The sequence below is a fragment of the Bacteroides sp. AF39-16AC genome, assembly GCF_003602735.1.
GTDB classification, from domain to species: Bacteria; Bacteroidota; Bacteroidia; order Bacteroidales; family Bacteroidaceae; genus Bacteroides; species Bacteroides uniformis.
Genome location: NZ_QTLN01000001.1, coordinates 121,143 through 236,485, shown reverse-complemented (window position 1 = coordinate 236,485; position 115,343 = coordinate 121,143). Strand labels below are relative to the sequence as shown.

Annotated in this window: 101 protein-coding genes, 1 other RNA gene and 3 pseudogenes (2 of these 105 cut by a window edge); 76 read left to right on the top strand and 29 right to left on the bottom strand. The window is 45.8% G+C overall.

Annotated elements, in window-relative coordinates; all coding sequences use genetic code 11:
• From DW039_RS01015 to DW039_RS00950, 14 genes are all read left to right on the top strand, one after another.
• Window positions 1–424, top strand: the 3' end of a protein-coding gene (locus DW039_RS01015; protein ID WP_044468996.1) for a membrane protein. 839 nt of this gene lie to the left of the window's left edge; the window shows 424 of its 1,263 coding nt (coding positions 840–1,263); its start codon lies beyond the left edge, outside the window; the stop codon is at window positions 422–424.
• A gap of 45 nt (window positions 425–469) precedes the next feature.
• The gene (locus DW039_RS01010; protein ID WP_005831953.1) at window positions 470–1,795 is read left to right on the top strand and encodes a M48 family metallopeptidase; all 1,326 of its coding nucleotides are present in this window, start codon (window positions 470–472) and stop codon (window positions 1,793–1,795) included.
• Window positions 1,796–1,799: 4 nt separating this feature from the next.
• The gene (gene lptC, locus DW039_RS01005) at window positions 1,800–2,426 is read left to right on the top strand and encodes an LPS export ABC transporter periplasmic protein LptC (RefSeq protein WP_005831952.1); all 627 of its coding nucleotides are present in this window, start codon (window positions 1,800–1,802) and stop codon (window positions 2,424–2,426) included.
• Window positions 2,427–2,430: 4 nt separating this feature from the next.
• Window positions 2,431–3,687, top strand: a complete 1,257-nt coding sequence (locus tag DW039_RS01000; protein ID WP_005831951.1) for a hemolysin family protein — start codon at window positions 2,431–2,433, stop codon at window positions 3,685–3,687.
• Between the two features lie 122 nt (window positions 3,688–3,809).
• Window positions 3,810–5,948: a SurA N-terminal domain-containing protein gene (locus DW039_RS00995; RefSeq protein WP_120381572.1), complete on the top strand. Its 2,139-nt coding sequence runs from the start codon at window positions 3,810–3,812 to the stop codon at window positions 5,946–5,948.
• Between the two features lie 153 nt (window positions 5,949–6,101).
• On the top strand, window positions 6,102–7,142 hold the full coding sequence (gene rlmN, locus DW039_RS00990) for a 23S rRNA (adenine(2503)-C(2))-methyltransferase RlmN (RefSeq protein WP_022401941.1): 1,041 nt from the start codon (window positions 6,102–6,104) through the stop codon (window positions 7,140–7,142).
• A gap of 70 nt (window positions 7,143–7,212) precedes the next feature.
• Window positions 7,213–8,268: a DUF4837 family protein gene (locus tag DW039_RS00985; protein ID WP_016272888.1), complete on the top strand. Its 1,056-nt coding sequence runs from the start codon at window positions 7,213–7,215 to the stop codon at window positions 8,266–8,268.
• Window positions 8,269–8,273: 5 nt separating this feature from the next.
• Window positions 8,274–9,371, top strand: coding sequence for a 4-hydroxythreonine-4-phosphate dehydrogenase PdxA (gene pdxA / locus DW039_RS00980; RefSeq protein ID WP_005831943.1), 1,098 nt, complete (start codon window positions 8,274–8,276; stop codon window positions 9,369–9,371).
• A 1-nt stretch (window position 9,372) separates the two neighbouring features.
• Window positions 9,373–10,623: a sigma-54-dependent Fis family transcriptional regulator gene (locus DW039_RS00975; RefSeq protein ID WP_005831941.1), complete on the top strand. Its 1,251-nt coding sequence runs from the start codon at window positions 9,373–9,375 to the stop codon at window positions 10,621–10,623.
• Window positions 10,610–11,134, top strand: coding sequence for an LptE family protein (locus DW039_RS00970; protein WP_005831940.1), 525 nt, complete (start codon window positions 10,610–10,612; stop codon window positions 11,132–11,134). Before DW039_RS00975 ends, DW039_RS00970 begins: the two co-directional genes overlap by 14 nt.
• A gap of 4 nt (window positions 11,135–11,138) precedes the next feature.
• Window positions 11,139–11,912 (top strand): hypothetical protein, encoded by a 774-nt coding sequence (locus tag DW039_RS00965; protein WP_005831938.1) that lies wholly within the window; start codon window positions 11,139–11,141, stop codon window positions 11,910–11,912.
• Between the two features lie 4 nt (window positions 11,913–11,916).
• Entirely contained in the window at window positions 11,917–12,306 is a 390-nt protein-coding gene (gene secG / locus DW039_RS00960) for a preprotein translocase subunit SecG (RefSeq protein WP_009038088.1), read from the top strand.
• A gap of 153 nt (window positions 12,307–12,459) precedes the next feature.
• Window positions 12,460–13,851, top strand: a complete 1,392-nt coding sequence (locus DW039_RS00955) for an MFS transporter (protein WP_005831932.1) — start codon at window positions 12,460–12,462, stop codon at window positions 13,849–13,851.
• 19 nt (window positions 13,852–13,870) lie between these two features.
• Window positions 13,871–14,224, top strand: a complete 354-nt coding sequence (locus tag DW039_RS00950) for a PqqD family protein (protein ID WP_057258649.1) — start codon at window positions 13,871–13,873, stop codon at window positions 14,222–14,224.
• Between the two features lie 7 nt (window positions 14,225–14,231).
• On the opposite strand, the gene DW039_RS00945 is transcribed toward DW039_RS00950, so the two are convergent.
• The 3 genes from DW039_RS00945 to DW039_RS00935 all read right to left on the bottom strand — a co-directional run bounded on the left by DW039_RS00945 (window position 14,232) and on the right by DW039_RS00935 (window position 19,409).
• Window positions 14,232–15,281 (bottom strand): DUF4831 family protein, encoded by a 1,050-nt coding sequence (locus DW039_RS00945; protein WP_057258670.1) that lies wholly within the window; start codon window positions 15,279–15,281, stop codon window positions 14,232–14,234.
• 70 nt (window positions 15,282–15,351) lie between these two features.
• The gene (locus DW039_RS00940) at window positions 15,352–16,479 is read right to left on the bottom strand and encodes a lactonase family protein (RefSeq protein ID WP_057258650.1); all 1,128 of its coding nucleotides are present in this window, start codon (window positions 16,477–16,479) and stop codon (window positions 15,352–15,354) included.
• A gap of 101 nt (window positions 16,480–16,580) precedes the next feature.
• On the bottom strand, window positions 16,581–19,409 hold the full coding sequence (locus DW039_RS00935; RefSeq protein ID WP_120172573.1) for a beta-glucosidase: 2,829 nt from the start codon (window positions 19,407–19,409) through the stop codon (window positions 16,581–16,583).
• Between the two features lie 820 nt (window positions 19,410–20,229).
• Between DW039_RS00935 and ssrA the strand changes: the two genes are divergently transcribed.
• Both ssrA and DW039_RS00925 read left to right on the top strand, forming a co-directional pair.
• Window positions 20,230–20,628, top strand: a transfer-messenger RNA (tmRNA) gene (gene ssrA / locus DW039_RS00930).
• A gap of 205 nt (window positions 20,629–20,833) precedes the next feature.
• Complete coding sequence (locus DW039_RS00925) at window positions 20,834–21,319, top strand: helix-turn-helix domain-containing protein (protein WP_016272883.1); 486 nt, start codon at window positions 20,834–20,836, stop codon at window positions 21,317–21,319.
• 199 nt (window positions 21,320–21,518) lie between these two features.
• Here the strand turns inward: DW039_RS00925 and DW039_RS00920 are convergent, their stop codons facing one another.
• From DW039_RS00920 to DW039_RS00900, 5 genes and pseudogenes are all read right to left on the bottom strand, one after another.
• Window positions 21,519–22,316: a bifunctional 2-polyprenyl-6-hydroxyphenol methylase/3-demethylubiquinol 3-O-methyltransferase UbiG gene (locus DW039_RS00920; RefSeq protein WP_022401948.1), complete on the bottom strand. Its 798-nt coding sequence runs from the start codon at window positions 22,314–22,316 to the stop codon at window positions 21,519–21,521.
• A gap of 81 nt (window positions 22,317–22,397) precedes the next feature.
• Window positions 22,398–24,038, bottom strand: a complete 1,641-nt coding sequence (locus DW039_RS00915) for a sigma-70 family RNA polymerase sigma factor (RefSeq protein ID WP_117704008.1) — start codon at window positions 24,036–24,038, stop codon at window positions 22,398–22,400.
• 71 nt (window positions 24,039–24,109) lie between these two features.
• Window positions 24,110–24,544, bottom strand: a complete 435-nt coding sequence (locus DW039_RS00910) for a Fur family transcriptional regulator (RefSeq protein ID WP_005831909.1) — start codon at window positions 24,542–24,544, stop codon at window positions 24,110–24,112.
• Between the two features lie 5 nt (window positions 24,545–24,549).
• A complete protein-coding gene (locus DW039_RS00905) occupies window positions 24,550–26,490 on the bottom strand; it encodes a heavy metal translocating P-type ATPase (RefSeq protein WP_120137974.1) in 1,941 nt (646 codons plus the stop codon).
• 97 nt (window positions 26,491–26,587) lie between these two features.
• Window positions 26,588–27,145, bottom strand: a pseudogene (locus DW039_RS00900) (hypothetical protein); the annotation flags it as partial.
• On the opposite strand from DW039_RS00900, the gene DW039_RS00895 reads away from it, so the two are divergent.
• From DW039_RS00895 to DW039_RS00840, 11 genes are all read left to right on the top strand, one after another.
• Complete coding sequence (locus DW039_RS00895; protein WP_081106195.1) at window positions 27,146–28,603, top strand: DUF5690 family protein; 1,458 nt, start codon at window positions 27,146–27,148, stop codon at window positions 28,601–28,603. It abuts the pseudogene before it with no gap.
• Window positions 28,604–28,614: 11 nt separating this feature from the next.
• Window positions 28,615–29,409 (top strand): phosphonoacetaldehyde hydrolase, encoded by a 795-nt coding sequence (gene phnX, locus DW039_RS00890; RefSeq protein ID WP_022401952.1) that lies wholly within the window; start codon window positions 28,615–28,617, stop codon window positions 29,407–29,409.
• A 36-nt stretch (window positions 29,410–29,445) separates the two neighbouring features.
• Window positions 29,446–30,534 (top strand): 2-aminoethylphosphonate--pyruvate transaminase, encoded by a 1,089-nt coding sequence (locus tag DW039_RS00885; protein ID WP_117713742.1) that lies wholly within the window; start codon window positions 29,446–29,448, stop codon window positions 30,532–30,534.
• A 223-nt stretch (window positions 30,535–30,757) separates the two neighbouring features.
• On the top strand, window positions 30,758–32,104 hold the full coding sequence (locus tag DW039_RS00875; protein ID WP_057097793.1) for an MATE family efflux transporter: 1,347 nt from the start codon (window positions 30,758–30,760) through the stop codon (window positions 32,102–32,104).
• Between the two features lie 31 nt (window positions 32,105–32,135).
• Window positions 32,136–33,242, top strand: coding sequence for a DNA polymerase IV (dinB, locus tag DW039_RS00870; RefSeq protein ID WP_057097794.1), 1,107 nt, complete (start codon window positions 32,136–32,138; stop codon window positions 33,240–33,242).
• A 37-nt stretch (window positions 33,243–33,279) separates the two neighbouring features.
• Window positions 33,280–33,654 (top strand): YccF domain-containing protein, encoded by a 375-nt coding sequence (locus DW039_RS00865; protein ID WP_005832831.1) that lies wholly within the window; start codon window positions 33,280–33,282, stop codon window positions 33,652–33,654.
• Window positions 33,655–33,895: 241 nt separating this feature from the next.
• A complete protein-coding gene (locus DW039_RS00860; protein ID WP_005832827.1) occupies window positions 33,896–34,579 on the top strand; it encodes a hypothetical protein in 684 nt (227 codons plus the stop codon).
• Between the two features lies 1 nt (window position 34,580).
• Window positions 34,581–37,319 carry a TonB-dependent receptor domain-containing protein gene (locus DW039_RS00855; protein WP_061412320.1) on the top strand — a complete coding sequence of 913 codons (2,739 nt, stop codon included), beginning with the start codon at window positions 34,581–34,583 and terminating at the stop codon, window positions 37,317–37,319.
• A 6-nt stretch (window positions 37,320–37,325) separates the two neighbouring features.
• Window positions 37,326–38,489, top strand: a complete 1,164-nt coding sequence (locus DW039_RS00850) for a DUF4249 domain-containing protein (protein ID WP_120381571.1) — start codon at window positions 37,326–37,328, stop codon at window positions 38,487–38,489.
• Window positions 38,490–38,501: 12 nt separating this feature from the next.
• Window positions 38,502–39,635 (top strand): DUF4249 domain-containing protein, encoded by a 1,134-nt coding sequence (locus DW039_RS00845; RefSeq protein WP_117680899.1) that lies wholly within the window; start codon window positions 38,502–38,504, stop codon window positions 39,633–39,635.
• 84 nt (window positions 39,636–39,719) lie between these two features.
• The gene (locus DW039_RS00840) at window positions 39,720–41,285 is read left to right on the top strand and encodes a hypothetical protein (RefSeq protein WP_243635004.1); all 1,566 of its coding nucleotides are present in this window, start codon (window positions 39,720–39,722) and stop codon (window positions 41,283–41,285) included.
• Between the two features lie 79 nt (window positions 41,286–41,364).
• Here the strand turns inward: DW039_RS00840 and DW039_RS20840 are convergent, their stop codons facing one another.
• Complete coding sequence (locus tag DW039_RS20840) at window positions 41,365–41,505, bottom strand: hypothetical protein (protein WP_016272872.1); 141 nt, start codon at window positions 41,503–41,505, stop codon at window positions 41,365–41,367.
• A 245-nt stretch (window positions 41,506–41,750) separates the two neighbouring features.
• Between DW039_RS20840 and DW039_RS00835 the strand changes: the two genes are divergently transcribed.
• The 8 genes from DW039_RS00835 to DW039_RS00800 all read left to right on the top strand — a co-directional run bounded on the left by DW039_RS00835 (window position 41,751) and on the right by DW039_RS00800 (window position 51,153).
• Complete coding sequence (locus tag DW039_RS00835; protein ID WP_016272871.1) at window positions 41,751–42,326, top strand: Crp/Fnr family transcriptional regulator; 576 nt, start codon at window positions 41,751–41,753, stop codon at window positions 42,324–42,326.
• Window positions 42,327–42,381: 55 nt separating this feature from the next.
• The gene (locus DW039_RS00830) at window positions 42,382–42,984 is read left to right on the top strand and encodes a sugar O-acetyltransferase (RefSeq protein ID WP_016272870.1); all 603 of its coding nucleotides are present in this window, start codon (window positions 42,382–42,384) and stop codon (window positions 42,982–42,984) included.
• Window positions 42,985–43,050: 66 nt separating this feature from the next.
• Complete coding sequence (locus DW039_RS00825; protein WP_005831863.1) at window positions 43,051–43,962, top strand: LytTR family DNA-binding domain-containing protein; 912 nt, start codon at window positions 43,051–43,053, stop codon at window positions 43,960–43,962.
• Between the two features lie 137 nt (window positions 43,963–44,099).
• Window positions 44,100–46,025, top strand: coding sequence for a TonB-dependent siderophore receptor (locus DW039_RS00820; RefSeq protein ID WP_120381569.1), 1,926 nt, complete (start codon window positions 44,100–44,102; stop codon window positions 46,023–46,025).
• A 27-nt stretch (window positions 46,026–46,052) separates the two neighbouring features.
• Complete coding sequence (locus tag DW039_RS00815; protein ID WP_005832808.1) at window positions 46,053–46,466, top strand: DUF2141 domain-containing protein; 414 nt, start codon at window positions 46,053–46,055, stop codon at window positions 46,464–46,466.
• Window positions 46,467–46,551: 85 nt separating this feature from the next.
• The gene (locus DW039_RS00810; protein ID WP_120381568.1) at window positions 46,552–49,239 is read left to right on the top strand and encodes a transglutaminase domain-containing protein; all 2,688 of its coding nucleotides are present in this window, start codon (window positions 46,552–46,554) and stop codon (window positions 49,237–49,239) included.
• Between the two features lie 51 nt (window positions 49,240–49,290).
• Window positions 49,291–50,088, top strand: a complete 798-nt coding sequence (locus DW039_RS00805) for an RNA methyltransferase (protein WP_008665308.1) — start codon at window positions 49,291–49,293, stop codon at window positions 50,086–50,088.
• Between the two features lie 27 nt (window positions 50,089–50,115).
• Window positions 50,116–51,153, top strand: a complete 1,038-nt coding sequence (locus tag DW039_RS00800; RefSeq protein WP_005832802.1) for an alcohol dehydrogenase — start codon at window positions 50,116–50,118, stop codon at window positions 51,151–51,153.
• Window positions 51,154–51,212: 59 nt separating this feature from the next.
• Here the strand turns inward: DW039_RS00800 and DW039_RS00795 are convergent.
• Window positions 51,213–51,386 (bottom strand): annotated as a pseudogene (locus DW039_RS00795) (GGGtGRT protein); the annotation flags it as partial.
• 138 nt (window positions 51,387–51,524) lie between these two features.
• On the opposite strand from DW039_RS00795, the gene DW039_RS00790 reads away from it, so the two are divergent.
• From DW039_RS00790 to DW039_RS00755, 9 genes are all read left to right on the top strand, one after another.
• Entirely contained in the window at window positions 51,525–52,739 is a 1,215-nt protein-coding gene (locus DW039_RS00790; protein ID WP_117601706.1) for a site-specific integrase, read from the top strand.
• Window positions 52,740–52,830: 91 nt separating this feature from the next.
• The gene (locus DW039_RS00785) at window positions 52,831–53,844 is read left to right on the top strand and encodes a hypothetical protein (protein ID WP_120381567.1); all 1,014 of its coding nucleotides are present in this window, start codon (window positions 52,831–52,833) and stop codon (window positions 53,842–53,844) included.
• 242 nt (window positions 53,845–54,086) lie between these two features.
• Window positions 54,087–55,085: a hypothetical protein gene (locus DW039_RS00780; protein WP_118696366.1), complete on the top strand. Its 999-nt coding sequence runs from the start codon at window positions 54,087–54,089 to the stop codon at window positions 55,083–55,085.
• Window positions 55,086–55,398: 313 nt separating this feature from the next.
• A complete protein-coding gene (locus tag DW039_RS00775; protein WP_120381566.1) occupies window positions 55,399–57,006 on the top strand; it encodes a hypothetical protein in 1,608 nt (535 codons plus the stop codon).
• A 562-nt stretch (window positions 57,007–57,568) separates the two neighbouring features.
• Window positions 57,569–58,585 carry a DUF3871 family protein gene (locus DW039_RS00770; RefSeq protein WP_120381565.1) on the top strand — a complete coding sequence of 339 codons (1,017 nt, stop codon included), beginning with the start codon at window positions 57,569–57,571 and terminating at the stop codon, window positions 58,583–58,585.
• Window positions 58,586–58,633: 48 nt separating this feature from the next.
• Complete coding sequence (locus DW039_RS21410) at window positions 58,634–58,756, top strand: hypothetical protein (protein WP_255501490.1); 123 nt, start codon at window positions 58,634–58,636, stop codon at window positions 58,754–58,756.
• Window positions 58,757–58,925: 169 nt separating this feature from the next.
• Window positions 58,926–59,513, top strand: coding sequence for a tyrosine-type recombinase/integrase (locus DW039_RS00765; RefSeq protein WP_117703250.1), 588 nt, complete (start codon window positions 58,926–58,928; stop codon window positions 59,511–59,513).
• Between the two features lie 688 nt (window positions 59,514–60,201).
• Window positions 60,202–61,014 carry a glycosyltransferase family 2 protein gene (locus DW039_RS00760; protein ID WP_120381564.1) on the top strand — a complete coding sequence of 271 codons (813 nt, stop codon included), beginning with the start codon at window positions 60,202–60,204 and terminating at the stop codon, window positions 61,012–61,014.
• Between the two features lie 31 nt (window positions 61,015–61,045).
• Complete coding sequence (locus DW039_RS00755; protein WP_120381563.1) at window positions 61,046–61,477, top strand: hypothetical protein; 432 nt, start codon at window positions 61,046–61,048, stop codon at window positions 61,475–61,477.
• A 712-nt stretch (window positions 61,478–62,189) separates the two neighbouring features.
• On the opposite strand, the gene DW039_RS00745 is transcribed toward DW039_RS00755, so the two are convergent.
• Both DW039_RS00745 and DW039_RS00740 read right to left on the bottom strand, forming a co-directional pair.
• On the bottom strand, window positions 62,190–63,200 hold the full coding sequence (locus DW039_RS00745) for a GGGtGRT protein (protein ID WP_005831851.1): 1,011 nt from the start codon (window positions 63,198–63,200) through the stop codon (window positions 62,190–62,192).
• An 18-nt stretch (window positions 63,201–63,218) separates the two neighbouring features.
• Window positions 63,219–63,920 carry an iron-sulfur cluster assembly scaffold protein gene (locus DW039_RS00740; protein ID WP_005831848.1) on the bottom strand — a complete coding sequence of 234 codons (702 nt, stop codon included), beginning with the start codon at window positions 63,918–63,920 and terminating at the stop codon, window positions 63,219–63,221.
• Window positions 63,921–64,363: 443 nt separating this feature from the next.
• Between DW039_RS00740 and DW039_RS00735 the strand changes: the two genes are divergently transcribed.
• The 8 genes from DW039_RS00735 (at window position 64,364) to metH (ending at window position 73,244) form a co-directional block, all read left to right on the top strand.
• Window positions 64,364–64,861 carry a DMP19 family protein gene (locus DW039_RS00735; protein ID WP_120381562.1) on the top strand — a complete coding sequence of 166 codons (498 nt, stop codon included), beginning with the start codon at window positions 64,364–64,366 and terminating at the stop codon, window positions 64,859–64,861.
• A 95-nt stretch (window positions 64,862–64,956) separates the two neighbouring features.
• Window positions 64,957–66,642 (top strand): lipopolysaccharide assembly protein LapB, encoded by a 1,686-nt coding sequence (locus DW039_RS00730; protein ID WP_232058982.1) that lies wholly within the window; start codon window positions 64,957–64,959, stop codon window positions 66,640–66,642.
• Between the two features lie 142 nt (window positions 66,643–66,784).
• Window positions 66,785–67,207 (top strand): DUF3244 domain-containing protein, encoded by a 423-nt coding sequence (locus tag DW039_RS00725; RefSeq protein ID WP_120381560.1) that lies wholly within the window; start codon window positions 66,785–66,787, stop codon window positions 67,205–67,207.
• 29 nt (window positions 67,208–67,236) lie between these two features.
• The gene (locus tag DW039_RS00720) at window positions 67,237–68,421 is read left to right on the top strand and encodes a hypothetical protein (RefSeq protein WP_243635003.1); all 1,185 of its coding nucleotides are present in this window, start codon (window positions 67,237–67,239) and stop codon (window positions 68,419–68,421) included.
• A gap of 92 nt (window positions 68,422–68,513) precedes the next feature.
• Entirely contained in the window at window positions 68,514–69,440 is a 927-nt protein-coding gene (locus DW039_RS00715) for a hypothetical protein (protein WP_120381622.1), read from the top strand.
• 3 nt (window positions 69,441–69,443) lie between these two features.
• The gene (locus DW039_RS00710) at window positions 69,444–70,016 is read left to right on the top strand and encodes a Yip1 family protein (RefSeq protein WP_120381558.1); all 573 of its coding nucleotides are present in this window, start codon (window positions 69,444–69,446) and stop codon (window positions 70,014–70,016) included.
• 8 nt (window positions 70,017–70,024) lie between these two features.
• Window positions 70,025–70,477, top strand: coding sequence for an SsrA-binding protein (gene smpB / locus DW039_RS00705; RefSeq protein ID WP_005831836.1), 453 nt, complete (start codon window positions 70,025–70,027; stop codon window positions 70,475–70,477).
• Window position 70,478: 1 nt separating this feature from the next.
• Window positions 70,479–73,244 (top strand): methionine synthase, encoded by a 2,766-nt coding sequence (metH, locus tag DW039_RS00700; protein WP_120175641.1) that lies wholly within the window; start codon window positions 70,479–70,481, stop codon window positions 73,242–73,244.
• A gap of 119 nt (window positions 73,245–73,363) precedes the next feature.
• On the opposite strand, the gene DW039_RS00695 is transcribed toward metH, so the two are convergent.
• Together DW039_RS00695 and udk are read right to left on the bottom strand one after the other, a co-directional pair.
• Window positions 73,364–74,785 carry a transglycosylase SLT domain-containing protein gene (locus DW039_RS00695; protein ID WP_207810761.1) on the bottom strand — a complete coding sequence of 474 codons (1,422 nt, stop codon included), beginning with the start codon at window positions 74,783–74,785 and terminating at the stop codon, window positions 73,364–73,366.
• Window positions 74,786–74,840: 55 nt separating this feature from the next.
• Complete coding sequence (udk, locus tag DW039_RS00690) at window positions 74,841–75,452, bottom strand: uridine kinase (RefSeq protein WP_005831829.1); 612 nt, start codon at window positions 75,450–75,452, stop codon at window positions 74,841–74,843.
• A 102-nt stretch (window positions 75,453–75,554) separates the two neighbouring features.
• On the opposite strand from udk, the gene DW039_RS00685 reads away from it, so the two are divergent.
• The 4 genes from DW039_RS00685 to DW039_RS00670 all read left to right on the top strand — a co-directional run bounded on the left by DW039_RS00685 (window position 75,555) and on the right by DW039_RS00670 (window position 79,523).
• Complete coding sequence (locus DW039_RS00685; RefSeq protein ID WP_005832765.1) at window positions 75,555–75,863, top strand: Dabb family protein; 309 nt, start codon at window positions 75,555–75,557, stop codon at window positions 75,861–75,863.
• Window positions 75,864–75,880: 17 nt separating this feature from the next.
• Window positions 75,881–77,914 (top strand): cytochrome c biogenesis protein CcdA, encoded by a 2,034-nt coding sequence (locus DW039_RS00680; RefSeq protein ID WP_120381557.1) that lies wholly within the window; start codon window positions 75,881–75,883, stop codon window positions 77,912–77,914.
• Window positions 77,915–77,976: 62 nt separating this feature from the next.
• Window positions 77,977–78,636 (top strand): CatA-like O-acetyltransferase, encoded by a 660-nt coding sequence (locus tag DW039_RS00675; protein WP_044467315.1) that lies wholly within the window; start codon window positions 77,977–77,979, stop codon window positions 78,634–78,636.
• Window positions 78,637–78,860: 224 nt separating this feature from the next.
• A complete protein-coding gene (locus DW039_RS00670) occupies window positions 78,861–79,523 on the top strand; it encodes a DUF2490 domain-containing protein (protein WP_016272850.1) in 663 nt (220 codons plus the stop codon).
• A gap of 27 nt (window positions 79,524–79,550) precedes the next feature.
• On the opposite strand, the gene DW039_RS00665 is transcribed toward DW039_RS00670, so the two are convergent.
• Window positions 79,551–80,654 carry a DUF4421 domain-containing protein gene (locus tag DW039_RS00665; protein WP_016272849.1) on the bottom strand — a complete coding sequence of 368 codons (1,104 nt, stop codon included), beginning with the start codon at window positions 80,652–80,654 and terminating at the stop codon, window positions 79,551–79,553.
• A 159-nt stretch (window positions 80,655–80,813) separates the two neighbouring features.
• On the opposite strand from DW039_RS00665, the gene DW039_RS00660 reads away from it, so the two are divergent.
• The 6 genes from DW039_RS00660 (at window position 80,814) to DW039_RS00635 (ending at window position 88,866) form a co-directional block, all read left to right on the top strand.
• Window positions 80,814–81,305, top strand: a complete 492-nt coding sequence (locus DW039_RS00660; protein ID WP_016272848.1) for a PaaI family thioesterase — start codon at window positions 80,814–80,816, stop codon at window positions 81,303–81,305.
• A gap of 346 nt (window positions 81,306–81,651) precedes the next feature.
• Complete coding sequence (gene hisG / locus DW039_RS00655; protein WP_044467625.1) at window positions 81,652–82,503, top strand: ATP phosphoribosyltransferase; 852 nt, start codon at window positions 81,652–81,654, stop codon at window positions 82,501–82,503.
• A gap of 201 nt (window positions 82,504–82,704) precedes the next feature.
• Window positions 82,705–84,018 (top strand): histidinol dehydrogenase, encoded by a 1,314-nt coding sequence (hisD, locus tag DW039_RS00650; protein ID WP_044467624.1) that lies wholly within the window; start codon window positions 82,705–82,707, stop codon window positions 84,016–84,018.
• 45 nt (window positions 84,019–84,063) lie between these two features.
• On the top strand, window positions 84,064–85,104 hold the full coding sequence (gene hisC / locus DW039_RS00645) for a histidinol-phosphate transaminase (protein WP_044467623.1): 1,041 nt from the start codon (window positions 84,064–84,066) through the stop codon (window positions 85,102–85,104).
• 144 nt (window positions 85,105–85,248) lie between these two features.
• Entirely contained in the window at window positions 85,249–86,397 is a 1,149-nt protein-coding gene (gene hisB / locus DW039_RS00640) for a bifunctional histidinol-phosphatase/imidazoleglycerol-phosphate dehydratase HisB (RefSeq protein WP_035448967.1), read from the top strand.
• 198 nt (window positions 86,398–86,595) lie between these two features.
• Window positions 86,596–88,866, top strand: coding sequence for a cation:proton antiporter (locus DW039_RS00635; RefSeq protein ID WP_044467622.1), 2,271 nt, complete (start codon window positions 86,596–86,598; stop codon window positions 88,864–88,866).
• Window positions 88,867–88,887: 21 nt separating this feature from the next.
• Here the strand turns inward: DW039_RS00635 and DW039_RS00630 are convergent, their stop codons facing one another.
• The 5 genes from DW039_RS00630 to DW039_RS00610 all read right to left on the bottom strand — a co-directional run bounded on the left by DW039_RS00630 (window position 88,888) and on the right by DW039_RS00610 (window position 92,267).
• A complete protein-coding gene (locus DW039_RS00630) occupies window positions 88,888–89,874 on the bottom strand; it encodes a Gfo/Idh/MocA family protein (protein ID WP_044467621.1) in 987 nt (328 codons plus the stop codon).
• A 15-nt stretch (window positions 89,875–89,889) separates the two neighbouring features.
• The gene (locus DW039_RS00625) at window positions 89,890–90,309 is read right to left on the bottom strand and encodes an RNA-binding S4 domain-containing protein (RefSeq protein WP_005831803.1); all 420 of its coding nucleotides are present in this window, start codon (window positions 90,307–90,309) and stop codon (window positions 89,890–89,892) included.
• The gene (gene pth, locus DW039_RS00620; RefSeq protein ID WP_120381556.1) at window positions 90,306–90,869 is read right to left on the bottom strand and encodes an aminoacyl-tRNA hydrolase; all 564 of its coding nucleotides are present in this window, start codon (window positions 90,867–90,869) and stop codon (window positions 90,306–90,308) included. Before pth ends, DW039_RS00625 begins: the two co-directional genes overlap by 4 nt.
• A gap of 261 nt (window positions 90,870–91,130) precedes the next feature.
• Window positions 91,131–91,721, bottom strand: coding sequence for a 50S ribosomal protein L25/general stress protein Ctc (locus tag DW039_RS00615; RefSeq protein ID WP_005831799.1), 591 nt, complete (start codon window positions 91,719–91,721; stop codon window positions 91,131–91,133).
• Window positions 91,722–91,859: 138 nt separating this feature from the next.
• Window positions 91,860–92,267: a PUR family DNA/RNA-binding protein gene (locus DW039_RS00610; RefSeq protein ID WP_005831798.1), complete on the bottom strand. Its 408-nt coding sequence runs from the start codon at window positions 92,265–92,267 to the stop codon at window positions 91,860–91,862.
• 219 nt (window positions 92,268–92,486) lie between these two features.
• On the opposite strand from DW039_RS00610, the gene nusB reads away from it, so the two are divergent.
• The 5 genes from nusB to DW039_RS00585 all read left to right on the top strand — a co-directional run bounded on the left by nusB (window position 92,487) and on the right by DW039_RS00585 (window position 95,958).
• Complete coding sequence (gene nusB / locus DW039_RS00605; RefSeq protein ID WP_005831796.1) at window positions 92,487–93,413, top strand: transcription antitermination factor NusB; 927 nt, start codon at window positions 92,487–92,489, stop codon at window positions 93,411–93,413.
• Between the two features lie 38 nt (window positions 93,414–93,451).
• The gene (yajC, locus tag DW039_RS00600; protein WP_005831794.1) at window positions 93,452–93,787 is read left to right on the top strand and encodes a preprotein translocase subunit YajC; all 336 of its coding nucleotides are present in this window, start codon (window positions 93,452–93,454) and stop codon (window positions 93,785–93,787) included.
• Between the two features lie 15 nt (window positions 93,788–93,802).
• Window positions 93,803–94,819, top strand: a complete 1,017-nt coding sequence (locus tag DW039_RS00595) for a YbbR-like domain-containing protein (protein WP_117959140.1) — start codon at window positions 93,803–93,805, stop codon at window positions 94,817–94,819.
• On the top strand, window positions 94,809–95,417 hold the full coding sequence (coaE, locus tag DW039_RS00590; protein WP_044469102.1) for a dephospho-CoA kinase: 609 nt from the start codon (window positions 94,809–94,811) through the stop codon (window positions 95,415–95,417). The genes DW039_RS00595 and coaE overlap by 11 nt, the downstream gene beginning before the upstream one ends.
• A gap of 109 nt (window positions 95,418–95,526) precedes the next feature.
• Window positions 95,527–95,958: a DUF5606 domain-containing protein gene (locus tag DW039_RS00585; RefSeq protein ID WP_005832700.1), complete on the top strand. Its 432-nt coding sequence runs from the start codon at window positions 95,527–95,529 to the stop codon at window positions 95,956–95,958.
• 85 nt (window positions 95,959–96,043) lie between these two features.
• Here DW039_RS00585 and clpB read toward each other — a convergent pair whose 3' ends face one another.
• The gene (gene clpB, locus DW039_RS00580) at window positions 96,044–98,638 is read right to left on the bottom strand and encodes an ATP-dependent chaperone ClpB (protein ID WP_057281688.1); all 2,595 of its coding nucleotides are present in this window, start codon (window positions 98,636–98,638) and stop codon (window positions 96,044–96,046) included.
• A 543-nt stretch (window positions 98,639–99,181) separates the two neighbouring features.
• On the opposite strand from clpB, the gene DW039_RS00575 reads away from it, so the two are divergent.
• The 3 genes from DW039_RS00575 (at window position 99,182) to DW039_RS00565 (ending at window position 101,815) form a co-directional block, all read left to right on the top strand.
• Window positions 99,182–99,778, top strand: coding sequence for a DUF6621 family protein (locus DW039_RS00575; protein WP_035448957.1), 597 nt, complete (start codon window positions 99,182–99,184; stop codon window positions 99,776–99,778).
• A gap of 14 nt (window positions 99,779–99,792) precedes the next feature.
• Window positions 99,793–100,680: a LysR family transcriptional regulator gene (locus DW039_RS00570; protein WP_044468497.1), complete on the top strand. Its 888-nt coding sequence runs from the start codon at window positions 99,793–99,795 to the stop codon at window positions 100,678–100,680.
• A 112-nt stretch (window positions 100,681–100,792) separates the two neighbouring features.
• A complete protein-coding gene (locus tag DW039_RS00565) occupies window positions 100,793–101,815 on the top strand; it encodes a YeiH family protein (RefSeq protein ID WP_117703228.1) in 1,023 nt (340 codons plus the stop codon).
• A gap of 301 nt (window positions 101,816–102,116) precedes the next feature.
• On the opposite strand, the gene DW039_RS00555 is transcribed toward DW039_RS00565, so the two are convergent.
• Window positions 102,117–102,710, bottom strand: coding sequence for a hypothetical protein (locus DW039_RS00555; protein WP_117703248.1), 594 nt, complete (start codon window positions 102,708–102,710; stop codon window positions 102,117–102,119).
• A 160-nt stretch (window positions 102,711–102,870) separates the two neighbouring features.
• Here DW039_RS00555 and DW039_RS00550 point away from each other — a divergent pair, with 160 nt between their 5' ends.
• The 4 genes from DW039_RS00550 to DW039_RS00535 all read left to right on the top strand — a co-directional run bounded on the left by DW039_RS00550 (window position 102,871) and on the right by DW039_RS00535 (window position 105,081).
• Window positions 102,871–103,215 carry a helix-turn-helix domain-containing protein gene (locus tag DW039_RS00550; RefSeq protein WP_005831772.1) on the top strand — a complete coding sequence of 115 codons (345 nt, stop codon included), beginning with the start codon at window positions 102,871–102,873 and terminating at the stop codon, window positions 103,213–103,215.
• A 128-nt stretch (window positions 103,216–103,343) separates the two neighbouring features.
• Complete coding sequence (locus DW039_RS00545) at window positions 103,344–103,859, top strand: RNA polymerase sigma factor (protein WP_087331867.1); 516 nt, start codon at window positions 103,344–103,346, stop codon at window positions 103,857–103,859.
• Window positions 103,840–104,364 carry a hypothetical protein gene (locus DW039_RS00540; protein ID WP_087331869.1) on the top strand — a complete coding sequence of 175 codons (525 nt, stop codon included), beginning with the start codon at window positions 103,840–103,842 and terminating at the stop codon, window positions 104,362–104,364. Before DW039_RS00545 ends, DW039_RS00540 begins: the two co-directional genes overlap by 20 nt.
• 6 nt (window positions 104,365–104,370) lie before the next feature.
• Window positions 104,371–105,081 (top strand): DUF4252 domain-containing protein, encoded by a 711-nt coding sequence (locus tag DW039_RS00535; protein WP_057258657.1) that lies wholly within the window; start codon window positions 104,371–104,373, stop codon window positions 105,079–105,081.
• Window positions 105,082–105,149: 68 nt separating this feature from the next.
• Here the strand turns inward: DW039_RS00535 and recA are convergent, their stop codons facing one another.
• The 3 genes from recA to DW039_RS00520 are packed head-to-tail and all read right to left on the bottom strand — an operon-like array spanning window position 105,150 to window position 107,898.
• On the bottom strand, window positions 105,150–106,187 hold the full coding sequence (gene recA, locus DW039_RS00530; RefSeq protein ID WP_005831765.1) for a recombinase RecA: 1,038 nt from the start codon (window positions 106,185–106,187) through the stop codon (window positions 105,150–105,152).
• Between the two features lie 18 nt (window positions 106,188–106,205).
• Window positions 106,206–106,652 (bottom strand): thioredoxin-dependent thiol peroxidase, encoded by a 447-nt coding sequence (bcp, locus tag DW039_RS00525; RefSeq protein WP_057258658.1) that lies wholly within the window; start codon window positions 106,650–106,652, stop codon window positions 106,206–106,208.
• A 52-nt stretch (window positions 106,653–106,704) separates the two neighbouring features.
• The gene (locus DW039_RS00520) at window positions 106,705–107,898 is read right to left on the bottom strand and encodes a saccharopine dehydrogenase family protein (protein WP_005831761.1); all 1,194 of its coding nucleotides are present in this window, start codon (window positions 107,896–107,898) and stop codon (window positions 106,705–106,707) included.
• 195 nt (window positions 107,899–108,093) lie between these two features.
• Between DW039_RS00520 and DW039_RS00515 the strand changes: the two genes are divergently transcribed.
• On the top strand, window positions 108,094–108,885 hold the full coding sequence (locus tag DW039_RS00515; RefSeq protein WP_009038130.1) for an META domain-containing protein: 792 nt from the start codon (window positions 108,094–108,096) through the stop codon (window positions 108,883–108,885).
• An 81-nt stretch (window positions 108,886–108,966) separates the two neighbouring features.
• Here DW039_RS00515 and DW039_RS00510 read toward each other — a convergent pair whose 3' ends face one another.
• Both DW039_RS00510 and DW039_RS00505 read right to left on the bottom strand, forming a co-directional pair.
• Entirely contained in the window at window positions 108,967–109,542 is a 576-nt protein-coding gene (locus DW039_RS00510) for a Crp/Fnr family transcriptional regulator (protein ID WP_005831755.1), read from the bottom strand.
• A 53-nt stretch (window positions 109,543–109,595) separates the two neighbouring features.
• The gene (locus DW039_RS00505) at window positions 109,596–110,996 is read right to left on the bottom strand and encodes an MATE family efflux transporter (RefSeq protein ID WP_117703247.1); all 1,401 of its coding nucleotides are present in this window, start codon (window positions 110,994–110,996) and stop codon (window positions 109,596–109,598) included.
• A gap of 444 nt (window positions 110,997–111,440) precedes the next feature.
• On the opposite strand from DW039_RS00505, the gene dnaK reads away from it, so the two are divergent.
• Window positions 111,441–113,360: a molecular chaperone DnaK gene (gene dnaK / locus DW039_RS00500; protein ID WP_005831748.1), complete on the top strand. Its 1,920-nt coding sequence runs from the start codon at window positions 111,441–111,443 to the stop codon at window positions 113,358–113,360.
• Between the two features lie 93 nt (window positions 113,361–113,453).
• Here dnaK and DW039_RS00495 read toward each other — a convergent pair.
• Both DW039_RS00495 and DW039_RS00490 read right to left on the bottom strand, forming a co-directional pair.
• Window positions 113,454–113,889, bottom strand: a pseudogene (locus tag DW039_RS00495) (HTH domain-containing protein); the annotation flags it as partial.
• A gap of 246 nt (window positions 113,890–114,135) precedes the next feature.
• Window positions 114,136–115,343, bottom strand: partial view of a Cof-type HAD-IIB family hydrolase gene (locus tag DW039_RS00490; RefSeq protein ID WP_005832678.1) — the 3' portion only. 25 nt of this gene lie beyond the right edge of the window; only the last 1,208 of its 1,233 coding nucleotides appear in the window; the start codon falls outside the window, past its right edge; the stop codon is at window positions 114,136–114,138.

Here is a 115,343-nt window from a genome sequence, read left to right as displayed (position 1 = left end):
AGGTGTGACGTACGTGTACGACAATCGTCTGACGGTAGGAGCGGATGTGATGTTCCAGAATTGGAGCAAAGTGAGCTATATGAACAATGACGAGGCGTTTTGCGACCGTGGAAGAATATCCGTTGGTGCAGAGTATCTGCCGAATCCTATGGGAAGAAGTTATTTGTCTCATGTGAAGTATCGTTTGGGAGCTTATTATTCCAAACCTTATTATAAGATAGACGGTGTACGTGCCGCTGATGAATATGGTGTTACTGCCGGTTTTGGATTACCCATACCGAGAACCCGTTCTGTATTGAGCCTTTCTGCGCAATACGTGCGAACCAAAGGAACCCAAGCAGCGTTCTTGAACGAAAATACATTGCGCATTTGTATCGGAGTAACCTTTAACGAACGTTGGTTCTTCAAGCGTAAAGTGGATTAATGGAAATTGAATAGACAAAAATATAACAACTAAAATTTAAATACAATGAAAATTAAGACGCTTGTGGCTGTCTTGCTCCTTTCGGGTGGAGTGACCAGCACTTTCGCACAGACTGAAAATTGTAATTCGAACAGTAGTATCTCTCATGAAGCAGTGAGAGCTGGTAACTTTAAGGATGCATACGCTCCTTGTATGGCTGTATTGAAGGATTGTCCTACACTGCGGTATTACACATTTACAGATGCTCAGAAGATTTTAGTGGGTTTCTTGAGTCAGATTAAGGATAGAAATTCTGCTGATTACAAGAAGTATTTTGATGAGTTGATGGATGTATATGATTTGAGAATGAAGTACATTCCTGAATTCATTGGTAAGGGAATGAAGGGCGTGCCGAGTGTGGCTGATGCCTTGGGTGCCAAAGCTGTGGATTATCTTCAGTTCGCTCCTGCTCCGGACCTTAATACGGCTTATAATTGGCTGAAAGAATCTGTTCATGCTGAAAAGGGTGGTTCCAAAGGTGCGGTGTTGCACTATTTCCTGGATACTTCCATGCAGAAGGTAAAGGCTGATGATAATCATACCGACCAGTTCTTCCAGGATTATATTGATGCTTCCAAGTATGCAGATGACGCACTTGCTGCTGAAACCAAGGAAGCTAAGAAGGCTAACTTGCAAGCTATCAAGGATAACCTCGTGGCCATGTTCATTCAGAGTGGTGTAGCTGATTGTGAATCTTTGCAGAATATCTATGGTCCTAAGGTGGAGGCAAGCAAGACTGACTCCGCTTTCTTGAAGAAGGCATTGAACATCCTGAAATTGATGAAGTGCAACGAAAGCGAAGTTTACTTCAAGGCATCTGAGTACATGTATCAGATTGACCCGACTGCCGATGCAGCTGTAGGTGTAGCATACATGTACTATAAGAAAGGTGACTATGACAATGCCGTGAAGTATTTTGATGAAGCATTGGCTAAAGAAACTGATAATGACAAGAAGGCTGAAATGGCATACGCTACTGCCGCAGCCTTGATGCAGGCCAAGAAACTCTCTCAGGCAAGAAGCTACTGCCAAAAGGCTATGAGCTTTAAGGAGAACTATGGAGAGCCTTATATTTTACTGGCACAGCTTTACGGCTCCAATCCTAACTGGACCGATGAGCCTGCTCTGAATAAGTGTACTTACTTTGTAGTAATTGACAAGCTGCAGAGAGCTAAAGCTGTAGATCCTTCAGTTACAGAACGTGCTAACGAATTGATTAGTACTTATTCCCGCCACACTCCCCAGGCTAAAGACCTCTTTATGTTGGGTTACAAAGCTGGTGACCGTATCACTATCGGTGGATGGATAGGTGAATCTACAACTATCAGATAAAATCATGTTGCTACAACCCATCAACATTGTTTATCATAAAAATGCGAGCATAACCATTGTCCTTGGGGCAATGGTTATGCTTCTTTTATTTTCTTCGTGTTCCGGGAAGAAGAAGGAGCTGGGAGATGCCATTACCGAGCGTGACTCTATGGCAGTGATGGATACCCGCGGGGTGACTACACTGGTTTCTGATTCCGGTGTAACGCGTTACCGCATCAATACGGAAGAGTGGCTGGTCTTTGACCGGAAGAATCCTCCTTACTGGGCTTTTGAAAAGGGGGTCTATTTGGAGAAGTTCGACTCTATCTTCCAAGTGGAGGCAAGTATCAAGGCTGATACAGCCTACTTCTTTAATAAGGAGGAGTTGTGGAAACTGATGGGGAATGTGCATATACAGAATTTGAAAGGTGAGCAGTTTGATACAGAGCTGCTGTATTGGGACCAGCGGGCACAAAGAATTTATTCGGATGAGTTTATCCGTATCGAGCAGCCTGACCGTATCATTACGGGACATGGCTTTGAATCCAATCAGCAGATGACTGTTTACACGATTCGCAAGCCGGAGGGTATCTTCTATGTTGACGAGGAGACTGCCGCAGCAGACAGCTTGCAGACTGATACCATAAATTGATAAAATGGATACCGTTATTTTTTTATTGATAACCATGGCTTTCTCTGCTTTCTTTTCAGGAATGGAGATTGCCTTTGTTTCCGTAGATAAACTGCGCTTTGAGATGGAAAGGAAGTCAGGCGTCACTTCCGGTATCATTTCCTATTTCCTTCGCAACCCGAATAACTTCATCTCGACCATGCTGGTGGGTAATAACATCGCGCTTGTCATTTATGGTATCTTGATGGCACAAATCATAGAGGTGAATCTTCTTGCCGGAATTATTTCCAATCATTTTGTAATGGTGTTGGTGCAGACTGTAATTTCCACTCTTATTATTTTGGTAACCGGTGAGTTCTTGCCGAAGACTTTGTTTAAAATCAATCCCAATCTGATGCTGAGGGTATGTGCCATTCCTTTATTTATATGTTATGTCATTCTGTTTCCTGTTTCAAAGTTTGCATCGGGATTGTCGTATCTGTTCCTTCGGATATTTGGGATGAAAGTAAACAAGGAGGCGTCGGCCAAGGCTTTTGGCAAAGTGGATTTGGATTACTTCATCCAGTCGAGCATAGAGAATGCGGAAAGTGAAGAAGAACTGGATGCAGAGGTAAAGATATTCCAAAATGCGCTTGACTTTTCGAATATAAAGATACGCGACTGTATTGTACCGCGTACAGAGGTGGTAGCTGTAGATCTGACCACTACATTGGAAGAATTGAAATGTCTTTTTGTGGAGTCGGGTATTTCCAAAATCATAGTATATGATGGAAATATAGATAATGTGGTGGGATATATTCACTCGTCGGAGATGTTCAGGAATCCGGTGGACTGGAGGAATAACGTGAAGGAAGTGCCTATTGTACCCGAAACGATGTCGGCCCACAAACTGATGAAACTGTTCATGCAACAGAAAAAAACGATTGCTGTAGTGGTGGACGAATTCGGTGGTACGGCAGGTATCGTCTCTTTAGAGGATTTGGTGGAAGAAATTTTTGGCGATATTGAGGATGAGCATGATAACACATCCTATGTGTGTAAGCAGTTGGGTGAGCGTGAATATGTGCTTTCGGCCCGTCTGGAAATAGAAAAGGTAAATGAGACTTTCGGGCTCGACCTGCCGGAATCGGATGATTATCTGACAGTGGGCGGTCTGATTCTGAACCGTTATCAAAGTTTCCCGAAACTGCATGAAGTGATTGAGGTGGATAACTATCAGTTTAAAATAATCAAGGTAACAGCTACCAAAATTGAGTTGGTGAGACTGAAAGTCATTGAATAATTTCATTTAGGCGTAATTTTTTAAAGAATAAATGGATGCGTATTAGCATTTTTTGTATCTTCGTGCGCTAAAATGAACATGTTAGGAAAATAATAATAAACAAATAAATCATATTAACTAAAATGGCAACATTACAAAACATTCGGTCTAAAGGACCTTTATTGGTGATTGTTATTGGTTTGGCGCTGTTTGCTTTCATCGCAGGTGACGCGTGGAAAGTGCTTCAGCCACACCAGTCACAAGACGTAGGTGAAGTGAACGGGGAATCAATTTCCGCTCAGGATTTTCAAGCATTGGTAGAAGAATATACAGAAGTCATCAAGTTCTCCAGTGGCAACAGTGCATTGAGCGATGAGCAGACAAACCAAATCAAAGATGAAGTATGGAGAACATACGTCAATAATAAGCTGATTGAAAAGGAAGCAAAGAAACTCGGTCTGGTTGTATCGAAGGCTGAGATTCAGGCTATCATTAATGCCGGTGTGCATCCGATGCTGCAACAGACTCCGTTCCGTAATCCTCAGACCGGTGCGTTTGATAAGGATATGTTGAAGAAGTTCTTGGTGGACTATTCAAAAATGAATAAGGCACAGATGCCTTCACAATATGCAGAATACTATGAATCCATGTACAAGTTCTGGTCTTTCCTCGAAAAGTCTCTTATCCAGGCACGTCTTCAAGAGAAGTATCAAGCTTTGATTACAAAATCCCTTTTCTCCAACCCGGTAGAAGCTCAGGACGCTTTTGATGCAAGAGTAGAGCAGTCAGACCTGCTGCTTGCTGCAGTTCCCTATTCTTCTATCGTTGACTCTACCATCGTTATCAAGGATTCTGATTTGAAGGCTGCATACGACAAGAAGAAAGAACAGTTCAAGCAATATGTGGAAACTCGCAATATCAAGTTCATTGATGTGCAAGTTACTGCAAGTGCAGAAGACAGAGCTGCTCTCCAGAAGGAAATGGAAGAATACACTGAACAACTTACTGCCAATCCTTCTGACTATACTACCTTTATCCGTTCTACCGGTTCCGAAGCTCCTTATACAGACTTGTTCTACACTACTAAGTCTCTGCCTGCTGATGTGACAGCCCGTTTGGACTCTGTTGCGGTGGGTGGTGTATTCGGACCTTATTATAACGTATCGGACAATACTCTTAACTCTTTCAAGAAATTGGCTACTGCTGCTATGCCGGACTCTATCGAGTTCCGTCAGATTCAGGTAGTTGCCGAAGATGCTGAAAAGACGAAGACTTTAGCCGACAGCATCTACAATGCTATTAAGGGTGGTGCCAGCTTTGCTGAAATTGCGAAGAAGTACGGTCAGACCGGTGAGCCTACCTGGATCTCTTCAGCTAACTACGAAGGCGCACAGATTGACGGTGACAACTTGAAATATATTACTGCTGTCACTACTTTGGGACAGAACGAACTGACCAATCTGGCGTTGGGACAAGCAAATGTCATTTTGCAAGTAACCAACAAGAAGGCTGTCAAGGATAAATATAAGGTAGCCGTTATCAAGCGTCCGGTAGAATTCAGCAAGGAAACTTACAGCAAGGCATACAATGAGTTTAGCCAGTTCATCGCTGCAAACAATACTTTAGAGAAAATGATTGCCAATGCGGAAGATGCCGGTTACAAGTTGCTGGATAGAGCCGACTTGTACAGCTCTGAACATGGTATCGGTGGTATCAGAGGAACCAAAGATGCTTTGAAATGGGCGTTTGAGGCAAAAGCCGGTGAAGTTTCCGGTTTGTACGAATGTGGCGAGAGCGACCGTATGCTGGTAGTAGGTGTTGCAAGTATTGTTCCTGAAGGTTATCGCCCACTGGCTTTGGTAAAGGACCAGTTGAGAGCTGAAATTCTCCGTGACAAGAAAGCAGAGAAGATTATGGCTGATATGAAGGCTGCCAATGCAACTTCGTTCGAGCAGTACAAGAATATGGCAAATGCTGTTAATGATTCTGTAAAGCACGTTACTTTCTCTGCTCCTGCCTATATCCCGGCATTGCGTAGCAGCGAACCTCTGGTAGGCGCATACGCTTCTATTGCCGAAGTGAACAAGCTGAGTGCTCCTATCAAGGGTAACGGTGGTGTATTCGTTCTGCAACCTTATGCAAAAGAGAAGCTGAACGAAACATTCAACAAGGAAACTGAAGAGGCTAACTTGGCTAACATGCATGCACGCATGGCAAGCCAGTTCATCAGTGACTTGTATCTGAAAGCCAACGTAAAAGACCAACGTTATTTATTCTTCTAAGAATAGAAAACCCATATTGAAAAGCCGTTCGGTACTCCCGGGCGGCTTTTTCATTCTCTGTACATTTCATTTTCTATACTCTCCGTTGTCTTTGTGCAACTTTATTCCTACCTTTGCATTCTTGAAAGAGTTTTGTTTTTAATGAAAAACGATATGCAGAAACGACCTCTATTGGGCTTGACGCTCTCTGAATTGCAGAATGTGGTGAAGAATCTGGGAATGCCCGGTTTCTCTGCCAAGCAGATAGCTTCCTGGCTGTATGACAAGAAGGTGACTTCTATAGACGAAATGAGCAATCTTTCGTTGAAGCATCGGGAATTGCTGAAAGAAATCTATGAGGTAGGTGCCGAAGCGCCGGTAGATGCCATGCGCTCTGTAGACGGTACGGTGAAATACTTGTACCGGGCAGGCGAGGGGCATTTCGTGGAAGCTGTCTATATACCCGACGAAGACAGGGCTACGCTTTGTGTCTCCTCGCAGGTGGGCTGTAAGATGAATTGCAAGTTCTGTATGACCGGCAAACAAGGTTTTACTGCCAATCTGACATCCAACCAGATTATTAATCAAATCAATTCGTTGCCCGAAAGGGACAAGCTTACCAATGTGGTAATGATGGGCATGGGTGAACCACTTGATAATCTGGACGAGGTATTGAAAGCGCTGGAAATAATGACCGCCTCTTATGGGTATGCGTGGAGTCCCAAGCGTGTTACACTTTCTTCTGTGGGATTGAAGAAGGGCTTGCAGCGTTTTATTGAGGAATCGGACTGCCATCTGGCTATCAGCCTTCATTCGCCGATACCTTTGCAACGCCGCGAACTGATGCCGGCAGAGAAGGCGTTCTCCATCACGGAGATTGTGGAATTGTTAAGAAACTATGATTTTAGCAAACAGCGCAGACTATCTTTTGAATATATTGTTTTCAAAGGAGTGAATGACTCGTTACCGTATGCAAAGGAACTTCTGAAGCTGCTACGCGGGCTGGACTGCCGGATTAACCTGATTCGTTTTCATGCCATACCTGGAGTGAATCTTGAAGGGGCTGATATGGAAACCATGACTGCGTTCCGTGATTATCTGACTTCGCACGGTCTGTTTACCACTATACGGTCATCGCGTGGAGAGGATATATTTGCCGCTTGTGGCATGTTGTCCACTGCCAAGCAGGAGGAGAATAAAGAAGAATTAATATAAATTATTAACTTAGGTAGGGAGGATATTACGCATTCTTCGTAGCTTTGTGAAAAACTAAAATGATAGAGATATGAGAAAGCACTTGTTTTATTTAAGTATGGTTCTCGTACTGACACTTTTTTCCGCTTGCGGTGGTGGTAAAAAGGGTGTGTTTACTCCGACCTCCAGTGGTCGTGCGTATGAAGTTCTGGTAGTGGTGGAGCCCGGCTTGTGGGAACGTCCTGCCGGTAGGGCGCTTTTCGATGTGCTTGATTCTGATGTTCCGGGGCTTCCCCAGTCAGAACGTTCATTCCGAATCATGTATACTGCCCCTTCCAATTATGATGCCACTTTAAAACTGATTCGCAATATCATTATTGTCGATGTGAACAAGGACCTCTATACCCAGCCTAAATTCAAGTATGCAAGGAATGTATATGCTGCTCCTCAGTCTATTCTCACTATTCAGGCACCGGACGAGGCTTCGTTCGAGAAATTTGTGGAGGAGAATAGGCAGGTAATCATCGATTTCTTTACCCATGCGGAAATGAATCGTCAGATTTCAGTATTGAAGGACAAGCATAGCGACTATATAGCAACGAAGGTGAAAAGCCAGTTCGATTGCGATGTATGGGTGCCGGGCGAACTGACATCTACCAAGGAGGGTGAGAACTTCTTCTGGGCAGGTACGAATGCAGCTACCGGCGACCAGAACTTTGTAATCTACTCTTATCCTTATACGGATAAGGATACGTTTACTAAAGAATATTTTGTTCATAAACGCGATTCCGTGATGAAGGTTAATATCCCTGGTGCCCGTGAAGGCATGTATATGTCGACGGATTCTCTGATGACCGATGTACGCCCCATCAGTGTGCAGGGAGACTATGCACTGGAGGCCCGCGGCTTGTGGCGCATAAAGGGTGACTTCATGGGCGGTCCGTTCGTATCGCATGTACGTTTGGACAAGGCCAATCAGCGTATTATCGTATCTGAAATATTTATTTATTCACCTGATAAAATGAAACGTAATCTGGTACGTCAGATGGAGGCTTCGCTCTATACCTTGAAACTGCCCGGCAGCAAGCAGGAAGGTACGGAAATTCCGGTAGGCGTAACCTCAAAAGATACTACTAATAATAAGTAATAAAAATGGAAGACAACAAAATAAGAGTCGGCATTACACAAGGCGACATTAATGGTGTAGGGTATGAAGTGATTTTAAAGACGTTTGCAGACCCGGTGATGCTGGAATTGTGCACGCCGATTATCTACGGTTCGCCTAAAGTGGCAGCTTATCATCGTAAATCATTGGACTTGCCTACCAACTTCAGTATCGTCAACTCCGCCTCCGAAGCGGTTCCCAATCGCTTGAGTGTAGTGAACTGTACGGATGATGAAGTAAAGGTTGAGTTCTCTAAACCTGACGTTGAAGCTGGTAAAGCTGCACTTGGTGCACTGGAAAAAGCCATTGAGGAATATAAGGAGGGAATGATAGACGTGATTGTCACAGCTCCCATCAACAAGCATACCATCCAGTCGGAGGAGTTTGCCTTCCCCGGACATACGGAGTATATAGAGCAAAAATTGGGAGATGGCGAGAAGGCCCTTATGATTCTGATGAAAGATGACTTCCGGGTAGCATTGGTGACCGGACATATTCCCGTTAAAGAGATAGCCGGAAGCATCACCAAAGAACTGATACAAGAAAAACTGAAGATATTCAACCGCTCCTTGAAGCAGGATTTTGCTATCAGCGCACCGCGTATTGCAGTGCTTTCGCTGAATCCGCATGCAGGAGACGGCGGATTGCTGGGAACTGAAGAGCAGGAGATTATCATTCCGGCCATCAACGAAATGGCTGCTAAGGGTATGCTTTGCTATGGTCCTTATCCGGCAGACGGGTTTATGGGCTCAGATAACTTTACCCATTTTGATGGTATCCTGGCCATGTATCACGACCAGGGGCTGGCACCGTTCAAGGCATTGGCTATGGACGAGGGCGTGAACTATACTGCCGGCTTGCCGGTGATACGCACTTCGCCTGCTCATGGCACGGCCTACGATATTGCCGGGAAAGGAATCGCCTCTGAAGATTCATTCCGGCAGGCTATCTATGTGGCAATAGATGTGTTCCGTAACCGCCAGCGTGAGAAAGAGGCACATGCAAATCCGCTGCGCAAGCAATATTACGAGAAACGTGACGATAGCGACAAACTGAAACTCGATAGTGTAGAAGAAGATTTGTAGAATGACAAAAGCGGAAATACAACAAGTAAAATTACGTTTCGGCATTATCGGCAACAATGAAGCGCTGATGCGTGCCATTGATATCGCTATCCAGGTAGCGCCCACCGACTTGTCTGTACTGATTACCGGAGAGAGTGGTGTGGGAAAGGAGAGCTTTCCGCAGATAATACACCAGTACAGCCGGCGCAAGCATGGACAGTACATTGCCGTGAACTGTGGAGCCATTCCCGAAGGGACGATTGACTCGGAACTGTTCGGTCATGAGAAGGGCGCATTTACCGGGGCTATCGGCGAACGGAAGGGGTATTTCGGTGAGGCCAACGGCGGAACAATCTTCCTTGATGAAGTCGGCGAATTGCCTTTGCCTACCCAGGCACGCTTGTTGCGTGTGCTCGAGAGCGGTGAATTCATCAAAGTAGGTTCTTCTAAGGTGGAAAAGACCGATGTGCGTATTGTTGCCGCTACCAATGTAAACTTGACACAAGCCATTGCTGACGGACGTTTTCGTGAAGACTTGTATTACCGTTTGAACACAGTTCCTATTCAGGTCCCTCCATTGCGCGAACGCGGTGAAGACGTGGTGCTGCTGTTCCGAAAGTTTGCTTCGGACTTTGCAGAAAAGTACCGTATGCCTGCCATTCAGCTGACGGAAGACGGCAAGCAAGTGTTGCTGGGCTACTCATGGCCGGGTAATGTGCGCCAGTTGAAGAATATCACCGAGCAGATATCCATCATTGAGACCAATCGTGAAATCAATGCATCCATACTGAAGGGCTATCTGCCTGAGCAGAACAATATGCAGCGCCTGCCTGCCTTGTTTGGAGTGAAGGAGGACAAGAGCTTTGGGAGTGAACGGGAAATTCTCTACCAGGTTCTGTTTGATATGCGCCAGGATGTAACGGACTTGAAAAAGTTGGTGCATGAGATTATGGCTGAAAGGGGAACGGTAGCCAATCCGGCGGTTGCCACATCGGCCTACTATACGCCGGCTACTCCGGCGGTGGTACCTCCGGTAACATCCAGTGTCCCCACCATTATACATCCTTCGGTAAAGCCGGTTACTCCGGTGGACGATGATTTCCAGGATACGGAAGAATATGTGGAGGAGTCACTCTCCCTGGATGAAGTGGAGAAAGAAATGATACGTAAGGCGCTTGAAAAACATCACGGCAAGCGTAAGAGTGCGGCTCAGGATTTGAATATCTCTGAGCGTACGTTATACAGAAAGATAAAAGAATATGGATTGGATTAAAAAAGCGGCATTTGCTTCCTTGTTGGTAAGCTTGTTATTTCTGGTGAATTCATGTAGTATGAAGTTGGGACTTGCTCCGATAAGCTCTATCGACTATACAAAGGTAAAAACGATTTCCATTGCCGATTTCCAGAACCGGGCAGAGTATGTATATGCACCGCTGGCAACAGAATTTAACCAGAAAATGAAGGATATGTTCATTCAGCAGACTCGCCTGCAACTGGTGAATTCCGGAGGAGACCTGGAAATAGACGGAGAAATAACCGGCTACAATCAATATAATGAATCGGTGGATGCCAGCGGCTACTCTTCGAAGGTGAAGGTGACGCTGACTGTCAACGTGCGCTACACCAATAACACGAACCATGAGGAGGACTTTGAACAGCAGTTCTCGGCTTTCCAGACCTATGATTCCTCAAAATTGCTGACCGAAGTGCAGGACCAGCTGATAACCTTGATGGTGAAAGACATTGCCGAACAGATTTTCAATGCAACTGTAGCTAACTGGTAAACTCATGACGCCTACCCATTTGCAACAATGGATTCAGCATCCCGAGACGCTGAATAGGGATACTTTGTACGAGCTTCGCACATTGGTGGCACGCTATCCTTATTTCCAGTCGCTCCGTTTGCTCTATCTGAAAAACCTCTATCTGCTGCACGACATCAACTTTGGCGCGGAGTTGCGCAAGGCTGTGTTGTATGTGGCAGACCGTCGTGTGCTGTTTTACTTTATAGAGGGTGACCGCTATACTTTGAAATCCCGGAAGGTCTCGTCGCTGTTTTCCGGCGATTTGGAGAAAGAGCCGAGTGTGGACCGTACCCTTTCCTTGATTGACGCATTTCTGGCTACTGTTCCCGAAGAGCATTCACAGCATACGGAGCTGGATTATGCGGTGGATTATACGGCCTATTTAATGCAGGAAGAACCCGGTGTGGATGCAGAAGATGAGTCGGAAGTGCCTAAACTGCGCGGGCATGAATTGATAGATGACTTTATCCAAAAGAGTGAGTCTTCGGATGCCTCGGATACGAGAAGGGAGTTTCTTGTAGAGAAGGAGGAAGAGACTGAAGAAGAGGAAGAACCCTCCGTATCGCCGGTAACGGAAGAGTTGGACGATAGCTGTTTTACGGAAACTTTAGCCAAAATCTATATAAAACAGCACCGATATGACAAGGCGCTTGAAATTATTAAAAAATTAAGTTTGAATTATCCAAAAAAAAATGCTTACTTTGCAGACCAAATCAGATTTTTGGAGAAATTGATTATTAACGCTAAATCAAAATAACAAAATGTATTTATTATTAGTTATCTTAATGCTGATTGCATCTGTGCTGATGTGCTTCATTGTATTGATTCAAAATTCTAAAGGAGGTGGTCTGGCATCAGGCTTTTCATCATCCAACCAAATTATGGGTGTGCGCAAGACTACGGACTTTTTGGAAAAAGCAACCTGGACTCTGGCAGCTGTCATGGTAGTCTTCAGTATTGTTTCTGCTTACACTATTCCTTCTTCCACAGGCAAGGGCGGTGATGTGATTCTGGAACAGGCGCAACAAGAAGAAAAAACTAATCCTTATAACATGCCCGTAGGTACAGAAGCTCCGCAATCGGAGGCCCCTGCAGCTACAACTCCGGCTGAAGCTCCTGCTCCTGCAGCAGAAGCCCCTGCAGCAGAATAAGATAAGGATATTGCGGATGACTCCCGCTTGGAAAAATAAGAGAAAGGTTGATACTGAAAAGGTGTCAGCCTTTTTTCGTTTTGATGAAGTATTTATTTACCTTTGTCAGCAATTTATGCAATCTGATTAATAAATTGAAATCCAAATAGTACAATGACAGAACAACTCAAACTTAAATTGAATGATTCCAAGGCTACCCGTTGGGGGGCATTGGTGATTGTTGCCTTCACGATGATGGCAGCTTATTATGTAAACGACGTGGTAGCACCGTTGAAGACAATGTTGGAAACGGACTTGGCTTGGTCGAGTACCGATTTCGGATTCTTTACCGGTGGTTATAGTTTTCTGAATGTTTTTTTCCTGATGTTGATTTGGGGAGGATTAATCCTCGACCGCTTTGGTATCCGTTTCACCGGAAAGCTGGCAACTATCCTGATGGTAGGTGGTACAGCACTTGAATACTATGCAATGACGGGACTTGCCGGTGCCGACGCGACTTTATTCGGAATCAATGAAATATTTGGCTATAAAACGGGTGTGTTTGTTGCTTTTGCCGGTTATTCCATTTTTGGAGTAGGAGCGGAGGTCGCCGGTATTACAGTTTCCAAAATCATAGCCAAGTGGTTTAAGGGGAAAGAGCTTGCCACGGCTATGGGGGTACAAGTCGCTTTAGCACGTATCGGTTCGCAAGCCGGTTATGCCGTAGCCATTCCTTTGGCCCGCGCTTTCGGTATTTCCACACCGGTGTTGTTGGGTTTGGTTCTGTTGTTGGGCGGTATGATTGCTTTCTTCGTCTTTGCAGTGATGGACAAGAAGCTGGACAAACAGATGGAAGCTGCTGCCATTGCTGCCGGTACGGAAGATGAGGAAGAGAAGTTCTCTTTTAAGGATGTGAAGAATATTCTGGTCAATCCCGGTTTCTGGCTGATAGCATTGCTGTGTGTATTGTTCTACTCTTGTGTATTCCCATTCCAGAAGTTTGCTTCCGAGTTGATGATTATCAAATACGGTATCAATGAGAATGTGGCCGGTACATTTGCCGGACTTCCGGCATTGGGAGCGCTGATTCTGACTCCGGTCTTTGGTGGTTTCATTGACAAGCGGGGCAAGTCCGCATCTATCATGCTGCTGGGCTCGGCCATGCTGATATGTGTGCATTTCATTTATGCTATTCCCGATATAAACTATTGGCTGGTAGCTATTGTGCTGATGATAATTTTGGGTATCGCTTTCTCGCTGGTACCTTCTGCCATGTGGCCGGCTGTGGCCAAGATATTCCCGGTAAGCCAGTTGGGTACGGCATACGCATTGATTTTCTTTATCCAGAATATCGGTCTTTGGGGTATTCCTACATTGATAGGGTGGGTGCTTGATGCCTATTGTATATCCGGCAAGAAACCAGATGGAACGAATATGTATGACTATACGGTGCCTATGTGCATTTTTACCGGTATTGCCTGCTTGTCCCTTATAGTGGCTCTACTGCTGAAGAAGGCAGACAAGAAGTATGGTTATAAGCTGGAAGAGCCTAATATTCAGAAATAATAGGAAAAGCGGATACCGTATGATGGAAATACCCGAAGGAAAAGTAAGTCTGTTGGACGCTGTTCCGGTCCGCTGTGGACATATAACAACCGAATGGGAAGGTGAGTGCGCCGTACTCGCCTACCCACGGTTTAAATACGAATGGATGCGTCGTTTTTTATTGCCGAAGGGGATGTCTCCTGACATCCATGTGAGGCTGGAAGAACACGGTACAGCTGTCTGGAATCTGATAGATGGACATCGTACCGTGCGCGAAATCATCTATCTACTTGCCAGGCACTTTGGGGAGGAAGAGAATTATATTCCCCGGGTCACCGCCTACGTAATGCAGTTGCGTAAGGATGGATTTATCCAGTTGACAATCCGGAATTAGAATTCCTTTATTCCCTATCCACTTTTATCAATCCTCCCGTTGCCGTATCAAACAGCACTTTGATGGTAGAATTCTTGTTGAACAGTACCGGTGCGAGGTATTCTACGGTGCCGAATTGGGTAATGGGAAGTTGGTCGTCAAACAATTTCTTATTGTTATACACCAATGTCACTTGTGCCTTGCCCGGAAGGTTATAGGCTACACCGTCCACTTTCTTTTTGCCTTCCTCGGTGGCAGATACATCGGGACTTTTGAGGTCGGTGACGCTGATATAATACGGTTCACCGGCAAGGTCATTATTGGCCACCACTCCCAGCTTTCGGGAAAAACGGAAAGCCACTTCATCTTTCATCTCTTTAGGCGTCAGCCGGATGGTGAATGTCTTGGGTTCTTTCTTTATTTTGCCCGAGAACATTTCCGTCATAGCCGTTTCCTGCTGGTTCAGATTGTCAAGCATCAGCTTGAGTTGGGCGCCGTCCTTGGGCATATTGTCTGCTTCGCCGCGCAGGAGGGCATTCTTGCTTTCGCGGATGCTGTATATTTCCTTAGCCACCAGCTCGGCCATCTTGGCACTGGAGTTGGACATCAGTATTTCTTCCGTCAGAAAACTGCGTGGGTCAATGCTGCTTTCGGTGGCTTTGGCTTCGGGCGTCTTGGCAGCAGGCTTACCGCTGAACGGAATGTTGATGGAGCGGACAATTCCGTCTTCGGTAAGCTCCATAAGGGGTGCTACGGTCTTGTCTTTCATCTTCACGAAATAGACGTTGTCCTTATCCGGTACACCGGCTATGCGGGTTTCTATCTTATCCAGTGTCCAGAACTCCTCGGGTTCGGCAGACACGTTGTTGAGACGCAGATAGCGGTCGGCATATCTGCAAAATTCTCCGGGAGTGTAAGTATGTTTGGTGGCTTGCAATACGATTTCTATTTCTGTTTTGGGTAACATATAGGTCACTCCGTAGTCTTTGCCACGCATCACACCGGTGGTTACGTCTGTTTGCGCCAGGGCAGTGGTAGACAAGAACAGAGCTGAGAGCATCAATATATTCTTCTTCATAATGTACATTCGTTTAGACTGATTTAGCTAAGGGACAAAGTTAATGAAGTTATCTTTGCTAAATATTGCTTTATAAATTATTAACAGAGCTGACGAACTGTACGCAAACCGGCATGTCGACTACAATGTCCTGATGAGTATCTTCCAAGAGTCCGGTAACTTCGTTTCGTTTGTATACCTGAATGACATTGCTGTCGCGGCAGGCGGCAAGCAAGTATTTACCGTTGGGCGTGATGTTGAAGTTGCGGGGATGGATGCCGGTGGGCTGATAACCTACCTTTGCCAAGGTCCCATTTTCGGGATTCACGGCAAAGATGGCGATGCCGTCTTCTTTCAGACGGTTGCTGGCGTAGAGGTATTTCCCATCCGGACTGAGGTGGATGTCTGCACTTCCACGGGCGGCTACGGTGTCGGCTGTGATAGTCTGTATCTGTTCCAGGCAGCCGTCGTCGTAACTGAAGGCAATGACCTTACCGGACAGTTCGGTGATGAGATAGGCAAACTTCCCGTTAGGGCTGAATGTCAGATGGCGCGGGCCGGAATCTGCCTCAATGCCAACGGCTTCCAGAGAAGCATGAGGAATAGGGTCGTCGGGGTGCATCACAAAGCGCAGGATGCGGTCGGCACTGAAGTCGGTGGCGAAGATATACTTTCCGTCCGGTGAAAAGACCGTGCAATGGATGTGGGGAGTGGCTTGCCGTATGGCGTCGGGACCGGTGGCAGAGCCTTGAAAGAGCGTGTCTGCAGGAGCCAAAGTGCCGTCTTTCTGTAAAGGAAAGACGGACATGGTTCCACCGCTGTAGTTGGCAGTCAACACTTCCCGGCCATTGGTGGCCACGTAGCAGGGGTCGGCGCCGAAGGTGGGAACGGTGTTCAGCAGGCGCAGTTCTCCCGTTTCCCGGTCGAAGGCAAGGGAGCTGAGGGCTGCTGTGCTGTCGTTCATTTCACTGACGGCATAGACAAATTCGCCATCTTCCGAGGGGACGAGGTAGGAGGGATTGGGCAATGCCGCTGAACTGAGCGGAACGGCTGTTCCCGTCTCCTGATTAAAGCGGAAGGTATAGATACCCTTACTTGAGCCATTCGTGTAAGTACCTATTAGCATGGCGAGTTCGTCCTGGTCACCGTTAGTGCCCTTTGGAGAAGAGCCACATGCTGTCAAACCTAATCCGAGCATACAGAAAAGAAGTGTTTTCATTAATTTAATGTGTTAATGTGCCAATATGCTAATGTGCTAATTGGCTGCGCTGTATATGCTGCATGGTCATTGGTACATTAGCATATTGGCACATTAGCACATTAAAATTTAACTTCGGCAATACTGACGCGGTCATCGTTCAGCACGATGCGGAGGTCGCTGGCGGTAGTGCCTTTGAACGGATAGGAAATCAGTTTGCCGTATTCGCTGACGGTGCCCGAATATACGGTGAGGAACTGTCCGCCACCGCCCGAGAGCTGGATTTCGAAGGTTGCCGGCAGGTTGTTGTCACGTGTAAAGGCAATGGCAACTTTATCTACCTTGGCTCCGTTCTTCAAGGCAAAGGTAATATAATCTCCCTTATTTCCTTGCCATGCGGTATTGATTTTTTCGTCGAGCACGTTTTCGGCATCCTCTGGGTTGGTGCTGGCACTCACACGCTTTGCTGGTTTTTGGGCTTCAATGGCTTTGGCACGGGTCTGGTAGTCTTCTACGGTCAGCGTTCCGTTCAGGCGGATGTCTTCGGAAGAGGCGCCGGCCATGAGCACGAAGTCGCCGGGTTCCACCACCCATTTCATGTCGGCGTCCAGAAGCTCCAGGTGCTTGCGGTCGATGGTGAAGGACAGCTCCTGGGCTTCGCCCGGTTCGAGGTGGATGCGCTGGAAGCCTGCAAGATTCTTTTCGTAGGTGGTGATGCTGCTCAGTACGTCGCGGATATAGAGCTGCACTACTTCATCTCCGGCACGTTTGCCGGTGTTGGTCACCTTCAGGCGGACGGTGGCAGACTCGTTCGGGGTGATGACTCGGGGGGTGATGTCGAGGTCGGAGTACTCGAAGGTGGTGTAGCTCAAGCCGTAACCGAAGGGGTAGAGTGCTCCGTTGATGCGTGACATGTTGCCCGTAGGTCCCGGATTCTTACCGCCGTCTATCTGTGAAGAAGGTTTGCAGGGGAAGTTGAAGGGGATTTGCCCTACGGTCTTGGGGAAGGTCACCGTCAGCTTTCCACCGGGGTTGTAGTCGCCGAAGAGGATGTCGGCCAGGGCTGTTCCGCCTTTGGAGCCGGGATACCAGGCTTCGAGGATAGCGGGGACGAACTTGTCTGCCCAGTTGATGGAGAGCGGGCGTCCGTTGATGAGTATCAGTACGACGGGCTTGCCCGTGGCTTGTATGGCTTGAAGCAGTTGCAACTGCCGGCCGGGCAGGTCGAGGCTGGTGCGCGATTTGTTTTCGCCGCAGGTGCGTTGTCCGCCGCCCAATACTACGACGGCAACATCAGCTTGGCGGGCATTTTCTACGGCTTTGTCTATCTCGGCTTGCTCGTCGTCGGTCAGAGGATAGTCTATGATTTCACTTTCGGGCCAGTGGGCATCCACTAGGTCGCAGCCTTTGGTGTAGAGCACCTCTGCCTTGCCTTTTGTCTTTTCTTGAATGCCTTCCAGCACAGTGGTCACTTCTACGGCAAGTGGGCCGTAATGGGTCAGCGCGTAGCCTTCTTCATTGGCATTGGGACCACAGACGGCAATCTTCTTGGTGGAGTTGATGTCTAAGGGCAACAGCTCATCGGCATTCTTCAGCAGAACGACGGACTCGTGGGATGCCTGCAAGGCGATGGCTTCGTTCTCTTCTTTTTCCACTTCACGGTCGGCACCGGCAAGGTCTGTCTGGTAGGGGGCATCGAACAGACCAATGAGGAACTTTACCCGGAGGATGTCGCGCACACGGTCGTTAATGACTTCTTCGCTCAGCCCGCCTTCCTTCACCAGTTCGCGGAGGGGAAGGACGAAGGAGTCGGGCGAGCGGAAGGTACAGCGTACGTTCAGCCCGGCTTCCACGCTTTGGCGGACGGCTTCTTTCATGTCTTTGGCGGTGCCGTGCTTGGTGTAGAGGTATTCTACGGCGTCACTGTCGGATACGACGTAGCCACGGAATCCCATTTCGCCACGCAGGCGGGTGGTGAGCCAGTAGTAGCTGCCCTGCACGGGGATGCCGTCGTAATCGTTGTACGAACTCATTACGCCCAGCATGCCAGCTTCCCGGATGACGCGTTTGAAGGGGTAGATGTGTATGTTCTCCACTTCGCGCGGCGACATTTGCGGGTCCACGCGTGCCATGCCTTCGCGGGCGCCTTTGTTGTTACTGTAAGCGGCAAAGTGCTTGCCGGTGGCGGCCACTTGGTGGTTGTGCTGCAAGCCGCGCACCATTTCGATGCCCAGTTCGGCTACGAGGTAGGGAGATTCGCCGTAAACTTCTTCGTAGCGTCCCCAGCGCTGGTCGCGTCCTACGTCGAGGATGGGGGCGTAGACGTTGGTGTAGCCCAGCATGCGGGCTTCGCGTCCGGTGATGAGTCCTACTTGGCGAATCAGTTCACGGTTCCAGGTATGTCCCAGTCCCAGTTGGGTGGGGAAGTTGGTGGCGCGGTAGCTTTCCACGCCGCGTATGCCTTCGTTGGTAAAGTCTACGGGGATGCCGAGACGGGTATCTTCCACAAAGAACCGTTGCACCTCGTTCAGTGCCCAGGCGTGGCGCGAGGCGGGCCAGACGTAGGCATTGTCCGAGGGAGGCAGCCCCCATTGCTGGAAGCCGTTCAGGTGTTCGTCGATGGCGCCGATGCCGTCTTTCCAGAGCAGCTCTTTCCATTCGGGGGTGGGGAGGTCGTCTTTCAGTACGCGTTTGTAGCCGTAGAGGGTGACCATTTGGCAGGTCTTTTCGTCCAGCGTCATCTGTTGCAGCAGGTTTTCGATGCGTGCTTCGAGCGGGGCGGAGGGGTCTTCGTACACGTCTTTCACTCCGTTTTTGTTGAAGTCTATCCAACCTTTGCGGTACATTTCACTTTTCACCGGCTTGTAGGTTGCCGGTGTTTTGGCAGGCTTTTGTGCGCAGAGCAGTGTGCTTCCTCCAAGCAGCAGGGTTAGGGCAATAAGGTTCTTCATGATATGTTCTAAAAATCTCTTGGTTATTATTGTTTCTTTTGTTGACAAAAATACGGCTAATGTGTGAAATAAAGGGATAAAATAGTCCGAAGTATCGGCTTTTATTGTCCGAAGGGTCTTCCTCTTACTAAAAATATCCTCCAAGACGCTACCGGGGAATTCAAATCATTATTAGACGAAACATATCATTCACTTTTAAAAAGAAAGAGAGAACACTATAATAACCTGAAAAGTAGATGCAGTCGCGGTGTATACAAGTATTACGGCTACATCTGTTAAACGAGGGTGTATTTATATAATAGGAATCTGTTGGCGGAATTGTTGCTTGTATGGAAGAACTTTCTTTTCAACCTTGGGATGTCTAAACCAAACCTTGGTTTAGACATCCCAAGGCTGGGTATGGAAAAACCAAAGTTTGGGATAGATTGCTTCCTTAATTCTTTCCGGTTTTTCAGTTAACTTCAGAGACTTTTTCCGTTAACTTCCCATCTCTTTTGTACAAATATCCATTACAGAAGATAGATATTCCCTCTTGCAGGGGGTAATTCCGTCAACGGATACAGGCTTTGGTAGCTGTTTGAACATTGATGACAATGGGGTGCACATATTCTATGTATGGAAGATTATTGTTTTTATCACGAAAAGTCAGTATTAGCTAATATTTGTAAATATATGGTGATTGCTAATAAAAGAATATGTATCTTTGGGCCAAAGAAAGCGGTAGAGGATGAAAAATAAAGTAGCATTTATCCCTTTTTCACCCTCCCTACTTAGCAATGAGTTACGCAATCTTTTAAATTTCAGACCGTTACAAAGTCATGGGGTTGACTGGATTTGACAGCGGGCAGAAATGGTAAGTAAGCATGCAGTGCGTCGTTGATTTGCACTTTAATCTCAGTCCTCAAAATTTTATCTGGCGAAACTCGTTACGCTCTCGCTGCTTAATCGAAGTATAGTAGATTGAAGCTTAATCCCGGCACCAGGTGCTGGGACGTGACATCACTCGGAAGCTGTTGCTCCGAAGCATTCCGATAAAGTGGTGCAGTCAAATCGGGGATAGTTCGTGTCAGCCTCGTGGCGCGGGTGAAAATTTAGAGGATAAGGCAACGGTTGATGGCTTTGGTTCTGCCGCTGCACGAAAATTTAGGCAAAGATAAGCATGTAGAAAGCTTATGATTTCCTCGTTTGGACGAGGGTTCGATTCCCTCCAGCTCCACGGAAATAGTAAAAAGAAGTTTGTAAGTCCTTGAATTCCAGTAATTCAGGGGCTTTTTCTTTTCTTCTACTCCCCCTACCTTTTATATTCATTTAGAAAATAGTTGTAGTAAATGTGCTACAATTCAAAATTAATATCTACTTTTGTCTGTTCAAAAATCAATAACTATTAGAAGTGGGGGCAACACTTTAAATTCTGCAACAGATTTATGAAAATTCACGAAGGAAAATGTACAGAGAAGATTTTGAAAGAACGTGAACGGATTGGTAGTCGGTTAGCCATTCTTCGCAAGAAGAGAAATATGACCCAAGAGGAATTGGCTAATCTTTGTGGTGTTAATCGTGTTAATATAGCCAAGATAGAGAAAGGGGCTTATAATGTGAGCATTGATATACTATCTAAGGTAACATCCGCTCTTGGTTTTGTGATAGATATAAAAGTGGATAGCTCTGTTTGTCCGACTCATTTCTCTCAACGTAAACCTGTAAAGCTGGTAATAGGGAAAGACTATTATGTCAGTTTTGGCAATAACGAAGCCCATAGATGTAAGCTGGTTGATATTCCGGAGATGTACCAAGGTCAAAGAATTAAAATCGAAACTCCGACCCCGAGAGGGTCTATCACCCACATATTATTTGCCGATGAAATAGGAACGACACCTGACGAGGCTGTAATGAACCAAGTAACGATGTAAAAACATTAAAAGGGAGGAAGTGCAAGTTCCTCTTTTATTGAAATCCCCCTCGCTACAACCATCTGCAGCGAGGGGGATTTTTTAGTTTATGAGGGTTTCTACACCCACTCTTTCATCAGAGCTATTCAAAAAATTAATGATTTCTTCTGAATATATAATCTTAAATTGATGGTTCGGAATCAATTCTAAAGCTGGGAAATCAGTAGTGATTAACAGTTTTAGTCCCTTTCTTTAATATGTAAAAGCAACTTGTACAAAAGAAGTTTCTTATATACGGGATAGCAGCAATAACTCCGTTGAGCCTTCGTGGGGACAAGCCGAATTTGATTTTATAATGTGGGTTTATAAGGTACAGTCTCCGGTCAATGATTTGATAGTTGGCTTGCCGGACGATGCGATTGAACAGTTCGATGGTGCATCCGGTGCTCTTTATATCCAGTAGCTCCGTAATTGCGTGTTCCTGCTCGCCGCATAGTCTTAATATCCATTTGTATAAAGTGCGGGGAAGGAGGTGGAGAAAAGGGAAGTGTGAAACAATGCGGCTGTGTGCTATCTGCTGGTGGCCTCCGAATGGCATTTGCCAGGCGGGAAACCCTACAAATATAGCTCCATCGGCAGACAAATGCTTTTGTAGGCCGGAGAGGAACCGTTCTTTGTCTCTGATATGCTCTATCACATCGTGTAGAAGAATCAGGGGAAAATTCGTAGCCTTGTCCTTAAGCTGGAAAATGTCGGTGGCAATGAACTGTCCCTGCTGATGCCTTTGGGCGAAGAAGGTCCTGGCTTGCTCTATTCGCATGGCATCAATGTCTACGCCCATCACTCGGCAACCGGCTTTGGCAAAGGGGAGCAGATTGCCTCCCTCTCCACAGCCCACTTCCAGCACTTTATCGGGGATGTGTCCGATGACTTCCTTTATGTAGGGGATATAATAGTTCTTGCTGGTCTGTGACTGTTCACCAAAGTAGCTTTCCCGGTCGGTATGTCGTTTCTGCATGTTCTTTGTTCCTTCTTGAGTTTGATTATCCATATAAATAGATAATCAGTCGGGTAAAAGACTGCGTGGCGCATCGTTTTTTTACCAGGAAATGCGGAGGCCTACCGGGAGGGTGAATGTGAACGGGTGTTCCTTTCGGATGGTGCGCAGTTGGCTGCCGTCGGGGATATAATAGTTTACAGTCGGCTCCAGATAGATGCCTGCCTGGGGTGTGAGGCGATATTGTATGCCTATACTTGTGTTGACCGACCACTGCCAGGGAGCACTTACCGGCTGGCTGTCGAGCTTGTGTGGAATACTGTCCGTGACATGGAAGCTTTGGAGTGTCCCTTTTATGGGGATATCCACCTGCATGCCTGCCGTGGCATAACTGGAGAAACGTTTGTAATGCCAGAAACGGTAGGAAAGCCGGAGAGGAATGCCGATATAATGCAACTTCTGGTTGTCTTGAATGCGGAATGCTTCGCCGGTAGTGAACTCCGACCTGAGAAGCGTATATTGCAATCCGGTTTCCAGACTCCAACGCTCATTCAATTTCTTGCTGAGAGAGAGTCCCACGACGATGGGGGCATGATGTTGCTGGTTCTCAACAATCCTGCCGCTGTTATTCTGGGCAATCTGCATGAGTCCGATGGAATCTTTTCCCAGAGTACCCTGCTGATAGCGGGTGTGCAGATAAGAATAATACTCTTCCCACGTGCTGACTTGTTGAGGGAAGTCACTTGAAATGCCGTCGGTATGTGGAGTGGCAATCAGCTTATATAAGTTCTGTGCCAGTTGCGGTCCGAGTGAACCTGCCAGCATCAACTTCCATTTTCCGGATTTCTTCTTGCGGGTTGGCGGCATCAGGGAAGGGGAGGAGGCGAAAGCCATCTGCCGGTTGGTGATGGTCTGTCCGGTGAATGGAGAAGGTATGGGATATTTGTGGATACTATCTTTCATTGTGGGTATGGCAAGGGGCCATTCTGTGGAAACTGGAACGGGAGGGATGATTCGTTCCCTTTTGTTCAGATTTTCTTTGGTATAGCATTGTTCGTCGGTTCGGGGAGTATCGGTTTTCTTTGTTTGTTGCGTACTCCCGGCTTGCCTGGAAGAAACTTTGGACAAACGGTTTTCCCTGATACTCTTTTTCTCTCTGTACAGATAGTCATACAGCGTTGGAAAGAGAAGCAATACTGTCAAAACAATGAATACACGGTATCCTGCCAGCATCTTTTTAAGTAAAATTTTCGCCCGGAACAATTGGGAGGAAGAGGAGTGTGGCGCTATACCCAGTAAATCTCCGATTTCTTTGTGGGACAATCCTTCCAGTACTGCCAGTTTAAATACCTTGCAGTAGCCCTCCGGAAGGCTCTCCACTATATCCAGCATCTTATCGTACGAAATGAAATCCGGACAAAAAGGATTTTCAGCAGGCTCTTCCTCTTCCGGAATATCTGTCAATGGGATGGTGGGGTTGGCATTGGCATGGTTGAGGTATTGCAGTGCCAGGTTTCTCATAATCTTTTTCATCCAGTATTCCAGTTTCTCCGGGTTGCGCAGCGAATGAATGGAAGTGAATATGATGACAAAACCGTCGTGAAGAAGATCTTGGGCTATCGTTGGGTCGGGAATATAGCGTAGGCATACTTTCAGCATTTTCTCTGAATAGTTTTCGTAGAGCAGGCTCAAGGCCTGCCCGTTTCCCTTCTGGCATAAAGTGACAAGAGCTTTTGTATCCATGTGTTTGTCTCAATGTTATTTCTTAAGGATAGAGAAGAACATGAATGACTGCATGGATTTTTATTTTTTAACTAAGCCTCCCGGTTGACTTCTGCTGCACAGTCCGGACAAATGCCTTTCAGTACATAGTTGATGCTGTTCAGTGTAAATCCTTGAGGCAGCTTCACCACCGGAGTGGGAATGTTGGTGAAGCAGAAGGTTTTGTTGCATTTCTCGCAATGGAAATGGGTGTGCAGGTCGCTTACGTCGCAAGAGCAACTGTCGCTGCACACGGCATACTTGAAGGAACCCGTCCCGTCATCTATACTGTGTATCAGATGATGGGAGAGGAATAGGGTAAGGGTACGGAAGATGGTGGATTTGTCCACCGTATCCAGCATGGTTTCAAGGTCGAGCAATGAGACGGAACGGCCTGCCTGCATCATGGTGCGCAATACCAGGATGCGGATGGCAGTGGGCTGTATGTCCCTTTTGGCCAATAGGTCCAAATATTTCTTTTCTTCCATTTTTTCTATTTAATAAGTTTTTGTATGCGTATGGCGTTCACTATCGCAATGAGGGCGACGCCTACGTCGGCAAAGACAGCTTCCCAAAGTGTAGCGATTCCACCGGCACCGAGGATGAGGACAAGCAGCTTCACTCCGAAAGCCAGCGAGATGTTCTGCCAGACAATCCGGCGGGTTTGCCTGCCCGCATGAATGGCGGTGGCCACTCTCGAAGGCTGGTCTGTCTGTATCACTACATCGGCGGTTTCGATGGCGGCATCGCTGCCAAGTCCGCCCATGGCGATGCCCACATGGCTAAGGGCAAGAACCGGGGCATCATTGATGCCGTCGCCCACAAAGGCTATTCGGTTGGCAGGGTTGCTGCGGAGTGCCTCGATGTGCTTCACCTTTCCGTCCGGCAGCAGGTCTCCGTATGCCTGGGTGATGCCTAGCTTTTCTGCAAAGTTAGTAACAATGGCTTGTTTGTCTCCCGATAATATCTGAATATTATTGATATTTAAAGCTTTTAATTCTTTGACGGCGTTGACGGCATCTTCCTTTAATGTGTCTGATAGCAACAGATAACCGGCATATTTTGTTCCGATGGCGCAGGCCACAATCGTATCGACAATTGATGACAATTCATCGGGATATTCTATCCCGAACTTAGTCAGCAGGCGGGTGTTGCCCACCAGGACACGCGTTCCATCCATAGTGGCTTGCAGTCCGTGGCCGGCAATCTCCGTAACGTCCGTTGTGGCAATCAACTCTATATCCCTTTGTTTGGCATAGCTTACGATGGCTTTGGCTATGGGGTGCGTACTGTTTCGCTCTGCCGAGGCGGCAAGCTGTATCAACTTCTCTTCCGTAACTCCCGGTTGTGCCTGGCAGGATTGTACATCGAAGGTGCCTTTGGTCAGCGTACCCGTCTTGTCGAATACCACCGTGTTGACTTGGGTGATGGCATCGAGGTAGTTGCCACCTTTGAAGAGGACACCCAGGCGGGAGGCGGCGCCGATTCCTCCGAAGTAGCCTAACGGAATGCTTACGACGAGGGCGCACGGGCAGGAGATAACCAGAAAGACCAATGCCCTGTATAGCCAGTCATTGAAGATGAACGAGAATTGTGCATCTGCCAGCGAATAGAGGAAGGGGAGCAGTACAATCAATGCCGCCAGTCCGGTGACGGCGGGTGTATAGATACGGGCAAACTTACGGATGAAAAGTTCTGCCGGCGCTTTGCGCTCGGAGGCATTCTGCACCAGTTCCAATATACGGGAAAGAGCACTTTTCTCGAAGGGTTTGGTGACTTGGATGCGTACGACTTTGTCGGTCGCAATCATTCCGGCAAGCACTTCCCCGCCCTGGCGGATGTTGCGGGGAACACTTTCTCCCGTCAGTGCAGAGGTGTTGAAGGCGGCAACTTCGTCCAGCATCGTTCCGTCCAGGGGGACGCGCTCTCCGGCTTTTACTTCGATGGTTTCGCCTACCTGCACATGTTGGGGAGCTTCGACAAGTGTACTGCCGTTTCTGATGACCGTTGCCGTTTCGGGACGTACGTCGAGCAGGGCGCTGATGTTACGCTTGGCTTTGTCTACGGCTTTGTCCTGAAAGAGCTCTCCCAAGGAGTAGAAGAGCATGACGGCAACGCCTTCGGGATATTCGCCTATATAGAAGGCGCCGAGGGTGGCGATGGACATAAGGGTGAATTCGCTGAACACGTCCTTTTGCAGGATGCTTTCCCAGGCTTCCCTCATCACCGGGAGGCCTACGGGGAGATAGGCAAGCAAGTACCATATAAAAGGTACATACTCTCCCTTGAAGAAGGTGGTGTCAGTAGCATTCAGGATGAGCCCTCCGAAGAGCAATAGGGCGGAGAGGATGATTCTCCAATAATCTTTCAGCAGACTGTTTCTTTTTTCTTGTATCGCTGTATGTCCGTGTGTGCAGCAGCATTTGCAACTCATATTGTTTCCTCCTATTTTCTATTTTCTGCAGCAAAGGTAGCGGAAAGGAGATGCAACTTGGTTGCAAAGTGAAAATTCCCGGACTGTCCGGGCTGTCTTAGATTTCCAGCATCCGCTTCTCCCGTTCCAGGTCTTTCTCGTTCAGCAGGGGAGAGGGGACGGAGCAGGTTTTGATGAAGTCGCCCGGCTGGCAGGTGTAGTTGTAGTAGGGGCGTTGCTCGTCGGTCAGCTGGTCTTGGGGGATGAGCTGGCCTTTCAGTTCCAGGAAGTCGTCCATGGAGGTGCTGTCCGAGTGTTTGATGAAGAGGATGCGGCGGGCTATGGGGTTGCGGTTGTAGTCCAGACAGAGGTAGAGCCCTTTGAGCAGGTGGGGAAAGTCGTACATGGGCAGTTGCAGGTAGATGGTGGACAAGGCCAGTTGGGGCGCCTCGCGTTCGTTGAAGAAGATATAGGCATTCTGGTGGTTGTTGAAGACAGCAGTGCCGAAGTGGGTGGTGTTGTAGGCGCTCATGTGCACCACTTTGACGTGGTCGTTGCTGTCGGCAGGGGTTATCAGGTAAGGCTCTACCTTTAAGGCATTGGAGGAGGAAGAGAGGCTGTAACTGATGTAGATGCCGCTGTAATTGTACACTTCCTGCGCCGAGTGGAGCATCTCATGAAGTTTATTAATAATGGAAATTCATTTTTGCTGTCAGCACCCGCCTCTATCTTTGCCGCCGAAATCAAGAACGAACTTAAACGACACACTATGTTCAACGGTGAGAAAAAACAGATAATACAGAGCAAGAGACTGGCTGATGCCTTGTTCATCCTTTGGGCGGGTGGAGCGGCTTTGCTCTCCTATTCACTGGTCTATGCGCTGCGCAAGCCGTTTACGGCTGCGGGCTTCGACGGGCTCGACTTCTTCGGGATGGATTACAAGACGGCAACCAGCATCGTGCAGATTTCCGGCTATTTTATTTCCAAGCTGATTGGCATCAAGGTAATTTCGGAACTGAAGAAGGAGAACCGTCTGAAGTTCATCATCCTCTCGGTGGCGGTGGCCGAGCTTTCGCTGGTGCTGTTCGGAGCGTTGCCCCGGCCGCTGAATGTCTTTGCGCTGTTCTTCAACGGGCTTTCGTTGGGATGCATGTGGGGAGTGATTTTCAGTTTCCTCGAGGGGCGGCGGGTGACGGACCTGCTGGCGAGCCTAATGGGGCTGAGCATTGCCATCAGTTCGGGCACGGCAAAGTCCGTCGGGCTGTTTGTGATGGAGCATCTCCACATCAGTGAGTTCTGGATGCCTGCCTTTATCGGTGCCTTTGCCTTCCCGCTGCTGTCGTTGCTGGGCTGGCTGATGACGAGAATGCCGCAACCTACCGCGGCAGACCGGGCACTGCGCTCGGAACGGGTGACGCTGGACGGCAGGGCGCGTGCGGACCTCTTCAAGAGCTTCATGCCGGTATTGCTGATGCTGTTTGCGGCAAACTTGTTCATCACCGTCTTGCAGGACATCAAGGAGGACTTCCTGGTGAAGATTCTGGATGTGGAGGCGGCGGAGCTGTCGTCGTGGGCATTTGCCAAGGTAGATGCGGTGGTGACACTGATTATCTTGTTGCTTTTCGGACTGATGTCCGCGGTGAGGAGTAATATAAAGGTGCTGTGCCTGCTGCTGGTGCTTGTGACGTGCGGCACAGCGACCTTGGGATTCGTGGCCTTCAATTACGATGGGTTGCAACTGCCACCCATGACGTGGCTGTTCCTCCAGAGTTTGTCGCTCTATACTGTTTACCTCAGCTTCCAGACGTTGTTCTTCGAGCGTTTCATCGCCTGCTTCCGCATCAAGGGGAATGTGGGGTTCTTTATTGTCACACTCGATTTTATCGGGTATACCGGTACGGTGGTGGTATTGGTATTCAAAGAATTCTTCAATCCGGACATCAACTGGCTGGATTTCTATAACCTGATGTCGGGCTATGCCGGCATTGTGTGCAGTGTGGCTTTCCTATGCTCGGCTGTCTACCTGGTGCAGCGCTATCGCAAGGAGAATGCTTCGGGACCGTTGGGCTCTTCCCTTTTCCGTTTGCGCCGTTGGTCCCGGCCGGGCAATTCCTTGCTTCTTGAGACTGAATAATAATATATCGTATGAAAAGAATTGAATGTATCATTATGGACTGGGCAGGAACTGCCGTCGATTACGGTTGCTTTGCTCCCGTCGCCGCCTTTGTCGAGAGCTTTCGGGCCATCGGCGTTCCCGTCACAGCTGCCGAAACACGTGCGCACATGGGGCTGACCAAAGTAGAAGAAATCCGTGCGCTGTTCGATATAGAGCGTGTCCGTGCGGAATTTGAACGGAAATTCGGCCGTCCCGCCGGTGAGGAAGACGTGCAGGCACGTTATGCCGAATTCCAACGGGTGTTGTTTGCCTCGCTCGAAGATTATACCGACCCTATTCCCGGTGTGGTGGAAACGATTTCCGCACTGCGTGCGCAAGGTATCCGCATTGGCTCCACCACCGGCTATACCCGCTCTATGATGGATGTTGTGCTGCCTGCCGCCACAGCCAAAGGCTATGCGGTAGATAATTGCGTCGCTCCCGACGGGTTGCCTGCAGGCCGTCCTGCTCCCTACATGATATATAAGAATATGGCAGACCTCGCCATCCCCTCCGTAGATTGTGTGTTGAAGTATGGCGACACCATCGCCGACATCAAGGAGGGTATCAATGCCAAAGCATGGACCGTCGGCGTAGTCCTCGGCAGTAACGAACTGGGACTGACGCAAGAGGAAGTCTCCTCCTTGCCTGCCGATGAGCTCGAAGCCCGTAAGGCCGATGTCTGCCGCCGCATGCTTGCCGCCGGTGCCCACTATGTGGTCGATACCATTGCCGAGCTCCCCGCAGTCATCGCCGAGATAAACCGTAAACTTGAGATTTTGTAACCCTTATAAACGTATAAACTTAAAAACTCAATGCATATGAAACCCTACATTCTCCTTACCCCCGGCCCCCTTACTACCTCACAAACCGTCAAGGAAGCCATGCTGACCGACTGGTGTACCTGGGACGAAGACTACAACCTCCACATTGTGGAAGAAATCCGCAAGTCCCTCGTCTCCCTCGCCACCCAGCATACCGGCGACTATACTTCCATCCTCCTGCAAGGCAGCGGCACGTATTGTGTGGAAGCCGTCATCGGTAGCGTCATCAAGCCTGGCGACAAACTCCTCATACTGAGCAACGGCGCCTACGGCGACCGCATGGGCAACATCGCCGAGTATCACGGCATCTCGTACGACATGCTTGCTTTTGACGAAACAGAGCAAGTCTCCGTCAGCTACGTCGACGACTATCTTTCGCACAATGCCGAAATCACCCACGTTGCCGTGGTGCATTGCGAAACCACTACCGGCGTGCTCAATCCCCTCAAGGAGATAGCCCACCTCGTCAAGATGCACGGCAAGAAACTGATTGTAGACGCCATGAGCAGCTTCGGCGGTGTTCCCCTCGATGTACACGAACTGGGCATAGACTTCCTCATCAGCAGTGCCAACAAGTGCATCCAGGGCGTTCCGGGATTTGGCTTCATCATCGCTCGCCGTTCCGAGCTGTTGCACTGCAAGGGCGTCTCCAAGTCACTCTCTCTCAACATTTACGACCAATGGGAAGCCATGGAGAAAGGACATGGCAAATGGCGTTTTACTTCTCCTACACACGTGGTCCGCGCCTTCAAGCAAGCCATGGACGAACTGGCAGAGGAGGGCGGTGTGGAGGCCCGTCACAACAGATATTGCGAGAACCACCGCGTGCTGGTGGACGGCATGCGTTCCCTCGGTTTCCAAACGTTGCTGCCGGACGAGATTCAATCGCCCGTTATTACTTCTTTCCTCTATCCTCATGCCGATTTCAACTTCAAAACTTTCTACACACAACTGAAAGAACGTGGATTTGTCATCTATCCGGGAAAGATTTCGCAAGCCGACACTTTCCGTATCGGCAATATCGGAGATGTTCATCCCGAAGATTTCCGGCAGCTGATAGAGATAATTCGCGAGTGTAAATACTAAGCTCCGAATCTGCATAGATTTAATCGTTCCATCGTGGAGGAAAAATCGTTCCACCATGGTGGAACGATTTTTTCCTAGTGGTGGAATAATATTTTCCCCATGATGGAATGATTTGTCCTTCGCCTTCCTTCTTCTTAAGCTTCCCTATTAAATTTGACCTTCGTCAAGTCTGTAAACGCTATCTTTTCGTATTTTTGCACCCAATTTCGGAGGTATCAGATTTATGGCAACATCCAGAGAAATGACGGAAGGACGGGCTCTTCCGTTGATTTTCAACTTTACTTTGCCTTTACTGCTCGGCAATCTGCTGCAACAGACCTATTCATTGGTAGATGCAGCTATCGTGGGGCGCTTTCTGGGTATCAACGCCTTGGCTTCAGTCGGGGCAAGCACTTCGGTCGTTTTTCTTATTCTGGGATTCTGCAATGGCTGTTGCGGAGGTTTCGGCATTCCCGTGGCGCAAAAGTTCGGTGCGCGGGATTATGTCACGATGCGCCGTTATGTGGCTGTCAGCCTGCAGCTGGCTGCGGTGATGTCTGTTGTCATTGCCGTGGTTACCAGCTTTTACTGTGCAGACATTCTGCACATGATGAGTACGCCGGAGAACATATTCACGGGAGCCTATTATTACCTGCTTGTCACGTTTATCGGGGTTCCCTTTACTTTCTTCTATAATCTGCTGTCCAGTATTATCCGTGCATTGGGTGACAGCAAGACGCCGTTTTGGTTTCTACTTCTCTCTACGGTACTGAATATCCTGCTCGATTTGTTCTGCATTCTGGTACTGGGTTGGGGAGTGGCAGGAGCTGCCATCGCTACCGTATTTTCACAAGGCGTCTCGGCCATATTGTGCTACATCTATATGATGCGTCGTTTCGACATTCTGAAGACAACGCCAGCCGAGCGGAAATTCGACGGTGCTTTGGCACGCACACTGATGTACATCGGCGTACCCATGGGACTGCAATTTTCCATTACTGCCATTGGCAGCATTATGCTGCAAAGCGCCAATAATGCTTTGGGTACGGCTTGTGTGGCTGCATTCACGGCAGCCATGCGTATCAAGATGTTTTTCATGTGTCCTTTCGAGAGTCTGGGCATGGCAATGGCCACCTATAGCGGGCAAAACTACGGTGCGGGCAAGCCGGAACGTATCTGGATGGGAGTCAAGGCAAGCACCCTGATGATGATTGTTTATTGGGCGTTCACTTTCTGTGTACTGATGTTCGGTGCCAGGACTTTTGCCCTGTTCTTTGTAGATGCCTCTGAGTTGGAGATTTTAAAGAATACGGAGTTGTTCCTGCACATTTCCGTTTCCTTTTTCCCGGTTTTGGGACTGCTCTGCATCCTGCGATACACTATCCAGGGGGTGGGATATACCAATCTTGCCATGCTTTCCGGTGTCTCGGAAATGATTGCCCGGATACTGGTCAGCCTGCTGGCTGTTCCGGCTTTCGGCTATCTGGCCGTGTGTTTTGGTGACCCTACTGCATGGATTTTTGCAGATGCCTTTTTAATACCAGCCTTCATTTATGTCTATCGGCGGATACTTCGGATGAAGAAAAATTAGTGTATCTTTGTATCGGGGAGTTGAAAGAAGAATGACCGGACGAAAAATTATACACATCGATATGGACGCATTCTACGCCTCCGTAGAACAGCGTGATAACCCTGCATTGCGGGGCAAGCCCATTGCCGTGGGCCATGCGGAGGAGCGGGGAGTGGTGGCGGCAGCCAGTTACGAGGCACGGCGTTTCGGGGTGCGTTCTGCCATGTCGTCACTGAAGGCAAAGCGGCTGTGCCCCCAACTTATCTTTATCCCGGGACGGATGGAAGTCTACAAATCCGTTTCCCGCCAGATACACGAAATCTTTCATGAATATACGGATGTCATCGAGCCCATTTCGCTGGACGAGGCTTTTCTGGATGTGACGGAGAATAAACCGGGCATTCCATTGGCTGTAGACATCGCGAAGGAGATAAAGCGGAAGATGCGGGAGAGGTTGAATCTGGTGGCTTCTGCCGGCATATCCTATAATAAGTTTCTTGCCAAGATAGCCTCGGACTACCGCAAGCCGGACGGGCTTTGCACCATACATCCTGCCCAGGCACTGGACTTTGTTGCCCGGCTGCCCATTGAAAGTTTCTGGGGAGTGGGACCGGTAACGGCGAAGAAGATGCACACTTTGGGGATTCACAACGGGGAACAGCTGCGTATGCAGTCTTTGGAGATGCTGACCCGCGAATTTGGCAAAGTGGGGACAGTCTATTATGATTTTGCCCGTGGCATCGATATCCGTCCGGTAGAGGCTGTCCGCATCCGCAAGTCTGTGGGTTGCGAACATACGTTGGAGAAGGACATCAGCAAGCGTTCATCCGTCATTATAGAGCTGTACCATGCGGCAGTGGAGCTGGTGGGGCGACTGGAGCACGCCAATTTCCGCGGGAATACGCTGACGCTGAAAATCAAGTTTCATGATTTTAGCCAGATTACCCGCAGTATGACCCAAGCAAAGGAGCTGGTTGCCCTTGACGTGATTCTGCCTTTGGCAAAGCAATTGCTGCAGGAAGTGGATTATGAACATCATCCTATCCGTTTGATTGGGCTTTCCGTTTCCAACCCCCGTGAAGAGGGGGAGGAGAAAGGAGTCTGGGAACAGCTGAGTTTTGAATTTAGTGACTGGGAGACGGAACATTCAAATAAATAATGCTATATTTGTGTTCAGTATCAAAAAAAGGAAAGCTATGGGCTGTTTTATGAATATTTTGTGGTTGATGTTTGGAGGTATCATCACTGCTGTGGAGTATCTTATTGCAAGTTTATTGATGATGTTCACCATTATTGGCATCCCTTTCGGTATGCAGACCTTGAAAATGGCAAGCCTTGCCTTGTGGCCTTTCGGCAAAGAGGTTCGTAGCGGGGAACGTTCCAACGGTTGCCTCTATGTGCTGATGAATATTCTTTGGATATTCTTGGGCGGCATTTGGATTTGCCTTTCGCACTTGGGATTCGGGTTATTGCTGTGCATCACCATTATAGGCATTCCTTTCGGTATCCAACACTTTAAGCTGGCAGGGCTGGCATTGACTCCTTTCGGGAAGGATATTGTTGCGGCTTGAGCGATTGTGCTGTATCGTTTTTTTATAAATATATGTAAGTATAATTGATGGTGGAGGATGAATGGTGCTTTAATCTTATTGTAATGTGCTTCTGCTTGCATGCTAAATGTTTAGCTTTGTGTTTAGCATCCGATTATGGCTCTATTTCTTGTTTTTATTTGAATTATATATAATAATAATTTTATTTTTAAAAGTGAAATGTTATATTTGTGATTATCCTCACCTATAACACTTCACATATATGCGAAAAACACACCTTTACACGCTACTATGCGTCCTATGTTTTCCATCTTTGGTTTGTGCACAACAAGCCGTTTTTGATGAATTCAGAAAAGCGGCAGGAGATTATGCTGCTCTTTACTCCGGTAAGGCAGAGGAAAATTATAACCAGCAGAAGTATCTTAACCATCCCTATTGGAATACGGATGAATTTCGCGAGGGGGCTGTCTGTTATGGCAGATGGCTTTACTCGGATTTGCAGCTCCGTTATGATACCTATAAAAAGAGTCTGATTGTGGTTACTCCGGAGAAACGGATAACCTTGCAGGTAGATATGCGGAAAGTGGATTATTTTGTCATAGAAGGACAGAAGTTTGTACCGCAGGGTGACTGTTTCGCTGCGTTGCTATATGATAGTCCGCAAATGTGCCTGACACAGTATATCGTATCCACAATGGAGTCTCAGGTGAAGAAAAACGATCTTTATTACAGCCGGTTCAAGAAAAAGAGCTATTTCAGTCTTCGCAGTGGCGGAACCGATTATGTGATAACTTCCCGTTCGGGTTTCTTGAAACTTTTTCCTACATACAAGAAGCAGTTGAAGGCTTATTGCCGGAAAGAGCGGCTGGACTTCAAGGAAGATGGCGGTGTCCGGGCAATGACCCGGTTAACGGAATATATTGATTCCTTAATTCATGGAAAATAATATGAAAGCACATAATCTTAAATATACAGTAGCCTTTTTCCTCCTATTGTCGCCTTTCGGCATGTTTGCACAGCAACAGATGGCTATGGACAGCATTTCCATATTCGAATTGATGGATGCAGTAGAAAAGGGCACGTCTTGCCGTATTTATACAACGATAACGGTTCCTTTTAAAGTGAAGCGGGCAGAGGTGAAGAACCCCACTGCCGAGTACTTGAGAGAGGCTTTGGCAGCTACTATCTATAAGGTGACGGTTTATGGTGACAGAATATTTGTCTTGCCGGAGGTTTTTCTGGCCACCTCGCTGCCACCGGTATTGATGGGGGAAAAGTTGGAGACGGATGAGGAACTATTGCCTTCATACATTCCTATTGTGAAGTCTTCTTCAGAAAATAAGGTCTATGAGATAGGAAACAAGTACAAGCCTGCCCCCGGAGATATGATAACTTTGACCGGAAGAGTTTCTGACTTTAAGACCGGCCAGAATCTGGATGGTATCAACATCATTCATCGAGAGCCGTGGGTAGCTACGACGACCAACCGTCAGGGGGAATTTACCATTGACCTGCCTGCAGGCTATAATATTCTTGAAATCAGTGGGATGAATATCAAAGTGACCCATCGGCAATTTATGCTTTATGGTGAAGGCATTGTCCATATCGAGTTGGAAGAGGAAGACCATATGCTGGATGAGGTGCTTATTGTTTCGGGGCGTATACAGAACGTGAAAAGTGTGCAGTTGGGAATGGAGAAGCTGCAGCCTGCCCTGCTGAAAAACATTCCTACGGCTATGGGTGAGGTGGATGTGCTGAAGATGATACAGACACTTCCCGGCATCAAGACAGTGGGAGAGGCATCCAGCGGATACAATGTGCGTGGGAGTGCCGCCGACCAAAACCTGCTTCTTTTCAATAACGGAACGATTTATAACCCCAATCATCTTTTCGGTTTTTTCACGGCTTTTAATTCGGACATGATAAAGGATGCGGAACTTTATAAGAGCAGTATCCCCAGCCAGTATGGCGGGCGTATCGCTTCCGTACTGAACATCACCAGCAAGGAGGCGAACAAGGAAAAGTTTACCGGTTCTGCAGGTATCGGGCTTGTGACCAGTAAGTTGAATCTCGAGATTCCCATCATTAAGGAAAAGACTTCCCTTCTGCTGAGTGGACGTACGACCTATTCGGACTGGATAATGAAGACCTTGCCCAACAAAAGTGGGTATCGTGACGGGAAAGCAGGTTTCTATGACTTGGGGGCTGTCTTCTCGCATACGGTGAACGAGCGCAACAAGCTGAATGTCTATGGCTATTATAGTCACGACCGTTTTGCCTTTAATGACAATGAGAAGTATGCCTACAACAATATGAATTTCTCGGCAAACTGGCGGACTGTCTTTGCAGATAAGCTGACCGGAAACTTCTCTTTCGGTTATGACCACTACGATTACCGAAATGATGAAACGGTGGAGGAAGCGTCTGCCGCACGGCTGTCTTTTGCCATTAACCAATGGTTTGGAAAAGCGGACTTTCTTTATCAAGCCGGCAATAGCCATGCAGTGAACTTTGGTTTGATGAGCCAGCTGTATAATGTGAATTCCGGGACCTACGAGCCGGTGGGGCCTAATTCGCTGGTAAGATATGATGAACTGCAAAAGGATAAAGCACTGGAAAGTGCCGTTTATATAGGGGATGAATGGGATATAACTTCCAGGCTCTCCATCAATGCGGGTATACGCTATTCCATGCTCAATGCTTTGGGACCGCGCACTTACTATACATATCAGGAAGGTATGCTGCCCTCCATGTCTTCGGTGGCGGATTCTATCACGGCGGGGAATGGAAAGGTCATCAAGACCTATCACGGACCGGAATTCAGAGTGTCGGCACGTTATGCCTTTACAGATGATTTTTCCGTAAAGGCCGGTTTCAATACGATGAGGCAGTATATCCATAAGGTATCGAATACTGCCGTTATGTCTCCTACGGATACCTGGAAGCTGAGCGACCCCAACATCAAGCCTCAACGTGGCTGGCAGGTGGCGGCAGGTGCCTACTATAATACGCCGGGGCAACTTCTGGAATTATCTGTAGAAGGATATTACAAAAAGCTGATTGATTATCTGGATTATCGCAGTTCCGCCCAAATCCTGATGAACCACCATCTGGAGACGGATGTCATCAATACGGAGGGATATGCCTACGGCGTAGAATTTCAGGTGAAGAAACAGGTAGGAAAACTGAACGGATGGATGAGCTATACTTATTCGCGCACTTTCTTGCGTCAGAATGATCCGCGCATAGCCCGTCCCATCAATGGTGGAGAATGGTATCCGACCGAGTATGACAAGCCGCATGACTTCAAGCTTGTAGGCAATTACAAGTTTACCCGTCGTTACAGCATGTCTTTCAATATGGATTACAGTACGGGCCGTCCCACCACAATTCCTGCCGGGCAATACTACGACCAGGGTCTGAAAAAGATGCAGGTTTACTATACCGACCGTAACAGTTATCGTGTTCCCGACTATTTCCGTATGGATTTGTCGTTCAATATTGAACCCAGCCATCACCTGACATTGTTGACCCACAGTTCCCTTTCTTTCGGTATCTATAACCTGACCGGAAGGAAGAATGTGTACTCTGTCTATTTTGTGTCCGAGGAGGGTAGGATTCAAGGATACAAGATGTCCATATTCGGTGCTCCCATTCCTTTTGTTACTTATAATATTAAATTTTGAAAGGGTATGAAGAATAAAATATATTGGGTGATATGTATATGTCCGTTATGGTTGTTCCTTAGTAATTGTGTGGATAAGTTCAATGCCCATTTGCCGGAAAGTAGTATCGGCCTTCTCATAGTTGAAGGTAGTATTATATCGGATAGTGCTGTCGTGTTTTCTTTGAGCCGTTCCTTTTCCTTGGATGTGGAAGGGGTTCCTCCTGATTTCAATAAGGTGGATGCTGAAGTTTGTGTAACCGGTGAGGATGGCTCCAGTTTTAGTGGTGTTGCGTTGGGTAATGGAAAGTACCGGGTTGCTGTCGGAACATTGCATAGGGATGTTCGCTATAGCTTGAAGATTGTCTATGAGGGAGATACTTATATTTCCGAACCTCAATATCCGATAGGGACGGAAAGCATAGACGATGTCACTTACGAACAGCAAGGGGAGTATGGTGATGTCAGCATCCGTTTCTCCATGCAAAGCAAAGATGCTGCATGTTATTTCTGGAATTATGAAGAAGATTGGGAGGTTAGAGCAGTATACAATCCTATGTGTGCTTATGATCCCGATACAGACAAGGTTGTTGATTATGATGCCAGACCATACTCACGCGGATGGTGTCACAGTGAATCGTCCGAGATAATAATAGGTAATATGGAAATAAACAAGGATAATCGTGTAAAGGATAAGTGTCTCTATTCCATTGAAGCAGATGATATTCGTTTTTCTTGTTGTTACAGTACTATAGTGAAACAACGTAAGATTTCGAAGGGTGAATATGAATATTATCAGGAGAAAATAAAGCTTAATGAGGAGATGGGCGGGTTGTTTGTTCCCCAGCCTTCGGAATTGCCGTCGAACATTAGATGTGAAAGCTCAAATAAACAGGCCATTGGATATGTTGGTGTCAGTTTGAATGTGGCGGAATATCGCATTTTCATTTCTACAGATGATATACAATATAGGCTTCCTGAGGGGTATTGTCAGGGAGCGAAAGGACTGAAAGAAGAGTATACATTTTTAGATTTATACTTGATGGGGTATACCATTGCATATCCGGACCCGGACCCACGTACGGGATTCAAAGGTTATGCATGGGTTTCTGGAGGTTGTACAGACGTACGCTATTTAGGTGCCAGCTTGGAAAAGCCTTCCTTCTGGCCAGTTGAAATCAATCTGTTTTAATAAGAAAAAGCGATGAATAATGCAAAATATATAGTAACATGGATATGCTTGTTGTGGCTCACTATTGGCAGTTGTGTGGATAAATTCAATGCGCACTTGCCGGAGAGTAGTACGAGGGTGCTTATAGTTGAAGGTAACATCATATCAGATAGTACAGTCGTTTTTTCCTTGAGCTGTTCCTTTCCTTTGAATGTAGAAGGAATTCCTCAAGATTATAACAAGATAGATGCAGAAGTCAGTGTAGTAGGAAGTGATGGTTCTTGCTTTAATGGCACCTCTTTGGGAGATGGAAAATACCAAGTTGTAATTGGCTCTTTGAATAAAGATGCCAGCTATAGTCTGAAAATTGTGTATGAAGGGGATATTTATACTTCGGAGCCTCAATATCCATTGGAGACAGAAACAATAAATGACGTTACCTACGAGCAACCGGAAAAATACGGTGACATCTCTATCCGCTTTTCTATGCGGAGTGAAGATGGCGGATGTTATTTCTGGAGTTACGAGGAAGATTGGGAAGTGAGGGCAGTATATAATCCCAAGTTCCGTTATGACCCTACCACTGATGAGGTGGTTGATTTTGATGCTACACCATATGCACGGGGATGGTGTCATGATAAGTCGGCTAAAATCATAGTAGGTAATATAGGAACAAATAAGGATGCTCAATTGAAGGATAAGTGGCTCTATTCTATAAAGGCGGATAATAACCGTGTCTTTCATCATTATAGCACTTTGGTGAAACAGCGTAAGATTTCGAGGGGCGAGTACGAATATTATCAGGAGAAAATAAAAATCAATGAAGAAATGGGTGGATTGTTTATTCCTCAGCCTTCGGAACTTCCTACGAATATTATTTGCAACAATTCAGGCAAAAATGTAGTTGGTTATGTGGGAGTTAGCATGAATGTGGCAAAATATCGTATTTTCATTTCTGCCGATGATATATATTATAGGTTTCCTGACGGTTATTGCCAAGAATTTAGAGGTTGGGCAGATTCGTACATGGATTTATATGTGATGGGATATGCTATTGCTTATCCATTGATGGTAGGTTATGCATGGGTTTCCGGAGGTTGTACAGACGTACGCTATTTAGGTGCCAGCTTGGAAAAGCCTTCCTTCTGGCCGGATGAAATGAATTAATATTGAAATGATATGAAGAGAGTGATATTTTGTATTATAGGTTGGGTTCTTGTATTGGGATTACACGCTCAAATTGTTGAGAATATGCGTATTTATACAGACAAGGACTGCTATGTGGCTGGAGAAGATTTGTGGATAAAAGTTTGTGTGACGGATTCCTTGTCTCGTGGAAGCGTATTAAGCAAAGTAGCTTATGTAGAGATAAGTGACACGAAGCTGGTATACGCACAAGGTAAAATCGACTTGCAGAACGGGAATGGATGGGGACGTATCAGACTTCCGCAAGTCATGCATACCGGAGCTTACCAACTGACGGCATATACGCGTTATATGAGGAACTATCCTATGGCTTGTTTCCCAAAGAAGTATATAGCCTTGCTTAATACTGTTCAGACAACAGAGGAGGATAATGTGGAACTTTTCACGGATTCCATTACCGTTTCACAAGCTTCCGGCAATCAGCTTTCCGGAGCGGACTTATGGACAGATAAATCGGTCTATGGGAACCGGAGTAAAGTAGCCTTGACATTACCCAATCTGCCTGCTGATGTCAAGGAGCTTACTCTGTCCGTAGTACGAAAAGACTATGTGCTAAAGGGGTTTCCAATATCAGCCGACGGGCAGAAGAACTATACAAGTGTTCCGGAACGGTCATTTGCTGCAGAGTGTGAAGGGCATATTGTAACCGGCAGGCTGATGGGAGCGCCTGCTGACAATGTAAATGCACGTCTGGCATGTGTGGGCAAGGATATTCGTGTCTTTGGCGGACAGCCTAAGGCTGACGCTATTTATGCTTTTTATACGACCGGAATAACGGATATGCAGGAGATTGTATTAACTGCATTACCGGAGGAGGAAAGTCCCTGCCGATTGGAGCTTGTTTCTCCTTTTGTCGGGGTGTTGGCGGAAAAACTTCCTAAGGTCTGTGTGTCATTTCGGAAAGAAGACTTGATAGAGCGTGGTTTCAGCGCGCAATTACATTCTCTTTTGCCGGTAGATTCTTCGTATAGCAAGAGTATATTGCAACAACTTTATGATTTTGTTCCCGCTTCTACTTATAATCTGGATGAGTATGTTCGTTTCAGGACTGTGAGGGATGTTTTTGTGGAATTTGTCAAGGGAATACGTATCAGTCAGCTGGAAGGTAAAGATGTCATCCGGATACTGCAACCGGATATAAGGAGATTCAGTAATATGAAAACACTGGTGTTGTTAGACGGGATTCCATTTGATGACCATGAAACCATTCTGAACTATGATGCCCGTTTGATACACTATATATATCGTTATACCGGCAAATATACTTTTGGTGGGGAGTTGTATGATGGAATTGTTTCGTTTATAACCCATCGGGGAACATTGCCTGATATACGTTTGGATAAGAATTCACAGATGTTTTCTTATGAATTTCCACAAAAGAGAATCGCATTTGTTGCTCCATCATACAATTCAGAGAAACAAGCCGGTTCCCGCTTACCGGATTTTCGACATACACTTTATTGGAATCCGGAGATAACTCCCGCTATGAGTACACTCAACTTTTATACTTCGGATATGAACGGAATATATATAATTACCCTACAAGGAATTTCGGTTGACGGTAGGGAGATAAGGATGCAAAGCGAGTTTGTAGTTGGTGCTAACCATTAGTATAGATGGATAAAAAAGAAAAAGGGCAGAGAACTGAAAAGTTCCCTGCCCTTTATTCATTATATTTAAAGGTGTTTTTTTACATGGTTACGAGGGACTGCTTTGCAAGCAGCTTTTGTAGTTTACCGTTCAGTGTTTGACACATTGTTCCATTACCCCTTGCCTGATAGCGTTTGATTTGGTACTGTAACATAAAAATTTCATTTGCATTCTTTTTCATAATTCTCATCTTTTTGTGCTCTCCGCGTTTCGGAAAGCGGGTTTTTACATCTTTTCTTTTATCTTATAACGTTGCAAAGATACGAAATGTTTGCGAGAAATGTGTTTTATAACATAAAAAATAGCCATTCATCCTTTATTTTCTTTAGAAATACTAGATTTTGCAATCTATATATGACAAATATGTTACGCAAGTTTCGCAAACTCTTCCTTGTTTTATACCTTTGTAAAAAGGAATATTTTAGTATGGAGAATATTGTCAGAACAATAAGAGCTTATTATCCGGTTTCAGATGAAGCATTGGCAGCATTGACACATGGTTTTGAAAAGCAAGTGTTTCCTGCCAAAACACTTATTATCCGTGCAGGACAATTTGATAGGCAAGTCCACTTCATAGAGAAGGGAATGACACGCTCGTACACCTTGCACGATGGAAAAGAAATAACGACATGGTTCTCTATGGAAGGTGATGTAGCTTGTGGCTCGTGGGATTTATATAGGAACAAAGCAGGCTTTGAATACGTGGAAACATTGGAAGAAACACTGGTCTATTCTATTTCCATTGAAACGCTTAATGAGTTGTATAAGTCAGATATAGATATTGCAAATTGGATGAGGGTGTTACAACAGGAAAATTTTCTTCGCTTACAAGATATTCATATATCTCGCCTCAACTTGTCTGCGTATGAGCGTTATGAAAAATTAATGAGTGAGTGTCCGGCCCTTTTTCATAGAGTGACTTTGGGACATATCGCTTCTTTCCTTGGCATTACACAACAATCATTGAGTCGTATCAGGGCAAAGGGGTATTTTTTAACATAGGATAAATTCCTATACATTAGAGTTTTGTATTTTTGTCCGCAAAAAAAGGATGCGTATGAAAACAGAATATGAAAAGTGCATGGCTGGCGAACCTTTTATAGGAAGCAGGGACCCGAAAATAGTGGAGATGATTTTGCGTACAAAACGTCTCCTGGCACAGTTCAATGCCACAGATTATGCCGATAGCAAGCGCAGGAGGGAGTTGTTGTGTGAGATGTTGGGACATGTAGGCAAGAATGTGCATGTGGATATTGACTTCCATTGTGAATGTGGCAAGCATATTTTTATGGGCGACAAGGTAATTGTCAACATGAATTGTACCTTTGTGGACAACAATCGTATTGACATAGGTAGCAACGTCCTGATAGCCTCTAATGTACAAATATATACGGCAACCCATTCTACCAAAGTAGATGAACGTATGGTGCAGGACTGTCCGGAAGGACAAGAAATCTGCCGTACGTATGCCTTACCTGTACGAATAGAGGATGGAGTATGGATTGGTGGAGGGGTTGTCATTTTGCCTGGTGTCACCATCGGGAGGAACAGCGTTATCGGGGCGGGGAGTGTGGTTACCCGTTCTATTCCTGCGAATTGTGTGGCAGTGGGAAATCCTTGTCGTGTGATAAAACAGATTGATAATATAGTATCTGTATGAGCATGTGTTGAGTAAATGTATTATCTTTGCATATATTACCATGTAAACAAGAGAGACTATATACTTATGGGGAAATTGGTGGAACTTTGGCGGAGTCCTTATCCTACGTTTTATCAACGCTGGAAGGCAGTAGTGATACCTTCGGCCATTATTTTTCTGATATTATATATACTTCAGCCGTTCGGTATTTCCCGGATAAAGGGAAGTGTGTTTGGGGTGGTTGCCGGTTCTGCATTGATTGCGGCAGGTGCTTCGGGAGTTTTCACCTATTTGCTTCCGGCATTATTTCCTGCTTATTACAAGGAGCAGAACTGGACATTGGGTAAGCATGTGTTGAATTTGCTGCTGATGTTGTTGCTGATAGCAGTGGGGATTTGGGCCTATCAATCATGGTTGATGGGAATGTGGTTGGACAAGCGGTTGTTCTTTCTGGCTTTGTCTTGGGTAATGGTGCTGGCACCTTTTCCTACCATATTTTTTCTGATGTGGAACCGCAATTTGCAACTGACCCGCAATCTGAAAGAAGCTATGGAGATGAACGGTCACCTTTCAAGGAGAATATCCCCGGAAGTTGGGATAGCGAGCTTGGAAGACAAGGTGTTTTCCTCGGAAGAAGCGTTGGTGTTTGCCGGTGGCACCAAAGAAATGCTGGAAGTAAAGGCCGGAGATTTCCTTTATGCAGAGGCAAAGGGGAATTACGTAAAAGTAGGTTACCGTTCAGATTCGGATAAAGAAAAGAAAATTACATGGAGATTGTTGCGTGCCACCATGAAGCAGGCAGAGGAAGCTGTCTCTGCTTGCCCTTTTATTATCCGTTGCCATAGGGCCTTTCTTGTAAACATCCGGATGGTGGTGAAAGTAGATGGAAACTCTCAGGGATATAAGCTGAATCTGGAGGGTTGCGAAGAAGAGGTTCCGGTTTCACGCGCATACGCCAAAGAGGTGAAAGCATTGATTGAAAACCGGACAAAGAGTTAGTCACTCGTCACAGAAATACGTTGTTCGTCACAAAGAGTTTGTTGGTTGTCACATATCCGGGCTGTCTGTCCCGGATATTTTTTTGTCTTATACCCTTCCTTTATGTTTGCGGCAGGAAACACAACGAATGTAAAGATATGAAACGGGAAACAGTCTTTGGGATATTGGGCGTATTACTTTATACACAGCCTTCCGTAGTGCAGAAATCAGTGACCGATACAGTACGTCTGAATTTTAATATAGACAGTGTCGCTTTGGAAGAAGTAGTGGTAAAAGGAGCCAGAACTCCTGCTGCCAACAGCCGTTGGAGCGATATGCATCCGGTGGAACTGGTTACGGTGGGCGGTGCGAACGGTGATTTATACAAGGCATTGCAGACTTTGCCCGGTACGCAAGTGCAGGGTGAAACCGGTGAATTGCTGGTACGTGGTGGAGGCAGTTACGAGACGCAGACTTTTATTGATGGAATGCATGTACTGAATCCCTATACTTCGAACGGAATAAATACCCCTGCTCGCAGCCGTTACTCTACATTTATGTTCAGTGGGGTAAACCTTGCTTCGGGAGGCGCTTCACAAGAATATGGAGAAGCGCTTTCGGCAGTCTTGCCATTGGAAACAAAAGATTACAGCAAGGTCGATAAAGTCGGAGTGAACGCTTCCGTTGTCGGTGTTGGTGGAGGGGGCACAAAGACTTTTGACAGAGGATCCTTGTCTGTTGACTTGAATTATCAGAACCTGGGTTTGTATGACAAGGTTTATTCGGGCAGGAGGGATTTCGAGAAGCCTTACCGGATGTTTTCCGGAGCTGTCCAGTTCCGTTATACTCTTGATGAAAGAGTGGTATGGAAGGTTTACGCACAATACGACCGGACGGACTTTTCCACTTACGAAGGGGATAACCGCAGATTGTTCGGGCTGGGTGAAGACAATATCTATGTAAATGCAACCTTTCGCAGGCATACTTCCAGAGAGTGGAGTTGGTTTGCAGGGGCGGCCTATTCTTACTATAACCGGAGAATGGGAGGAGCAGTTGTTTCGGGTGATAACTGGCTGGAACATCAGCAAGAGACGCATCTGAAGGCTAAAGTTTCCAAACGGCTGTCATCGGTATTCCGCCTGGATATGGGGATAGAGAGCTATATCCGCAATTACAGGAATCATTATCTGTTGTGCGGGACGGATGACAGCAATCGCATGTCGCCTACCATTGGTGCGGGTTTCTTTTCGATGGCTTATTATCCGATGGAACAATTGAAGATGGAGTTTTCTTTTCGCACGGAATACACTTCTCCGAACCGTAAGATGAATTTCTCTCCCCGGCTGGCGGCGAACTATTATTGGGGAAACATGATGCTGTCGGGGATTGTAGGGCGATACACACAGTTGCCCGAGAACAACTGTCTGGTGCGTCGGCCGCAGTTGATGTCGGAAGTATGTATGCAGTACAATTTAGGCGTTCAGTACGACTATGAAGGGCGTTTCTGTAAAGCTGAACTTTATTATAAGGATTATGACCGTCTGGCATTGGAGGAAACGGATGCCGATACGGAAGCTGTATTCTTGACCTCCAACGGTTATGGACACAGCAAAGGCATAGACTTGTTCTTCCGTGATAGAGCGTCCTTCAAGAATCTGGAATACCAGTTATCCTATACCTATAATATAGCCAAACGTAAATATCGGGAGTATCTGGAACTGACTACTCCTCAGTATGCTACACGGCATAATGCAGCCTGGGTGGTGAAGTATTCCTTGCCTCGCCTGCGTTCCATTGTCAGCGTGACCGACCGTTTCAGTAGCGGACGTCCTTATCATAACCCCATGCTGCTGGGTCTGATGAACGATGAAGTGAAGCCTTATAACAGTCTGGATTTGGGTGTGACCTTCCTGGCAAGCAAGAAGGTAATTATCCATGCTTCCGCCAGCAATATCCTTTGCCGGAAGAATGAGTTCGGTAAGGTGGATAACAAGGCTGTCCTGGCTTCCAGCGACCATTTTTTCTATGTAGGAGTATATGTGACTTTAGGCAAGAAGGCCGCCTACGATGTATCCAATTTTTAGACAATAACCCTTTTTAAATAAACAAAGATGAAAGCAATGATTATTTTTTTAGTATTTGTAATGCAAAGTGCCGCCCAGCTGCTCTTTGCCCAGAACCTGACTATTGAAGTGTGTGACATTGAAAAGGTGGAGGGGCATCTCTATGTCGCCATCTACAATTCGGAAGAAACATTCATGAAGAAACCCTTGACCGCCTTCCGGATAGATGTGAAAGATACGTCGCTCTCCATTCCTTGCCAGGGGTTACCTACGGGTACGTATGCCATTTCGTTGTTTCAAGACGAGAACGGAAACGGGAAACTGGATACTGCCGTTTTCGGCATTCCTACAGAGAAGTACGGGTTCAGCAATGATGCTCAAGGCGTTATGGGTCCGCCGTCTTATGACAAATGCAGCTTCACTTTTTCCGGAGACACGACTTTGGTGATACATCTGAAGTAGAGTGATTATGTAAGTAAAACGGGAATTAATTTTCTTTTGCGGACGATTTACACTATTTTTGTGGCTCAACCTTAATAATTGCGTTATGAAACGAGTTGCACGACTTCTGGGATTTCTCGGACTGGTATGTTTGCTTGCCTCTTGCGGCAAACGTTCTTTCATTACAGACACTTCTTACCGCCAATGTGTGGAGCAAGACTTCAATCAAAAAAAAGAAAGGTTGCCGCAGGGCGATTTGTTTGCCATATTCGATACGGACTTGACGTCGTACGAACGCGAAGCTTTGGAGTTCCTTTATGCCTATATGCCTTTGGCAGACATTGCCGATTATTCCGGAGAATTTCATCTGATGAACGTGCGCGCCTCCCAAAAGGCTGCCGATGAGATGCCTTGGGGAAAAGTTATTCCTGAGGATTTGTTTCGTCATTTTGTACTTCCGGTGCGGGTCAACAATGAGCATCTGGACAGTGCACGGGTAGTGTTTTACGAAGAACTGAAGAATCGTGTCAAGTCTCTGTCCCTCTATGATGCCATTCTGGAGGTGAACCACTGGTGCCACGAGAAGGCTATCTATACTCCCTCCGATGCCCGTACCAGTTCGCCTTTGGCAACGGTACGCACGGCATACGGGCGTTGTGGCGAGGAATCTACCTTGCTGGTTGCCGCCTTGCGTTCGGTGGGTATCCCTGCCCGTCAGGTCTACACACCCCGGTGGGCGCATACCGACGACAATCATGCGTGGGTAGAAGCATGGGCAGACGGGAAATGGTATTTTCTTGGAGCCTGCGAACCCGAACCGGTACTCAACCTTGGTTGGTTCAATGCTCCGGCCAGTCGCGGTATGCTGATGCATACCAAGGTCTTCGGACGTTATGAAGGAGCGGAGGAAGTGATGTCTGTCACTCCTACTTATACGGAAATCAATGTAATCGGTAACTATGCACCGACGGCTAAGGCCACAGTTACGGTCATGGACGGACATGGAAATCCGGTGTCTGATGCTTGTGTGGAGTTCAAGCTCTATAATTATGCGGAGTTCTATACTGTAGCCCGGAAGCAGACTGATGCAGAGGGAAAGGCTTTTTTGACGGCCGGTAAGGGTGACATGCTGGTATGGGCTTCCAAAGACGGAAAATTCGGCTATGCCAAACTGTCTTTCGGTAAGGACCATGAACTGGTTGTGAAGATGGATAAGACTGCCGGCGACGGCCATGCGGTAGATTTTGAACTTGTGCCGCCCCCCGAAAATGCGGAGTTGCCGGCGGTTACGCCCGAACAGCGTGCGGCGAATGACCGCCGCATGGTCCATGAAGATTCCATCCGCAACGCTTATGTGTCTATGTTCATGACGGATGAGACGGCGCGTTATTTTGCCCGGCAGTACAAGCTCGACGAAGATGCCGTTTCACGGATACTGGTCGCTTCCAGAGGAAACCATCGGGTCATTGCCGACTTCATGGCACGGTTGCGCTCTGAAAAGTCCAAAAGAGGAGGTCTGGACCTGCTCCAACGGATTTCGGCAAAAGACCTCCGCGACGTTACACTGGAAGTTCTGATGGACCACATGCAATCCCGTATGTGCAAGAATGCCGACCATTTCCGCAGATATGTGCGCAATCCACGCGTAAGCAACGAGATACTGACCCCCTATAAAGGATTTTTCAAGAAAGCCGTCTCAAAGGAAGATGCTGAGGCATACAAGGCAGAACCGATGAAACTGGTGGCATGGGTGGCCCAAAATATCCGGGTAGACAATGACTGTAATTTGGGAGGGGCTCCCATTTCTCCGGAAGGGGTCTGGAAGGCCCGTGTGGCTGATGCCCATAGTCGTGACATTTTCTTCGTCTCCATGGCACGCAGCATGGCAATCCCTGCCCGTATCAACGGAGTGACCGGCAAAGTACAGTTGATAGGGGATGATGGTGCGATGGATGTGGACTTGAACCATCATCCGGAAGAGCCGGTCTTTATGGCAGAAGGAATTGCTTCGAAGGGAAAGTTGGTGGCTTCCTATAAGCCTATCCGTTCGTTGGATAACCCGAAATACTATTCTCATTTCACTCTTTCCAAACAGACCCCGCAGGGCAGTTTGCAATTGCTTTCCTATGACGAAGGCGATGCAGATATGGGCGGCGGTACTACATGGAGCAATCTTCTGAAGGAAGGAACAGCTCTGGAGGCCGGAGATTATGTTTTGGTGACCGGTACACGCCTTGCCAGCGGTGCGGTACTTTCTAAAACCACCTTTTTCAATATTCTGCCGGAGAAGACAACGGAAATTGAATTGGTGATGCGCGAGAGCGAGGATGAGGTGCAGGTTATCGGGAACTTTAATTCGGAGTCTCTCTTCACTCCGCTGCCGGACGCCGGCTCCGCAGCCCGGCAGAGTCTGCTGCAGGCTTGTGGGCGCGGTTACTTTGTCGTAGGCATTCTGGGTGTCAATCAAGAGCCAACCAATCATGCGTTGCGCGACATCGCTTCATTCAAGGCTGATTTGGAGAAGTGGGGGCGTAAGATGGTGTTGCTGTTCCCTAATGAGGCCAAAGCCGGCAAGTTCGCCCGCGAGTCATTCCCCGATTTGCCCTCTACCATTATTTATGGTATAGATACGGACGGTATCGCTGCGCAGATTGCAGAAAGCATGAAGTTGAAGCACAAAGAGAGCCTGCCGATATTCATCATAGCCGATACTTTCAATCGGGTGGTCTTTGTATCGCAAGGATATACCATCGGACTGGGAGAACAACTGATGAAGACAATAAAGGGGTTATAGGGCTTTCTGCCATGAATTGTAAATAGTAATCGTCAAATAGTAAATCATCCGATGCCTGTTATCGAAATATCATCTTTAACCCATCCCGGTGTGGAGATATTCAGTACCCTTACCGAAGCCCAGTTACGCAATCGCCTTGAGCCGGACAAAGGGCTGTTTATAGCTGAGAGTCCTAAGGTTATCAAGGTGGCTCTGGATGCCGGCTACGAGCCTTTGGCCTTTTTGTGTGAGCACAAGCACATCTATGGGGATGCTGCTGAAATCATTGAGCGTTGTGGCGATATACCCGTCTACACAAGCGGTAGGGAATTGCTTGCCGAGCTGACCGGCTACGTTTTGACGCGTGGTGTTCTTTGTGCCATGCGCCGTCCGGTTCCGAAGAGTATGGAGGACGTCTGCCGGGGAGCCCGGCGTATTGTGGTTATCGACGGGGTGGTGGATACCACCAATATTGGGGCCATCTTCCGTTCGGCGGCAGCTCTTGGCATGGATGCTGTGCTGTTGACGCGTAATTCCTGCGATCCTCTGAACCGTCGTGCGGTCCGGGTTTCAATGGGAACGGTTTTTCTTGTGCCGTGGACGTGGATGGACGGTCCTCTGGATACGCTCGGTGAGTTGGGTTTCCGCACGGCGGCCATGGCGCTTACGGACAATTCCATTTCCATAGACAATCCCGTTTTGAAGACCGAGCCCCGGTTGGCTATTGTGATGGGTACTGAGGGAGATGGTCTTTCGCACGAAGCGATTGCGGGAGCCGACTATGTGGTTCGTATCCCCATGGCGCACGGTGTAGATTCGCTGAACGTGGCGGCCGCAGCGGCTGTTGCTTTCTGGCAACTTCGCGTTTAGAAGTGATAACTCAAAAAAGCATATATTATGTTGGCATATACTTATATTGAACACGGAAAGTTCGGATTGCTTGAGAAACCGATACCGGTATTGGAAGATGCACGTGATGCTATTGTGCGGGTGACACTGGGTAGCATATGCACCAGTGACTTGCATATAAAGCATGGAAGTGTACCGCGCGCCGTACCCGGAATTACGGTAGGACACGAAATGGTGGGCATCGTAGAGCAGGTGGGTGCCGAAGTTGAGTCGGTAAAGCCCGGCGACCGTGTGACTGTGAATGTGGAGACTTTTTGTGGTAAATGTTTCTTTTGTCGTCACGGATATGTGAACAACTGTACCGACACTAATGGCGGTTGGGCTTTGGGGTGCCGTATCGATGGCGGCCAGGCGGAATATGTACGTGTGCCTTATGCCGACCAGGGACTGAACCGTATTCCCGATACGGTAAGCGACGAGCAGGCGCTCTTGGTAGGCGATGTGTTGGCCACCGGCTTCTGGGCTGCCCGTATCTCCGAAATAACCGAGGAAGACACTGTACTCATCATCGGTGCCGGGCCGACGGGTATTTGTACCCTGCTTTGTTCCATGCTGAAGAAGCCCCGTCGCATTATTGTCTGCGAGCAGTCGGCCGAAAGAATCCGTTTTGTCCGCGAGCATTATCCGGAGGTGCTGGTCATTGGGCCGGAAAACTGCAAAGACTTTGTGAGGAAGCATAGCGACCATGGTGGGGCAGATGTCGTACTTGAAGTTGCCGGCACGGAAGATACTTTCCGCTTGGCATGGGAGTGTGCCCGTCCCAATGCCATTGTCACCATTGTGGCGCTTTATGACCAGCCTCAGTTATTGCCCTTGCCGGAGATGTATGGCAAGAATCTTGTCTTCAAGACCGGTGGTGTGGATGGGTGCGATTGTGCCGAGATACTGCGCCTGATAGCGGCGGGACAGATAGATACCACACCGCTTATCACACATCGTTTCTCGTTGGAGGAAATTGACGAAGCCTACCGTATTTTTGAGAATAGGCTGGAGGGGGTGATAAAGGTGGCGATTGTGGGTAGATAGAAAAAGAGGATAGCCAATGAAGGCTATCCTCTTTTTCTATGTAATTATTTACTTGCTACTTACTTGCTCAAAGCTTGAGCCACGTCAACCGCACAAGCCACTGTACATCCTACCATCGGGTTGTTACCGATGCCGAGGAATCCCATCATTTCCACGTGAGCAGGAACTGATGAAGAACCAGCGAACTGAGCATCTGAGTGCATACGACCCATGGTGTCGGTCATACGTAAACTTGTGACGGTTTAGAAATGTATATGTTGTTGTAATATATTGTAATATAGCGTATTATACTCTATTTGATATTGAATTAAATAGATGTCTGTGACGGTAATTTATGTATTCCGTCACTGTGACGTCACAAATTATGGAATATGATAAATAAGAGTAACTATACATTATCATTTACTGTTAGGGCAAGTAAAATGAATAAGGCAGGTAAAGCGCCAATTGAGGTATTAATAGCTGTGGGTGATGAAAGAACTGTATTCTCAACTGGTAAGTTAGTTGCATTGGAGAATTGGAATAAAGATAAACAGTGTGTACGTGGTACAAATTCTGAGGCTGTAGTATTGAATGAATTTCTAAAGAGTTTGAGAGTACGAATTTATGAGGAAGAGATTAAGTTGGTGAAGCATGGATTTGCTATAACAGCTATGTTACTTCGTGATGCCTTATTAAATAAGGTGGAACTGATAAAGGAAGAAACTATTCTTAACGTTTATAAGAGACATAATGAAATGCAGCATAAACAGATTGGCTGTGGAATATCTAAAGGGACATACGCTAATTCAAAGCATGGCTTATCACTTCTTGAGAAATTTATTCAATCTAAATATAATCGTGATGATATGTTCTTAAGAGAATTAAATCGTGATTTCATTGAAGAATACCGTATATGGTTGCTATCAGAACATGGATTATCTCAGAATGGGGCAGTGAAGTATTTATCACTATTAAAGAAGGTGGTAAATCGTGCTGTTGCTAATAATAAGATTGCATTTAATCCATTTGCATCATATAAATTGGAGCGGCAAGAGGTATCTCCTGATTTCTTGAATGAAGATGAACTGCGCAGAATTATAAACTTTAATTCTCCTTTACCCAGACTTGAGCGGACGAGGGATATGTTCTTATTTGCGTGTTATACTGGCTTATCATACATTGATGTTAAAACATTGAAGGTTGAACATTTAGAACGTGATAATCAAGGAAGAATGTGGATTAAGAAGAAGAGGGTAAAGACTGGTGTTCTTGCTCGTATTCCATTATTACCTAATGCTAAAATGTTGATTGATAAGTATGCAGGTGGAGATACCTTAATGCCTATATATTCAGATAAGGATATAAATCTATATTTGAAGGATATAGCTATTCTATGTCACATAGATAAACGAATAACCTATCATACAGCAAGACACACATTTGCAAGTACGGTTACTTTAGCTAATAATATATCCTTAATTGTGGTGTCTAAAATGTTGGGACATTCTAATACACGAATGACTGAACATTATGCTAAATTAGTTGATAAGTGTATAGGTGAAGAAATGGATAAGTTAATGGGGACATTCTGTACTAAGGAATGATGTAATGAAGCATTTACTCTAATTTATAATGCCGCTCTGTTGCATAATGGAGTGGCATTATTTATCTTTACAGCACTAATACAGATATGACATGATAACCTACTCAATACCAATTCCAGAGTTGAGGACGTTAGAGCCTATACTTGCAGAATATTTTGGCTACAGACGTGCCATGTTCTTAAATGAACTACAAGCAGCATACCGCCTTCATTACCCTAATGGGGCAGGTGAGGAGATAGTTTCCAAGTATCGTATGCCATTCCCGTATCTGGATGAATACGCGGTGGATAACGGTGCTTTTGACTATCACCGCTATGCCCCCAGACCAGCCTCAACAAGTACACTGTTTGATGCTGCCAGTTTCATCATGGATACAGAGCACGAAGTATTCATAACCCTATCCAATGATGAGATACTGACTGAAATATTGGAACTTCTGGAGGAGTATGGCATATCAGATGAAGATGAAGTAATAGGAATATCCCTTCTGTTTGTAGCTGCCATATATGACAAGCATGTAAAGGATGAACTTCATACGGAGATTGCCATTTCAGAGAATACACTTCCGTATCTGGAACAAGTCCGTCCAGAAATGCTAAAGCTGTTTGAGTTATTGAACACCAAGAGATACTCACCTTCCAGAAAGGAGGAGGTAAGGGCACTAAATTCCATCACCATTGATAACGGGGTAAAGAAGATTAGGCTTGACAACTCCTGCTATTGGCTGACTGACTTGCTTGACAACTACCTGCATATTTACTTGGGAGTTGACAGTCTGGAAGAGGCGCAAGCGGAATTGAAGGAGGTGTATTCAGAAAGGAAAGGCAGGAAAGCCAATAATGCAGCCTGCAACTTAATCATGTACGGTACATTCCATCTCTTGCAGAAGTGTTCAGCCTTAAAGACCAGAAGCGAGCAGATACGTATGACTTTAGGCTACATGGAGATATTATTTGAAGCGGACAGTTTCAATAATGACGAGAACTACACCAATGCCGCTATAGCCTACTTGGTGAAGCAAGGCTACAAACCGCAATGGAAGCCCAAGCGGATAGAGGACTACAATTTCTCTCCCAATAATCAATCCACAGAATACCTCTGGTAAGCAATATGCTGCCAATCCTCACAGACTACCATGTAATTACGTGGTAGTTTTTTTATATCCTTATAATATCTAACTATTTGGCTATCTTATATATAAAGAATATCCTTCAAATCGCATTCTATTCTTTATAACCCACCTTCTAAGTATTCCCCAACTTTGCAACGTAATCAGAAACGATAAGGCGCCAAGTTGAAGATTGCACTAATTTATAAATGTATTTATTAATTTAAAATTAAATAATAATGAAAAAGAATTATTTGACAATTAAAATTGTAGCTAATAATGAAGTAAGAAACATAGCTTTCGCTAAGGGTATTAATCGTTCCATCAACTTGGGCAATGTAGAGAAGATATTAGCCATGATGAAGGTCAAAGGCTACAGAAAGGCAGAGCAGATACAAGTCATTAAGGCGGAAGATGTAATTAAAACTGGCGATATTAGCTTGGTTGATATTAATGGGCAAGATATAAAGCCGGAAGATGCTGCCAAATATTTCCTTGTATTGGACGGTCAGCATAGGGTTATTGCCGCAGCCCTCTATAATGAATGGGCAGCAGAGAACGGAAAGGAAACGATAGATGTCCCTGCCATTGAAGTTGAATTGCAAGGGAATGAAACCATTGCCGAATATATCAACGAGATTAATATTACCAAGAAGGAATGGACTACCCCAGATTATGTACGTGGTGCAGCCAATATTAACCCAGACAGCGAATTCCTGCAACGGTATAACGAACTGATAAAGAGCGAGAAGAACCCAGACGGTTATCCAATCTCAACACTGAACCTTATCTTTTGTGGCAATAATAACGCCATATCAAAGTCTGACTTCTCTCTATTATGCTCTGGGAAGGATGAGAAAGGAAAGAAGGTGAAGAAGCCTATCATTCCAGCCTATAATATGGAGATAGGCAACAAGTTCATCCAAATCTGCAAGGATAAAGGCTTTGATGACAAGGATATTGCCAAGAGACACCTAATTCAGCAATTTAATAATATCAAAACAACTGCGGGAGACGCCAACGAAGCTATTAAGATATTCCAGACCATCACCCAGAATGACAAGGCGGCAATGTTCAATACGCATGGAAATCTGGATGAGAGTTTGGTGATGGAGCAGTTCAAGAAGATAAGAGAACGGAATGACAATCCTATTATCATTCCAGTTGAAGGGACTGGGACAGCCTCCACTGATGCAGATGAGGACATTCCTTATCTGGAAGCGGAAGAAGTCTGCTAATAAGAACCAGAGCCAATGTGAGAGGTTGGCTCTTCTGCTCCCAATTCTTCCAGAGTGGTGAATTTCCCCCATATAATAAGGTGGTTTACCCTAATAATTGAAGTTGAGAGTAATCTGTAGTCTGATTATTGGGGTCACAGACAGCTGTTTTCCAATCACCAAGTAGAAATGATGATAGAGTTGAAATTCCCAGAAAGTGGTGAATTCCCTCTATATAAAACGGTCAGTTACCCCAGTATTCAGAGTTGGGAGCTGTTTAAAGTCCAATAATTAGGGTCACAGGTAACATATTTAAAATCACAAAAGATAACTTATGATAAAGTTGGATATTCAAGAACGGGACGGTTTCCTCATTATGGACGACTTCCCAAAGAATTGCATCTTCAACAAGGTAAAGACGGGATGCGGTGCTACTACAATAGCGCTTACCAATGACGAGAATTACATTATTGCCGTACCTACAACAGAGCTGGTAATCAATAAGTGCTACCCACCTAAGGATAAAGACGGCAGGGACATTGCTTGGAAGAAGTCACAAATCCAAGCAGGCGTAAGTCCTACTAATGACAGACTGTTTGGTTTATATGGCAAGTTCACTAAGACAGTACAAATCCAGTTGAACAAGTTTCTTGCTAAGGACGGAGTTAAGAAGATAATCTGTACGTATGACAAGGTGGATAAACTGATTGACCTCATTAATCCGCTTGAATTCAAGATACTTGTGGATGAGTACCACAATTTGTTAAAGCAGTATGGCTTTAGGACAAAGGTAATAAATCAGATTATAGAGAAGTTCAAATGCTTCAAGTCTCATTGCTTCTTAACTGCAACTCCTATCCCAGAGCGATTTAAGCCCAAAGTATTTGCCGAAATGAAAGAATACATTGCCAACTGGCAGATAGTGGATAAGATTACAATCTACCCCTGCCCATGTGTCAAAGCAAGCACTACAGCAGTTAATGTTATCAAGCATTATAAAGACAACGGTCACTTTGTGTTGGACGGGATTAAGAGTGAGGAGGCATATTTCTTTGTCAACAGCGTAAGGGAGATTAAGGAGATACTTAAACAAGCCAAGCTGACCAATGATGAGTGCAGGATTATATGCGCTGACGACGAGATGAACCATTACAAGCTGGAAGGCTTTGAAATCTCCAGTTCAACAGCCCCAGTTAAACGGTTTACATTCGTGACCTGCAAGGCATTTGAAGGAGTGGACTATTATTCAGAGACGGCAATATGCTTTATCGTCAGTGACGGCTACAACAAGCATACCCTAATCAGCATTGACATGGATATTCCCCAGATTGCAGGACGTATCAGAACCAAGTCCAACCCTTTCAGAAACAAGATAGTCCATATCTTCAATGCAAAGGCTGTCAACTACTACGTTCCGTTTGATGTGATGGAGGAGAGGATAGAGGACGAACTTGCTACTGCTCGCAGAAGGATGGAGCAACTGAATAGGGAGACTGATATAAAGATATTAAAGCAGCAGGATAAGGAGTTTGAGAGACTGGGCGTCCATACATATATCATCAAGAAGGATGGCAGATACGAAGTCAATGACATGGTTGCCCAGTTAAAGCTCTACCAACACTGGACTACACATATAGTATATAGGTCGTCCGAAGCACTGCAAGAGGCTTATAAGGAATTGGGGATGACAGTAACCAAAGGGTATGAGTGGAGTATCGCAGATGACAGCGTAGTAAAGGATGCTCTCAAACCGCCACAATTCAGAGACCGCCTCAAACGCTTCTGTGACTTGAAGGAGAAGCTTTCCCTAACGGACAATGAGCAACGGGAATTAAGGGTGATAACAGATAAATATCCATTCTTGGAGCAGGGATATAAGCAGCTTGGGCAGACGTTGAGAAGGCATAGAACCATAAAGGAAATTAAGGCATTGATTGAGTAGGATTGAACTCCAGACCATTAAACGGGTCTGGAGTTTCTTGTTATACCCCAACTCAAATTAGGCAGTCTCTAAATAATACCCCCTCCCTTCCAGATACGGAAACTCTTTCCATACAGTTATTAAGACTGCATAAAGTGCAATTATCAGCCAGAAAGCAGGCATGAGGTGTATATTATGCGCTTAATTGTCATGTTACCCCTAATGTCCCTCACCTCTCTTAGATGGGAAATGAACGGTTTAACGCAATCGCATTCCAGACCGCAAACGCTTTGGTTACGGTATTACTGGCTACTACAGTAATGTCTGTGTATTACAGAGCACAATTGCGGAAGTCTATGGGGCATTACGTTATAAAGCGCGCCATTCCCTTTAATTCACTTATTACTAACCAATAAATTATCGCTTATGGAAGATTTAAAGGCAATTCTGACGGTTGGTGCAATACTCGTTGTACCGTTCATTGCAGCACCAAAGGCAATGTTTGCCATAGTGCTGTACATTATCATTTATATGGCATTCAGATGGAGAAATTTCTAATTATCAACTTAATAATTTACAGATTATGGAAGCATTACAGATTATGCCAGTCATGGCACAGAGAAGGAACAGCAATTTAGGAGAATTTGCAGAGGATGCAACGGTTGTAACGGACGATACAAAGGGGAAACGACCTCTGTTCATAGAGGCTAATACAGTTGAAGCGACCTTACAGCATTTGAGGGACGACTGTATAATTCCAGTATTCGCCAAAGACAACGAGGCTACATTGTCGCACGTCTCGTTCATTGAAACGGTGCAGGATGCAGCTAATACATTCTTTAACGGTGAACGGATAGGGCAGCCGGATATAAGGGTGTCACACGTTATCAAGGGTCGTATTCCAGAAGCAATACATAAGCCTGCCAATCAGTTATTAGAGAGTGACAAGACCATTTATTACGAGCGTTGCGCTTTCGTGATTGAAATACCTACCATCTACGAGACGGTGAACGGTAATAGGCTGACCCTTACCATAGGTGGAGTTAGGGCTTATAACCATACCAATCTGTACAGTAAAAAGGGTGCAGAGCGTTTTAAGGTGTTCATAGGCTTCATTTGTAATGTCTGCACCAATTTATGTGTATCTACGGACGGTTATCTTACTTGTTTGGAAGTAACCAATACCAACGAATTATATCGTGCCGTATTGGAAATGTTCAACAAGTACGACCCTGCCAAGCACATACATCTGATGCAGACACTTGGCAATACCAGTATGACAGAACATCAATTCTGCCAGTTACTTGGAAGAATGCGACTTTATCAGTGCTTGCCACAAGGCTATCAGAAGGCTATCCCCAGAATGCTGCTTACTGATACACAAGTAAACAGTGTGGCTAAAGCCTACATTAATGATGAGAACTTTGGCTGTCTTGGCAGTGACCTATCCATGTGGAAGTTCTACAACCTGCTTACTGGCAGCAACAAGAGCAGCTACATAGACAGCTTTCTGGATAGAGCCTACAACGCTACAGAACTGGCAACGGGCATTGCATCCGCTCTGCATGGTGATGAAAGATACAGCTGGTTTCTCTCTTAGCTGTATCTGGAATTATATCCTATTACTGGTTTCTCAAAACTGGAGATTATGCTACGGAATTTATTCTATGTGTTACTGGCTACTTTGGTATTCTTCATTGCAATGGCATTGTTTCCATTTATAGCGGTAGGATATATCCTGCTGCTGGGCTATGCCATTATCAAAGGATAGCTTGGTATGGAGGACATCTATATAACAAGGTATAGGTGTCCTCTTACTGTTAATGGGAGAAATGTTCACTTCTATTATTAGTGAATGTTCCTTTGATTATCAATAAGTTGGATATTCCAACTTAAAAATGATATTCACTTTTATTCATTTCATTATAAGACTGAACGTTATGTCACTTAAATATTCAAGTACAACCGCAGATTATCTGCAATGGAGCGAGGCAATGAACTTGATAAGGAAGTTAGCCAAAGACGGGAATTATAAAATCTCGCTTCTTGTTGCTCTGGGCTGTTTTACTGGCTTAAGAATATCTGACATTCTGGCTTTACGCTGGAATCAGATATTAAATGCGGAGGAATTTACCGTTATCGAAATCAAGACGGGAAAGCAAAGGACTGTGAGAATTAACATGCAGCTACAGAAGCATATCTGTGACTGCTACAAGCATATCAGTCCTATAGGCATAGACGCGCCTATATTGGTAAGCCGGAAAGGTACGGTCTATTCCATACAGAGGATAAATGTAATCCTCAAGGAGGTTAAAAGGAAATATAGGCTGCATATAGGCAACTTCTCATGCCACAGCCTTAGAAAGACTTTCGGCAGGCAGGTCTATAACATGAACAGCGAAAGTTCGGAGCTTGCACTTGTCAAACTCATGGAGCTATTCAATCATTCCAGTGTATCAATTACCAAGAGATACTTGGGATTAAGGCAGGAAGAACTACTTAATACCTATGACTGCCTTAGTTTTTGATTACTGGCGGTTGCGCTCACCAATTATTAAGAATGGAGTGGAACAGCCTTTTAAGCCAATAATTCAAGTTGGGAGTAAATTTCTAAATTTCTACTTATATAGACCTTTTACAAATTTGCTCCTAACCTTGATTTATGGAGTAGGAATGCCTTTCTGCATTTAATAAACAATAAGTTCTTGCCAATCAAACGTAAATTCGTAACTTTGCAGCAATTCTAACAGCCTAATGCGTTGGGAAGTTGGAAGGACATATTAGTTAACGAAGAGCGTTTAAGATATTATCCTTAATCTGAAATCTGGACAATTTCATAAGTCAAGGATAATAGGCAAGAACGCTCACGTCAATGCTATATACCCACTTACTCAAGTGGACTATATAACGTTTGGCGTGGGCTATTGTTTATTACTTGACTTAGGGCAGTCCAGAGCCTCAGATTAGGTAATATTCAATGTTCCCACGCTTCTTTATTGTATAACGGTCAGTTAGGGAACACTGGCAACGATACAGATATTCACAAAACAGACAGTTCTATTTCTAACGTGGCAATCAATCAAATTGCGTGCAGCTTTATGCTGTGTACTCTGTGCACTTATTCAAGCCACTTCATCCATATATCCATATAAAAGAAGGCAAGAGTGTATAGAGTGGTAATAATTAATCTGATTAACTTATTTAAATCTGGTAGTAATGAATAGAAAGGACTTGGGGAAGATTTCCGTAATAGTCTCTACTTACAACCGTTGCGATGCTCTGCAAGTATGTTTACTCAGCTTGTTCAAGCAGACAGTCCTGCCCGATGAGGTCATTATAGGAGACGATGGCTCTACGGAAGAGACCGCCTCGTTGATAGCAAGGCTGCAAGAGCAGGCACCGTTTCCAATCATACATGTGTGGCATGAGGATAAAGGTTTCCGATTGGCTATGATGCGCAACAAGTGTGTAGCCCGTAGTACGGGAAACTATATCATAGAGATAGACGGTGATGTGTTCCTGCATCCAAAGCTGATAGCCGACCATCTCCGTGAAGCCGGTCATGGCATTTACGTGAAAGGTGGAAGGGTAAACTTGGGCAAAGAGCTGACAGAGGAAATATGTAAGTCCGGTATGGTACGCCCGATTCATGTCTGGACGAAAGGAATTGAAAGCAAGCCGGAGAATGCAATCCATTGTATATGGCTGGCTCGCTTCTTGGCTCCGAGATACCGTAGAAAGCGTTCGGCTGCATTGGGCTGTAACATGTCCTTCTTCCGTGAGGATTTTATCAAGGTAAACGGTTATGATGAATTCTATGAGGGTTGGGGAAGTGAGGATATTGATTTGGGCAAGCGTCTGCTGAACAGTGGTTGCCGGAAACGGTATTTGAAGTTCGCAGGTATTGTTTACCACCTTTGGCATGAGGATAAGTTCATGTACAATAAGACAAAGAACTTGCAGTACATGAGAATGCTGGATGAACGGAAGACGGTACGCTGTACAAATGGAGTGGATAAATATTTATAAACTATATTACTAACTTAATTTATTAATTAAAATGAGAACATTAAGATTTATTGGAATGGCTATCGTAGCCGTAATTATGAGTGTTAACTTCGCAGCATGTAGTGATGATGATGATGAAGATAATAATGGTAATAATGGTAATAATGGTAATAATCCGTTGGTAGGTACTTGGATAGATAGCTATGGAGAAGGTGATTATTTTATATGGAAATTTAATGCAGACGGTACAGGAATAGAACAAGAATATTATCATGGAGGCCTTGAATCTCCAGTTTCATTTACTTATACTTATGATGCTAAGACTACCGTTCTAACCGTTACATATAAAGAGGACGGAGATTTGGTTCCAACGGATATTGATACTTATTATGTTACATTTAGCGGTAATACCATGACAACAAGACAGTTCTTCGATGATGAAATAGGAGATGATTCTTATGTAACAACTTGGACTAAACAGTAATTAAATATTATTACATTGAAGTATAAAGGCAGCATGGAATTAACCCCCTTGCTGCCTTGACTGTTTCCGCTTCTTGACTAATTTAGGCTTTCGCTTACTTGCCGCATCTTTAAAGAACTGTTCCAGTCTCTCTCTGGTAATAGGCAGGTAACTGACCTCTGTAACCATAGTTTCTTTAATCTCTTGTGGTAGGTAGTAGATAGTGTAACTCTTAGGAGAGTTCTTCTTGGTAAGTCTCATAATTGTATTAATTTGATAATTGATAATTGAATTAATCTGATACGAAGTTAACCATATTACAGAGGGGAAACTAATGTAAACTAAATGTTCTTGAATTTGAAGGTAGAGGTGTAAAGCAAATAGTATAAAGTTGTATGATTGAAGTAATTTCGTCACATGCCATTAATAATATAAGATAGGAGGTGTTTAATATGATTTTGATATTAGTTGATACATAGTGACTTATGAATGTCTTGCTTTGTTGTGACGGTATAGATACCCCGTCACAAGTACGTCACAGAATTAGCAATAATGTGGCAATTTATAGAGAATTTATAGAGTATAATATAGTACACCGTCACAATTGATAAAGTGATGATATTAAAGGATGATAGGCAAAGGTGAGTAGAGCAAGGATAGCGTGGAAGTCTGTTAAAACAAGAAGAGCCTTCCCTAAGGAAAGCTCTTCATATATAATCTGTATATCAGATGATTACTTGCTCAAAGCCTGAGCCACGTCAACCGCACAAGCCACTGTACATCCTACCATCGGGTTGTTACCGATGCCGAGGAATCCCATCATTTCCACGTGAGCAGGAACTGATGAAGAACCAGCGAACTGAGCGTCTGAGTGCATACGACCCATTGTGTCGGTCATACCGTAAGAAGCCGGTCCGGCAGCCATGTTGTCCGGGTGCAGAGTACGACCAGTACCACCACCGGATGCCACTGAGAAGTACGGCTTGCCAGCCAATACGCGTTCTTTCTTATAAGTACCGGCAACCGGGTGCTGGAAGCGGGTCGGGTTCGTAGAGTTACCAGTGATGGATACATCCACACCCTCTTTCCACATAATAGCCACACCTTCGCGAACATCGTCTGCACCATAGCATTTTACTTTGGCACGAGGACCGTCGCTGTATGCAATTTCACGAACTACTTTCAGTTCACCTGTGTAGTAGTCGAATTGAGTCTGAACGTATGTAAAGCCGTTGATACGGGAGATAATCTGTGCAGCGTCCTTGCCGAGACCGTTCAGGATGCAACGCAGAGGCTCTTTACGTACTTTGTCTGCTTTAGCGGCAATCTTGATAGCACCTTCGGCAGCAGCGAATGACTCGTGACCTGCCAAGAAAGCGAAACATTTGGTTTCTTCACGCAGCAACATGGCTGCCAAGTTACCATGACCGATACCAACCTTGCGGTCGTCAGCTACAGAACCCGGAATACAAAATGCCTGCAGACCGATACCGATAGCTTCAGCAGCTTCAGCAGCGTTCTTGCAGCCCTTCTTAATGGCGATGGCGCAACCTACAACGTATGCCCATTTTGCATTTTCGAAACAGATGGGCTGAGTTTCTTCACAAGTCTTATAAGGATCGAGACCATGAGCTTCGCAGATAGCATTGGCTTCTTCGATGTCTTTGATACCGTTTGCGTTCAATGCAGCAAGAATCTGCTTGATACGACGGTCTTGGCTTTCAAATTTTACTTCTCTAATCATATGTCTTTCCTCCTTATATTATTCGTGACGTGGGTCAATGTGTTTAACTGCACCTTGCTCTTCAGTGAAGCGGCCGTATGTACCGGTAACTTTCTTCAATGCTTCATTGGCGTCTGTACCTTTCTTGATTTCATCCATAAACTTGCCCAGATGAACAAATTCGTAACCGCAGATTTCGTCGTTCTTGTCCAAAGCGATAGTCTTGATGTAACCTTCTGCCATTTCCAAGTAACGAGAACCCTTAGCCAACGTTCCGTATAATGTGCCTACCTGGCTGCGCAGACCTTTGCCCAAGTCTTCCAAGCCAGCTCCAATCATCAAACCGCCTTCAGAGAAAGCAGACTGAGTACGACCGTAAACAATTTGCAGGAAGAGTTCGCGCATAGCTGTGTTGATAGCGTCGCAAACGAGGTCAGTATTCAATGCTTCGAGGATAGTCTTTCCCGGGAGGATTTCTGATGCCATAGCAGCAGAATGAGTCATACCGGAGCAACCGATAGTCTCAACCAAAGCTTCCTGGATAACGCCTTCCTTTACATTGAGGGTTAATTTACATGCACCTTGCTGAGGAGCACACCAGCCAATACCGTGTGTCAGACCAGAGATGTCAACAATTTCTTTAGCTTTTACCCATTTACCTTCTTCGGGAATAGGAGCCGGTCCGTGATTAGGACCTTTCTTCACAACACACATGTGTTCCACTTCGTGTGAATAAGTCATAATTAGCTCTTTTTTTAAGTGATATAATTAAAAAAAACGTAGTCCACTTTTATTAGTCGGGTGCAAAGTTAGTTGTTTTCCCCGTTTCTGCCAACTGTTCAATTTGACTTTTTTTAAAAAAAGAAGTAATAAGAAGCTGAATTTCTGCGGAATGTAAAGTGGAGTTTGCAGTTGACTGTTTTTTCTCGTCTCTGATAGGGTTTGTGAATCAATAAGGTATGTGCTTGTTAATCAGGAAGTAATTTTGCCAACCCCTTGCTTGCGTCTTGGCAAACTTTTGCCATGCCTATGGCAAAGTTTTGCCAACGCGGTGGCAAAGTCTTGCCAATGGTAAGGCAAAATCCTGCCAACTGGTTGGCAAGGCGAAGAAAATAAAGGGGAGTCCGTGTTTGACTATGGCTGCAAAGTCTTACCTTTGTGGCACATTAAATAAAATACAAACTATGATAGAAGTTACAGATGTGACATTGCGCCAGGCTGCCGGTGAAGGGATGGATGCATTCATCGGCGTATTCACCGGTGCTTATAAGAAAGAAATAGGCGGAGAAATGACTGCCGGGACGATGTCTTTGCTTACCGGTGAACAGCATTCATTGTTGGCCTATCAGATATTCCGTGATGAAGTGATGGAAGGGGGCTTCTGCCAACTGATTCAAAATGGTTATGGCGGTTATATTTTCGACAATCCGTTTGCCAAAGTGATGCGTTTGTGGGGAGTGGGCGATTTGAGCAAGTTGGTTTATGCTGCCAAGAAAATATACGATAGCCATCGTGACGATTTGGAGCGTGAACGCACAGACGAGGAGTTCATGGCAATGTACGAGCAATATGAGGCTTTCGATGAATTGGAAGACGAGTTTTTGGAAAAGGAGGAAGGATATACTGCTTTGGTCGCCGGCTATGTGGATGAGCATTTGGAACTGTTTGCCGAAATTGTGTAATAGAGGGTAACGCGGAGATGTCATATTAGCCGATGTCCAATCTTGCCCCTCGGTATCGGAGAGATATTCTATCTGAAAGCTAAAATATGCAAGCTATGAATGACGGAATGAGAAATAGAATTAATTTATTGATGATTCTTGTATTGCTTATCTCATGTGTGCAAGAAAAAGAGGGCAATAATGTCTTAAGGCGCGTGGAAGCCTGTATGGAATTATTTCCAGATAGTGCTTTGTTGCTTCTGAGGCAAATTGAATGCCCAAAATGTTTGAGAGGGCAACAGAGGGCAGATTATGCTTTGCTTTTAACGCAGGCTTTGGATAAAAACTATTTGGATAGTTTGCAGTCTGATTCATTAATAACGATAGCGGTAGAATATTATAAACGGGAAGGTGATAAATTGAAGGCAGGGAAGGCCTACTTTTATTATGGAAAAGTGATGTTGTTAAAGGATCGCCTTTCTGATGCCATGCAGGCTTATCTGAAAGCATCGAGTCTCTTGGAAGAAACTAGGGATTATAAAGTACAAGGAATGATTTGGGAATATATAGGATATTTGAACTCGGCTCAGGGATTGTATGAAAATTCTATAGACAATTTTAAACATTCTGTCAGGTGCTATGAACAGGCGAGTGACAGACGTCGTGTCTTATATGGTTATAGGAATATGGCAAGATGTTATTTTTCGTTACATCATAATGATAGTGCAGGTTGGTATGCTGAAAAAGGGCTTGTGTTGAGTGATACTATTAGTGGTATGAAGGCATCGTTTCTACATTTATTAGGACTCATTGCCAATAATGAGAAACGATATCCACAAGCAATAGAGTATTTTTCGAAAGCAATGGAACTTTGTGATGATTTTAATGATAAATATCGTTATAGTTTGTCTTTGGGACGTGTTTATTCTGAAGTGGGCCAAAAGAAAAAAGCTGAAGATTGTTTTGTTTCTTGTATCAATGCAACTAATATTTTTGTGTCTTCGGGTGCATATTGCTATTTAGCTGATATGAATAAGAAAGATGGAAACTATTTGAAAGCGTTTTTGTATAAAGAGAAGTCTGATTCATTATTAGAGGTGGTTCGTAATGCTGAACTACAAAAACAGTTGTTGGATTTGCAGAAAAAATACGAAAATGATAAGCTTGTTTTGGAAAATAAACAGATAAGGCTGGAAAATGAGAAACAGACTTATTTTTATTTGTTTTTATTTGTATTCATATTAGGGTTGGGCATCATCGCTTTCTTTCTGGTTAGGAAAAGGTATCGAACAAAATTGTTGCGTAATGTCGAAATTATTGGAAATAATAATGCAATTATTAATAGATATGCTTGTAGAATTGCAGAATTGGAGAATGCGAGCTTACAGGAACGTCAGGCTAAAAAAGAGGAAATAGGAATCTTGAATAGAAAAATCCTTTGTTTAATAGCAGAAAATAAGCGAGTATGTGAGAATTCGAGTGTTGACGCCTTGTTTGTATTAGAGGAATTGAAGCAAGGAAATTTGATTATTAGTAATATGACTATTGCTGAACGGCAACATATATTTGACTTTTTGGATTTGGTTCATGCGAATTTTATTACTCGACTTAAACAAGAGTTTGATTTAACAAAAAATGAATTATTGTTGGCTGCGTTGCTGAAAGTGGGATTCTCTAACAAGCAATTAATGATTGTTTTTGATTGTGAAATGAAATCCATATATAAAAACAGACAAAGACTAAAAGCAGATTTAGGACTTACTAAGAATGATTCTTTAGAGCAAATGGTAATGATGTATTGAGAAAAAACGTTTTTTTGTCCTATATGTTTCTTTGTAGTGTGTTGATATATAATTTATTACCTACCCTATTTTTGTCTGCATAGTTATTGCTGAATTATTGTTGAATAGTCCCTAATTTTGTATAAATAAAAAATGAAAGACTATGAAACTGAAAATTATCTTATCTGTATTGTTGTTATTTTCTTTATTAAAGGTCGATGCTAATCCTTTGGTCGACATAAGTATTGCTTCTGGAAAAGAAGAAGTCTTTTTGCATTCAAATGATATTCCTTTTGAAATTCTGACTACGGGAAAAGAAGATGGAAGCCGTTCCGTTATACCATTAGTGCCATTTGTTGTATTCGTTGAAGATTCTAATTATTCCGTGGAATTGGATTTTATGGAAGGAATCGGGGTAGTGGAAATTGCCATTTCCCAAAATGGTTCTGTGATTTATTCTTCTTCCGAGAATATTCCATCTCCCCTTCGGAAATATTTGCAACTTCCTTTCGGAGTATCAGGGGAGTATTGTATAGAAATTAAAGGAGATAATGGGGCATATGCATATGGCTGTTTTGAATTATGATATATTGTTAACTAAAAAATGTAATGCTTATGAAAAAGATTAGTTTATTGTTGGTAGGAGTGTTGGCTCTATTCTCTTGTGAACAAGAGGGATTGGACAACATTATGGAAATTAGTGATGTGGAGCAGGTGAAGACAAGGACGGCAGGTTCTATTGCAGATCTTGATCCAATAATAGAATTGGATGGTATACCTGTAAATATCTTGAATGTGGGAAATACAAAACGTAAATATTTGTCTTCTGAAAAGTCCGGTACTAAACTTGTGCTGAATTCTCAAGATGACGGAAGTGGAAGACAAAGATGGAAGATTGCTAGGCAGCAAATTAATGCTGGTACTGCTATTTTGCTGGAAAAAGGTAATAGTGGAATTGTTTCTAATAAAGTGGCTGCCATTTTCCCTGACCCATATAATTATGGTTCACTTGGTGATAATATAGAAAAACCTACAAATATAAAATTATTATGTATGGTCTCAGGTAGTATTCTACCTGTATTTAACTTTACACCTATAGCAGATAATAAGTGGCTTATTTCTAGAGGATACGGTAGTCCTTTTAGCCTTTCTACTACTTATTTGCGTTCTAAATCATCCACTTCTTCTGATATGACTTTTAATGATGATAGTTCTACTGATTTGTCTAAATGGCAAATAGTTCCTGTTGGTGAATATGAACTTGTGGATTTAGAGTACGTACGGACTACGGTTGACAGCTTTGAACCTACAGAAGTGATTTGTGACCATGATGAATATACAAATGAACATTTAAGCGTTGATACATGGAACTATTCTTTATCTACAAGCTATACAGAAGAATCCAATTTTTCAAAAACAGAAGGGGTAAGTGTCACTATTTCAGGAGGATTAAGCGTGGGTATACCTAATGTATTAGGAGATGATTCTTCGCTTGGAGTTAATGTTTCTGTACAGCAGCAGACAAATAAATCGTGGACTTATGGTACACGTGATAGTAAAACGGTAACAAAAACGAGAACTGGACAAATCCCGATTCAACCAGGTGAAACTGTAAAACTTGATGTGGTGTTAATCATGTACAAAGGTAGTTTGACTTACGTTGCTACATTGAGGAAAATAGGGGATACTAAAACGTTTAGAGTTAAAGGAAAATGGAGTGGAGACTGCTTTTCTTTTTTCAAAGCTAGAACATATAATCCAACAACAGGGAAATTGGTAGGAGAATATGTTTTAGAATAATGTGATTATCTAAATTATGGTTGTTTATAAATGTTAAATAAATATTGGGGCTTGCAGTATTTAGATTAATCTTTCATTTAATCTTAAAAACAATGAAAAAACGAGGAGAGTACTATATTACTCAATTCTTTTATCTAAATTTGCAAACTCTAATATTTATAGGAAAGATGAAACAATTAAAATTCTTGATGGTTGCCTTGACATTGTTGATGGGCATTTCGTTTACTTCGTGTCTGAATTCAGATAGTGACCCTTACAACTATGGAGGGGGTATGGTTAAAGTTCAGAATTATATGGGTCTTTATTCTTTTAAAGGTGAGAATGGCGTAACTATAACTCCGACATCTGCTTCAATCTCGGCTTTAGAGGCTAATGGTTTCAAAATGTCTGAAATGAGCGATAAGGTGGCACAGATATACTATCGTTGGGACCCCACTCAAGTAAATATACCTGCTGATGAAAAAGATATTAAGGGCGTTGAATTGTACTCTATTGAATCATTAGATAATACAGTGGCAATAGTTGAACAGAAGGGAGTAGCTACAAATGATTCAATCAGCAAGTCTAACAATGCTGCTATCATTTCGTTAGGATATGATGCTGGTGGTATAAAATATGCTCCTAAGTTTTTCTATGATGATTATACGCTTCTACTTCCAATAAATTATTATATTACTAACAAAAGACATTTTTTGACATTAGTGTATTACCCGAATGAGGATAATGGAACAACTTTAAGATTATATTTGGGTCATAATTCTAATGGTGATTCGACATCCAATAGTAGCACATCTTACACATTAACTGCAAATACTGGTGGTTATTATGGGTTGGGATTGTTCTATAAAGTATATGATTTAAGAAAGGTGTTTGAACGTTACAAACATGAAACATCTACTTTTGAGAATCCGACTACTATTGAAATTGTTACGAAAGTAAATTCATATTCATTGAAGTTGGACGATCCTCAAACGGAGGAAAAAGTGTATACAGTTACAAAGGGAGAAGCTGAAAAATAAGATTTGAATTACAAGGATTTATTTCATATAGTAATACTACTGATTTCCTCTCCGGCTCGTGCCTGGGAGGAAATTAGTTTAGAGGATAGACGAAAAGTGTTTACTACTTTTGTCTATCCCATGATTGGTTTATGCGGGTTGTCCGTTTTCATCGGCTCTTTGATGAAGATGGGATGGGACGGGCCGCAAAGCTTTCAATATGCCATGACACAATGCTGTGCGGTGGCTGTATCCTTGTTTGGAGGATACTTTTTGGCAGCCTATCTCATCAACGGGTTGCGTGTCCGCATGTTTATGCTGGACAGTGATATTCCTTTGGCGCAACAGTTTGCTGGTTATGCACTGGTAGTAGTGTTCATGCTGCGGATTGTTATCGGCATATTGCCTGATTTCGGCATTATGGCTCTGTTGCTCCAATTCTATATCGTGTATGTGGTGTGGGAAGGAAGCAAAAAGGTGATGCAGATAGAAGATAAAGACCGTTTGCGTTTCACCATTCTTTCTTCTATTTTGTTAATAGCTTGTCCGGTAGTGATTGAATGGATATTCAATAAGCTGACGGTAGTGCTAAACTGATAAATGTTATGAAACAAGCTCCTGTAAATATAAAGAATAAGCGTGCTACGTTCGATTACGAACTGACGGACACCTATACGGCTGGCATTGTGCTTACGGGCACAGAAATCAAGTCCATCCGGTTGGGGAAAGCAAGCTTAGTCGATACGTTCTGTTACTTTGCCAACGGCGAATTGTGGGTGAAGAACATGCATGTGGCCGAATACTTCTATGGTTCGTACAACAATCACAATGCACGCAGGGAGCGCAAGCTTTTGTTGAATAAGAAGGAACTTGAAAAACTGATGCGCGGCACGAAAGATCCGGGTTTCACCATTGTTCCCGTGCGTTTGTTTATCAATGAAAAAGGGCTGGCCAAACTTGTGGTGGCACTTGCCAAAGGTAAGAAGCAATATGATAAGCGCGAATCACTGAAGGAAAAAGATGACAAACGCGATATGGCGCGTATGTTTAAAAGATAATATGAGTAAACTTGGTAGTTTGGTGCGTGAGCGCATCCTTATTTTGGATGGTGCAATGGGCACCATGATACAGCAATACAACTTGACAGAGGGAGATTTTCGGGGTGAACGCTTCTCGCAGATTCCCGGACAGATGAAAGGTAACAATGACCTGCTTTGTCTGACACGCCCCGATGTGATACAAGACATTCACCGCAAGTATCTGGCGGCAGGTGCAGATATTATCGAAACAAATACATTCAGTTCCACCCGCGTCAGTATGGCCGATTATCATGTGCAGGACTATGTGCGTGAGATGAATCTTGCCGCAGTGCGCCTGGCACGCAAAGTGGCAGATGAGTTTACTTCTCTTACTCCCGACAAACCCCGTTTTGTGGCAGGCTCCGTAGGACCGACGAACAAGACCTGCTCCATGAGTCCCGATGTGAACAATCCGGCCTTTCGTGCCTTGAGCTACGATGAACTGGCCGATGCCTACCGTGAGCAGATGGAAGCATTGCTCGAAGGTGGTGTGGATGCTTTGCTGATAGAAACCATTTTTGATACGCTGAATGCCAAGGCTGCTATTTTTGCCGCCGGGCAGGCGATGGAAACTGTAGGAGTTCATGTACCCTTGATGCTCTCTGTGACTGTTTCTGATATTGGAGGGCGTACTCTGTCGGGACAAACTTTGGATGCTTTTCTCGCCTCCGTGCAACATGCCGATATTTTTTCCGTTGGGCTGAACTGCTCCTTTGGTGCCCACCAGCTGAAACCTTTCCTGGAGCAGCTTGCTGCCCGTGCACCTTATTATATCAGCGCTTATCCCAACGCCGGACTGCCCAACAGCTTGGGCACATACGACCAGACTCCTGCCGATATGGCACATGAAGTAAAAGAGTATATCCATGAGGGATTGGTGAATATTATCGGTGGCTGTTGCGGAACGACAGATGCCTACATTGCCGAGTACTCCTCGCTGATTGCCGGTGCAACGCCCCATCAGCCGGTTCCCAGACCGGAAAATCTTTGGCTCTCCGGGCTTGAACTTCTGGAAGTGAAGCCGGAAAACAACTTCGTGAATGTGGGTGAACGCTGCAATGTGGCAGGTTCGCGCAAATTCCTGCGTCTGATTAATGAAAAGAAATACGACGAGGCGCTCAGCATCGCTCGCCGGCAGGTGGAAGACGGTGCGCAGGTCATCGACATCAATATGGATGACGGACTGCTGGATGCCCGGACAGAGATGACGACTTTCCTCCATCTGATAGCTTCGGAACCGGAGATTGCCCGCGTCCCCGTCATGATAGACTCCTCCAAGTGGGAAGTGATTGTGGCAGGGCTGAAATGCCTGCAGGGCAAGTCCATCGTCAACTCCATCTCCTTGAAGGAGGGGGAGGATAAATTCCTAGAGCATGCGCGTACCGTCAAGCGATATGGTGCGGCAGCCGTGGTGATGGCTTTTGATGAAAAAGGGCAGGCAGACACGTACGAACGTAAGATTGAGGTCTGCGAACGGGCATACCGTCTTTTGGTGGACAAGGCAGGCTTCAATCCCCATGATATAATTTTCGACCCGAATGTACTTGCCGTGGCAACCGGTATGGACGAGCACAACAATTATGCTGTAGACTTTATCCGTGCCGCCGGATGGATACGGAAGAATCTGCCCGGTGCGCATGTCAGTGGAGGGGTGAGTAACCTTTCCTTCTCTTTCCGCGGCAACAATTACATCCGCGAGGCGATGCATGCCGTATTCCTTTACTATGCCATCCGCGAGGGCATGGATATGGGTATCGTCAATCCGGCTGCCTCCGTTCTTTACACCGATATTCCCGCTGATATATTGGAGCGCATAGAGGATGTGGTCTTGAACCGTCGTCCCGATGCTGCCGAGCGTCTGATAGAAACTGCCGAACGCTTGAAAGCGGAAGCGGAGGCGGCGAAAACTTCCGGAGGAGAGCGGCAGGCTGCCGCCCATTCCCAGCTTGCCTGGAGAGAGGGGACTCCTGTGGAAGAACGGTTGAAGTACGCCTTGACAAAGGGTATCGGCGATTATCTGGAAGAAGACCTTGCCGAAGCGTTGAAGCTGTATCCCAAGGCTGTTTCCATCATTGAAGGTCCGTTGATGGCAGGCATGAATCATGTCGGCGACTTGTTTGGGGCAGGCAAGATGTTCCTGCCGCAAGTAGTGAAGACGGCGCGCACCATGAAGAGAGCGGTTGCCATTCTCCAGCCCGTAATCGAGTCGGAGAAAGAAGAAGGTGCGACTGCTGCCGGGAAGGTGCTGCTGGCTACGGTGAAAGGTGATGTGCACGACATTGGCAAAAATATAGTCTCGGTAGTAATGGCCTGCAACGGCTACGAAATAATAGACCTTGGCGTCATGGTGCCTGCCGAAACCATTGTACAGCATGCCATAGAGGAAAAGGTAGACATGATAGGATTGAGTGGCTTGATAACCCCTTCGCTGGATGAAATGGTGCATGTAGCCATTGAGCTGGAAAAGGCAGGTCTGGACGTTCCTCTGCTGATAGGTGGTGCCACGACTTCACCGCTTCACACAGCTCTGAAAATTGCTCCGGTCTATCATGCTCCCGTAATCCATCTGAAGGACGCTTCACAGAATGCTACAGTAGCAGCCAAGCTGATGAATCCTAAGACAAAGGAGGAGCTGGAAGAAGAACTGCATGAGAAGTATCGGCAGTTGTGCGAAAAGAACCGGGAGAAACAAGTGACAACCGTTTCCCTGGAAGAAGCGAGAAAGAACAAACTGAATCTGTTTTAAATAGGAAGGAAAATAAGGATTAAGGATTAGGGATTAAGGATTAGGAATAAGGGATTAACATTCCTGCGGCATATATTCCTAATATTATGCGCAATTCGTTAACCCCTAATCCTTATTCCTTATTTTCTTATCTTTTTCTTGTATTGCTCGAAGCGTGACGTAATATCCCTTACGAAGTTATAAGTTTCGATGCCACGGAAATAGCCGTTTTTGCAGACGGGGTCGGTGAAGTATTCCTCATTGCTTTTTAGCAGAATGAAGTTTTCTACATTATCACGCCAGACATATTTGTTTTTGCCGTATTTTTCGGCCAGTGCCATGGCATCCAGCACATGGCCGATACCGGAATTATAAGATGCCAGCACAAAGTTGATGCGTTCTTCCTGGGGTATCTTGGAAAAACTTTTGGCTGTGGCGCCTATGTATTTCACGGCAGCCTTTATGCTCTCTTCAGGGTTCTGTTCCTTTCCTTCGGGTAGCCCCATAGCCCTGGCTGTGGCAGGTATCAGTTGCATCAGCCCCCTGGCACCCGCCCAAGATACGGCAGTGGAGTCGAAGTTGGATTCTGTATACGCCAGAGACGCCAGCAGACGCCAGTCCCAGTCTATTTCGGGAGCATATTTCTTGAACAAATCATCGTAATGGGAAATTTTTCCTTCGCGCAGGGAGAGGATAGGAGAGTGGGGAATGGCCTTGCCGATTTCAAAATATCGTTTCATACTTGCCGTATAGGCAGGTGAAGTCATATTCTCCTCATGCCATTTGTTGGCGGCGGCTGCCAGTTGCGGACAGTCTTTCCGGACTGCCCACGATGCACGCTGGTCAAAGCTGATGGAGAGTCCGATATTCAGGTTAGGGTAATAGGTGGTATTAAGCTGTGCCACGTCATTGTCTGCTACGGTATAGGGGATTTTTCCTTGTGCCACCTGGGTGATGAGGTCTTCTGCACTGATACTGTCGTTGGTCACTTTATGGATGTGGATACCTCCTCCGAGTTCTTCGTCCAGATTGACCAGCCGTTCATAATATTTTCCGGGCTTCACATATACATCTTTCCCGATGAGTTCCGTCACGTCTTTCAGTGGTCTGGTGCGTCCGCCGTTACGTTGCACGATGACTTGGTGCGTGATGACCTCTTCGCCGCAATAAAGCAGGCTGTCTTTCCATTCCTTGGTGATGGGAAGGTTGTAGGCTATGAGGTCTCCCTTGCCTGCCAGCAACTTCTCTATGAGTTCGTGCACATTCCGGGCTACCTCTATTCTCAGCTTCACTCCCAGGCTCTTGGCAAACTGTTCGCTTAGCTCATACTGGAATCCCATGTCCTGGCCACGGTAGATGAAGTAGGAAGTGGAACTGTACAGTGTCAATACGACCAGTTCTCCGCTGTCCTTTATCTGTTGCAGGTCATCCGCTTCTTCTTTTTCGGCAGGATGTCCTCCACGGCATCCTGCGATGCAGCACAACAACAACAGCAAGATAATTGGGACGGGAGAATTGATAATGGATGATTTATGTCTGGCGAAAGAAAACAGGCTGTTCATATCTCATAGGGTTTAGTGCGTTCTTAATCCTCCATTATCAATTCTCCATTACAAATTAACTCCCCAAGTGCTTCTTGATGTACATGGTCAATATATCAATGGCCACCTGGTTGTTTCCGCCTTCCGGCACAATGAGGTCGGCGTATCGTTTGCAGGGCTCTATGAATTGCTGGTGCATGGGTTTCAGTATACGTGTATAGCGTTCCATAACGGCTTCGGCCGTACGTCCGCGTTCCACTACATCGCGCTGGATTACACGAATTAGGCGTTCGTCGGGGTCAGCGTCTACAAATATCTTGAGGTCCATCATGCTTCGCAGTTTCTTGTCGCACAAGGCAAGGATACCTTCTATGATGATGACTTCCCGGGGCTCGATATGGATGGTTTCGGGCTGCCGGGTACACGTCAGGTATGAGTAGGTGGGCTGTTCTATGCTTCTTCCTTCGCGCAGCATGGCGACATGCCTGGAAAGAAGGCTCCACTCGAAAGCGTCGGGGTGGTCGAAGTTGATGTTCTGCCGTTCTTCCACGGGCACATGGCTGCTGTCCTTGTAGTAAGAGTCTTGTGGCAACAATACCACTTCACCAGCCGGTAGGCTTTCGATAATTTTACGTACGACGGTGGTCTTTCCCGAGCCGGTTCCGCCTGCAATTCCTATTATTAACATCCGTTTAAGTGTATATTTGAAACAAAACCAGTATTTTTGCAGTTGTTAAAACAGCCGCTTAGGCTGACAAATATAGTGATAAATCATTTAAATGGCAAAGTTATGGTAAAGCACATTGTATTATTTAAGTTAAAAGATGAGGCACCGGCTGACGAAAAGTTGGCTGCGATGAACAGTTTCAAGGCAGCTATCGAAGCGCTTCCGGCTAAAATATCCGTTATCCGCAAGATTGAAGTCGGATTGAACATCAATCCTGCCGAGGCTTGGAACATCGCTCTTTACAGTGAGTTCGATACGTTGGATGACGTGAAATACTATGCTACCCATCCCGACCATGTAGCTGCCGGCAAGCTTATCGCTGCTGTGAAAGAGAGCCGTGCCTGCGTGGACTACGAGATAATTGAAAATTAAAAATTAAATCAGAGAACATGAAGAAATTACTGTTCCCTTTCGTTCTGTTGCTATTCGCTGTGGCGGTGCAGGCACAGATACAAGACCCCGTCAAGTTCAATTCCGAACTGAAGATTTTGGCTGCCGATGAAGCGGAGGTCGTTTTTACGGCTGCTATTGACAAGGGCTGGCATGTCTATTCCACCGACTTGGGCGATGGAGGGCCTATCTCGGCGACTTTCAATGTGGAGAAAATCTCCGGAGCGGAAGTGGTGGGTAAACTGAAGCCCGTAGGCAAGGAAATCTCTACTTTCGATAAGTTGTTCGAAATGAAGGTGCGCTATTTTGAGAATACGGCGCAATTTGTGCAGAAGCTGAAGTTGACGGGTGGCGCTTATCAGATAGAAGGCTATCTGGAATATGGCGCTTGCAACGATGAAAACTGCCTGCCGCCCACACAAGTTCCTTTCAAGTTCTCCGGCAAGGCAGAAGGGGCTGCCAAAGAAGCTGCCGCCGCTGCCGCTGAAACGAAAGCCGAAGAACAGCCCGCAAAGCAGGAGACTGTCTCCGGCACGGCTCCCGTGGCTGCCATCGGCGGTGCGGACGGGCCGACGGAAATCAAGGTGGCGGACAAGGTGGACCTATGGAAGCCGGTCATCAGTGAACTGAATTCTTTGGGCGAAACCACTTCGCAGGAAGACATGTCCTGGATTTATATTTTCATTACGGGATTTGCCGGTGGACTGCTGGCGCTCTTCACCCCCTGTGTATGGCCCATCATCCCGATGACGGTCAGCTTCTTTCTGAAACGCAGCAAGGACAAGAAGAAGGGCATCCGCGATGCGTGGACGTATGGCGCTTCCATCGTGGTGATTTATGTGACGCTCGGACTGGCAATCACGCTTGTTTTCGGAGCCAGCGCACTGAACGCACTCTCTACGAATGCAGTATTCAATATCCTTTTCTGCCTGATGCTGGTGGTGTTTGCGGCTTCCTTCTTCGGAGCGTTCGAGATAACGTTGCCCTCCAAGTGGAGTACGGCTGTAGACAGCAAGGCCGAGGCGACAAGCGGTTTGCTCAGCATCTTCCTGATGGCATTTACCTTGTCGCTGGTATCTTTCTCCTGCACGGGACCCATTATCGGATTCCTGCTGGTGCAGGTTTCTACGACGGGCAGCGTGGTGGCTCCCGCCATCGGCATGCTGGGCTTTGCCATAGCTTTGGCATTGCCTTTCACGCTGTTTGCCCTGTTCCCGTCCTGGCTGAAATCCATGCCCAAATCCGGTGGATGGATGAATATCATCAAGGTGACGCTTGGCTTCCTGGAGCTGGCTTTTGCCCTGAAGTTCCTTTCGGTAGCCGATTTAGCATACGGTTGGCGCATCCTCGACCGTGAAACGTTCCTTGCTTTGTGGATTGTACTTTTTGCACTGCTTGGTTTCTACTTGTTGGGCAAAATCAAGTTCCCGCACGATGATGACGATTCAAAGGTTAGTGTACCCCGTTTCTTTATGGCGTTGGCCTCACTGGCATTTGCGGTGTATATGGTTCCCGGTTTGTGGGGAGCTCCGTTGAAAGCTGTCAGTGCCTTTGCGCCGCCCATGCAGACGCAAGACTTCAATCTTTACAATAATGAAGTGCATGCCAAGTTCGATGATTACGACCTCGGTATGGAGTATGCCCGTCAGCATGGCAAGCCCGTGATGCTCGACTTCACCGGTTATGGTTGCGTGAACTGCCGTAAGATGGAGCTTGCCGTATGGACAAACCCGAAGGTGAGTGACATTATCAACAACGACTATGTGCTTATCACGCTCTACGTGGACAACAAGACCCCGCTTCCTTCTCCCGTGAAGATTGTGGAGAACGGCACGGAACGCACGCTGCGCACCGTAGGCGACAAATGGAGCTATCTGCAGCGTGTCAAGTTCGGCGCCAATGCGCAGCCCTTCTACGTGCTGATTGACAACGAAGGCAAGCCGCTCAACAAGTCCTACTCCTACGACGAGGATATACCTAAGTATATCGAGTTCCTGCAGACCGGACTGGAGAATTATAAGAAAGAGAAATAAATAGAATTGGAAAAAGGATGCTTGTAAAAAGGCATCCTTTTTTCACTAAATCCCCTTTTTGTATGAAACACATTATAGACATTGATGCTTGGGAACGCCGGGATAATTACAACTTCTTCCGCAGTTTTGTCAACTCCTGGTATTCCGTTACCACAGAGATTGACTGCACGGAAGCCAGTGCCGCCGCCCGGGCCGCGAAGCGCTCCTTTTTCCTTTATTATCTGTATGCCGTGGTGCGTTCGGCCAATGAAGTCGACGAGCTGCGTTACCGTACCGACAAGGAAGGCAGGGTTGTTTTCCACGACCGGGTGGACATCATTTCTCCGATAGCCGTTCCTGGGAAAACATTCTATACCGTGCGCATTCCCTATTACGAAGACTTTGAACGTTTCTATGCCGAAGCCTACGCCTTGATAACAAACATGCCCGAGGACGGTGACCCTTATGGAGCCGAAAAGATTCTTGCCGAGCAAGGCGATTACGATGTGGTCCATCTGAGTGCGGTTCCCAAAATGTATTTCACCTCGATAACCTATACACTTGCCGAAGCAGGCAACGGTTGCAGTTATCCGTTGATGACTGCCGGCAAGGCCGTATCTCGTGAAGGCCGTCTGGTATTTCCTCTTTCCATTTATGTGAACCATGCTTTTGTCGACGGTTCTCATTTGACCTCCTTCTTCGGAAAGGTGGAGGAGTATTTGAAAGAGATTTCACATAAATGAATCACCCCAAATAAATAATCTATGAAACGCTTATAAGGGTGTTTTTTCATGCTACAAATATATATGATGCCATACATATATGGCAACTTTGAGTTGTTTTTTGTATCTCGGTTTCTGTTTTTTAAGTATCATTGAAAAATCGGAAATGTGCAGACAAGATTTGTAGTATTACAGAATTGTTACAGAATTTATCCTTACCTTTGACACTTTAACAGAATAAGCGTATGGTAAGTAATATATCTTCATGCACGAAAGTACTTGTTTTGCCGATAGTTCTATGGGTTGTTTCGTCTTTTTCCCTGCGGGCGCAGGAGAAGGATTTTGCCACTTGGGCGAATGCCGGTTTCGAATATAAGTTGAAGCCGGCATTTACTGTTTCCGGTGGACTGGAGTGGCGTACAAAGGATGATTTGGGAAAGACAGACCGGTGGGGGCTGAAGGTGGGGGGGAGCTATAAGCTGTTGCCTTTTCTGAAGCTTGGAGCTGGGTATGAGACGCATTACCGCAATCGGGGGGCAGATGGCTGGAAGTTCCGGCACCGCTACCGTTTGGAAGGCACTCTGTCTGCCCGTGTGCAAAGGGTGAAACTGTCCTTGCGTGAGCGCTTTCAGCATACGTTCGATGGGCATAGAGATGAGTTCCGCTTGCGCTCGCGTGCGAAGTTTGCCTATGACATTCCGAAGTGCAAGCTGGAACCGTATGCTTCGGCCGAGATGTATAATGGTTTGAATAAGACAGAGCACTTCGGAGTAAAGCGGATGCGCTATCGTGGGGGTATTACGTTGCCCTTGTCCGAGCGCTGGGAGGTGGACATCTTCTATTGCAGGCAATGGGAGAAGGATAAGCGGAAGGATATAGTAGGGGTGGAGTGTGTTTATAGCTTTTGAGGGGAGATGAGGGCTGAAAGCCTTTTTTTACTTTTTGTTCTTCCGGTACTCCTTTTTCAGATAAAAGTTGAATCCGGCATATATTTGGAGGGTGCCGAACCCGTTGTTTAGGGAGAAACTGTTTTTGTAGTAGTCGTATGTCCGTCCTACGAATGAAGTACCCACGAAATATTTGCTGTTGTTGTATACCACACCTGCACGCAGAATGAAGTCGATATTGAAATTCTTGTACCAGTCGTCCGCTTCCCGCTCTTCTGTCTTCTCTATGCGTGATGTCTTGTAGGCGACAGCCGGATTGAACGACAGGCATGCGAGGCAGTTGCGGGCGAACACCCAATTGTAGGCATAGCCGGCGTTGAGGCTGATGTTCGTGTATTTGATATGTTTCACCTTCATACCCGGGTTCATGGTTTCCTGAATGATTTCGGGCAGCTTGGTATAGTCGAAGTTTAGATTGTGGGTGGATACGGAGAATCCGGCAATGAAAGAACCTGCATTGCGGCGCTGGTTGGTGGACTGGCTGAAGGCGGCTGGATAGGAGAAACGCCGATTGTTGAAAATGTAATACAGATTCAATCCCTTCATCTTTACTTTCAATCCGTTGAAGTCTTCGGAATAATTGGAGGGAATCTCGTCGGAAAAGCCGGATACCTTGTGTATCTTATAGTCATTTCCGGTACTGCGATAGAAAATGTCGACTCCCAGTTTGGAACTGTAAAGACTGAGATCAAACTCCGTACCGCGCTTTTTCTTGCTTTTCTTTCCGTAGAGCCAGTCCGTATCGACAGCCCATCCCAGGAATATCCAACGCCATCCGAAGTAAGCGCCTATCTTGTTGTGAGGGTTGGGCGAGAAACGGAGCCGCTGGTCGTCATTGCCCACAGAGTAGTATTCGTAATTGGTGAAATGGTCGAGCATCAGGGCGTAATTGTATCGGTTGGGACTGATATAGGTAGTGTCGAAGTCGCTGAAATCAAGGAATCTCTTCAGTACTTTTCCGAAGGTGTTCTTATGTACGACGCTGTCGCACGTGGCAGAACCGTTCTCCTCGTTTTGTGCAAACAATGAGAACGTAAATAATATCCATAAGCAGAAAAAGGCCCCTCTTTGCATCTTGTTGTTCACTTCCATTTATACAAAGCTAAATAAAATAACCGTTTTTAAACAGCATCCCGCTAATTTTCTTTAGAAAAAGGCATCAATAATTTGTAGTTCTCAATCGGAATGACTAATATTGAACGTTTTATTGAGAGAATTTATGAATCAGAATCAGATAAAGAAGAATACGATATGAAGAAGATTATCAATCCGTGGAAAGATATGGAGGGGTACAACTGTTTCGGTTGCTCTCCCGACAATGAAGCCGGTGTGAGAATGGAGTTTTATGAGGACGGTGACGAGGTGGTGAGCATTTGGAAGCCGCGTCCGGAGTATCAGGGATGGCTGAATACGTTGCATGGAGGCATCCAGTCCGTATTGCTGGATGAAATCTGCGGTTGGGTAGTGTTCCGCAAGCTGCAGACTGGCGGAGTGACATCGAAAATGGAGACCCGGTTCCGCAAATCCATATCGACCAACGACACGCATGTGGTGCTGCGGGCTTCACTCCGGGAGCAAAAGCGGAATATCGCCATCATAGAAGCGCGTCTGTACAATAGCATGGGAGAACTTTGTACGGAAGCTACCTGCACTTACTTCACCTTCCCGAAAGAGAAAGCGGAAACGGAAATGCATTTCCATAGCTGCGAAGTGGAGCAGGAGGAAATATTGCCGTTGATTTGATTGCTTCACCACAGATTACACAGATTTGCACAGATTATTTTTATTTCAATCTGTGCAAATCTGTGTAATCTGTGGTGAAGCAAGATGAATTTGAAAGAAGAAATAAACTTTTTGTGATAAATCTTTTGGAGTTTCAAACTTTTAGTTTACTTTTGTCGCATTAAAACAAAAAAATATGAAGAATATCGTTGCACATCATCACCATCATCATCCTGACGAATAACTCGGTGGGCGTATGAGTGTATATGTACAACAAATGACATAAATGACGAGGCTTGCCGAATAGTGGTAAGCCTCGTTTTGTTTTCTGTCATCTCATTCAAAATAGTAAATAGTAAATAGCCTTATGTTAAGAATTGCAGTACAAGCTAAAGGTCGTCTTTATGACGAGACCATGTCATTTTTGGGAGAATCGGATATTAAGTTGAGTGCCATGAAGCGTTCGTTGTTGGTGCAGTCGTCAAACTTTCCTCTTGAAGTGTTGTTTTTGAGGGATGACGACATTCCGCAGTCTGTGGCTACCGGAGTGGCTGATATAGGCATTGTGGGTGAGAATGAATTTGTTGAGAAGAATGAGGATGCGGAGATAATCAAGCGTCTGGGATTCAGCAAGTGCCGTCTGTCTCTTGCCATGCCGAAGGATATTGAGTATCCGGGGGTGAAGTGGTTTCACGGAAAGAAGATTGCGACATCTTATCCGGGTATCCTTTCCGGCTTTTTGAAAGAGAATGGGGTGAATGCGGAGATACACGTCATTACGGGGTCGGTAGAAGTGGCGCCGGGCATCGGTCTGGCAGATGCTATTTTCGATATTGTAAGTTCCGGTTCTACGCTGGTGAGCAACCGTTTGAAGGAAGTGGAGGTTGTGATGAAGTCCGAAGCGCTACTGATTGGCAACAAGAACATGAGCGAGGAAAAGCAAGAGATATTGAGGGAGCTGTTGTTCCGTATGGATGCCGTGAAGACAGCCGAAGATAAGAAATATGTGCTGATGAATGCCCCGAAAGAGAAACTGGATGAGATTGTCTCTGTACTTCCGGGCATGAAGAGCCCCACGGTAATGCCTTTGGCACAAGAAGGCTGGTGCTCGGTACATACGGTGCTCGACGAGAAGTGTTTCTGGGAGATTATCGGAAAGCTGAAAGCGCTGGGGGCAGAAGGCATTCTGGTGCTGCCGATTGAGAAAATGATAATTTAAAGCCTCGAGGATGTGTCAAAAGTATATAAACGCTTTCTTTATGTTACGACATTAGGTACGAATTACGCGAAATAGCGCGGAATCGGTAAAATGAATCCGTGAAATCCGCGTAATCAGCGCCTAATAGAAAGTCTTCAGAGAGTTTTGACACACCTCCAATAATATCATGGTTTATGCATAAATCTTTAAAAACATGTCATTATGATATTGATTAGTAATCCCGATAAATCCCAGTGGCAAGAGATTCTGAAACGTCCGGTGATGAATACGGAGAATCTGTTTGATACGGTGCGGAGTGTTATTGACCGTGTGAAGGAGGAGGGAGACCGTGCTGTGCTGGATTATGAAGAAAAATTTGATAAAGTGGTGTTGGCCTCGCTGGCAGTGTCGGAAGAGGAACAGCAGGAAGCGGAAAACCTGGTGAGTGAAGACTTGAAAGCAGCTATTCGCCTGGCAAAGCAGAACATCGAGACTTTCCACGCCGCACAACGCTTTGAGGGCAAGAAAGTGCAGACTCAGCCGGGGGTGACCTGCTGGCAGAAAGCGGTTGCCATAGAAAAGGTGGGATTGTATATCCCCGGAGGAACGGCTCCGCTGTTTTCTACGGTACTGATGCTGGCCGTTCCCGCCAGGATTGCCGGATGCAAGGAGATTGTTCTCTGCACCCCTCCGGGACGTGACGGAAAGGTACATCCCGCTGTGCTGTTTGCCGCAAAAGTGGCAGGTGTCAACCGGATTTTCAAAGCTGGCGGCATACAAGCCATTGCCGCTATGGCATACGGAACGGAAAGTGTGCCTAAGGTTTACAAGATATTCGGTCCGGGAAATCAGTATGTCACGGCTGCCAAACAGCTTGTGAGCTTGCGTGATGTGGCGATAGATATGCCGGCAGGACCTTCGGAAGTAGAAGTTTTGGCTGACGAAACAGCTAATCCGATTTTTGTCGCCGCCGACTTGTTGAGCCAGGCAGAACACGGAGTGGACAGTCAGGCTATATTAATTACGACCTCTGTCGAATTGCAACAAGCTGTAAAGGTGGAAGTGGAACGCCAACTGGCCTTACTGCCACGTAAAGAGATTGCCGAAAAGTCTCTTGCCAATAGCAAACTGATTGTAGTGGACAGCATGGCAGAAGCCATTGAATTGACCAACGCGTATGCTCCCGAACATCTTATCATAGAAACCGAGGATTATCTTTCCGTGGCAGAACGTATCGTGAATGCCGGTTCCGTATTCCTGGGTTCTCTTACTCCGGAGAGTGCGGGAGATTATGCTTCGGGCACAAACCATACCCTGCCGACAAACGGCTATGCTAAAGCATACAGCGGTGTCAGCCTCGACAGCTTTATCCGCAAGATAACTTTTCAGGAGATAAAGCCGGAAGGATTAAATATCATCGGCCCTGCCATCGAGCTGATGGCTGCCAATGAACAGCTGGATGCGCATAAGAATGCTGTGAGTGTGAGACTGGGGCAGTTGGAAAATGGAAATGGAAAGTTGAAAATTGAGAGCTGATGGCTTAAAGTAATTTTAATCGTAAATTGTCAAATCATAAATAACATGGTGAAAACATTACAAGAACTTACCCGTCCGAATATCTGGCGTCTGAAGCCTTATTCTTCAGCACGTGATGAATATAATGGTGCTGCGGCATCCGTTTTTCTCGATGCAAACGAGAATCCTTATAACATGCCGCACAACCGTTATCCCGACCCCATGCAGCGGGAGCTAAAGACAGAATTGTCTAGAATTAAAAAGGTGAGTCCCGATTCCATCTTTTTAGGGAATGGCAGTGATGAAGCTATCGATTTGGTGTTCCGTGCTTTTTGTGAACCCCGTGTGGACAATGTAGTGGCCATCGACCCTACCTACGGCATGTATCAAGTCTGTGCTGACGTTAATGATGTGGAGTACCGTAAAGTGCTGCTCGATGAGGATTTCCAGTTCTCTGCCGACAAGCTTCTGGCTGCTGCGGATGAGCATACCAAACTGATTTTTATCTGCTCTCCCAACAATCCTACCGGCAATGACCTGCTCCGTAGCGAAATTGAAACGCTGATTCGCCGGTTTGATGGGTTGGTGATACTGGACGAGGCATACAATGACTTCTCCGAGGCACCTTCCTTCCTTGAAAATTTGAATCAATATCCGAATCTCATTGTACTGCAAACCTTTTCCAAAGCATGGGGATGTGCTGCCATCCGTCTGGGTATGGCATTTGCCTCACCGGATATTATCGGCATCCTCAGTAAGATAAAATATCCCTATAACGTGAACCTGCTGACACAGAAGCAGGCAGTGGAAATGCTTCACCGCTATTATGAAATAGAACGTTGGGTAAAGACACTGAAAGAAGAACGGGAGAATCTGGAAGCCGAGTTCGCCGCACTGCCATGTACGGTGAAGATGTTCCCTTCCCATGCCAATTTCTTCCTAGCTCGTGTGACGGATGCCGTGAAGATTTACAATTATCTGGTAGGCAAGGGTATCATTGTCCGCAACCGTAATTCCGTGTCACTCTGCGGAAATTGCCTGCGAGTGACGGTGGGAACGAGAGGAGAGAATGAAAAATTAATTGAAGCGCTGAAGGAATATATGTAGAAGGAGTTAAAGGGAGTAAAAGGGAGTTAGAGGCCGATACTGCTGTTTTATACAAGTAATGCTTATGCAAGCAGAACTATCGGCCTCTAACTCCTTCTAACTCCCGATAACTCCCTTTATTCCCTCAAAAAAATATCCTTTAAAATGAAGAAACTACTTTTTATAGACCGTGACGGGACTTTAGTCATTGAGCCGCCCATTGATTATCAGCTGGACTCCCTGGAGAAGCTGGAGTTCTATCCGAAAGTGATGCGCAATCTTGGCTTCATCCGCAGCAAGCTGGATTTTGATTTTGTAATGGTGACCAATCAGGATGGGCTCGGCACAACTTCCTTTCCGGAAGAGACCTTTTGGCCGGCACACAACCTGATGATGAAGACATTGGAAGGCGAAGGCATCACCTTCGACGACATCTGCATAGACCGCAGCATGCCCGACGACAATGCACCGACTCGCAAGCCGCGTACCGGAATGCTTACCAAATACCTCGATAACCCGGACTACGATTTGTCCCACAGTTTCGTCATTGGCGACCGGCCTACGGATGTGGAACTGGCAAAGAATCTGGGCTGCCGCGCCATTCTTCTGCAAGATGACACGGCGTCATTGAAACCCGTTTCCGAAGGTGGCGGTGCCGCTTGTGACGGACTTGAAGATTACTGCGCCCTCGCTACCAGGGATTGGGATAAGGTTGCCGAATTCCTCTTTGCCGGTGAGCGTACGGCGGAAGTACGTCGCACTACCAAGGAGACAGATATATACGTATCCTTGAATCTGGATGGTGACGGGCATTGTGACATCGCGACCGGACTGGGCTTCTTCGACCACATGCTGGAGCAGATAGGCAAGCACGGCGGCATGGACCTCACCATCCGTGTGAAAGGCGACCTCGAAGTGGACGAGCACCACACCATCGAGGATACCGCTCTTGCTCTGGGCGACTGCCTTTATCAGGCCTTAGGAAGCAAGCGCGGCATCGAACGCTACGGCTATGCCCTTCCTATGGACGATTGTCTCTGCCAGGTGTGCCTCGACTTCGGCGGTCGCCCGTGGTTGGTATGGGATGCCGGGTTCAAGCGCGAGAAGATAGGCGACATGCCTACGGAAATGTTCCTGCACTTCTTCAAGTCCTTGAGTGATGCCGCCCGGATGAATCTTAATGTAAAAGCCGAAGGGCAGAACGAACATCATAAGATAGAAGGCATCTTCAAGGCGCTGGCACGTGCGCTGAAGATGGCGGTGAAAAGGGATATTTATCACTTTGAACTGCCAAGCTCGAAAGGAGTGTTGTAGAATCGTACAGACAACTGCTGCAAAGTTACTGCATACCTTTTGCAGTGTTGCTGCAAAGCAGTTGCAGTGACGCTGCAAGGCTTTTGCAGAGCCACTGCAGATGTATTGCAGAGCTACTGCAGATGTATTGCAGAGCTACTGCAGATGTATTGCAGAGTTTTGCAGTTGTATATCTCTGATTAATAGATAAGTAGTGTTATGTCACATTTAGCCCCTTTGATAGCTGATTTAGCTCTGATATTGATTTGTGCGGGGATTATGACCCTGCTTTTTAAGAAATTGAAGCAACCGCTGGTGTTAGGATATGTAGTTGCAGGATTCCTTGCCAGCCCTCACATGGCCTATACACCGTCGGTGATGGACACGGCTAATATACAGACCTGGGCGGATATAGGCGTTATCTTCCTGCTGTTTGCACTGGGATTGGAATTCAGCTTCAAGAAGATTGTGAAGGTGGGAGGCGCGGCGATTATTGCTGCGTGTACCATCATCTTTTGTATGATATTGTTGGGAGTGGCGGTAGGTACCGGGTTCGGCTGGCAACGGATGGACTGTATCTTCCTGGGCGGTATGATTGCCATGTCGTCCACTACCATTATCTATAAGGCGTTTGATGATTTGGGGATGCGCAAGAAACAGTTCACGGGGCTGGTGCTCAGTGTGCTTATCCTGGAGGATATTCTTGCCATCGTATTGATGGTGATGCTCTCCACGATGGCAGTCAGCCATAACTTCGAGGGTACGGAGATGCTGGGGAGCATTGCCAAACTGCTGTTCTTCCTGATACTTTGGTTCGTGGTGGGTATTTACCTCATCCCCGGATTGTTGAAGCGGTGCCGGAAGCTGATGAGCGAGGAAACCTTGCTGATAGTCTCTCTCGGGCTCTGTTTCGGCATGGTGGTGATGGCTGCACATACGGGGTTCTCGGCTGCTTTCGGTGCCTTCATCATGGGTTCCATTCTTGCCGAAACGGTAGAGGCGGAGAGTATAGAGCGGCTGGTAAAGCCGGTCAAGGACTTGTTTGGTGCCATCTTCTTTGTATCGGTCGGCATGATGGTAGACCCAGCCATGATTGTGGAGTATGCGGGACCTATTGTCGTGATTACTTTAGCGGTTATCCTCGGGCAATCCCTTTTCGGGACGCTGGGTGTGCTGCTGGCGGGGCAACCGCTAAAGACAGCCATGCAGTGCGGTTTCAGCTTGACGCAAATCGGTGAGTTTGCCTTTATCATAGCTTCGCTGGGCGTGTCGCTGCATGTCACCAGCCATTTCTTATATCCTATTGTGGTGGCGGTGTCTGTCATCACCACTTTCCTCACTCCTTATATGATTCGTTTGGCAGACCCCGCTTCCAATCTTGTGGATACGCATTTGCCGGAAAAATGGAGAAAGTTCTTGACCCGTTATGCTTCAGGTTCGCAGACGATGAACCATGAAAGTCTGTGGAAGAAACTGATATTTGCACTAGTCAGGATTACGGTGGTGTATTCCATCATTTGCGTGGCGGTGATAGCTTTGGCGTTCCGTTTTCTGGTGCCTTTCGTGCACGACAGTCTGCCCGGGGTATGGGGCTCTTTGTTGGCTGCCTTTATCATCATTCTGTGTATAGCTCCGTTTCTGCGTGCTATCATGATTAAAAAGAATCATTCGGAGGAGTTCGTGACTTTATGGAAAGATAACCGTGGAAACCGGGCGCCGTTGGTGGCTACCATTGTACTGCGTCTGCTGCTGGGTGTTTCGTTTGTCATGTTCGTTATAGCCGGTTTGTTCAAGATGTCCGTCGGTCTGGTGTTTGGAGTGGCGGTGCTGCTGGTGACCCTGATGATACTCTCCCGCCAGTTGAAGAAGCAGTCCATCATGATAGAGAGGACATTCTTCCAGAATCTGCGGTACCGCGACATGCGTGCCGAGTATATGGGAGAGAAGAAACCGGAGTATGCGGGACGTCTGCTGTCGCGCGACCTGCACCTGACGGATTTTGAAATCCCCGGCGAGTCGGCATGGGTGGGCAGGACATTGGCGGAGCTGAATTTTGGAAAGAAATACGGTATCCATGTGGTCTCTATCCTTCGGGGCAAGAAACGGATTAATATTCCCGGAGCGTCTGTCCGCCTTTTCCCGCAGGACAAGATACAAGTAATTGCCACGGATGAGGAATTGAACATCTTCGGCCAGGAGATGGATAAGGTGTCTGCCATGAATGCGGATGTGATAGAGAAGAGTGAGATGATTCTACGCCAGTTCTGTGTGGACGGGCAGTCCCCTTTCCTGAACAAGACCCTGAAAGAAGCAGGGATACGCGAGAAATATCACTGCCTGATTGCCGGTGTGGAGCGGGGAGGGGAGACCTTGCATGCTCCCGACCCGCATGAACCTTTTGTGGAGGGAGATGTGGTATGGATTGTAGGCGAGAGTGCCGATGTGTACAAGCTGGTCGGCCGGAAATGTGAAGGTTTCGACATGGGGTAAGGTCTACCCCATGAACGCTAATCAGAGTTTGTTCAGTATTTTGTCCATTACCCAGTTAGTCAGAGTGGCGCTTTCACCGTCACAGCCGCAGACTGACTTGCCCAGCAGGTGGTCTACCACTGCCTGTATAAGCGGTTGCTGGACGTAGGTGGGGTTTTCGACGATGATTTCTTCACGTCCTCTTTCCGTATGCAGCGCAATGGGGTCATAGGTGAATACGGAGAAACAAATCATGCCTTTGTCTCCAATGATTTCTATACGGTCTTCGCGGGCGGATTCGTGGGCAACAAAGCACCAGGAGCCGCTGCCCACCAGTCCGCTGTCAAACTGGAAACATGCGCTTAGAGTGTCCTCGGCAGGATATAGTCCGTCACGGTTGCTCTTGTAGCCGCTGGCTTCGAGGATGCATCCGAAGATTTCCTGCAGCAAGTCTATCTGGTGGGGCGCAAGGTCATAGAAGTATCCTCCGCCGGCAATGTCCGGCTGCACGCGCCACGGCAGGTTTTCCTTGTTATGGTCGAGGTCGCGGGGAGGCTGGGCGAAGCGGATTTGAATGTTGATGATGTTGCCAATATATCCCTCCTCTACCAGTGACTTTACCTTCAGGAAGTAGGGCAGATAGCGGCGGTAGTACGCAACAAAACATGGAACACCCGTTTCCTTGGAAATCCGGTTGATGCGGCAGCACTCTTCGTAGGTAACGGCCATCGGCTTCTCTATGTAGACCGGTTTGCCTGCCTTCATGGACATGATGGCGTATGTAGCATGTGAAGAAGGAGGAGTGGCAATGTACACGGCGTTCACCTCTTCGTCGTCAATCAGTTCCTGGGCATCGTCGTACCATTTGGGAATCCCTCTTTCCTTGGCGTAGGTCTTAGCCTTGTCGCCATTTCGGCTCATGACGGCCACTACTTCGGAGTTCTCTATTTTCTGAAATGCCGGTCCGCTTTTGTATTTGGTCACTTCTCCGCAACCGATGAATCCCCATTTAATTATTCTCTCGCTCATAATCTTTCCCTTATTTTACTCTTCCTCAAAATCGAATTCAAAGTCGAAATCATCCAGAAATTCCGGTTCTGTAAATTCTTCCAGACTCCGGCGGTCTTTTTTCGTTGGCCGTCCGGTACCTTTGGCACGGTTGACGAAACCGCTGACACGGCTCATCTCCAGCAGTTCATACTGTTCCGGAGTCGTTACATTCTCCATCATTTCGGCCACTAACTTTGCGCCGACACGCTTTTCGATGGGCTGCAGAACTTTGAAGGAATAGGTGACGGGGGGCTTGCGCACCTGGATGACGTCTCCCGGTTTCACCGTACGGGCAGCCTTTGCCAGTGCGCCATTGATGCTGATGCGTCCTTTTTTGCAGGCTTCGGCGGCTATGGTACGTGTCTTGAAGATGCGTACGGCCCACATCCATTTGTCAATTCTGGCTTCGTTCATTTCTTGTTATATTGATTCATGGTGATATCTATTCCCGCCAGACAGAAACTTTTGATGATTTCTCCGGCTGTTTTCAATCTCTCGCCCATTGTTTTCCAATCTTCATCGGTAAAATGTCCCAGCACATAGTCAATCTGTCCACCACGGGGAAAATCATTGCCGATGCCGAAACGCAGGCGTGCATAATTCTGAGTGCCCAATGTTGCTGCAATATGCTTAAGGCCGTTATGTCCCGCATCGCTTCCTTTACCTTTCAGGCGCAGTGTGCCGAAAGGCAGTGCCAGGTCATCTACCACTACCAACACATTCTCCAATGGAATGTTTTCTTTTTGCATCCAGTAGCGCACGGCGTTGCCGCTGAGATTCATAAAGGTGGAAGGCTTCAGCAGTAACAGTTGGCGTCCCTTGACTGACAGCGTTGTGGTGAAGCCATAACGTCCGTCGGTAAAAGTGGCACCCGCTGCTTTTGCCAGAGCATCTACTGCCATGAATCCGATGTTATGGCGGGTTTCGTGATATTCGGGGCCGATATTGCCCAATCCTACAATTAAATATTTCATAGTCTGTGCTTCCTGTTTATGAGGGTGTTAAAACTAGTATTCACCACAGATTACACAGATTTGCACAGATAGACATCTTTGATTATCGGTACATTAAATTCATTCTGTGTTAATCTGTGTAATCTGTGGTGAATTATACACTCTCGTGAGCCGTAAAAAGAACGCGGATTATCGCAACTTTCCGCGGAAATCAGTATGAAATCTGCGTTGGCTGCGTTAATCCGCGTTCCCGAATATTTAGTCTTTCTTGGAAAGAATCGATTAGTTGCCTGCAGCAGCAGCGGCACCTCTTGCAGCACGAGTCAGCTTAACGGCGCATACAACAGCTTCTTTGGCATTCAGCAATTCCAATCCTTCGTATTGCAATTCGCCAACTTTAACAGTCTTACCAAGTCCCAAGTGGGCAACGTTGATAATCAGTCTTTCAGGAATTACGTTATACAAAGCTCTTACTTTCAGCTTACGCATCTGGAGTACCAGCTTACCACCGGCCTTAACACCTTCTGCCAAACCTTCCATCTGTACCGGAACTTCCATAACGATAGGCTTAGCCTCGTCAATTTGATAGAAGTCAACGTGCAGGATAGTATCCTTTACGGGGTGGAATTGGATATCTTTCATGATAGCGTTTACTTTCTTGCCATCAATCACCAAGTCAACTACGTAGATGTGCGGAGTGTAAACCAAGTTACGCAGACCCTCTGCAGGTACAGTGAAGTGAACATTTTCACCTGCACCATAAAGTACGCAAGGTACACCGTTGTTTTTACGAATAGCTTTCAAAGCTCTTGCTTGTTCCGAAGAACGTTCTGCAATAGTTCTTGCAGTTCCTTTTACTTCAATTGATTTCATTTTAAAAATTTTTGTGTTACTCTAAATTAAGTAAATTTTTTGCTTAATTCACCATCACACGATGTGGCTTGCCACACGATGTTGCAAAAAAGCGGTGCAAAAGTACAGCTTCTTTTTGAATTATCAAAAGGTTATAACTTAAAATTCAATGTCTATCTTGATTTCTCCTTCCAATGAAGACGCTTTTTCCTCTTTCGGCAGTTCTTCTTTTCCCGTTTCGGGACTTTCAGCCTCTTCGTCAGTGGTATGTCTTGTATAGCAGCCTTGCTGTTCCTGGATGAAGCCGATGGCTTGCTGAAGTCCGTTCATGAACTTTTCAAAATCCTCTTTGTATAGAAAGATTTTGTGCTTTTCGAAACTTACCTGCGAGTCGTCTCCTTCGCCCATCACAATCTTCTTGCTTTCCGTGATGGCGAGAAACATTTCGTCTTTTCTGTTTTTCTTGACGTCTAAATAGTAGATGCGCTTACCTGCTTTGATGGATTGGGAGAATACAATCTCCTTGTCGTTCATGTCCGCTGCGTTTTTCTTCTTAAAGTCTTCCATATTATAATAGGTCTCAATTTTGATATTATCACCTTAAAACTTGTATCTCGTAGCTTTTAGCTCTTTATCGGGCTCAAAATTGACGATTTTTTTTAAACTGTCAAAAGAAAAAGACCGGATAATCAATATCTGCATTAAAAAATGTGATTTATTTATGTAAACTCATTAAAAATGCCTACTTTTGCGCCTTGTTAAAACACTAGTATTTACTTTAGAATTATGATCAACAGAGTTCTTATTCGTCTTAAGATTATACAGATTGTATATGCTTATTATCAGAATGGCAGTAAAAATTTAGACTCAGCGGAGAAAGAATTGTTCTTTAGCCTTTCAAAGGCATACGACCTCTACAACTACCTGCTGATGCTGATGATAGCTTTGACGAACTACGCACAAAAACGTATTGATGCGGCAAAAGCTAAGCTGGCTCCCACTGCCGAGGAGCTGTATCCCAACATGAAATTTGTGGAAAACAAGTTCATAGCCCAGTTGGAAGTGAACAAACAATTGACGGAATTCATTGCCAACCAAAAGCGCACGTGGGCCAATGATGAAGACTTTGTCAAGGGATTGTATGAGAAAATTGTGGAATCAGATATATATAAGGAATATATGGCTTCTTCGGACAATTCTTACGAATACGACCGTGAATTGTGGAGAAAGCTGTATAAGACTTTTGTCTTCAACAACGAAGCCTTGGACAATGTGCTCGAAGACCAGAGCCTCTACTGGAATGACGACAAGGAGATTGTGGATACTTTCGTACTGAAAACCATCAAGCGCTTTGAAGAGAAGAATGGTGCCAATCAGGAACTTCTACCAGAGTTCAAGGATGAGGAAGACCAGGAATTTGCACGCCGTTTGTTCCGCCGTGCCATCTTGAACTGTGACTATTACCGTCACCTCATCAGCGAGAATACGCGTAATTGGGACTTGGACCGTGTAGCCTTTATGGACGTTGTTATCATGCAGTGTGCCTTGGCCGAAATATTAAGTTTCCCGAACATTCCGGTGAGTGTTTCGTTGAACGAATATGTCGATATTGCCAAAGTTTACAGCACGGCCAAAAGTGGCAGCTTCGTGAACGGTACATTGGATGGAATAGTTAATCAATTAAAAAAAGAAGGTAAGTTAACGAAAAACTAATACCTTTGTTTAATAATAGAAACCAAAACTGAGTATTTATGAACTTAATGACTGTATTCTTCCTGCAGGCTCCCGCTGCAGGCCCTGCCGGTGGTGGTAGCATGATGTGGATTATGCTGATAGCCATGTTCGTTATTATGTATTTCTTTATGATTCGTCCTCAAAACAAGAAGCAAAAGGAAATAGCAAACTTCCGTAAATCGCTTCAAGTGAATCAGAAAGTAATCACAGCTGGTGGTATCCATGGTGTTATCAAGGAAATCAACGACAATGATGTGGTGCTTGAAATCGCTTCTAACGTTAAGATTCGTATAGACAAGAATTCTATTTTTGCTGCAGCTGCTGATGCGAACAGCAGTCAGGCATCTAAATAATAGAAATGTGAGCCTATGTTTGAACGTAGGAACATACAACGTACATATCTGAAGATATCAAGAGAAGTGAAGGACTTTCTGCTTAGCGATAAAAGCAGGGAGTTCTTCATTTTTTTGTTTTTTTTCTTTGTAGCCGGTGGCTTCTGGCTCTTGCAGACCTTGAACAACGACTATGAGGCGGACTTTTCTATACCGGTGCGGCTGAAGGGAGTGCCCAATAATGTGGTGATTACCTCTGAACCTGCTTCAGAACTCCGTATCAAGGTAAAGGATAAGGGAACGGTACTGCTCAACTATATGTTGGGAAAGAGCTTTTATCCCGTTATTCTCGATTATGCCGATTATAAGGGCGTGGATAATCAAGTAAGGATATATCCCTCGCAGTTTGAAAAGAAAGTGCTGAACCAGCTGAATGCCTCTACCCGCCTGCTTTCCATGAAGCCGGATACATTGGAGTACATCTATTCGACGGGAGCCTCCAAACTGGTGCCGGTGAAGCTGCGCGGCACGCTGAGTGCCGGACGTGAGTATTATCTTTCGGATACGATATTCAGTCCCGATTCCGTATTGGTGTATGCGCCGCAAGGCGTGCTGGATACGATTGCTGTTGCCTATACGCAACCGGTGAAGCTGGAAGATATATCGGATACCTTGAGGCAGCAAGTCCCCCTGCGTATCCAGAAAGGTGTGAAGTTTGTGCCTTCTTCCATTGAGATGATGCTTCCGGTGGATATTTATACGGAAAAGACAGTGGAGGTGCCGTTGCGTGGCGTTAACTTTCCTGCCGACAAGGTGCTGCGCGCTTTCCCTTCCAAGGTGCAGGTCACGTTTCAGGTTGGTCTGAGTCATTTCAGGCAGATTAACGCTGATGATTTTCATATTTACGTGTCCTATGAGGAACTGCTCCGTCTGGGTTCCGACAAGTATACGGTAAAGATTAAGAATCTGCCGAAAGGGGTGAGCCAGGTACGCTTCAATCCGGCACAAGTGGATTTTCTGATAGAGCAAGTTTCTCTTGATTATGGCGATTAAGATAGGTATAACCGGTGGTATCGGTAGCGGAAAGAGTATGGTATCCCGGCTGTTGGAAGTGCTGGGTGTTCCCGTCTATATCTCGGACTTGGAAACGAAAAGGCTGATGGCATCCGATTCATTGATCCGCGAGGAATTGTCAGCTTTGCTTGGTGCGGAAGTGTATGCCGGTGGCACGCTGAACAAGCCTTTGTTGGCGTCTTATCTTTTCGGTAGTCCGGAGCATGCCAAAGAAATCAACTGTATTGTGCATCCTCGTGTAAAGGAGGATTTCAGGCGGTGGACACAATGCCGCACCGCTTTTCCCATTGTCGGTATAGAATCGGCCATTCTGGTCGAAGCGGGGTTTGCGGGTGAAGTGGATGCTATTGTTATGGTCTATGCGCCCGAAGAGGTGCGCATTTTACGTGCCGTCCGGCGGGATGCTTCCTCGCGCGAATTGATAGAAAAGCGTATCCGTAGCCAGATGAATGACGAAGAAAAGCGTAAATATGCAGATTTTGTCATTGTAAATGATGGCGAAACCCCATTGATTCCGCAAGTTTTAGAGCTAATCGGTTCGCTATCTGAAAAAATGCACTATCTGTTACGCAAATAGGCATCTCCTTAACAATAAAAATAAGCAAGCTTATTTTGTATTGTCTTCGGCTTACATTATCTTTGCCCCCCGAAAAAAATAACTACTAATCATCAAAACAGAATATATTATGTTGAAGACTATTTTGTCCATTTCCGGTAAACCGGGATTGTATAAGCTTGTTTCTCAGGGAAAAAATATGTTGATTGTAGAGTCGCTTGCAGACAAGAAGCGTTTCCCTGCCTATGGTAATGAGAAGATTATTTCTTTGGGCGATATCGCCATGTATACAGATACGGAAGATGTTCCTTTGAAGGAAGTGTTTCTTTCCATGAAGAAAAAGGAAAATGGTGCTGCCGTAGTGTTGGATTTGAAGAAAGCTACTGCTGACGACTTGCGTGCTTACCTGGCAGAGGTATTGCCTACCTTCGATCGCGACCGCGTATATCCGTCCGACATCAAGAAATTGATTGTTTGGTATAATTTGCTGGTGGCAAGCGGTATGACGGATTTTGAAGAAACTCCTGCGGCAGAAACGAAGGAGGAAAGCAAGGCCGAGTAATCGGAGAAGGATTGAAATACAAAATAAAAGAGGCGATTCTCAATAGTCGGGAATCGCCTCTTTTATTGGGGGATACGGATTGCTTTTAATTTCTGAAAACCAGTCCGTCGTCAGTGGTACTGGCATCCACTGTAATAGGCTTGCTGCGGTCTACTTCTTGGGACAGCAGCTTCTTCGACAAGTCGTTCAGCAAATAGTGCTGTATGGCACGTTTCACCGGACGGGCGCCGAATTCAGGGTCATAACCTGCATTGGCAAGGAAGTCTATGGCAGCATTTGTCAGAACAAGTTCCACGCCGTTACCGGAAAGCATCTTCTGCACACTCTTGATTTGGAGCACCACAATCTGCTTGATTTCGGGCTCTGTCAGCGGCAGGAACATGATGGTCTCGTCGATACGGTTCAGGAATTCCGGACGGATGGTCTTTTTCAGCATATTCATCACTTCCTTCTTGGTTTCCTCTACGATTTGCTCCTTATTGCTACTGTTTAGTTTCTCCATCTGGCTTTGGATATAGCCACTGCCCATGTTGGAGGTCATGATGATAATCGTATTCTTGAAGTTGACCGTACGCCCTTTGTTGTCCGTCAGACGTCCGTCATCCAGCACTTGCAGCAAGATGTTGAATACGTCCGGATGCGCTTTCTCGATTTCGTCGAACAGGACGACAGAATACGGTTTCCGCCTTACGGCTTCTGTCAGTTGTCCACCTTCATCGTAGCCCACATATCCCGGAGGCGCTCCAACCAGACGGGAAACGCTGTGTTTCTCCTGATACTCGCTCATGTCGATACGGGTCATCATTGTCTCGTCGTCAAAGAGGAACTCTGCCAGTGCCTTTGCCAATTCCGTCTTACCTACACCGGTGGTTCCCAGGAAAAGGAATGAGCCGATAGGACGTTTCGGGTCTTGCAGTCCGGCACGGCTGCGTCGTACGGCATCGGATACGGCCTCGATGGCTTCGTCCTGCCCGATAACCCGCTGGTGCAGTTCCGCCTCCAGATGCAACAGTTTGTCCTTTTCGCTTTGCAGCATCTTGCTTACCGGTATGCCGGTCCAGCGGGATACTACGTCGGCGATGTCTTCAGCGTCCACTTCCTCTTTAATCATGGCCTTGTCACCCTGCATTTCGTGCAGTTTTTGCTGCGTTTCTTCAATCTCCTGGTTCAGCGCTTGCAGTTTGCCGTAACGGATTTCGGCCACCCGGCCATAGTCGCCTTCCCGTTCTGCTTTGTCGGCCTCGAACTTCAGGTTCTCTATTTCCACCTTATTCTGCTGGATTTTGTTGACAAGGGTCTTTTCACTTTGCCATTTCGCTTTGTACGAGTTTTCCTGCTCCTTCAGCTCGGCAAGTTCTTTGCCGATTTGTTCCAGTTTGGGCTTGTCGTTTTCGCGCTTGATGGCTTCGCGTTCAATCTCCAGCTGCTTTATCTTACGCGAGATTTCGTCCAGTTCTTCCGGAACGGAATCGACTTCCATACGTAGCTTGGCAGCGGCTTCGTCCATCAGGTCGATAGCCTTGTCCGGCAAGAAACGGTCGGTGATGTAGCGGTTGCTCAACTCTACGGCGGCGATGATGGCATCGTCCTTAATCCGTACGTGGTGATGGTTCTCATAACGTTCCTTCAGACCACGCAGAATGGAGATGGTGCTCAGTGTATCCGGTTCGTTCACCATGACAATCTGGAAGCGGCGTTCCAACGCTTTGTCCTTTTCGAAATACTTCTGATATTCATCGAGGGTAGTGGCCCCGATGCTCCTCAGTTCACCGCGTGCCAGGGCGGGTTTCAGGATGTTGGCGGCATCCATGGCGCCTTCCCCCTTGCCGGCACCCACCAGGGTATGGATTTCATCAATGAAGAGGATAATGTCTCCTTCCGACTTCTTAACTTCGTTGATAACGGCCTTCAGACGTTCTTCAAATTCGCCTTTGTACTTGGCGCCGGCCACCAGTGCACCCATATCCAGGGAGTAGACTTGTTTGTTCTTCAAGTTCTCGGGGACGTCTCCACGCAAGATACGGTGGGCAAGTCCCTCTACGATAGCTGTTTTACCGGTACCCGGTTCACCGATAAGAATCGGGTTGTTCTTGGTACGTCGGCTCAGAATCTGCAGGACACGCCGTATCTCTTCGTCACGGCCGATGACGGGGTCCAGTTTGCCGCTGCGGGCTGCTTCGTTCAGATTGATGGCATACTTTTCCAATGACTGGTAAGTGTCTTCGCTGGATTGTGAAGTTACTTTTTCTCCTTTTCGCAGTTCGTTGATGGCTTCCCGCAGTTCGCGTTCCGTCATCCCGGCATCTTTCAGAATGGTGGATGCAGTGCTTTTCACATTCAGCAAAGCCAGCAGTACCGGTTCCAGGGAGACGAATTCATCACCCATTTCCTTGGAATATTGGGTGGCCTTCTGGAACACTTCGTTCGTTTCACGGCTCAGGTATGGCTCTCCGCCGGATACCTTGGGCAGAGAATCAATTTGCTTGTCCAGTACAAGTGCTATCTGCTGACCGTTCATGCCCAGCTTCTGGAAGATGAAGTTGGTGACATTTTCACCTACTTTCATCACGCTTTGAAGTACATGCACGGGCTCGATGGCCTGCTGTCCACGGCTTTGTACCAGGTTCACAGCCTCCTGCACTGCTTCTTGCGCTTTAATGGTAAAGTTGTTAAAGTTCATATTTTGTTCTCCTTTCTATTTTATCAGTTTCATAACACTTGGGGAGGCGCAAAAGATTTGCCATTGGCACATTTCGGACAAATTGTCTGCATATAAAATATGTAAAATGACAAATTGTCTGTAAATCAGTCGTTTTGTTTCTTTCTACTTCTTTAGATAAGAAGTTGGAGCAAAGTTCCTTTTCGTATTAAACTCTATTGGTTAAAGAGAAGGGCAAATAAGGATGTCATGCATGAGATGTGCATCTCATGTAGTACGAGGTGTACATCTCATGTAGTACGAGATGCACATCTCATGTAGTGAGGGCCTATATGTTTTAGTAGCTAAGTCTTCGTGTTCCAGCTCCAAGGTTCCCGTGTTGCGGAGGAAGGATATTCTCTTTCCGCTTCGGAGATATAGATTAATTGTTTGGGATGATACAAGTTATTGATAAATTTGTCGTACTTTTACTGCTTCAAAGTTTTGTGCTTTCTGTGTGGTAGGTTTTTGGAGCTCCGCTTGCAGAGGAGCATTATGTATAATCACGTATTAAAATAGAAGATAATGGAGGATAAGATAAAGTTTCCGGCAAATGTGATATTGATAGATGTTGCATTTCTGAATGAAGTGGTATATGGTGCAAAGAACTTTTTGGAAGGTAAGTTGGGACGGAAGCTACCCGATGTTGACCTGCCGGCATGGTTGAGCTATCTGGCATTGGACGCCGGCTTGAGAGAACAAGAAAATGAGGTGGAAGTGTTGCTGGTGCATACTCCGGCAGCGGACGTGCTGAAGTGTTGTGAACCATCCGATGTGAATAAACTGAATCACCAGGCATGCCGTACGCCGCTGGGCGAATTTGCATTTTCTTCCGTCACCTCTTCCGGTTTAGTCTCTACCGAAGAGTTGTTTCTTGACCTGATGAACCTGGCGCTTGATTCTGCGGATGTGAAGTGTTTGATGCTGTTGCCTTTCCATCAGGTATATGGTAATGGAGTGGAGGAGAAGCTGGCGGGTTTCTTCAAAGACAAGAGTGAAGAAGAACGGGGCAAAGTTGTGTACTTCATCACGGAGGAACCTCTGAGCCCGGTGTATTGCCGCCTGGAGCCGGTGTTTTATTCTTTGGCGCATGCATTCGGCATCAAGTCTGACGAGTTATAAGATATAAGAAGTATATGAGTGATTTCCGTTTAAAAGTGTTTCAGTCTGTTGCCAAGAACTTGAGTTTTACAAAGGCTTCGCAAGAGTTGTTTGTAAGTCAGCCGGCTATAACCAAGCATATCCAGGAGCTGGAGGCCACTTACCAGACGAGGCTTTTCGACCGGCAGGGAAGTAAAATCAGTTTGACCGAGTCGGGCCGGCTGCTTTTGGAGCATTGCGAACGGATATTGGAGGACTATAAACGGCTGGAATATGAAATGCACTTGTTACATAACGAATATATTGGAGAACTCAAGTTGGGAGCCAGCACTACCATTGCGCAGTATGTGCTTCCTCCGTTGCTGGGCAGTTTTATCGGCAAGTTTCCGCAGGTCAACTTGTCCTTGCTCAATGGAAATTCCCGGGAAATAGAAGCCGCTTTGCAGGAACACCGCATTGACTTGGGATTGGTGGAAGGGGTTTTCCGCCTTCCCAATCTGAAGTACACTACTTTTCTTGAGGATGAACTGGTAGCGGTAGTCCATTCCAAAAGCCGTTTGCAGTTGCCCGAAGAGATTACTCCCCAGGATTTGCCCGCTATTCCTTTAGTGCTCCGTGAGCGCGGTTCGGGTACGCTGGACGTGATAGAACGCTCACTCCAGAAGCACGGCGTCAAGCTTGCCTCACTCCATGTACTGATGTACCTGGGTAGTACCGAAAGCATCAAGCTCTTTCTTGAAAACTCCGATTGCATGGGAATCGTGTCTATCCGTTCCATCTGCAAGGAACTGGCGGCAGGCACTTTCCGCGTGGTCGAGATAAAGGATATGCCCATGCTTCGCGACTTCTGCTTTGTCCAGTTGCAAGGGCAGGAAGGAGGATTGTCACAAGCCTTTATGAACTATATGTTTATGTCCCGATAACAATAAGTTATAGTCTATAAGTAGAAACGATTGGCGGGTGTACTAAAATAGAACTACCTTTGCACCCGGAAAATTAAGGAATAAACATTAGTAATATAGTAAAGTAAACAGTATGGCTTCAAATCGAGTTTTGGCTAAAAGCATTAATATGCCTTTTCTTCAAAGTAATAATAAATTTATTTATGTATCTCTTCTGGTTGTCCTCTCCTTCTTTCTGCTGCTGGATTATGTGCCCAGTATGCATGCCTATTCGGCATGGGTCACTCCGCCGTTGGCGTTGTTCTTGGGGTTGGCCTTTGCGTTGCTGTGTGGGCAGGCACATCCGAAGTTCAATAAGAAGACTTCAAAGTATCTATTGCAATACTCTGTTGTAGGGTTAGGATTTGGAATGAATCTGCAGGCTTCCCTGGCTTCGGGCAAGGAGGGAATGGAGTTCACGATTATTTCTGTTGTGGGGACATTGCTCATAGGCTGGCTCATAGGACGTAAGTTCTTGAAAGTAGACCGTGACACTTCCTATCTTATCAGCTCCGGTACGGCTATCTGCGGAGGCAGTGCCATTGCAGCTGTGGGGCCGGTGTTGAAGGCAAAGGATAGCGAGATGTCTGTGGCATTGGGCACCATCTTTATATTGAATGCCATTGCATTGTTTGTTTTTCCGATGATAGGCCACGCTTTGAACATGAGCCAGCATGAGTTCGGCACATGGGCGGCCATTGCCATACATGATACGAGTTCGGTAGTGGGAGCAGGTGCCGCATATGGCGAGGAGGCCTTGAAGGTGGCAACGACTATAAAGCTGACACGTGCCTTATGGATTATTCCTTTGGCTTTGGTAACTTCGTTCATCTTTAAGAGCAAGGGACAGAAAATCAGTATTCCCTGGTTCATCTTCTTCTTTGTGCTGGCTATGATTTTCAATACTTATGTGCTGGGCACTACCGAAACGGGTGCCATGATTGGGGAGGGAATCAATTCTTTGGCCCGCAAGACACTGACTATCACTCTGTTCTTTATCGGTGCCTCTCTGTCACGTGATGTACTGAAGGCAGTAGGCATCAAGCCCTTGATACAAGGCACTTTGTTGTGGATAGTGATTAGTGTGAGCACGTTGGCATATATCTACTTGTTCTGATTGCATAGGTCCGGCAGTTCTTGAAGTATAATTTCCGGTTGAAGAAGTCGGTAGGATTTTTGCAACGTATTTCTTTCCTCATTGGATATATAGACGAATACACATCTCGGGATGACTGGGGTGTGTATTTCTTTTAATATCCTTCCCCATTGACGCCGGACCGGAGCAAGTGGAAGCCAGGTTATGATACCTTTTGCTTCCAGCATTGCTTTTGTCCTCGGTTCGGCGTGCTGACCGGTTAATACAATGTTCCAGAAATGTGGTTCTTTCAGTTGTTTTTTTATATCTTGAGAAGTCATAGTTAGTTTGCTTTTTTGATGATAAAGTCGAAAGAGGTGAAGAATTGAGGGCGTTTACCGATAGATATGGGAAGGATAATAGTAATGGAGGAATTCCTTCCTTTCCGAATCTCTTTCTTGTTGTATATTCGAGAGTTTGCTTTATTTGCTGTATAAGTTGTTACACCAATCTTTTGGCTTGTTTCTGCCTGGCTTTTTATAATTGCAAAGGGAGTTTCCGCTTCTGCCAGTATGGGGTATTTGACTTCTGAGGTTCTTCCGTCCACAATGAATTGCATATTTTCCCAGTTTATTCGGATATCTTCTGAAGAGTTGTTGCGAATTATAATTTCCCATTGGGAGTCGTTTGGAATAAACTTATAAGTAACCCCATCTTTTGTATACTCTAATTTCCCTTTTTGGTTCTTCAGCCATTTAAAGGATACTTGGCATCCCGCATCAACGTATTGTGCAGATAAAGTGGTTGGAAATAGGAGAAACAGCAAAATGACAAGCTTATTTTTCTTCTTATATTTCCGGTAGTCATTGTATATCCATAGCATAATAAAAATAATGCCGATAGGGATGGCTATGAGAATACATGTCAGTAAATTCATGATAGCAGATATTATTTGTTTGTTTATATGAATATGCTGCAAAAGTATCATAAAATATTTGATAAAACAAACGAATTATGAATAAAAAGAACGATACATACAGACAAATTGGTATTGGTGTTCCTTATAATATGAATGATTAATTTGTACCTTCATATAAATGGAAAAAAGTAATATATACATCGGAGAGATAATCAAGAACGTGATGCTTGAACAGCAAGTTACCAAGGCGGAACTTGCACGAAGACTGAAAGTTAAGCCTCAAAGTGTAGACTATATGCTTACGAGAAAAAGTATTGATACGGATACGTTGTATAATGTCTCACGTGCCTTGAACTACGATTTTGCTTTGTTGTATTCCATTCATAAGGAACAGATAAATTATGATACGTTAGAGCAGGAATACAGGCTCTCCACAGCGAAGGTGTTGGTGGAGCTTGAGCTGAAGCCTGAAGACATTGCGAAATTGAATCTTAAAAAGCGGATTGCTGATGTCTTGAAATAAACGCACTCTTGGGCTGGTGCTATTGGTGTTTTCATTTTTTCCCATTTTTTCTTCCTGGTCGTGTAACAAAATCCTTTCCCCCTACGTCTGAAGGGTATAAACAGAAATCTACTATTGATAAATAGCCCATGGACGCTGAAAGTTTTAAAAAAGAGTTTCTGCCATATCATCGCAAGTTGTACTGCATAGCTTATAGGCTATTGGAGAATGCTGCCGATGCTGAAGATTTGGTGCAGGAAGCTTATCTGAAGTTGTGGGACAAGCGGGAAGGACTGGCCATTATCAGTAATCCGGAAGCATTCAGCGTTACTCTGGTGAAAAATATGTGCTTTGATTTGCTTCGTTCGGGAAAGTATACTTTGAGCAGACAGAGTGTGGAGTTGGCCGAAGTGCATAATGTGTCTCAAGCAGATAACTTTGAAGCGCGGGATGAAGCGCAGCAGGTAAGGCATATCATTGCCCATCTGCCGGTGCAACAGCAGAAAATAGTAACGTTGCGTGATGTCAAGGGATGTTCTTATGAAGAGATAGAGCAGGTCACGGGATTGAATGCTACCAATGTCCGTGTACTGTTGTCCCGGGCAAGAAAAAAGATACGTGAGGAATTTAATAAATGGAGTAACTATGAAAGTCGAGGAAATTGAAAGGCTGCTCGCCGAATTTTATGAAGGGAATACCAACGAGCAGGAAGAAGAGTTGTTGAAGGAAGCTTTCAGAACCGAAGAAGTGCCCGAGCACTTGCAGAAGGACAAGAAACTCTTTCTCAGCTTTTTTCCCGGGGAAGTGGTGGATAATGTTCCCGCCGGATTGGAGGATAAACTGAGCCGGATGATTGATGAAAAGGCTGAAGAGGAACAACGTTTTTTCCACCGGAACAAGGCCAAACGTAATTGGCGCTGGATAGGAGGTATTGCTGCCACCATTCTGGTTCTTGTAGGTGCAGGTTATGGCATTACGAACATGGGAGAGGATATGCGTCCTCCTACACCTCAGGACACTTTCTCTGATCCGGAAGCTGCTTATAAGGCATTGCAGGCCACTTTAATCGAGGTGTCTGCGAATCTGAACAAGGGAATTGAACAGATAGAGGAAACGCGGATAGACGTAACGAAGGTGAACCAGGAAGTAAGAAAAGAAATTCAACAATAATCTGATATGAAAACAATGAAAATGATTTTGGCAGGTGTACTGCTGATGTTGCCTTTGCTTTGCCAGGCACAGAAGAACCTATTCAACAAGTATGGAGATATGAAAGGCGTGTCGTCCGTCTACATATCCAAGGCAATGATAGAAACGAATCCCAACTTGTTTACTAAAGATGTTTATATTGGGAAAGTGTCCGGACAGTTGAACTCTGTGCAGGTACTTTCTACAATGGATAATAATGTAAAGAAAGAAATGCGTAAGGATCTTCGTTCTTTGGTGCAGTCTTCCAGATATGAATTGCTGATGAAGCAGAAGGGAACAGTCTCCAGTTCTGAATTCTACATGAGCCGTAAAGGGGAAAAGGTGAAGGAGCTGATTATGATTGTAGATGGTGCAGCTACTCTGAAATTTGTTTATTTGGAAGGTGATATGACTTTGAAGGATATACAGAATATCATGATGTATCAGAATACCAGCTGGAATGGTAACAATGTGAATATACAGCTTCCGGATATAAACTGGGCTGAGATAGAGAAGCTGAAGAACCGCGATTGGCTTGGAGAATTGAAGCATTCGCAAGAACTGGCATTGAAAGGGCTGGAAAATGTAGCTAAACTGAAAGACAACAAGTATCTGAAAGAACAAATGGATACCGATACATGGAAACGTTTTGAAAAAAGCATGGAGACTTTGGAAGAACGTTTGGAAAAAATGGAATAGGAAGCGGTAACCTTTTTAGGGAAACTTGCCAATAGAATGTTTTGTTTTTCTATTGGCAAGTTTTTTTGTTATTTGTCTTTTCTCAATTCTGCAAAGATAAGCCCTTCCAGCTCTTCTGCCAGTTCCGGATTGTCAAGGATGACCTGCTTGGCGGCGTCGCGTCCCTGGGCAATTTTCGTCTCGTTATAGCTGAACCATGAACCGCTTTTCTTGATGATGCCAAGCTCTGCACCCAAGTCAATGATTTCGCCTGCACGGGAGATGCCTTCACCGAACATGATGTCGAATTCCGCTCTACGGAAAGGAGGAGCTACCTTGTTCTTCACAACTTTCACTTTGGTCTGCTTGCCGATTACTTCATCGCCGTTCTTGATGGCTTGGCTTCCACGGATGTCAAGACGTACGGAGGCATAGAACTTCAGTGCATTACCGCCGGTAGTTGTTTCGGGATTGCCGAACATGACACCGATTTTTTCGCGCAACTGGTTGATGAAGATACAAGTGGTGCGTGTTTTGCTGACAGCTGCCGTCAGTTTACGCAAGGCTTGTGACATGAGCCGGGCTTGCAGACCTACTTTGTTGTCACCCATATCGCCTTCAATTTCAGCTTTCGGGGTCAATGCAGCCACAGAGTCCACTACAATGATGTCAATAGCGGAGGAACGGATCAGTTGCTCTGCGATTTCCAGCGCTTGTTCGCCGTTGTCCGGTTGTGATATCAGCAGATTGTCCACATCCACACCCAGTTTTGCCGCATAGAAGCGGTCGAAAGCATGTTCTGCATCAATGAATGCGGCAATGCCTCCTGCCTTTTGCGCTTCAGCGATGGCATGAATGGCAAGGGTTGTCTTACCGGAAGATTCCGGGCCGTAAATCTCGATGATACGTCCGCGGGGATATCCTCCCACACCAAGAGCCACATTGAGGCCGATGGAACCTGTGGGAATAACTTCTACTTGTTCGACGCTTTCGTCGCCCATTTTCATGATAGAGCCTTTACCAAAGCTCTTTTCTATCTTGTCCATGGCAGCCTGCAAGGCTTTCAGTTTTTCGCCCGATGCCAGATTGCTGCCATTTTCAAAATTCAGTTCGTCTTTTTTTGCCACGTTGTTAATGTTTAATGATTATAAAATTTGTGCCGCATGGTCTTTGGTCTTCACTTCTTTCGGAGTGATGATGCGCTCTACAATACCTTCTTCATTAATGATGAAAGTTGTGCGGAACGTTCCCATATATTTGCGGCCATACATGCTTTTTTCGCCCCATACTCCGAATTGTTCTACCAGCTTCTTGTCGGTGTCTGCAATCAGGGTAAAAGGCAGATTGTTTTTCTCAATAAATTTCTGGTGTGACTTTTCGCTGTCCACACTGACGCCGATGACTTCATAACCGGCTTTGCGCAGGTCGGCATAATTATCCCGCAGGTTGCAGGCTTGTGCCGTGCAGCCGGATGTCATGTCTTTGGGGTAGAAGTAAAGTACAATCTTCTTTCCCTTATAGTCGCTCAAGCGGATTTCTTCACCTTTTTCGTTGATACCCAATACTTCGGGTGCTTTATCTCCTATATTCACTTTATTAATGTTTAATGATTAGTGGATAATGATTAATGTTTAATCATTAATTTCAAACTTCCAAGTCTCCGTCGATAATCTCATGCCAAGGCAGGCCTTGTTTGTTGAGCTGTTCCATGAACGGGTCCGGATTGAATTCTTCAACATTCCATACACCCGGTTTTTTCCACAATCCCTTGAGGAACATCATGGCACCAATCATGGCGGGCACACCGGTGGTATAGCTTACGCCCTGCATACCGGTTTCCTTGTAGGCCTCCTGGTGGCTACAGTTGTTATATACATAGTAGGTACGCTCTTTGCCATCCTTTAGTCCGCGGATGCGGCAACCGATGGATGTTTCGCCTTCGTAGTTTTCGCCCAGGTCTTGCGGGTTGGGGAGGACGGCTTTCAGGAATTGCAGCGGAACAATCTTCATGCCGTTATATTCCACTTCGTCTATGCGTGCCATGCCGATGTTCTGGATAACGCGCAGGTGGGTTAGATACTCTTGTCCAAACGTCATCCAGAAGCGTGCACGCTTGATGGTGGGGAAATTCTTCACCAGAGACTCCAGTTCTTCGTGATAAAGCAGGTAGGAGTCGCGCGGACCGATGTTCGGATAAGTCAGGTCTTTGTGGATTTCCAGCGGCTTGGTTGTCACCCATTCTCCGTTTTCATAATAGCGGCCGTTCTGTGTAATCTCACGGATATTGATTTCCGGATTGAAGTTGGTGGCGAATGCTTTATGATGATTTCCGGCATTGCAGTCTACGATGTCCAGATATTGTATTTCGTCAAAATGATGTTTGGCGGCGTATGCAGTATAGATGCCGCTCACTCCCGGGTCGAAACCGCAACCGAGGATGGCGGTCAGTCCGGCATCTTCGAAGCGTTTCTTATAGGCCCATTGCCAACTGTATTCAAAGTGGGCAACATCTTTCGGCTCATAATTGGCGGTATCCAGATAGTTGACTCCACTTTGCAGACAAGCCTCCATGATGGTGAGGTCTTGGTAGGGGAGGGCTACGTTGATGACGATTTCGGGTTTGAAACTATTGAAGAGTGCTACCAGTTCGTCCACGCTGTCGGCATCTACCTGGGCGGTTTTGATGTTCGGGTTACCGATTGCCTTGACAACAGCGTCACATTTGGACTTGGTGCGGCTGGCTATCATGATTTCTGTAAACACATCAGGATTTTGAGCCACTTTGTGCGCAACAACGGTACCTACACCGCCTGCACCGATAATAAGAACTTTACCCATTTCTTTGTACTATATTATTATATTAGGTTTATAAAAAATACGGAGAGCAAATATAAGGGTTAATTCTTAGATAAACATTAAAATCCTGCTAAATACTTTGAGGTAAATGCTTCAAATATTAAACAAATTACTTGCATTTGGGTTATTTTCTATATATTTGCCCCTTGAATAAATTAACTTAAACAACGAATAACAATGAAAAAAGTATTTGTTTCCCTATGCATGGCAAGCGTGTTGATGGGCTTGTCTTCTTGTGCATCAACCAAAAATGCCGCAACTCTTTCTTCCATCAGCGGTGAGTGGAATATTATTGAAGTGAATGGTACTGCCGTAGTCCCTGCTCCGGGTCAGGAATTTCCCTATATCGGTTTTGACACAAAGACTGGAAAAGTATTTGGCAACAGTGGTTGCAACCGTATGATGGGTTCGTTTGACGTGAATGCCAAACCCGGCACGATTGACCTTGGCGCTTTGGCAAGTACCCGTATGGCTTGTCCGGATATGACTGTAGAAAATAATGTGTTGTCGGCTTTGAACAAAGTGAAAAAGTATAAGAAGCTGGGAAAGGAAAATATAGCTTTATGCGGTGCTTCCAATCGTCCCATAGTCGTGTTGCAGAAGAAAGAGTCCGTTTCCAAGTTGTCTGATTTGGAAGGAAGGTGGATAATTAGTGAGGCTGCGGGCGAGGCTATTCCCGACGGAATGGAGAAGCAGCCGTTCATTGAATTTAATATTGCAGAAAAGCGCTTGCACGGCAATGCGGGTTGCAATCTGATTAACGGCGCTTTCCAGGTTGATGATGAAAATCCGTCGGCAATCTCTTTCCCGCAAGTTATCAGTACCATGATGGCATGCCCTGATATGGAGGTGGAAAGCCGTGTGCTGAAAGCCTTGAATTCCGTTCAGTCTTTTGGCAAGCTGGCAGGCGGAGGCATCGGGCTGTACGATGCTGACAATAACCTGGTGATGGTGTTGGTGAAGAACTGACAAGATAGGTTGAAATAATAAAGGCTCTTACAGAAATAATCTGCTAAGAGCCTTTTTTGCATCTTGACATAAAAAGGTCTTTTACTTTTTCTTTAATCCTGCGCGTATCCGGCTCAGGGATTGCGGAGTGATGTAGAGATAAGAAGCCAGATACTTGAGCGGTACATCCTGCAGCAGTTCCGGATTCTCTTCCATCAGTGTCATGTACCTTTCTTTGGCAGTGGGAGGGGTGCCGTAGGCTACTGTGGAACTGTCTACCGACAGAATTTCCCGTTCAAAGATTCTTCTGCCGAAGTTGGCCATGTCTATGGAATGCGAAAAAAGGGCTTCCAGCTCAGGCTTACTGATACAATAGGCGATGCTTTCATTCACTGATTCGATGTTGATGAGGGAAACCTCGCTGTCCACATATCCCCACGATGAGAAAGCTGTGTCGCCCGGTGCGGCGAACCAAAGGGAGTTTTCCGTGCCGTCTGTCAGGTAGTAGGCGCGCCAGATGCCTTTCTTCAAAAGATAGAAGTTGCTGTTCCTTTCCCCTTCGCTGATAATGAGTTCTCCCTTGCTGAAACGAACTTCTGCCATGTGTGACAGAAGTTCGTGCAAAGTGTTTTCCGGTAGTTTATACTTCTTGCAGAATTTCTTTATCATAGTTTCCATGCTGCAAAGATAGTGTAAACCGAAGACAGGACTTTTATGCTTGCATGAAAAAGTTATGTTGGGGTGCAGCCCATCTTGTCTAAAGATACGGATTTTTCTTTATGTTCCTTTTTCCCGGATATGTAAATCACGAGGATAAATAGGGTTGTCAGCATTTCTGCAAGAGGAGTGGCAAGCCAGATTCCCCGGTCTCCCAATAGCAGGGGCAGTCCGAAAAAGCAGGCTGTCAGCAGGATAAAACCACGCAGCAGGGTGATAACTGTGGCATACTTGGCACGCTCCACACTCTGGAAATAGCCGATGGATACGATGTTGACGGCAAAGAACACGAAGCCGGTGGCATACAAAGGCAACCCTTTTACCGCTATGTCATAAGCCGGATAACTGCGGTCTATGAACATGCCGACAATTTCAGGGCTGCAGAATATTGTGGCCAGGGCAAAACATACCCCGCAGCCTATGGCCGTTTTCAGTGCCAGCAAGTAGGCGCGGCGGACACGTTGGCTCTCGTTCAGGCCGTAGTTATAACTGATAATCGGCTGCGCCGACTGCGCAATGGCATTATATACCATAAATATAATAGGAAAGAAATAGCAGGCAATGCTGAATGCCGCCACTCCGTCTTCCTTCAAATAATGGATGAACACCTGGTTGCCGACAAACATCATGCAGGCAATCGCCACCTCGCACAAGAAGGCGGAGGAACCCAATCGGCACATATAGCCAATGTTGCGGCGCATCAGTTGCATGCTTTTCCGGCTCATCTTAATGGGGTGAAAGCGCAGTGCGCACCGGCGGCGCATCAGATAGAATACTATCATCAATGCACCTACCGTGGTACCTATGGCACTTGCCAGTGCGGCACCGAACATCCCCCAGTCAAAGGGGAAGATGAACAGATAATCCAATAGGATGTTCAGAACTGCAGCCACCACATTGCACATCATGGCAAAGTTGGGCGAACCGTCCAGCCTCAGAAAAAACATACCCGAATTGAGTAATGCTGTGAACAGAGAGAAAGGCACAAACCAAAGCATGTATTCCACAGCCAATGGCGTGAGCCGTTCGGACCCTCCGAGCAGCTTTACCACCTGCGGGGCAAATGAACAGAATAGGGTGGAGGTACACATCAGCAGCAAGGAAGATATGACTACAGACTGTGTGATGTTGATACGTGCCACCTTGACTTTCCCGTGTGACAGATGAATGGAGGCCACCACAGAGGCACCGACTCCGAACATAAGTCCCACACCCGTAGAGAACAACCATAGCGGTGCCACAATGTTGACCGCCGCCAAAGCATCACTGCCAATTCCTTTTCCGACAAAGATGCCGTCGGTGATAACGAATAGTGCGGAGAAAATCATCCCCAGTACAGTAGGGAGCAATAGTTTGCGGAACAATGTCTTGATGTCCGTGTTCTTGAAGTCGATACTGTCTCTCATCTTTTCCATACTCATCTTATTTATTTCTTTATATGTGAAAACCAATCATTTCCGTTGCTGCGATTAAGCCCAATGTTAACTAATCCTTAATCGTTCCACCATGGTGGAACGATATTTCCCTCGTGGTGGAATGATATTTTCTCCACGGTGGAACAATATTTCCTCCATGGAGGAACGGTTAAAGGTATGCAAGGAAAATGATTAATGTTGTTCATGTTTTATCATCTCTGATTCGGGCGACAAAAGTAGAGCTTTTGAATGGAATGGAAATTAACAAATGGTAATTTCCGACAGAAAAAATGATTTTAATTCTGCCAAACTGACAGACAAACTGCCACAAGTATAAATCTGCGGCTGCTCTGAACAATTTGGCACAACGTTTGTCTTTTTATTGGCGTCTGCCACTGAGGCGGACGTCGAAACAGAATAATAACAAATAAAAAAATAACGATCATGGGAAAAATTATTGGTATTGACTTAGGAACAACAAACTCTTGCGTTGCAGTATTCGAAGGTAACGAACCTGTAGTAATTGCAAACAGTGAAGGCAAGCGCACCACTCCTTCAGTAGTAGCATTTGTTGATGGTGGCGAACGTAAAATCGGTGATCCTGCCAAGCGTCAGGCTATCACGAACCCCACCCGTACGGTTTTCTCCATCAAACGTTTCATGGGCGAAAACTGGGACCAGGTACAGAAAGAAATCGGCCGTATGCCTTATAAAGTAGTAAAGGGTGACAACAATACTCCGCGTGTAGACATCGACGGACGTCTCTATACCCCGCAGGAAATCTCTGCAATGATTCTGCAGAAAATGAAAAAGACTGCCGAGGATTATCTGGGACAAGAAGTGACAGAAGCTGTAATTACCGTCCCCGCATACTTCTCAGACTCCCAACGCCAGGCTACGAAGGAAGCCGGTCAGATTGCAGGTCTTGAAGTGAAGCGTATTGTGAACGAGCCGACTGCCGCAGCTCTTGCTTACGGTATTGACAAGTCTCACAAGGACATGAAGGTTGCCGTATTCGACCTTGGTGGTGGTACATTCGATATCTCTATCCTCGAATTCGGTGGCGGTGTGTTCGAAGTATTGTCAACCAACGGTGACACTCACCTGGGTGGTGACGACTTCGACCAGGTAATCATCGACTGGCTGGTTCAGGAGTTCAAGAACGACGAAGGTGCCGACCTGACTCAAGACCCGATGGCTATGCAACGTCTGAAGGAAGCTGCCGAGAAGGCTAAGATAGAGCTGTCCTCTTCTACAAGCACTGAAATCAACTTGCCGTACATCATGCCCGTAGGCGGTGTGCCCAAGCACTTGGTGAAGACGTTGACCCGTGCCAAGTTCGAGGCTCTGGCTCACAACTTGATTCAAGCTTGTTTGGAGCCATGTAAGAAGGCTATGAGCGATGCTGGTCTGAACAATGCGGACATCGATGAAGTAATCCTTGTAGGTGGTTCTTCACGTATTCCGGCAGTACAGAAGTTGGTAGAAGATTTCTTCGGTAAAGTTCCTTCCAAGGGTGTGAATCCGGATGAGGTGGTGGCCGTAGGTGCTGCCGTGCAAGGTGCCGTTTTGACGGACGAAATCAAGGGCGTTGTATTGTTGGATGTTACTCCGCTTTCTATGGGTATCGAAACTATGGGCGGTGTGATGACGAAGCTGATTGATGCCAACACTACCATCCCCTGCAAGAAGAGCGAGACATTCTCTACTGCTGCCGACAACCAAACGGAGGTTACCATCCATGTATTGCAGGGTGAGCGTCCGATGGCTGCGCAGAACAAGTCAATCGGCCAGTTCAACCTGACAGGTATTGCTCCGGCACGTCGCGGTATTCCTCAGATTGAGGTAACGTTCGATATCGACGCCAACGGTATCTTGAAGGTGTCTGCCAAAGATAAGGCTACCGGTAAGGAACAAGCTATCCGTATCGAAGCTTCCAGCGGTTTGAGCAAGGAAGAAATCGAAAAGATGAAAGCCGAAGCCGAAGCCAATGCTGAAGCAGATAAGAAAGAGCGTGAGAAAGTAGACAAGCTGAACCAGGCCGATTCTATGATTTTCCAAACCGAAAATCAGTTGAAGGAACTCGGCGACAAGCTCCCTGCCGACAAGAAGGCTCCGATTGAAGCTGCTTTGCAGAAGCTGAAAGATGCCCATAAGGCTCAAGACCTGGCTACCGTAGACTCTGCCATGGCCGAATTGAATACGGCATTCCAGGCTGCAAGTGCTGAAATGTATGCCCAGAGCGGTGCTCAGGGTGGTGCACAAGCTGGTCCTGATATGAATGCAGGGCAACAAGGCGGTGCTCAGGATAATACAAAGCATGGCGATAATGTGCAGGATGCTGACTTTGAGGAAGTGAAGTAAGTTGCAATAGGTGATTTTATAGAAAAAAGAGGCGTGTAATCCATTAAGTTGCACGCCTCTTGTGTTTTTGAATTTCAAGTCAGTCTTATATACTTATTTTTCAGTTTGAGGATTAATGACAATGCGCCAATAGCCACCAAAGTTCGCACCTTCACGAGATAAGATACCCATAGACCGCAATTTTGCAATTTGTTTTTCTACGGCACGAGAACTTATACCAATCTTGTAAGCCATAGTTTCGGCTGACATAGAAGAATCGGAAATGACGAAATCGATAATCTTCTGTGCTGTCTTTCCTATGTTTTTAGGGGCATCTGTGCTCTCTCCGAACCTTATCTCCGAACTTTTGTCGTTTACACCGAACATTTTCGCATTTACACCGAACTTTTTGACCGAACTTTCTTCGTTTGCAGGATACTTTTTGAGGGGACTGTTTACCCTTTCGGCCACTTCTTCTACGGGTATTCTTTCGTTCTTTCCCCAATTCAGATTATAGAAATGTAGTGAAGAAAGAAGATGCTTCCGTATTGGCAAAAGCCGACACGGATTTAAGCCATGACTTCACTTTCTTACGTCCCAACATTTCCTTGAAATCATAAGCTGAACATTCCGTTATCAATGTATTGTTGCGTATCTGCATCGTTTTCTTTTTGTTGTTCGGGTATAACTCTCTAATATAGTTTACAAAGGTAAGGATAAAACCGAGGAATTGGTTAACCCCCTCGTTCCCTTTTGATCTTCATGCATTTACATTACGTAGTTTATAACAGTTATTTTATCTTTTCTTTATAACACTATTCACTACCCGTATAGAGGAAACCAGTTTATTGGTGGAAGTAAATACGTCCACATTCCACACATGGGATGAACGCCCTTTATGAACGATGGTTGCCACTGCCCTTACGGTATCTCCTTCGTGTGCAGAAGAAATATGATTTCCGCTGACTTGCATTCCCACGACAATCTCATCAGATTCGCAGATAATCATGGAGCCGAGCCCGGCAACGGTTTCTGCCAAGGCAAGGGTGGCACCGCCATGCAGAATGCCGAAGGGTTGGCGGGTACGGTAGTCGACCGGCATGGTTGCTTCTACGCGCTCATCCGAAGCGTATGTGTATTGAATGCCCAAGTTTCCCATCAATGCGTGTCGTGCCCGTTCGTTCAGTAAATCAAGAGGCACCTCTGCTGCACGCACTTCTGCCAATATTAGTTTTTCTACGGCCAGGGCCACTCCATCTTCTTCATTCGATGCAGTCACATAGTCTGCACAGACCTTTACAGAATCTTGTGAATGTCCCATAGCTACCCCCATGCCGGCCAATTGGAGCATGGTCACATCGCATACGCCATCTCCAACGGCAATGACTTCTTCCCGTGTTACTCCCAAATGCTCTAATAGGGCGCCTAACGTATTCGCTTTATTGACTCCGCAGGGCACCACCTCTAAAAAGTAAGGCTCGGAACGGAAAGCATCCAGAGTACCTGCCAGGCGTTTTTCCCAATGTTGTTCCAGCCCTATCAGAGCTTTTTCCTTATCACTCACCAGCATGCACTTGCAAGGCGCGAAGTCTATGGCAGTAGAGAATTCATCTTCCCTGATTATCTTCAAATTGTTTAGCAGGGCTTCATTCTTTATATATTCATTGTCCGGACTATCCGTAATGAGGGTATCATCGTGGTAGGTGAAGATGGCAAAGCCGTTCTTGCGGGCTTTCTTTTCCAGATAAGGCAGCATTTCCGGATTGATGCGTCGTTCAAACAATATTTCTCCGTTCTGTGCTTTTATTATCTGGCAACCATTATAGGAGAGAACAAACCCTCCATAATTGCCGAGTTCGAGGGTTTTGGCCAGTGGCATCAGTCCATAAGTCGGCCTACCGGATGCCAAAACTATGCGCACTCCCATTTGCTGGACCTTTAGCAGAGCAGCTAATGTCCTTTTACTAATTTCTCTTTCATCATTGAGTAGCGTTCCATCTACAT

Bases quoted from the DNA above. Each gene is read 5' to 3' on its own strand.
- DW039_RS01010 (WP_005831953.1), top strand. From the start codon at position 470: ATGAAAATTAAGACGCTTGTGGCTGTCTTGCTCCTTTCGGGTGGAGTG.
- lptC (WP_005831952.1), top strand. From the start codon at position 1,800: ATGTTGCTACAACCCATCAACATTGTTTATCATAAAAATGCGAGCATA.
- DW039_RS01000 (WP_005831951.1), top strand. From the start codon at position 2,431: ATGGATACCGTTATTTTTTTATTGATAACCATGGCTTTCTCTGCTTTC.
- DW039_RS00995 (WP_120381572.1), top strand. From the start codon at position 3,810: ATGGCAACATTACAAAACATTCGGTCTAAAGGACCTTTATTGGTGATT.
- rlmN (WP_022401941.1), top strand. From the start codon at position 6,102: ATGCAGAAACGACCTCTATTGGGCTTGACGCTCTCTGAATTGCAGAAT.
- DW039_RS00985 (WP_016272888.1), top strand. From the start codon at position 7,213: ATGAGAAAGCACTTGTTTTATTTAAGTATGGTTCTCGTACTGACACTT.
- pdxA (WP_005831943.1), top strand. From the start codon at position 8,274: ATGGAAGACAACAAAATAAGAGTCGGCATTACACAAGGCGACATTAAT.
- DW039_RS00975 (WP_005831941.1), top strand. From the start codon at position 9,373: ATGACAAAAGCGGAAATACAACAAGTAAAATTACGTTTCGGCATTATC.
- DW039_RS00970 (WP_005831940.1), top strand. From the start codon at position 10,610: ATGGATTGGATTAAAAAAGCGGCATTTGCTTCCTTGTTGGTAAGCTTG.
- DW039_RS00965 (WP_005831938.1), top strand. From the start codon at position 11,139: ATGACGCCTACCCATTTGCAACAATGGATTCAGCATCCCGAGACGCTG.
- secG (WP_009038088.1), top strand. From the start codon at position 11,917: ATGTATTTATTATTAGTTATCTTAATGCTGATTGCATCTGTGCTGATG.
- DW039_RS00955 (WP_005831932.1), top strand. From the start codon at position 12,460: ATGACAGAACAACTCAAACTTAAATTGAATGATTCCAAGGCTACCCGT.
- DW039_RS00950 (WP_057258649.1), top strand. From the start codon at position 13,871: ATGATGGAAATACCCGAAGGAAAAGTAAGTCTGTTGGACGCTGTTCCG.
- DW039_RS00945 (WP_057258670.1), bottom strand. From the start codon at position 15,281: ATGAAGAAGAATATATTGATGCTCTCAGCTCTGTTCTTGTCTACCACT.
- DW039_RS00940 (WP_057258650.1), bottom strand. From the start codon at position 16,479: ATGAAAACACTTCTTTTCTGTATGCTCGGATTAGGTTTGACAGCATGT.
- DW039_RS00935 (WP_120172573.1), bottom strand. From the start codon at position 19,409: ATGAAGAACCTTATTGCCCTAACCCTGCTGCTTGGAGGAAGCACACTG.
- DW039_RS00925 (WP_016272883.1), top strand. From the start codon at position 20,834: ATGAAAATTCACGAAGGAAAATGTACAGAGAAGATTTTGAAAGAACGT.
- DW039_RS00920 (WP_022401948.1), bottom strand. From the start codon at position 22,316: ATGCAGAAACGACATACCGACCGGGAAAGCTACTTTGGTGAACAGTCA.
- DW039_RS00915 (WP_117704008.1), bottom strand. From the start codon at position 24,038: ATGGATACAAAAGCTCTTGTCACTTTATGCCAGAAGGGAAACGGGCAG.
- DW039_RS00910 (WP_005831909.1), bottom strand. From the start codon at position 24,544: ATGGAAGAAAAGAAATATTTGGACCTATTGGCCAAAAGGGACATACAG.
- DW039_RS00905 (WP_120137974.1), bottom strand. From the start codon at position 26,490: ATGAGTTGCAAATGCTGCTGCACACACGGACATACAGCGATACAAGAA.
- DW039_RS00895 (WP_081106195.1), top strand. From the start codon at position 27,146: ATGAAGTTTATTAATAATGGAAATTCATTTTTGCTGTCAGCACCCGCC.
- phnX (WP_022401952.1), top strand. From the start codon at position 28,615: ATGAAAAGAATTGAATGTATCATTATGGACTGGGCAGGAACTGCCGTC.
- DW039_RS00885 (WP_117713742.1), top strand. From the start codon at position 29,446: ATGAAACCCTACATTCTCCTTACCCCCGGCCCCCTTACTACCTCACAA.
- DW039_RS00875 (WP_057097793.1), top strand. From the start codon at position 30,758: ATGGCAACATCCAGAGAAATGACGGAAGGACGGGCTCTTCCGTTGATT.
- dinB (WP_057097794.1), top strand. From the start codon at position 32,136: ATGACCGGACGAAAAATTATACACATCGATATGGACGCATTCTACGCC.
- DW039_RS00865 (WP_005832831.1), top strand. From the start codon at position 33,280: ATGGGCTGTTTTATGAATATTTTGTGGTTGATGTTTGGAGGTATCATC.
- DW039_RS00860 (WP_005832827.1), top strand. From the start codon at position 33,896: ATGCGAAAAACACACCTTTACACGCTACTATGCGTCCTATGTTTTCCA.
- DW039_RS00855 (WP_061412320.1), top strand. From the start codon at position 34,581: ATGAAAGCACATAATCTTAAATATACAGTAGCCTTTTTCCTCCTATTG.
- DW039_RS00850 (WP_120381571.1), top strand. From the start codon at position 37,326: ATGAAGAATAAAATATATTGGGTGATATGTATATGTCCGTTATGGTTG.
- DW039_RS00845 (WP_117680899.1), top strand. From the start codon at position 38,502: ATGAATAATGCAAAATATATAGTAACATGGATATGCTTGTTGTGGCTC.
- DW039_RS00840 (WP_243635004.1), top strand. From the start codon at position 39,720: ATGCGTATTTATACAGACAAGGACTGCTATGTGGCTGGAGAAGATTTG.
- DW039_RS20840 (WP_016272872.1), bottom strand. From the start codon at position 41,505: ATGAAAAAGAATGCAAATGAAATTTTTATGTTACAGTACCAAATCAAA.
- DW039_RS00835 (WP_016272871.1), top strand. From the start codon at position 41,751: ATGGAGAATATTGTCAGAACAATAAGAGCTTATTATCCGGTTTCAGAT.
- DW039_RS00830 (WP_016272870.1), top strand. From the start codon at position 42,382: ATGAAAACAGAATATGAAAAGTGCATGGCTGGCGAACCTTTTATAGGA.
- DW039_RS00825 (WP_005831863.1), top strand. From the start codon at position 43,051: ATGGGGAAATTGGTGGAACTTTGGCGGAGTCCTTATCCTACGTTTTAT.
- DW039_RS00820 (WP_120381569.1), top strand. From the start codon at position 44,100: ATGAAACGGGAAACAGTCTTTGGGATATTGGGCGTATTACTTTATACA.
- DW039_RS00815 (WP_005832808.1), top strand. From the start codon at position 46,053: ATGAAAGCAATGATTATTTTTTTAGTATTTGTAATGCAAAGTGCCGCC.
- DW039_RS00810 (WP_120381568.1), top strand. From the start codon at position 46,552: ATGAAACGAGTTGCACGACTTCTGGGATTTCTCGGACTGGTATGTTTG.
- DW039_RS00805 (WP_008665308.1), top strand. From the start codon at position 49,291: ATGCCTGTTATCGAAATATCATCTTTAACCCATCCCGGTGTGGAGATA.
- DW039_RS00800 (WP_005832802.1), top strand. From the start codon at position 50,116: ATGTTGGCATATACTTATATTGAACACGGAAAGTTCGGATTGCTTGAG.
- DW039_RS00790 (WP_117601706.1), top strand. From the start codon at position 51,525: ATGATAAATAAGAGTAACTATACATTATCATTTACTGTTAGGGCAAGT.
- DW039_RS00785 (WP_120381567.1), top strand. From the start codon at position 52,831: ATGATAACCTACTCAATACCAATTCCAGAGTTGAGGACGTTAGAGCCT.
- DW039_RS00780 (WP_118696366.1), top strand. From the start codon at position 54,087: ATGAAAAAGAATTATTTGACAATTAAAATTGTAGCTAATAATGAAGTA.
- DW039_RS00775 (WP_120381566.1), top strand. From the start codon at position 55,399: ATGATAAAGTTGGATATTCAAGAACGGGACGGTTTCCTCATTATGGAC.
- DW039_RS00770 (WP_120381565.1), top strand. From the start codon at position 57,569: ATGGAAGCATTACAGATTATGCCAGTCATGGCACAGAGAAGGAACAGC.
- DW039_RS21410 (WP_255501490.1), top strand. From the start codon at position 58,634: ATGCTACGGAATTTATTCTATGTGTTACTGGCTACTTTGGTATTCTTC.
- DW039_RS00765 (WP_117703250.1), top strand. From the start codon at position 58,926: ATGTCACTTAAATATTCAAGTACAACCGCAGATTATCTGCAATGGAGC.
- DW039_RS00760 (WP_120381564.1), top strand. From the start codon at position 60,202: ATGAATAGAAAGGACTTGGGGAAGATTTCCGTAATAGTCTCTACTTAC.
- DW039_RS00755 (WP_120381563.1), top strand. From the start codon at position 61,046: ATGAGAACATTAAGATTTATTGGAATGGCTATCGTAGCCGTAATTATG.
- DW039_RS00745 (WP_005831851.1), bottom strand. From the start codon at position 63,200: ATGATTAGAGAAGTAAAATTTGAAAGCCAAGACCGTCGTATCAAGCAG.
- DW039_RS00740 (WP_005831848.1), bottom strand. From the start codon at position 63,920: ATGACTTATTCACACGAAGTGGAACACATGTGTGTTGTGAAGAAAGGT.
- DW039_RS00735 (WP_120381562.1), top strand. From the start codon at position 64,364: ATGATAGAAGTTACAGATGTGACATTGCGCCAGGCTGCCGGTGAAGGG.
- DW039_RS00730 (WP_232058982.1), top strand. From the start codon at position 64,957: ATGAATGACGGAATGAGAAATAGAATTAATTTATTGATGATTCTTGTA.
- DW039_RS00725 (WP_120381560.1), top strand. From the start codon at position 66,785: ATGAAACTGAAAATTATCTTATCTGTATTGTTGTTATTTTCTTTATTA.
- DW039_RS00720 (WP_243635003.1), top strand. From the start codon at position 67,237: ATGAAAAAGATTAGTTTATTGTTGGTAGGAGTGTTGGCTCTATTCTCT.
- DW039_RS00715 (WP_120381622.1), top strand. From the start codon at position 68,514: ATGAAAAAACGAGGAGAGTACTATATTACTCAATTCTTTTATCTAAAT.
- smpB (WP_005831836.1), top strand. From the start codon at position 70,025: ATGAAACAAGCTCCTGTAAATATAAAGAATAAGCGTGCTACGTTCGAT.
- metH (WP_120175641.1), top strand. From the start codon at position 70,479: ATGAGTAAACTTGGTAGTTTGGTGCGTGAGCGCATCCTTATTTTGGAT.
- DW039_RS00695 (WP_207810761.1), bottom strand. From the start codon at position 74,785: ATGAACAGCCTGTTTTCTTTCGCCAGACATAAATCATCCATTATCAAT.
- udk (WP_005831829.1), bottom strand. From the start codon at position 75,452: ATGTTAATAATAGGAATTGCAGGCGGAACCGGCTCGGGAAAGACCACC.
- DW039_RS00685 (WP_005832765.1), top strand. From the start codon at position 75,555: ATGGTAAAGCACATTGTATTATTTAAGTTAAAAGATGAGGCACCGGCT.
- DW039_RS00680 (WP_120381557.1), top strand. From the start codon at position 75,881: ATGAAGAAATTACTGTTCCCTTTCGTTCTGTTGCTATTCGCTGTGGCG.
- DW039_RS00675 (WP_044467315.1), top strand. From the start codon at position 77,977: ATGAAACACATTATAGACATTGATGCTTGGGAACGCCGGGATAATTAC.
- DW039_RS00670 (WP_016272850.1), top strand. From the start codon at position 78,861: ATGGTAAGTAATATATCTTCATGCACGAAAGTACTTGTTTTGCCGATA.
- DW039_RS00665 (WP_016272849.1), bottom strand. From the start codon at position 80,654: ATGGAAGTGAACAACAAGATGCAAAGAGGGGCCTTTTTCTGCTTATGG.
- DW039_RS00660 (WP_016272848.1), top strand. From the start codon at position 80,814: ATGAAGAAGATTATCAATCCGTGGAAAGATATGGAGGGGTACAACTGT.
- hisG (WP_044467625.1), top strand. From the start codon at position 81,652: ATGTTAAGAATTGCAGTACAAGCTAAAGGTCGTCTTTATGACGAGACC.
- hisD (WP_044467624.1), top strand. From the start codon at position 82,705: ATGATATTGATTAGTAATCCCGATAAATCCCAGTGGCAAGAGATTCTG.
- hisC (WP_044467623.1), top strand. From the start codon at position 84,064: ATGGTGAAAACATTACAAGAACTTACCCGTCCGAATATCTGGCGTCTG.
- hisB (WP_035448967.1), top strand. From the start codon at position 85,249: ATGAAGAAACTACTTTTTATAGACCGTGACGGGACTTTAGTCATTGAG.
- DW039_RS00635 (WP_044467622.1), top strand. From the start codon at position 86,596: ATGTCACATTTAGCCCCTTTGATAGCTGATTTAGCTCTGATATTGATT.
- DW039_RS00630 (WP_044467621.1), bottom strand. From the start codon at position 89,874: ATGAGCGAGAGAATAATTAAATGGGGATTCATCGGTTGCGGAGAAGTG.
- DW039_RS00625 (WP_005831803.1), bottom strand. From the start codon at position 90,309: ATGAACGAAGCCAGAATTGACAAATGGATGTGGGCCGTACGCATCTTC.
- pth (WP_120381556.1), bottom strand. From the start codon at position 90,869: ATGAAATATTTAATTGTAGGATTGGGCAATATCGGCCCCGAATATCAC.
- DW039_RS00615 (WP_005831799.1), bottom strand. From the start codon at position 91,721: ATGAAATCAATTGAAGTAAAAGGAACTGCAAGAACTATTGCAGAACGT.
- DW039_RS00610 (WP_005831798.1), bottom strand. From the start codon at position 92,267: ATGGAAGACTTTAAGAAGAAAAACGCAGCGGACATGAACGACAAGGAG.
- nusB (WP_005831796.1), top strand. From the start codon at position 92,487: ATGATCAACAGAGTTCTTATTCGTCTTAAGATTATACAGATTGTATAT.
- yajC (WP_005831794.1), top strand. From the start codon at position 93,452: ATGAACTTAATGACTGTATTCTTCCTGCAGGCTCCCGCTGCAGGCCCT.
- DW039_RS00595 (WP_117959140.1), top strand. From the start codon at position 93,803: ATGTTTGAACGTAGGAACATACAACGTACATATCTGAAGATATCAAGA.
- coaE (WP_044469102.1), top strand. From the start codon at position 94,809: ATGGCGATTAAGATAGGTATAACCGGTGGTATCGGTAGCGGAAAGAGT.
- DW039_RS00585 (WP_005832700.1), top strand. From the start codon at position 95,527: ATGTTGAAGACTATTTTGTCCATTTCCGGTAAACCGGGATTGTATAAG.
- clpB (WP_057281688.1), bottom strand. From the start codon at position 98,638: ATGAACTTTAACAACTTTACCATTAAAGCGCAAGAAGCAGTGCAGGAG.
- DW039_RS00575 (WP_035448957.1), top strand. From the start codon at position 99,182: ATGGAGGATAAGATAAAGTTTCCGGCAAATGTGATATTGATAGATGTT.
- DW039_RS00570 (WP_044468497.1), top strand. From the start codon at position 99,793: ATGAGTGATTTCCGTTTAAAAGTGTTTCAGTCTGTTGCCAAGAACTTG.
- DW039_RS00565 (WP_117703228.1), top strand. From the start codon at position 100,793: ATGGCTTCAAATCGAGTTTTGGCTAAAAGCATTAATATGCCTTTTCTT.
- DW039_RS00555 (WP_117703248.1), bottom strand. From the start codon at position 102,710: ATGAATTTACTGACATGTATTCTCATAGCCATCCCTATCGGCATTATT.
- DW039_RS00550 (WP_005831772.1), top strand. From the start codon at position 102,871: ATGGAAAAAAGTAATATATACATCGGAGAGATAATCAAGAACGTGATG.
- DW039_RS00545 (WP_087331867.1), top strand. From the start codon at position 103,344: ATGGACGCTGAAAGTTTTAAAAAAGAGTTTCTGCCATATCATCGCAAG.
- DW039_RS00540 (WP_087331869.1), top strand. From the start codon at position 103,840: ATGAAAGTCGAGGAAATTGAAAGGCTGCTCGCCGAATTTTATGAAGGG.
- DW039_RS00535 (WP_057258657.1), top strand. From the start codon at position 104,371: ATGAAAACAATGAAAATGATTTTGGCAGGTGTACTGCTGATGTTGCCT.
- DW039_RS00520 (WP_005831761.1), bottom strand. From the start codon at position 107,898: ATGGGTAAAGTTCTTATTATCGGTGCAGGCGGTGTAGGTACCGTTGTT.
- DW039_RS00515 (WP_009038130.1), top strand. From the start codon at position 108,094: ATGAAAAAAGTATTTGTTTCCCTATGCATGGCAAGCGTGTTGATGGGC.
- DW039_RS00510 (WP_005831755.1), bottom strand. From the start codon at position 109,542: ATGGAAACTATGATAAAGAAATTCTGCAAGAAGTATAAACTACCGGAA.
- DW039_RS00505 (WP_117703247.1), bottom strand. From the start codon at position 110,996: ATGGAAAAGATGAGAGACAGTATCGACTTCAAGAACACGGACATCAAG.
- dnaK (WP_005831748.1), top strand. From the start codon at position 111,441: ATGGGAAAAATTATTGGTATTGACTTAGGAACAACAAACTCTTGCGTT.